This is a genomic window from Paenibacillus sp. J22P143 (assembly GCF_059692035.1).
In genome coordinates this window covers 1-115,343 of sequence record NZ_JCAUAQ010000018.1, presented here as the reverse complement: position 1 = coordinate 115,343, position 115,343 = coordinate 1, and the positions used below count along the sequence as shown (strand labels likewise).

The 115,343-nt window shown below is 45.4% G+C and carries 102 protein-coding genes, 1 tRNA gene and 3 pseudogenes (1 of these 106 running past the window's edge); 73 read left to right on the top strand and 33 right to left on the bottom strand.

The genetic code is table 11. From position 1 onward, the window contains the following. The 6 genes from gyrB to dnaA all read right to left on the bottom strand — a co-directional run. Positions 1-1,440: the 5' portion of a DNA topoisomerase (ATP-hydrolyzing) subunit B gene (gyrB, locus tag AC58PQ_RS21235; protein ID WP_497245026.1), read on the bottom strand. It extends 477 nt beyond the left edge of the window; only the first 1,440 of its 1,917 coding nucleotides appear in the window; it begins with the start codon at positions 1,438-1,440; its stop codon lies off the left edge, out of view. A 35-nt stretch (positions 1,441-1,475) separates the two neighbouring features. Further along, the gene (gene remB / locus AC58PQ_RS21230) at positions 1,476-1,724 is read right to left on the bottom strand and encodes an extracellular matrix regulator RemB (protein ID WP_477588066.1); all 249 of its coding nucleotides are present in this window, start codon (positions 1,722-1,724) and stop codon (positions 1,476-1,478) included. Positions 1,725-1,729: 5 nt separating this feature from the next. Continuing rightward, positions 1,730-2,848: a DNA replication/repair protein RecF gene (recF, locus tag AC58PQ_RS21225; protein WP_497245023.1), complete on the bottom strand. Its 1,119-nt coding sequence runs from the start codon at positions 2,846-2,848 to the stop codon at positions 1,730-1,732. Positions 2,849-2,876: 28 nt separating this feature from the next. Continuing rightward, complete coding sequence (yaaA, locus tag AC58PQ_RS21220) at positions 2,877-3,092, bottom strand: S4 domain-containing protein YaaA (RefSeq protein ID WP_477588070.1); 216 nt, start codon at positions 3,090-3,092, stop codon at positions 2,877-2,879. Between the two features lie 13 nt (positions 3,093-3,105). Further along, complete coding sequence (gene dnaN, locus AC58PQ_RS21215; protein ID WP_497245021.1) at positions 3,106-4,248, bottom strand: DNA polymerase III subunit beta; 1,143 nt, start codon at positions 4,246-4,248, stop codon at positions 3,106-3,108. Between the two features lie 180 nt (positions 4,249-4,428). Beyond that, positions 4,429-5,796: a chromosomal replication initiator protein DnaA gene (gene dnaA, locus AC58PQ_RS21210; RefSeq protein WP_497245019.1), complete on the bottom strand. Its 1,368-nt coding sequence runs from the start codon at positions 5,794-5,796 to the stop codon at positions 4,429-4,431. A gap of 637 nt (positions 5,797-6,433) precedes the next feature. On the opposite strand from dnaA, the gene rpmH reads away from it, so the two are divergent. The 12 genes from rpmH (at position 6,434) to AC58PQ_RS21150 (ending at position 17,457) form a co-directional block, all read left to right on the top strand. Then, the gene (gene rpmH, locus AC58PQ_RS21205) at positions 6,434-6,568 is read left to right on the top strand and encodes a 50S ribosomal protein L34 (RefSeq protein ID WP_028557239.1); all 135 of its coding nucleotides are present in this window, start codon (positions 6,434-6,436) and stop codon (positions 6,566-6,568) included. A gap of 135 nt (positions 6,569-6,703) precedes the next feature. Then, complete coding sequence (gene rnpA / locus AC58PQ_RS21200) at positions 6,704-7,063, top strand: ribonuclease P protein component (RefSeq protein ID WP_497245017.1); 360 nt, start codon at positions 6,704-6,706, stop codon at positions 7,061-7,063. 71 nt (positions 7,064-7,134) lie between these two features. Beyond that, positions 7,135-7,905: a membrane protein insertase YidC gene (gene yidC / locus AC58PQ_RS21195; RefSeq protein WP_497245015.1), complete on the top strand. Its 771-nt coding sequence runs from the start codon at positions 7,135-7,137 to the stop codon at positions 7,903-7,905. After that, complete coding sequence (gene jag, locus AC58PQ_RS21190) at positions 7,902-8,519, top strand: RNA-binding cell elongation regulator Jag/EloR (protein ID WP_477588077.1); 618 nt, start codon at positions 7,902-7,904, stop codon at positions 8,517-8,519. Before yidC ends, jag begins: the two co-directional genes overlap by 4 nt. Positions 8,520-8,593: 74 nt before the next feature. Continuing rightward, positions 8,594-9,970, top strand: coding sequence for a tRNA uridine-5-carboxymethylaminomethyl(34) synthesis GTPase MnmE (gene mnmE, locus AC58PQ_RS21185; protein ID WP_497245013.1), 1,377 nt, complete (start codon positions 8,594-8,596; stop codon positions 9,968-9,970). 46 nt (positions 9,971-10,016) lie between these two features. Beyond that, the gene (mnmG, locus tag AC58PQ_RS21180; RefSeq protein ID WP_497245011.1) at positions 10,017-11,912 is read left to right on the top strand and encodes a tRNA uridine-5-carboxymethylaminomethyl(34) synthesis enzyme MnmG; all 1,896 of its coding nucleotides are present in this window, start codon (positions 10,017-10,019) and stop codon (positions 11,910-11,912) included. 3 nt (positions 11,913-11,915) lie between these two features. Further along, positions 11,916-12,641, top strand: a complete 726-nt coding sequence (gene rsmG / locus AC58PQ_RS21175; RefSeq protein WP_497245009.1) for a 16S rRNA (guanine(527)-N(7))-methyltransferase RsmG — start codon at positions 11,916-11,918, stop codon at positions 12,639-12,641. A 340-nt stretch (positions 12,642-12,981) separates the two neighbouring features. Then, entirely contained in the window at positions 12,982-13,797 is an 816-nt protein-coding gene (noc, locus tag AC58PQ_RS21170) for a nucleoid occlusion protein (protein ID WP_497245007.1), read from the top strand. 164 nt (positions 13,798-13,961) lie between these two features. Next, positions 13,962-14,720: a ParA family protein gene (locus AC58PQ_RS21165; RefSeq protein ID WP_056622827.1), complete on the top strand. Its 759-nt coding sequence runs from the start codon at positions 13,962-13,964 to the stop codon at positions 14,718-14,720. Next, a complete protein-coding gene (locus AC58PQ_RS21160) occupies positions 14,717-15,589 on the top strand; it encodes a ParB/RepB/Spo0J family partition protein (RefSeq protein ID WP_477588083.1) in 873 nt (290 codons plus the stop codon). Before AC58PQ_RS21165 ends, AC58PQ_RS21160 begins: the two co-directional genes overlap by 4 nt. A 200-nt stretch (positions 15,590-15,789) precedes the next feature. Next, the gene (locus tag AC58PQ_RS21155; protein WP_497245005.1) at positions 15,790-16,950 is read left to right on the top strand and encodes an aminotransferase class V-fold PLP-dependent enzyme; all 1,161 of its coding nucleotides are present in this window, start codon (positions 15,790-15,792) and stop codon (positions 16,948-16,950) included. Between the two features lie 15 nt (positions 16,951-16,965). Further along, the gene (locus tag AC58PQ_RS21150) at positions 16,966-17,457 is read left to right on the top strand and encodes a DUF4446 family protein (RefSeq protein ID WP_497245003.1); all 492 of its coding nucleotides are present in this window, start codon (positions 16,966-16,968) and stop codon (positions 17,455-17,457) included. Here the strand turns inward: AC58PQ_RS21150 and yyaC are convergent. Then, a complete protein-coding gene (yyaC, locus tag AC58PQ_RS21145) occupies positions 17,432-18,055 on the bottom strand; it encodes a spore protease YyaC (protein WP_477588087.1) in 624 nt (207 codons plus the stop codon). The genes AC58PQ_RS21150 and yyaC overlap by 26 nt on opposite strands. Positions 18,056-18,151: 96 nt before the next feature. Between yyaC and AC58PQ_RS21140 the strand changes: the two genes are divergently transcribed. The 5 genes from AC58PQ_RS21140 to AC58PQ_RS21120 all read left to right on the top strand — a co-directional run bounded on the left by AC58PQ_RS21140 (position 18,152) and on the right by AC58PQ_RS21120 (position 20,258). Then, positions 18,152-18,394 carry a putative Se/S carrier protein gene (locus tag AC58PQ_RS21140; protein WP_497245001.1) on the top strand — a complete coding sequence of 81 codons (243 nt, stop codon included), beginning with the start codon at positions 18,152-18,154 and terminating at the stop codon, positions 18,392-18,394. Positions 18,395-18,406: 12 nt separating this feature from the next. Continuing rightward, positions 18,407-19,294 carry a mechanosensitive ion channel family protein gene (locus tag AC58PQ_RS21135; RefSeq protein WP_497244999.1) on the top strand — a complete coding sequence of 296 codons (888 nt, stop codon included), beginning with the start codon at positions 18,407-18,409 and terminating at the stop codon, positions 19,292-19,294. Between the two features lies 1 nt (position 19,295). Continuing rightward, positions 19,296-19,523: a DUF951 domain-containing protein gene (locus tag AC58PQ_RS21130; protein WP_497244997.1), complete on the top strand. Its 228-nt coding sequence runs from the start codon at positions 19,296-19,298 to the stop codon at positions 19,521-19,523. A 75-nt stretch (positions 19,524-19,598) separates the two neighbouring features. Continuing rightward, a tRNA-Ser gene (locus tag AC58PQ_RS21125) sits at positions 19,599-19,686 on the top strand. Positions 19,687-20,030: 344 nt separating this feature from the next. Then, positions 20,031-20,258 carry a hypothetical protein gene (locus AC58PQ_RS21120; protein WP_497244995.1) on the top strand — a complete coding sequence of 76 codons (228 nt, stop codon included), beginning with the start codon at positions 20,031-20,033 and terminating at the stop codon, positions 20,256-20,258. A 72-nt stretch (positions 20,259-20,330) separates the two neighbouring features. Here AC58PQ_RS21120 and AC58PQ_RS21115 read toward each other — a convergent pair whose 3' ends face one another. Next, on the bottom strand, positions 20,331-20,522 hold the full coding sequence (locus AC58PQ_RS21115) for a YjzC family protein (RefSeq protein WP_028557224.1): 192 nt from the start codon (positions 20,520-20,522) through the stop codon (positions 20,331-20,333). Between the two features lie 244 nt (positions 20,523-20,766). Here AC58PQ_RS21115 and rpsF point away from each other — a divergent pair, with 244 nt between their 5' ends. From rpsF to AC58PQ_RS21035, 16 genes are all read left to right on the top strand, one after another. Next, a complete protein-coding gene (rpsF, locus tag AC58PQ_RS21110) occupies positions 20,767-21,054 on the top strand; it encodes a 30S ribosomal protein S6 (RefSeq protein ID WP_497244993.1) in 288 nt (95 codons plus the stop codon). Positions 21,055-21,087: 33 nt separating this feature from the next. Beyond that, entirely contained in the window at positions 21,088-21,576 is a 489-nt protein-coding gene (ssb, locus tag AC58PQ_RS21105; protein WP_171636291.1) for a single-stranded DNA-binding protein, read from the top strand. A gap of 25 nt (positions 21,577-21,601) precedes the next feature. Further along, positions 21,602-21,889, top strand: coding sequence for a 30S ribosomal protein S18 (gene rpsR / locus AC58PQ_RS21100; RefSeq protein ID WP_028557221.1), 288 nt, complete (start codon positions 21,602-21,604; stop codon positions 21,887-21,889). A 151-nt stretch (positions 21,890-22,040) separates the two neighbouring features. Further along, entirely contained in the window at positions 22,041-22,352 is a 312-nt protein-coding gene (locus tag AC58PQ_RS21095) for a MazG-like family protein (RefSeq protein WP_497244991.1), read from the top strand. A 6-nt stretch (positions 22,353-22,358) separates the two neighbouring features. Then, positions 22,359-23,273, top strand: a complete 915-nt coding sequence (locus tag AC58PQ_RS21090) for a DUF2232 domain-containing protein (protein WP_497244989.1) — start codon at positions 22,359-22,361, stop codon at positions 23,271-23,273. 18 nt (positions 23,274-23,291) lie between these two features. Next, complete coding sequence (locus tag AC58PQ_RS21085; protein WP_497244987.1) at positions 23,292-25,253, top strand: DHH family phosphoesterase; 1,962 nt, start codon at positions 23,292-23,294, stop codon at positions 25,251-25,253. After that, positions 25,250-25,699, top strand: a complete 450-nt coding sequence (rplI, locus tag AC58PQ_RS21080) for a 50S ribosomal protein L9 (RefSeq protein ID WP_497244985.1) — start codon at positions 25,250-25,252, stop codon at positions 25,697-25,699. Before AC58PQ_RS21085 ends, rplI begins: the two co-directional genes overlap by 4 nt. A 136-nt stretch (positions 25,700-25,835) precedes the next feature. After that, positions 25,836-27,209, top strand: a complete 1,374-nt coding sequence (dnaB, locus tag AC58PQ_RS21075) for a replicative DNA helicase (RefSeq protein WP_497244983.1) — start codon at positions 25,836-25,838, stop codon at positions 27,207-27,209. A gap of 542 nt (positions 27,210-27,751) precedes the next feature. Further along, positions 27,752-29,038 (top strand): adenylosuccinate synthase, encoded by a 1,287-nt coding sequence (locus AC58PQ_RS21070; RefSeq protein ID WP_436239388.1) that lies wholly within the window; start codon positions 27,752-27,754, stop codon positions 29,036-29,038. A 150-nt stretch (positions 29,039-29,188) separates the two neighbouring features. Continuing rightward, positions 29,189-29,863, top strand: a complete 675-nt coding sequence (locus tag AC58PQ_RS21065; RefSeq protein WP_497244981.1) for a hypothetical protein — start codon at positions 29,189-29,191, stop codon at positions 29,861-29,863. Between the two features lie 315 nt (positions 29,864-30,178). After that, positions 30,179-31,738, top strand: coding sequence for a peptidoglycan DD-metalloendopeptidase family protein (locus AC58PQ_RS21060; RefSeq protein ID WP_497244979.1), 1,560 nt, complete (start codon positions 30,179-30,181; stop codon positions 31,736-31,738). A 181-nt stretch (positions 31,739-31,919) separates the two neighbouring features. After that, a complete protein-coding gene (gene yycF, locus AC58PQ_RS21055) occupies positions 31,920-32,639 on the top strand; it encodes a response regulator YycF (protein ID WP_497244977.1) in 720 nt (239 codons plus the stop codon). Between the two features lie 2 nt (positions 32,640-32,641). Beyond that, positions 32,642-34,477 carry a cell wall metabolism sensor histidine kinase WalK gene (walK, locus tag AC58PQ_RS21050; RefSeq protein ID WP_497244975.1) on the top strand — a complete coding sequence of 612 codons (1,836 nt, stop codon included), beginning with the start codon at positions 32,642-32,644 and terminating at the stop codon, positions 34,475-34,477. After that, positions 34,474-35,763, top strand: coding sequence for a YycH family regulatory protein (locus AC58PQ_RS21045; protein ID WP_497244973.1), 1,290 nt, complete (start codon positions 34,474-34,476; stop codon positions 35,761-35,763). The genes walK and AC58PQ_RS21045 overlap by 4 nt, the downstream gene beginning before the upstream one ends. Positions 35,764-35,793: 30 nt before the next feature. Beyond that, on the top strand, positions 35,794-36,606 hold the full coding sequence (yycI, locus tag AC58PQ_RS21040) for a two-component system regulatory protein YycI (protein WP_497244971.1): 813 nt from the start codon (positions 35,794-35,796) through the stop codon (positions 36,604-36,606). Between the two features lie 57 nt (positions 36,607-36,663). Further along, positions 36,664-37,464 (top strand): MBL fold metallo-hydrolase, encoded by an 801-nt coding sequence (locus tag AC58PQ_RS21035; RefSeq protein WP_497244969.1) that lies wholly within the window; start codon positions 36,664-36,666, stop codon positions 37,462-37,464. On the opposite strand, the gene AC58PQ_RS21030 is transcribed toward AC58PQ_RS21035, so the two are convergent. Then, positions 37,433-37,642 (bottom strand): hypothetical protein, encoded by a 210-nt coding sequence (locus AC58PQ_RS21030; RefSeq protein WP_056622608.1) that lies wholly within the window; start codon positions 37,640-37,642, stop codon positions 37,433-37,435. The two genes, AC58PQ_RS21035 and AC58PQ_RS21030, sit on opposite strands and share 32 nt — an antisense overlap. A gap of 214 nt (positions 37,643-37,856) precedes the next feature. Here AC58PQ_RS21030 and AC58PQ_RS21025 point away from each other — a divergent pair, with 214 nt between their 5' ends. From AC58PQ_RS21025 to rlmH, 3 genes are all read left to right on the top strand, one after another. After that, a complete protein-coding gene (locus tag AC58PQ_RS21025; RefSeq protein ID WP_497244967.1) occupies positions 37,857-39,086 on the top strand; it encodes a S1C family serine protease in 1,230 nt (409 codons plus the stop codon). A gap of 113 nt (positions 39,087-39,199) precedes the next feature. After that, positions 39,200-39,367, top strand: a complete 168-nt coding sequence (locus tag AC58PQ_RS21020) for a CxxH/CxxC protein (RefSeq protein ID WP_063795715.1) — start codon at positions 39,200-39,202, stop codon at positions 39,365-39,367. Between the two features lie 187 nt (positions 39,368-39,554). Then, the gene (rlmH, locus tag AC58PQ_RS21015) at positions 39,555-40,034 is read left to right on the top strand and encodes a 23S rRNA (pseudouridine(1915)-N(3))-methyltransferase RlmH (RefSeq protein WP_497244965.1); all 480 of its coding nucleotides are present in this window, start codon (positions 39,555-39,557) and stop codon (positions 40,032-40,034) included. A gap of 49 nt (positions 40,035-40,083) precedes the next feature. Here the strand turns inward: rlmH and AC58PQ_RS21010 are convergent, their stop codons facing one another. Continuing rightward, positions 40,084-40,779, bottom strand: coding sequence for a Dph6-related ATP pyrophosphatase (locus AC58PQ_RS21010; RefSeq protein ID WP_497244963.1), 696 nt, complete (start codon positions 40,777-40,779; stop codon positions 40,084-40,086). A 178-nt stretch (positions 40,780-40,957) separates the two neighbouring features. Here AC58PQ_RS21010 and AC58PQ_RS21005 point away from each other — a divergent pair, with 178 nt between their 5' ends. Together AC58PQ_RS21005 and AC58PQ_RS21000 are read left to right on the top strand one after the other, a co-directional pair. Beyond that, entirely contained in the window at positions 40,958-42,739 is a 1,782-nt protein-coding gene (locus AC58PQ_RS21005) for an HSP90 family protein (RefSeq protein WP_497244961.1), read from the top strand. Next, complete coding sequence (locus tag AC58PQ_RS21000) at positions 42,736-43,791, top strand: hypothetical protein (protein ID WP_497244959.1); 1,056 nt, start codon at positions 42,736-42,738, stop codon at positions 43,789-43,791. The genes AC58PQ_RS21005 and AC58PQ_RS21000 overlap by 4 nt, the downstream gene beginning before the upstream one ends. Positions 43,792-43,895: 104 nt before the next feature. On the opposite strand, the gene AC58PQ_RS20995 is transcribed toward AC58PQ_RS21000, so the two are convergent. The 5 genes and pseudogenes from AC58PQ_RS20995 to AC58PQ_RS20975 form a co-directional block, all read right to left on the bottom strand. Continuing rightward, positions 43,896-44,342: a hypothetical protein gene (locus AC58PQ_RS20995; RefSeq protein ID WP_497244957.1), complete on the bottom strand. Its 447-nt coding sequence runs from the start codon at positions 44,340-44,342 to the stop codon at positions 43,896-43,898. Positions 44,343-44,704: 362 nt separating this feature from the next. Continuing rightward, positions 44,705-44,864: pseudogene (locus tag AC58PQ_RS20990) on the bottom strand (GntR family transcriptional regulator); the annotation flags it as partial. A 268-nt stretch (positions 44,865-45,132) separates the two neighbouring features. Next, positions 45,133-53,325 carry a glycoside hydrolase family 94 protein gene (locus tag AC58PQ_RS20985; RefSeq protein ID WP_497244955.1) on the bottom strand — a complete coding sequence of 2,731 codons (8,193 nt, stop codon included), beginning with the start codon at positions 53,323-53,325 and terminating at the stop codon, positions 45,133-45,135. A 167-nt stretch (positions 53,326-53,492) separates the two neighbouring features. After that, positions 53,493-55,547 (bottom strand): PAS domain S-box protein, encoded by a 2,055-nt coding sequence (locus tag AC58PQ_RS20980; protein ID WP_497244953.1) that lies wholly within the window; start codon positions 55,545-55,547, stop codon positions 53,493-53,495. Between the two features lie 134 nt (positions 55,548-55,681). Continuing rightward, positions 55,682-56,254 (bottom strand): DoxX family membrane protein, encoded by a 573-nt coding sequence (locus AC58PQ_RS20975; RefSeq protein WP_497244951.1) that lies wholly within the window; start codon positions 56,252-56,254, stop codon positions 55,682-55,684. 288 nt (positions 56,255-56,542) lie between these two features. Here AC58PQ_RS20975 and AC58PQ_RS20970 point away from each other — a divergent pair, with 288 nt between their 5' ends. Continuing rightward, positions 56,543-59,644, top strand: coding sequence for an S-layer homology domain-containing protein (locus tag AC58PQ_RS20970; RefSeq protein WP_497244949.1), 3,102 nt, complete (start codon positions 56,543-56,545; stop codon positions 59,642-59,644). Between the two features lie 81 nt (positions 59,645-59,725). Here AC58PQ_RS20970 and AC58PQ_RS20965 read toward each other — a convergent pair whose 3' ends face one another. Beyond that, on the bottom strand, positions 59,726-61,177 hold the full coding sequence (locus tag AC58PQ_RS20965) for an HD-GYP domain-containing protein (protein WP_497244947.1): 1,452 nt from the start codon (positions 61,175-61,177) through the stop codon (positions 59,726-59,728). Between the two features lie 376 nt (positions 61,178-61,553). Here AC58PQ_RS20965 and AC58PQ_RS20960 point away from each other — a divergent pair, with 376 nt between their 5' ends. From AC58PQ_RS20960 to AC58PQ_RS20940, 5 genes are all read left to right on the top strand, one after another. Further along, the gene (locus AC58PQ_RS20960) at positions 61,554-64,082 is read left to right on the top strand and encodes a PAS domain S-box protein (protein ID WP_497244945.1); all 2,529 of its coding nucleotides are present in this window, start codon (positions 61,554-61,556) and stop codon (positions 64,080-64,082) included. A 217-nt stretch (positions 64,083-64,299) separates the two neighbouring features. Beyond that, positions 64,300-64,446, top strand: a complete 147-nt coding sequence (locus tag AC58PQ_RS20955) for a cytochrome c oxidase subunit 2A (protein ID WP_497244943.1) — start codon at positions 64,300-64,302, stop codon at positions 64,444-64,446. Positions 64,447-64,470: 24 nt separating this feature from the next. Then, the gene (locus tag AC58PQ_RS20950) at positions 64,471-64,944 is read left to right on the top strand and encodes a cytochrome c oxidase subunit II (protein ID WP_497244941.1); all 474 of its coding nucleotides are present in this window, start codon (positions 64,471-64,473) and stop codon (positions 64,942-64,944) included. A gap of 30 nt (positions 64,945-64,974) precedes the next feature. Further along, entirely contained in the window at positions 64,975-66,645 is a 1,671-nt protein-coding gene (locus AC58PQ_RS20945; RefSeq protein WP_497244939.1) for a b(o/a)3-type cytochrome-c oxidase subunit 1, read from the top strand. 64 nt (positions 66,646-66,709) lie between these two features. Then, positions 66,710-67,069 carry a c-type cytochrome gene (locus AC58PQ_RS20940; RefSeq protein WP_497244937.1) on the top strand — a complete coding sequence of 120 codons (360 nt, stop codon included), beginning with the start codon at positions 66,710-66,712 and terminating at the stop codon, positions 67,067-67,069. 153 nt (positions 67,070-67,222) lie between these two features. On the opposite strand, the gene AC58PQ_RS20935 is transcribed toward AC58PQ_RS20940, so the two are convergent. The 3 genes from AC58PQ_RS20935 to AC58PQ_RS20925 all read right to left on the bottom strand — a co-directional run bounded on the left by AC58PQ_RS20935 (position 67,223) and on the right by AC58PQ_RS20925 (position 68,300). After that, positions 67,223-67,603, bottom strand: a complete 381-nt coding sequence (locus tag AC58PQ_RS20935) for a DUF2752 domain-containing protein (RefSeq protein ID WP_497245032.1) — start codon at positions 67,601-67,603, stop codon at positions 67,223-67,225. Positions 67,604-67,610: 7 nt separating this feature from the next. Next, entirely contained in the window at positions 67,611-67,949 is a 339-nt protein-coding gene (locus tag AC58PQ_RS20930) for a DUF4234 domain-containing protein (protein WP_497244935.1), read from the bottom strand. Positions 67,950-68,084: 135 nt separating this feature from the next. After that, entirely contained in the window at positions 68,085-68,300 is a 216-nt protein-coding gene (locus AC58PQ_RS20925) for a hypothetical protein (protein WP_497244933.1), read from the bottom strand. A 298-nt stretch (positions 68,301-68,598) separates the two neighbouring features. On the opposite strand from AC58PQ_RS20925, the gene AC58PQ_RS20920 reads away from it, so the two are divergent. The 11 genes from AC58PQ_RS20920 (at position 68,599) to AC58PQ_RS20870 (ending at position 83,998) form a co-directional block, all read left to right on the top strand. Continuing rightward, positions 68,599-69,201, top strand: coding sequence for a class I SAM-dependent methyltransferase (locus tag AC58PQ_RS20920; protein ID WP_497244931.1), 603 nt, complete (start codon positions 68,599-68,601; stop codon positions 69,199-69,201). Between the two features lie 131 nt (positions 69,202-69,332). Continuing rightward, entirely contained in the window at positions 69,333-69,794 is a 462-nt protein-coding gene (locus AC58PQ_RS20915) for a DUF8821 family protein (protein ID WP_497244929.1), read from the top strand. Positions 69,795-70,033: 239 nt separating this feature from the next. After that, entirely contained in the window at positions 70,034-73,198 is a 3,165-nt protein-coding gene (locus tag AC58PQ_RS20910) for an ATP-binding cassette domain-containing protein (protein WP_497244927.1), read from the top strand. 141 nt (positions 73,199-73,339) lie between these two features. Then, complete coding sequence (locus tag AC58PQ_RS20905; RefSeq protein WP_497244925.1) at positions 73,340-75,496, top strand: discoidin domain-containing protein; 2,157 nt, start codon at positions 73,340-73,342, stop codon at positions 75,494-75,496. Between the two features lie 139 nt (positions 75,497-75,635). Then, positions 75,636-79,082 (top strand): glycoside hydrolase family 2 TIM barrel-domain containing protein, encoded by a 3,447-nt coding sequence (locus AC58PQ_RS20900; protein WP_497244923.1) that lies wholly within the window; start codon positions 75,636-75,638, stop codon positions 79,080-79,082. Between the two features lie 199 nt (positions 79,083-79,281). Next, a complete protein-coding gene (locus tag AC58PQ_RS20895) occupies positions 79,282-80,478 on the top strand; it encodes an Alp7A family actin-like protein (RefSeq protein WP_497244921.1) in 1,197 nt (398 codons plus the stop codon). Next, positions 80,475-80,837 (top strand): hypothetical protein, encoded by a 363-nt coding sequence (locus AC58PQ_RS20890; RefSeq protein WP_497244919.1) that lies wholly within the window; start codon positions 80,475-80,477, stop codon positions 80,835-80,837. Before AC58PQ_RS20895 ends, AC58PQ_RS20890 begins: the two co-directional genes overlap by 4 nt. A 52-nt stretch (positions 80,838-80,889) precedes the next feature. After that, positions 80,890-81,348 (top strand): hypothetical protein, encoded by a 459-nt coding sequence (locus AC58PQ_RS20885; RefSeq protein ID WP_497244917.1) that lies wholly within the window; start codon positions 80,890-80,892, stop codon positions 81,346-81,348. 96 nt (positions 81,349-81,444) lie between these two features. Next, positions 81,445-81,621, top strand: a complete 177-nt coding sequence (locus tag AC58PQ_RS20880; protein WP_477588136.1) for a hypothetical protein — start codon at positions 81,445-81,447, stop codon at positions 81,619-81,621. Between the two features lie 181 nt (positions 81,622-81,802). Beyond that, positions 81,803-83,629 (top strand): diguanylate cyclase domain-containing protein, encoded by a 1,827-nt coding sequence (locus tag AC58PQ_RS20875; RefSeq protein ID WP_497244915.1) that lies wholly within the window; start codon positions 81,803-81,805, stop codon positions 83,627-83,629. Positions 83,630-83,821: 192 nt separating this feature from the next. Continuing rightward, positions 83,822-83,998 carry a DUF2524 domain-containing protein gene (locus AC58PQ_RS20870; RefSeq protein WP_477588138.1) on the top strand — a complete coding sequence of 59 codons (177 nt, stop codon included), beginning with the start codon at positions 83,822-83,824 and terminating at the stop codon, positions 83,996-83,998. A 75-nt stretch (positions 83,999-84,073) separates the two neighbouring features. Here AC58PQ_RS20870 and AC58PQ_RS20865 read toward each other — a convergent pair whose 3' ends face one another. The 3 genes from AC58PQ_RS20865 to AC58PQ_RS20855 all read right to left on the bottom strand — a co-directional run bounded on the left by AC58PQ_RS20865 (position 84,074) and on the right by AC58PQ_RS20855 (position 86,428). Further along, positions 84,074-84,361 carry a hypothetical protein gene (locus tag AC58PQ_RS20865; RefSeq protein ID WP_497244913.1) on the bottom strand — a complete coding sequence of 96 codons (288 nt, stop codon included), beginning with the start codon at positions 84,359-84,361 and terminating at the stop codon, positions 84,074-84,076. A gap of 124 nt (positions 84,362-84,485) precedes the next feature. After that, positions 84,486-85,751 carry a sensor histidine kinase gene (locus AC58PQ_RS20860; protein WP_497244911.1) on the bottom strand — a complete coding sequence of 422 codons (1,266 nt, stop codon included), beginning with the start codon at positions 85,749-85,751 and terminating at the stop codon, positions 84,486-84,488. Beyond that, positions 85,751-86,428, bottom strand: coding sequence for a response regulator transcription factor (locus AC58PQ_RS20855; protein ID WP_497244909.1), 678 nt, complete (start codon positions 86,426-86,428; stop codon positions 85,751-85,753). The genes AC58PQ_RS20860 and AC58PQ_RS20855 overlap by 1 nt, the downstream gene beginning before the upstream one ends. A 219-nt stretch (positions 86,429-86,647) precedes the next feature. Here AC58PQ_RS20855 and AC58PQ_RS20850 point away from each other — a divergent pair, with 219 nt between their 5' ends. From AC58PQ_RS20850 to AC58PQ_RS20800, 11 genes are all read left to right on the top strand, one after another. Next, positions 86,648-87,385 carry a polyphosphate polymerase domain-containing protein gene (locus AC58PQ_RS20850; protein WP_497244907.1) on the top strand — a complete coding sequence of 246 codons (738 nt, stop codon included), beginning with the start codon at positions 86,648-86,650 and terminating at the stop codon, positions 87,383-87,385. Continuing rightward, positions 87,382-88,062 carry a DUF4956 domain-containing protein gene (locus AC58PQ_RS20845; RefSeq protein WP_497244905.1) on the top strand — a complete coding sequence of 227 codons (681 nt, stop codon included), beginning with the start codon at positions 87,382-87,384 and terminating at the stop codon, positions 88,060-88,062. The genes AC58PQ_RS20850 and AC58PQ_RS20845 overlap by 4 nt, the downstream gene beginning before the upstream one ends. 30 nt (positions 88,063-88,092) lie before the next feature. After that, entirely contained in the window at positions 88,093-89,841 is a 1,749-nt protein-coding gene (locus AC58PQ_RS20840) for a carbohydrate-binding domain-containing protein (protein WP_497244903.1), read from the top strand. Positions 89,842-90,144: 303 nt separating this feature from the next. Next, entirely contained in the window at positions 90,145-90,522 is a 378-nt protein-coding gene (locus tag AC58PQ_RS20835) for a GntR family transcriptional regulator (protein ID WP_497244901.1), read from the top strand. 3 nt (positions 90,523-90,525) lie between these two features. Then, the gene (locus tag AC58PQ_RS20830) at positions 90,526-91,239 is read left to right on the top strand and encodes an ABC transporter ATP-binding protein (protein WP_497244899.1); all 714 of its coding nucleotides are present in this window, start codon (positions 90,526-90,528) and stop codon (positions 91,237-91,239) included. Then, positions 91,240-91,983, top strand: coding sequence for a hypothetical protein (locus tag AC58PQ_RS20825; protein ID WP_497244897.1), 744 nt, complete (start codon positions 91,240-91,242; stop codon positions 91,981-91,983). 2 nt (positions 91,984-91,985) lie between these two features. Next, positions 91,986-93,071 carry a DUF4097 family beta strand repeat-containing protein gene (locus AC58PQ_RS20820; protein WP_497244895.1) on the top strand — a complete coding sequence of 362 codons (1,086 nt, stop codon included), beginning with the start codon at positions 91,986-91,988 and terminating at the stop codon, positions 93,069-93,071. 42 nt (positions 93,072-93,113) lie between these two features. Next, entirely contained in the window at positions 93,114-94,046 is a 933-nt protein-coding gene (locus AC58PQ_RS20815) for an ABC transporter ATP-binding protein (protein ID WP_497244893.1), read from the top strand. Next, positions 94,039-94,983 carry an ABC transporter permease gene (locus AC58PQ_RS20810; RefSeq protein ID WP_497244891.1) on the top strand — a complete coding sequence of 315 codons (945 nt, stop codon included), beginning with the start codon at positions 94,039-94,041 and terminating at the stop codon, positions 94,981-94,983. Before AC58PQ_RS20815 ends, AC58PQ_RS20810 begins: the two co-directional genes overlap by 8 nt. 248 nt (positions 94,984-95,231) lie before the next feature. Beyond that, positions 95,232-96,410 carry a beta-ketoacyl synthase N-terminal-like domain-containing protein gene (locus AC58PQ_RS20805; RefSeq protein ID WP_497244889.1) on the top strand — a complete coding sequence of 393 codons (1,179 nt, stop codon included), beginning with the start codon at positions 95,232-95,234 and terminating at the stop codon, positions 96,408-96,410. Between the two features lie 11 nt (positions 96,411-96,421). Then, positions 96,422-98,419, top strand: a complete 1,998-nt coding sequence (locus AC58PQ_RS20800) for a putative bifunctional diguanylate cyclase/phosphodiesterase (protein ID WP_497244887.1) — start codon at positions 96,422-96,424, stop codon at positions 98,417-98,419. Between the two features lie 170 nt (positions 98,420-98,589). Here AC58PQ_RS20800 and AC58PQ_RS20795 read toward each other — a convergent pair whose 3' ends face one another. The 6 genes and pseudogenes from AC58PQ_RS20795 to AC58PQ_RS20770 form a co-directional block, all read right to left on the bottom strand. Beyond that, positions 98,590-99,270, bottom strand: coding sequence for an ABC transporter permease (locus tag AC58PQ_RS20795; RefSeq protein WP_497244885.1), 681 nt, complete (start codon positions 99,268-99,270; stop codon positions 98,590-98,592). Beyond that, the gene (locus tag AC58PQ_RS20790) at positions 99,239-100,186 is read right to left on the bottom strand and encodes an ABC transporter ATP-binding protein (RefSeq protein WP_497244883.1); all 948 of its coding nucleotides are present in this window, start codon (positions 100,184-100,186) and stop codon (positions 99,239-99,241) included. Before AC58PQ_RS20790 ends, AC58PQ_RS20795 begins: the two co-directional genes overlap by 32 nt. A gap of 15 nt (positions 100,187-100,201) precedes the next feature. Next, positions 100,202-101,137 carry a sensor histidine kinase gene (locus tag AC58PQ_RS20785; protein ID WP_497244881.1) on the bottom strand — a complete coding sequence of 312 codons (936 nt, stop codon included), beginning with the start codon at positions 101,135-101,137 and terminating at the stop codon, positions 100,202-100,204. Between the two features lies 1 nt (position 101,138). Next, complete coding sequence (locus tag AC58PQ_RS20780) at positions 101,139-101,837, bottom strand: response regulator transcription factor (protein ID WP_497244879.1); 699 nt, start codon at positions 101,835-101,837, stop codon at positions 101,139-101,141. A gap of 72 nt (positions 101,838-101,909) precedes the next feature. Further along, positions 101,910-102,704, bottom strand: a complete 795-nt coding sequence (locus tag AC58PQ_RS20775) for an ABC transporter permease (RefSeq protein WP_497244877.1) — start codon at positions 102,702-102,704, stop codon at positions 101,910-101,912. Positions 102,705-102,756: 52 nt separating this feature from the next. Next, positions 102,757-103,428, bottom strand: a pseudogene (locus AC58PQ_RS20770) (ABC transporter ATP-binding protein); the annotation flags it as partial. A gap of 206 nt (positions 103,429-103,634) precedes the next feature. Between AC58PQ_RS20770 and AC58PQ_RS20765 the strand changes: the two are divergent. From AC58PQ_RS20765 to AC58PQ_RS20750, 4 genes are all read left to right on the top strand, one after another. Continuing rightward, the gene (locus AC58PQ_RS20765) at positions 103,635-104,147 is read left to right on the top strand and encodes an SRPBCC family protein (protein WP_497244875.1); all 513 of its coding nucleotides are present in this window, start codon (positions 103,635-103,637) and stop codon (positions 104,145-104,147) included. A 15-nt stretch (positions 104,148-104,162) separates the two neighbouring features. Further along, a complete protein-coding gene (locus AC58PQ_RS20760) occupies positions 104,163-105,179 on the top strand; it encodes an SDR family oxidoreductase (RefSeq protein ID WP_497244873.1) in 1,017 nt (338 codons plus the stop codon). Between the two features lie 142 nt (positions 105,180-105,321). Beyond that, positions 105,322-106,167: a MerR family transcriptional regulator gene (locus tag AC58PQ_RS20755; RefSeq protein ID WP_497244871.1), complete on the top strand. Its 846-nt coding sequence runs from the start codon at positions 105,322-105,324 to the stop codon at positions 106,165-106,167. A gap of 87 nt (positions 106,168-106,254) precedes the next feature. Further along, positions 106,255-107,205, top strand: a complete 951-nt coding sequence (locus AC58PQ_RS20750) for an SDR family oxidoreductase (protein ID WP_497244869.1) — start codon at positions 106,255-106,257, stop codon at positions 107,203-107,205. A gap of 201 nt (positions 107,206-107,406) precedes the next feature. Here the strand turns inward: AC58PQ_RS20750 and AC58PQ_RS20745 are convergent, their stop codons facing one another. From AC58PQ_RS20745 to AC58PQ_RS20730, 4 genes and pseudogenes are all read right to left on the bottom strand, one after another. Further along, positions 107,407-107,532, bottom strand: a complete 126-nt coding sequence (locus AC58PQ_RS20745; RefSeq protein ID WP_497244867.1) for a hypothetical protein — start codon at positions 107,530-107,532, stop codon at positions 107,407-107,409. A 56-nt stretch (positions 107,533-107,588) separates the two neighbouring features. Next, a pseudogene (locus AC58PQ_RS20740) lies at positions 107,589-109,139 on the bottom strand (catalase); the annotation flags it as partial. Between the two features lie 168 nt (positions 109,140-109,307). Further along, on the bottom strand, positions 109,308-110,150 hold the full coding sequence (locus tag AC58PQ_RS20735; RefSeq protein WP_497245030.1) for an aldo/keto reductase: 843 nt from the start codon (positions 110,148-110,150) through the stop codon (positions 109,308-109,310). A gap of 20 nt (positions 110,151-110,170) precedes the next feature. Continuing rightward, positions 110,171-111,397, bottom strand: coding sequence for an MFS transporter (locus AC58PQ_RS20730; protein WP_497244865.1), 1,227 nt, complete (start codon positions 111,395-111,397; stop codon positions 110,171-110,173). A 137-nt stretch (positions 111,398-111,534) separates the two neighbouring features. Between AC58PQ_RS20730 and AC58PQ_RS20725 the strand changes: the two genes are divergently transcribed. Then, the gene (locus tag AC58PQ_RS20725; protein ID WP_497244863.1) at positions 111,535-111,951 is read left to right on the top strand and encodes a winged helix-turn-helix transcriptional regulator; all 417 of its coding nucleotides are present in this window, start codon (positions 111,535-111,537) and stop codon (positions 111,949-111,951) included. After that, positions 111,948-112,316, top strand: a complete 369-nt coding sequence (locus tag AC58PQ_RS20720; RefSeq protein ID WP_497244861.1) for a DUF4180 domain-containing protein — start codon at positions 111,948-111,950, stop codon at positions 112,314-112,316. The genes AC58PQ_RS20725 and AC58PQ_RS20720 overlap by 4 nt, the downstream gene beginning before the upstream one ends. A 273-nt stretch (positions 112,317-112,589) precedes the next feature. Here AC58PQ_RS20720 and AC58PQ_RS20715 read toward each other — a convergent pair whose 3' ends face one another. Then, a complete protein-coding gene (locus AC58PQ_RS20715) occupies positions 112,590-113,255 on the bottom strand; it encodes an HAD family hydrolase (protein ID WP_497244859.1) in 666 nt (221 codons plus the stop codon). A gap of 158 nt (positions 113,256-113,413) precedes the next feature. On the opposite strand from AC58PQ_RS20715, the gene AC58PQ_RS20710 reads away from it, so the two are divergent. Further along, positions 113,414-115,198 (top strand): methyl-accepting chemotaxis protein, encoded by a 1,785-nt coding sequence (locus AC58PQ_RS20710; protein ID WP_497244857.1) that lies wholly within the window; start codon positions 113,414-113,416, stop codon positions 115,196-115,198. Positions 115,199-115,343 lie beyond the last annotated feature (145 nt).

The window sequence follows — 115,343 nt, the reverse complement described above, 5'->3', positions numbered from 1 at the left end:
TGTGCCGAAAGCTGTAATCATGGCACGAATTTCGGTATTGGATAGAATACGATCCAAACGCGCTTTTTCTACATTCAGAATTTTACCACGCAGAGGCAGAATTGCTTGGAAGTGACGGTCACGTCCTTGCTTCGCTGAACCACCTGCAGAGTCACCTTCTACGATGTAAATCTCACTGATTGAAGCGTCTTTTGAGGAGCAATCTGCTAGTTTACCAGGCAGCGCGCTCACTTCCAGAGCACTTTTACGGCGAGTCAATTCGCGTGCTTTACGTGCAGCTTCTCTCGCTCTAGCCGCTTGAATACCTTTTTCAAGGATTTTCTTAGCTACAGCTGGGTTTTCTTCGAGGAATTCTTGCAACTTCTCGGCAAAAAGAGATTCTACAATACCACGAACTTCACTATTTCCAAGCTTCGTTTTCGTTTGACCTTCGAACTGAGGCTCTGGAATTTTCACAGAAATAATCGCAGCAAGACCCTCACGCACGTCATCTCCAGAAAGATTTGAATCGCTTTCTTTGATGGAATTATTTTTACGGGCATAGTCATTCAGGATCCGCGTCAGTGCGCTTTTGAAACCTGATTCATGTGTTCCGCCTTCATGCGTATTGATATTATTAGCAAAAGAGTAAATATTTTCGGTATAGCTATCGTTGTACTGGAGGGCAATCTCGATCGAGATATTGTCTTTAGAACCTTCTACATAGATCGGCACTTCATTAACGACTTCACGGTTGCGATTCAAATGCTGCACAAAGGACACAATACCGCCTTCGTACATATGCGTTGCCACCGTATCCGTACGCTCATCAATTAAGTTAATCTCGATTCCTTTATTCAAGAAAGCGAGTTCTCTAATTCTGGACTGTAACGTATCGAAATCGTACTCCGTCGTTTCTTTGAAAATCTCAGGATCCGGTTGGAACGTCACTTGCGTACCCGTTTCTTCCGTCTCGCCAATGACTTTCACGTCATACTGAGGCGCACCGCGGCGGTATTCTTGTTGATGAATATTGCCATCACGCTTAACCTGGACGGTCAGCAACTCGGACAGCGCATTAACAACGGAAATACCTACACCGTGTAGACCACCGGATACTTTGTAACCTGAATCATCGCCACCGAATTTACCACCTGCGTGAAGCACAGTAAGTACAACTTCAAGTGTTGGTCTTTTCAGCTTCGCATTTTCACCGACAGGAATCCCACGTCCGTTATCAATAACGGTAACGCTGTTATTTTTATGAACAATAACATCAATCTTTGTACAAAATCCGGCCAAGGCTTCGTCAATACTATTATCTACAACTTCCCAAACGAGATGATGAAGTCCTCGGGCACTGGTTGAACCAATATACATACCCGGTCTTTTGCGAACGGCTTCTAAACCTTCCAGAACCTGAATCTGACTGTCATCGTACGCATTTTGATTCACAGACATGCTACTCTTCACCTGCTTTTTTATATTAAAAGAAGTTAATTCGTCAATAACTGATTAGCTCTTTTCTTGAGCGTTGTTGAGGAAATCGGGGAATAGTACACTTTACTTTTGGTCACGACTAGTGACTTGCAATCTTCCTCGCCGATTTGCTCGGTTTTTTTATCTTGTAATGCTTGTTGAATGAACTGCTTTGATATTTTGGACGACTTTTCAATCGAAATATCAAATATAGCAATTAACTCAGACGCTCTAATGATTTTCTCTCCACCCAAATGAATAAACATGCTCCTCAGCTCCTGCCGCTTACATTTCCTTTCAACACATGAAACACGGAAGCATGATCCAGTTGGTCCAAATGAACACTCTCTAGACCTGTTGTCGTAATAAATGTTTGGACTTTCTGCTGAAACGTGCGAATTAACTGTGTCTGTCTATATTCATCCAACTCCGATAGGACATCATCTAGCAATAGCAGTGGATATTCGCCCACTTCCTCATGAATGAGCTCAATCTCTGCGAGTTTGAGTGATAGCGCGGTTGTGCGCTGCTGACCTTGGGAGCCGTACGTTTGGACTTCTTTGTCATTTATGAAAAAGAGAAGATCGTCACGATGAGGGCCTACTAAAGTGACACCTCTTCGGAATTCCTGATCTTTCACCAAAGATAACTTTATCATAAATTGGTTTAATAAAACAGATTCATCTTCAAATGGCTCCATCTCAAACGAAGGGGAGTAGCGGATTACCAACGCTTCACTATCGTTCGTTATCCCTCTATGGATGTTCTCGGCCCATTTTTGAAGCTTCTTTATAAAGTTTTGACGCTTTTTCATAATTTTAACACCATACTGTGCTAATTGTTCATTCCAGATGTCCAGCATAGCGTCAGGAGAACTTTTTCCAGGGTAATTTTGCTTTAAATAATTATTGCGCTGCACCAAAATTTTCTGATACTGCGATAAGTCATGAATATAGGATGGCTGTACTTGACCTATTTCCATATCGAGAAAACGGCGTCTAATTCCCGGTGTCCCTTTGACAATCTCTAAATCTTCTGGGGCAAACATGACAACATTTAGTGCACCAATAAAATTACTAAGCTTTTTTTGCTCAAGTCCATTAATCTTCGCTTTTTTCCCCTTTGATGAGATGGAGAGATCCAGCTTGCAGTTCCCGTACATTTTCTGAATCTCTGCATGCAGCAGCGTTTGATCACCATTCCAACCGATTAATTCTTTATCTTGGTGTGTGCGGTGGGATTTGGTCATCGCCATGACATAGATGGATTCCAGTAAATTGGTTTTCCCCTGTGCATTGGGTCCGACGAAAATGTTTACGTTATTCGATGTTGTTAATTCAATCTGATCGTAATTTCTATATTGACTGAGTACGAGTTTATTAAGAAACATGAGCCGATCATCCTCCTGGTTAATCCGATCAGGAGCTTATGACCTCGAATTGCCCGAAACCTTCCACTTTCACTACATCCTGCGGCACAAGTTTCCGACCTCTGCGATTTTCAGCTTGCCCGTTTACTTCAATTTTGGTTTCCACAACAAAAAATTTAGCTTGTCCACCTGTGGATATACAGTCCGATAATTTCAGAAATTGCCCAAGCGTGATGTATGGGGTGTTGATAACTATTTGTTTCATGCGAGCGCACTCCTTAATTCGTTGTTCGATACGGTAAAATCAGTTGTAAAATGTTTGTGGAATCTTGTGGTTTCATGATGATTGGTTGCATAGCCCCCGTAAATCCAATTTGAATAAACTCGGAGTCGAGTACCTTAAGCGCATCCAACATGTATTTGGAGTTAAACGAAATCTTAAGTAAATCACCAACAATATGCTGCAGGGCGATTTGTTCTGTTACTTTACCTAGCTCGGAGGAGCTCGATGAAATTTCAATGGATTTGTCTTCAAGCATCATCATTTTAACGATATTTGTTTTGTCTTCTTTGGAGAGAAGGTAGGCGCGGTCGATCGCTTCCGCCAATTCTTTGGTTGGAACAACCATCTCAGTTTGAAAAGATTGCGGGATTAGCTTAGATGTATCTGGGTAAGTACCGTCCAATATACGCGTATAAAATAAAATCGATTGAATTTTGAATAAAACTTGGTTGTCCGCAATAACTATATCTATAAGGGTGTTTTGATCAGGCAAAATTTTGCTTAGCTCGTTCAAAGTCCGGCCTGAAATAACGATATTAGGCAGATTTTGTGCAAGATCATTATCAACAGTTACTTCTCTACTTGCCAAGCGATGACGATCACAAGCGATAAATTTCAGCTTATCTCCTGTAATGTTCCACAGTACACCTGTAAGAATGGGCGTTGATTCATTCGTGGATACAGCATATGACGTTTGTTTAATCATCGTTTTAAGTAAATCACTTGGAAGACGAAGCATTTTGCTTTCTTCGATTTCTGGAAGCAACGGATATTCATCGGGATCTAAGCCCATAATTTGAATTTCGGAAGAACCTGAACGAATAATCGTTTGGAAATTGGCTTTAACTTCAATTTCAATTAATTGAGCCGGCAGCTTACGAATGATTTCAACGAAAAATTTAGCAGGAAGTACAACACTCCCAGCTTGGATAAGATCAATAATTTTAATTGTGCTGTTTTCACTTGCTGTAAAACTTTGAATCGAGATGTCGGTATCACTGGCTGTTAACGTTACACCGCTTAAGGTTGCATCTATTTTGATCCCTGTAAGAATGGGTATCGTTGTTCGAGAGGATATGGCTTTGGAAACGTGACCAATGGATTCAATTAAATGGTCTTTTAAGATAGTTAATTTCATGACTTCACTCCTGCAGTTCTTTTTTGACGGTGCGTTAGCATAATCATTATATAATAACATTCTTTATTAGTAATAGCAGTAGGGGCTGTAGATATGTGGATATGTGGATGAACCTGAGATAGAGCAAGCCTATCCACATGTGAATAGATTGTGCATAGGCTTATTAAAAATGTGATGTTATTAAGAGGGGTTTTTGATGCGTTCCGTTAGGTTATGGACAATCTTATATAACTCTTGATCAACTTTTAGCTGCTGCACGATTTTCTCATGCGCATGTATGACGGTTGTATGATCACGACCCCCAAAATTATCTCCGATTTTCGGCAATGAGAAGTCTGTGAGCTCTCGTGATAAGTACATTGCTACTTGCCTTGGGAAAGCCACGGCCTTTGTTCGTTTACGCGCTTTGAAATCCTCGAGCTTTAAACCATAGAATTCTCCAACTCGCGCTTGAATATCCTGTATCGTAATGACCCTTGGACGGTTGGACGGGATGATATCTTTCAACGCTTCGGCTGTCAGATGAACGGTAATATCTTGATTAATAAGGGACGAGTACGCAACAACACGTATTAAGGCGCCTTCCAGCTCTCGAATGTTCGTATCAATTTGGTTGGCGATGTAGATCATAGCTTCATTCGGGATCTCGAGATTTTCAGCTTTTGCCTTTTTGCGTAAAATTGCGATACGCGTTTCTAAGTCAGGCGGTTGAATATCCGTGATAAGTCCCCACTCAAAACGTGAACGTAATCGGTCTTCCAGCGTTGGAATTTCTTTCGGTGGACGGTCACTGGAGATAATAATTTGCTTACCCTCTTCATGAAGCGCGTTAAATGTATGGAAAAACTCTTCCTGTGTTCCTTCTTTCCCAGCAAGGAATTGAATATCATCGATGAGCAGTACATCAATCGTACGATACTTATTACGAAAGCCTTCCCCGCGGTTATCACGGACTGCATTGATAAATTCATTGGTAAACTTTTCGGAGGATATATATAGAACCCGAGAACCTGGGTTATGTTCGAGTACATAGTGTCCGATCGCATGCATGAGGTGAGTCTTACCTAGTCCAACACCCCCATATAAAAAGAGGGGATTATACGCTTTTGCCGGCGCTTCAGCTACTGCAAGGGAAGCTGCGTGAGCAAATCGGTTGCCAGAACCGATAACGAAGGTATCAAAGGTGTACCTAGCGTTCATCATACTTGTAAAGTTTTCTTCACCCGCGACGATAGCTGGGCCTTTGGGTGGAAGGATAACAGGTTGAATCGCTGTCATCGAATTGGATTTCTGTTCTTCGGTTTCGATAATGAATTTAACGGAAACATGCTTACCCGTAAAATCGTAGATCGTGCCCTCGATTAATTTCGTGTACCTACTCTCTAGCCATTCCTGCGCAAAATTATTAGGCGCGCAAATGATAACGGTAGAATCGTTGAATACAGTGGCTTTGGTCGATTTGAGCCAAGTGTCAAAGCTCGGCTTACTCAGCTTCGTTTGAATAATCGTTAAAATTTGTTGCCAAAGGTCCGTAGAATGGCCTTCCACAGTACTTCACTCCTTTTGAATCAAACATGTGGCATAGGCCAGGGAAAACATTGCTTATCATATATGGATAAAACGTGAAACAAACAACTCACGTTGGAATCTTAATCGAATAGGTAGTTAGCATATAGCGTGCCCAAATATCGTCTAAAAGAATCTTATGTCTGGTGGGGTCAAAAAAGGATGACTTTTGTCGGTTTTATCCACATTACTAAGGATCCGCAGAAATGACTTATTCTTGTAGAGGGTAGTTTGTGCACATTATTATCCACAGGTTGTTGATAACTTGGAGGATTAGTGGTGTATATCCACAGCAGAAACATTACTATCTTAACAAAAGATACCTTGTTAATCAACGGATTGTTTCGTATTATCCACAATAACAACAAGTTGTGGGTAGAAATTGTTCACAACACAAGATATTGTTGATATTCTGTTGATTTTCGACAAAGTTTGTTCTTTCTCGTCAAAATTTTATACACAGCTTATTCTTTTGTTAGTCGATGAGAGCTGCTGAGGAAAATCGGTCATCCAAATACTGCACACTTGGGTAGGTTGACTTTCTTCTGTGAAAATGATTTAATAAGTAGTAGAAATTTTGTAGGATGGATATCCTCAGCCAGGTAGGGAGGTGCTATAGATGGGTCCAACATTTAACCCGAATACGAGAAAGCGTAAGAAGAACCATGGTTTCCGTAAAAGAATGAGCACGAAGAACGGTCGTAAAGTTCTACAAGCTCGTCGTCTTAAAGGAAGAAAAGTTCTTAGCGCGTAAGAAAAGGCTCCGAAAGGGGCTTTTTTTTTTGCATTTTAGTGTATGGTTTACATTGAACTGGTTTTGTTAAAACTAGATAAGATATGTAGTGTTCTTTCAACTAATGAATGTGATCTGTCTGGAGTGTACATTACTGTGGAGAAACAATATCGGTTAGCGAAAAGAGAAGATTTTAGTAAAGTGTATCGTTATGGGAAATCCATGGCCAATCATCAATTCGTGCTTTATTATTTGCCGCAGTCCAAAGTAGAAGAGTTTCGGTTCGGTGTTTCGGTTTCTAAAAAGATTGGTAATGCAGTCGTACGCAATCGGCTGAGACGGATGATGAAAGAAATTATTCGTTTAAAAAAAGAGAACATGACACCTCAATATGACTACATTTTGCTGGCTAGAAAACCAGTCGTTGAGATGGCTTATGCAGACATGGAGAAGAGTATCTGGCATGTCATTCGGAAAGCTTCTTTATATAAAAAAAATGACGCCACAAAAAAGTAATGCATTATTTCCTTGCGGGCTGAAGTTGTGTTATAGTTTATCTTGGAAAAGACATTTAGGAGGATCTCATTTTGACTCGTCGAATTTATATGCTAGCAGCAATGTCTGCGGTTATCTTGCTTCTATCAGGATGTACCCCGACTGCAGCTTCAGCGCCAATTGATCCAGAAACAGCTGGTTTTTTCACTAAGTACTTTACGTACCCGCTTTCGCAAACGCTTGATTGGTTCGCTGATCACCTATGGGGTCAATATGGATTGTCCATCTTGGTCGTAACGATTATTATTCGATTGATTATTTTGCCGCTTACACTTAAGCAATACAAAAGCTCCAAACGTATGCAGGATCTGCAGCCTGAAATGAAGAAGCTTAAAGAGAAATATAAAGATGATGCGAAAAAGCAACAAGAAGAAACAATGAAATTGTTTCAGCAAAATGGTGTCAATCCACTAGCAGGTTGTTTTCCTATCATTGTTCAAATGCCGATTCTTATCGCCTTGTATCAAGCGATTATGCGAAATCAAGAAATTCATGAACACACATTCCTTTGGTTGAATCTTGGTAAGCCGGATCACTTGTACATTCTTCCTTTGATCGCCGCGGCTACAACTTTTATTCAACAAATGTTTATGTCTTCTCAAATGAATCAACAAATGAAAAGTTTAATGTATATTTTCCCGGTTATGATTTTCGTTATGTCCATGAACTTTGCGTCAGCTCTTCCGTTATACTGGATATACGGTAACATTTTCACAATCATTCAGTCTTATTTCATCTATGGTGCTCCTGGTTCACAAAAGAAGCCTGGATCTCAAAATAATAAGGGTGGCCTGTCTAAATGAAGAAAATCGTGGTGACTGGAAAGACAATTGAGCTTGCAGTTAAATCTGGTCTAGCTCAATGGCAAGTTTCGGAGGATCGTGTACATATTCATATTTTGGAACAGCCCTCAAGAGGGTTGTTCGGGTTTATTGGATCCAGAGTTGCTAAAGTTGAGCTCGAATTGATACCCGATCCACTTGAGGAAGCTATAGCTTTCTTACAAGATATGTTCGAAGCGATGCAAATTTCCATCACCATAGATACTCATAAAGATCGTGAAGGCTATGTCTTAAACATGAGTGGTTCGGAATTAGGTATTCTTATCGGCAAAAGAGGACAAACACTTGATGCACTTCAATATTTAGTGAATATTGTTGGGAATCGATATGCGAATTCTCATTTCCGCATCATCTTAGATGCGGAGAATTTCCGTGATCGACGGAAGAAGACGTTGGAAGAGCTTGCTTTAAGACTGGCTAACCGCGTCATTAAGTCGAAAAAAGAAGTTATTTTGGAGCCGATGAACTCGCAAGAACGTAAAATTATTCATGCTGAATTACAAGGTCATCCAGTTATCAAAACGTATAGTAAAGGCGAAGAACCGAATCGTCGGGTTGTCATCGCTGTTAAATAACACAGATCGCAATGACTTGGTTCATATGTCATTGCTTTTTCTTTACAATGAGGTAAATTCGAGGTGCAAACACTATGTTAAATGATACGATTGCTGCTATTTCTACACCGCTTGGTGAGGGTGGGATAGCGGTTATTCGTGTGAGCGGTGAGGAATCTGTCACATACGTTGAACGTATTTTCCGCTCAAAAACGAAATTATCTGTTGCTGATACGCATACGGTACATTATGGATTCATTATAGAACCTGCTTCTGCCGAAAAGGTAGAGGAGGTTCTAGTTACGTTAATGAAAGCTCCGCGTTCCTTCACGATGGAGGATGTTGTTGAAATCAGCTGTCACGGCGGGATCGTTTCCGTTAAGAAAGTGCTTGATTTGCTACTTTCGCAAGGGGTTCGCTTAGCAGAACCAGGTGAATTTACGAAGCGTGCATTCTTGAATGGTCGTATTGACTTAACACAGGCAGAAGCGGTTATTGACTTGATTCGAGCTAAATCGGATCGAGCTTTCAAAGTCGCATTGAAGCAAGTTGAAGGTAATTTATCTAAGCAAATCAAGCATCTGCGGTATGTTCTCGTGGAGTTGATGGCCCATGTTGAGGTTAACATTGATTATCCGGAACATGATGTCGAAGAAATGACGAATGCTTTCATCAAAACGAAGTGCGATGCGGTCATGTTTGAAATTGATCGTTTATTGGTGACCGCGGAACAAGGTAAGATTTTACGCGAAGGCATTGAGACCGCGATTGTCGGCAAACCTAATGTTGGGAAGTCATCGCTGCTGAATGAATTAGCACAAGAGAATAGGGCTATTGTTACCGATATTCCAGGGACCACGCGGGATGTTATTGAAGAGTTTGTTAATATTGGTGGCATTCCGTTGAAACTGCTGGATACGGCAGGTATTCGTGAAACTTCAGATATTGTCGAGCAAATTGGTGTTGAGCGCTCGAAGACGGCGTTAGCTGAAGCGGATCTCATTTTGCTTGTATTGAATAGTAATGACGAGCTTCAATTTGATGAAATTGCACTGATGAAGCAGTTGGCAGACAAACAAACGATTGTTATTTTGAATAAAATTGATTTGGAACGCAAGCTTGACGTGGAACAAGTGCTCAGTTATTTCCCACAAGAGCGTATTGTGGAGCTATCGCTAATTGAGAATAAAGGTATTGAGGATTTGGAAAAAGCGATCGCTGCGATTTTCTTCGAAGGTAAGCTTGAATCGAGTGATCTGACGTATGTAAGTAATGTTCGTCACATTTCCTTGTTGAAACAGGCGAAGCGTTCTTTGCAGGATGCCTTAGATGCGAATGAGCAATATGTACCGATTGATATGATTCAAATTGATATCCGAGCTGCGTGGGAGCAGTTAGGAGAGATTATCGGTGATTCGGTAGGAGAGTCCTTAATCGATCAAATTTTTACACAATTCTGCTTAGGGAAATGAAAATCGACGGCATTCGCGTTTTCATAAAAGAGGGAGGGACGTTTCTATGGGATATCACGCAGGAGATTATGACGTTATTGTTATCGGTGCCGGTCATGCGGGTTGTGAAGCTGCGTTAGCTTCAGCACGCATGGGCTGCAACACGTTGCTATTAACGATAAATTTAGACATGGTTGCTTTCATGCCTTGTAACCCATCTATCGGTGGTCCGGCCAAAGGACACGTTGTTCGTGAGATTGACGCACTCGGCGGTGAAATGGGTCGCAATATTGACAAAACCTATATTCAACTTCGTATGTTGAATACAGGTAAGGGGCCAGCTGTTCACGCGCTGCGTGCTCAAGCGGATAAGTTTTCGTATCAGCATAAAATGAAAGAAACAATTGAAGCTACGCCTAACCTGACTTTGCGTCAAGGTATGGCTGAGGAACTTATTGTTGAGGATGGCGTTTGTAAAGGTTTAATTACTAAAACAGGTGCAGAATATTACGCAAAATCTGTCGTTTTGACGACGGGTACCTATTTGCGCGGTAAAGTCATAATGGGCGAACTGATGTACGAGAGTGGTCCTAATAATCAACAGCCATCTGTAAAATTATCTGAGTCCTTGCGCAAGCTGGGCTTCGATCTAGTTCGTTTCAAAACAGGTACACCGCCGCGCGTTCATGGAGATACGATTGATTTTAGTAAAACAGAAATTCAGCCTGGGGATGAGCAACCGAAGTTTTTCTCGTTCGAAACGAAGTATGGCTCTAATCATAATGAGCAATTGCCTTGCTGGTTAACGTATACGTCTGCAGAAACTCATCAAATTATTAATGATAATCTACATCGTGCTCCAATGTTCTCTGGTGCAATTGAAGGGACAGGTCCAAGATACTGTCCTTCAATCGAAGATAAAATTGTTCGTTTCGCTGATAAGGCGAAGCATCAAATTTTCCTCGAACCAGAAGGCCATAGTACTTCCGAGTATTACGTGCAAGGTCTTTCCACGAGTATGCCTGAGGATGTACAACTGGGAATCCTTCGTTCGATCCCTGGTTTAGAAAAAGTGGAAATGATGCGTACTGGTTATGCCATTGAGTATGATGCTGTTGTCCCAACACAATTGAAGCCTTCCTTAGAAACGAAGCTAGTTAGCGGTTTATTTACGGCTGGACAAATCAATGGAACATCTGGATATGAAGAAGCTGCGGGTCAAGGTGTCATGGCGGGTATTAATGCAGCTCGTAAAGTGCAGGAGAAGGAAGCCATCGTATTGGATCGCTCGGAAGGCTACATTGGCGTTCTGATCGATGATTTAGTTACAAAAGGTACGAGTGAGCCTTACCGTTTACTTACTTCACGTGCAGAATATCGCTTGTTGCTTCGTCATGACAATGCAGATCTACGATTGACACCTATCGGTCATGAAATCGGATTGATTTCTGAAGAGCGTTATGCGAAATTTTTGAACAAAAAATCACTAGTTGAACAGGAAATTGAACGGTTATCGGAAGTGAAGGTAAGACCTGAGCCTCACGTTCAGGAATTACTACTAAGCTTGGAAAGCGTACAGCTGACGAATTCGGTGCCAGCGATTTCATTATTGCGTCGACCTGAGATTGAATATAAGCATATTGAACAAATGACGCTGTCTCCTTTTGACTTAGATGAAGATATGAAGGAGCAAGTTGGTATTCAAGTGAAGTATGCCGGTTATATTGAAAAGCAGAGTAATCAAGTGGATCGTTTGCGCAAAATGGAAAAGAAAAAGATTCCGGATGATATTGAGTACAGCCTGATTCATGGTATTGCGACGGAAGCGAAACAAAAGCTCGCGAAAATTCGCCCTATCTCTATTGGTCAGGCATCGCGGATTAGCGGGGTTACTCCATCGGACATTTCGATATTGCTTGTTTATTTGGAACACTACAACAGAGTCATAGCGGCTAGAGGTTAAGATATGGATGCGATACAGCAACAATTCATTGAGTTATTACAAAAAGAAAATATTACGCTATCTACACAACAGCTAGAGCAGTTCGAACAGTATTACAAGACACTCGTAGAGTGGAATGAGAAAATGAATCTAACGGGTATCACAGAGAGAGGTCAAGTGTATCTTAAGCATTTCTATGATTCTCTTTCTGTAGCTTTTAACTACGATATGGGGAAGGCTAAGTCACTAGCTGATATCGGTTCAGGCGCTGGGTTTCCAAGCATCCCGCTCAAGATTGCTTTTCCTCATCTTCAAGTTACAATTGTTGATTCTTTGAATAAACGGATTCTTTTTCTGAAGGAAATCGTCGCTCAACTCGAACTAACTAATATGGACTGTGTGCATGGTAGGGCAGAAGATGTGGCGAGATTATCTCGTTACCGTGATCACTTTGATCTCGTTACGGCAAGAGCAGTGGCTAAGTTGCAAGTTCTGAACGAGTTTTGTCTTCCTTTTGTTAAAAGTGGTGGGACCTTCATAGCTATGAAGGGTTCTGAAGTTGATGAGGAGATTAAGGAATCTTCCTTTAGTTTAATAGAACTGCGTGGGAAGGTTACAAAGGTTAATCGGATGATTTTGCCTATCGAGGAATCTGTGAGGCACTTTGTGGAGATTCAAAAAACAGCTGCAACGCCTGCTAAATATCCTCGGAAAGCGGGTATCCCGCTAAAGGAACCACTCTTCAAATAAGGCAAATGTTTCACGTGAAACATTTGCTAGCTAGCTTAACGAATAGAAGGATTATTGCCTTCGATGGAGAATACTTATATAAGGTGAAAGCCTGTCTGTTACTGGCTTCGCCTTAGATTTTATTTGTGATGTTGTAGTTGGATATTCGCAATTGATAGATTAAATTTACTAGAATCATACAGCATGATTGGCATCGTCTCGGAATGGCGAATAGATCTTTTCACCATAACATGGGCTGTATTTTTAGATAAACGCGCTCGCTCAAAGAGTATATATTAGCCGTTTATTGTAACTGTACTGATCGCTTAAACTACGGGAAGAGTTGGTGGTAAGTTTTCCTATGAAAGAACAAATATCGAAGCTGTTTGGCCTATCAGATCGTTCGGCGACGGATGAGGTCAAAAACATACCCGTAAATAGTATTATTCCAAGTCCCTATCAGCCAAGAACGCTATTCGATGATGATCGAATTGATGAACTATGTCAAACCATTCGCACACATGGTATTATTCAACCCATCGTTGTTCGAGTCAAAAATAATACATTTGAATTGATTGCTGGCGAACGCCGCTTGCGTGCTGTTAAGAAGCTAGGTCTCGATACAATCCCCGCGATTGTTCGCGATTTCAATGATTCACAAGCGGCATCCATTGCTCTTATTGAAAATTTACAACGTGAGGGACTTACTGCGATTGAAGAGGCTGCAGCTTATTATCAATTGATAGAGATGCATGATCTCACGCAGGAGAGCCTTGCACAGCGTCTTGGCAAAAGCCAATCTACGATTGCGAATAAGATTCGTCTTTTACAGTTGTGTGAGCCGGTGAAAATGGCTTTGATGGAACGTAAAATTACGGAACGCCATGCACGAGCTTTATTAGCCTTAGATCAAGAAGAGCAACAGGTTAAGCTTCTTGAGGAAATCATCACAAAAGAATTAAATGTTAAACAAACGGAAATTAAGATTAGCTTCTTGAAGGAAGCAGCAAAGATTAAGAAGACGCGTCGCGTTTCTTTTTCGAAAGATGTTAGGCTTGCTCTAAATACGATTCGACAATCGGTTGAGATGGTTTCGAGTTCAGGTTTACCTATTAATACGTCTGAGCAAGATCATGAAGATCATTATGAAATTATAATTAAGATTCCTAAGCGATAATTTAGGCATTCATGCTACCTAAAACGGCGCAAGCCGTTTTTTTTGCATCTAATGGCACTAATCTATCAAATATTCATGAGGTAACTGATTGATAGTTATGGTAAGATAGTACTACTGCTTGTTAAATAGCATTATGGAACATAAGCGATAGAGGTGAAATGGTTTTGTCTAAAATTATTGCAATAACGAATCAGAAGGGTGGCGTCGGCAAGACGACGACTTCTGTGAATCTAGGCGCTTCATTAGCTTCGCTTGGAAAACGCGTTCTTTTGGTTGATATTGACCCGCAAGGGAACACGACAAGTGGTATTGGTGTAAACAAAGCTGATGTAACAAATTGCATCTACGATGTATTGATTAATGATGTACATCCGAAGGATGCAACTGTGGAAACGAATGTGCCTAATCTTAAAATTGTTCCGGCAACGATTCAACTAGCTGGAGCAGAGATTGAATTGGTTCCGACCATTTCAAGAGAAGTTCGATTGAAGAAGTCACTTCAACTTGTCAAACACTTATATGATTATATTTTGATAGATTGCCCTCCTTCACTTGGTCTTCTAACGATTAACTCCTTAACTGCTGCTGATTCTGTGATTATACCCATTCAATGTGAATATTACGCATTAGAAGGTTTGAGTCAACTTCTGAATACCGTGCGATTGGTTCAAAAGCATTTAAATACAGGGCTTCAAATTGAAGGCGTACTATTGACGATGTTTGATGCGAGGACTAATTTAGGTATTCAGGTTATTGAAGAAGTTAAAAAGTATTTTCAAACAAAAGTATATCAAACAATTATTCCTCGTAATGTACGTTTAAGCGAAGCGCCGAGTCATGGGCAATCTATTATTACGTACGATCCTAGATCAAAGGGCGCAGAAGTTTATTTAGAACTTGCTAAGGAAGTGATCTCAGTATGACCAAAGGCCTCTCTAAAGGTTTAGGTAAAGGATTAGACGCATTAATAACGTCCTTGCATATTGATGAGAGCGATAAAGTCATTCAAATTCCACTGGCTCAATTAAGAGCCAATCCGTATCAGCCTAGAAAACACTTCAATGAAGATAGCATCAAGGAGCTTTCGGAATCGATCAAGGAACATGGCGTTATTCAGCCAATCATTGTTCGTAAGGTTCTTAAGGGCTATGAAATCATTGCAGGTGAACGTCGATTCCGTGCTTCTCAAGTTGCAGGGACGCCAACCATTCCAGCTGTTGAAAGGATTTTATCCGATCAGCAAGTGATGGAGATCGCTCTGATTGAAAATGTTCAGCGTGAAGATCTTAATGCGCTTGAGATTGCTTTTGCTTATCAAGGGATTATTGATCAGTTTTCTCTGACGCAAGAAGAGCTTTCAGCGAAGGTAGGTAAGAGCAGATCTCACATTGCCAATTTCTTAAGATTACTTTCTCTGCCGGAAGCCATTAAACAATATGTTTCACGTGGAACATTATCTATGGGTCACGCAAGAGCAATTGTCGGTGTAAAGGACGATAAGATTAAGAAAGAACTAGCGGAATCAACGATCTCTAAGCAATGGAGTGTTAGAGAACTTGAAGAAGCGATTAAAATGTTAGAAGAACCTCCCGGCCCTGAAAAAGAAAAGGCGAAGCAAAAAGAAAAAAATAGAGATCCGTATATCAATCAAGCTGAAGAGCAATTGCGAGATATTTATCGAACATCGGTGAAGATTAAAAGTCAGCAGGACAAAGGGAAGATCGAGCTACTCTATTACTCGAAAGACGATCTCAACCGACTGCTAGAGTTATTGCAAGGTAAAATCTCATAAAAATTGCTAGCATACCTATGTTTTTCTTTCGAGGAGAAAGAAGAAACTAAGGTATGCTATATTTTTGACCACATAAAAGATCATCAGATTCGTTTACCATAATTATAAATTTTTCTGTTGGCGATTAAATCTACTTCTAAACGAGGTCGCTCACTATTGCGTGACCAACGATAGAGATCTTGTTATAAGGGGCTGACAACATGAAGGGCGTTATGTATTTCGACCAAGCGGCATCCTCGTGGCCTAAGCCGCCCTCGGTGATGGATGCGATGATGCAATGCATGCAGGAGTATGCAGCCAATCCCGGTAGAGGCAGCCACCAGATGGCGGTAAAGGCTAGCCGTGCACTATTCGAGACAAGAAAGAATTTGTCCAAGTTATTCGGGGTTAGAAACCCCAACGATATTTCATTTGCGCTAAATACGACTCATGCACTGAATCAGGCAATCAAAGGATTTGTGAAGCCTGGGGATCATGTGATTTGTACCAATGTAGAACACAATTCGGTGAGAAGACCGCTGGAGCATTTGAAAGCTTCCAACGGGGTTGAGCTTACATACTTACAACATGATGAGCAAGGAAATATGCAATTAAGTGATCTGAAAGATGCGCTTCGCTCGAATACAACACTCGTCGTTGTGAATCACAGTTCCAATTTACTTGGCACGATCATGCCAATTGGTGAGATCGGTGAGCTCTGCAAACAGCACGGTGCGAAGCTGCTTGTAGACGCGGCTCAGAGCGCCGGCGTCCTGCCTATTCATGTCGTAGATATGAATATCGATATGCTCGCATTCCCTGGCCACAAGGGCCTCCTGGGGCCTCAGGGGACCGGTGGGCTATATATCCATCCGGACATTGATTTGGAGCCGTTGCTGCACGGAGGAACGGGGAGTCAATCCGAGGCGATCCACCAACCAACGGTGCGTCCTGACCGCTACGAAGCAGGGACGCAGAATACGGTCGGCATCGCGGGGTTGAATGAAGGCGTGAAGTTCGTTCTTGCCGAGACAGTGGACAAAATTCACGAGAAAGAATGGGCGCATACCCAACAATTAATGGAAGGACTACTGGGAATTGAAGGAGTAACGATTCTGGGACCGAAGCTTGGACAAAATAAGACAGGCATCGTTTCCTTTAATATTCAGGATGTGGATTCGTCGGAAGTTGCCTTTATTCTTGATCAGTCCTTCCAAATCGCCGTGCGAGCTGGCTATCATTGTACGCCGCTTGCTCATGAAATTGCAGGCACCTTGGCCAAGGGAGCCGTTCGGGCGAGCGTCGGCTATTTTACAACAGATGAAGAAGTGACAGCTTTAATTGAAGCTGTAAGAGAGATTCAAGCGCAATATGCAAAGTAGAAAGAGGGATTGGGCATGGGGGAACTGTTTGGCGTGAATGCAGAATATGTGATGTTAGTTTGCTTCGCATTCATTCTGGTGTTGTTTATTACGATCATTATTATTTCAATTCGTCTGTCATCCTTACGGAAACGATATATGCAGATGATCAATGGTTCTAGTGCTGAAAACATGGAGCAGCTGCTAATCGGCATGCAGAACGCCTTGAACGAGCAAAAGGCTGAATCCGTTAAGGCTTCAGCCAATATCTCTAGTATTCGTCAAGCTATGACAAAGATGACATCCAACATAGGAATTCGTCGCTACAATGCTTTTAATGAAGGCGGTAGTGATTTAAGCTTTTCAATGGCCTTGCTGAATGAAGAGCAGGATGGTGTGATCCTCACAGGGATACATAGTAGAGAGCAAATGTATGTATATGCAAAGCCGATTGCAAAAGGTCAATCCAGCTATACGTTAAGTCCGGAAGAGAAAGAAACAATTACTCAAACTTTAAAGCAGTCGTAGCACTCGGTGTAAAAGATTGAGTCCGCCTGATAGCAGCATAGAGGGCATCGCCAATGACGGTAGCCATATTCATAACGAGGCTTAGCCGCGTGTTTTGCAAGACGAAATATTCCATGAAGCCGCCAACATTCACGATCCCAGTGACATGAATATCACCAACCGGAGGCAGGTCTTTATTTACGCCAGCACCTGGCTTGAGCGGTCCATGCGCAACCTGAATGCAGCCGACACTAGCAACTTGCCCTAAACAAGCATCTACAGCAACGATAAAGGGGTTCTGGAATTGCTTATGAATCGTATCCACGGTTTCGGCTAAATTCATGGCGTGGACAGGTTCATCCAAGGTGCCAAACAAATGAAGATTGCGGAGAGTAGTCGTGCGATTTAAATGGGAGCCAACTAGAGGTCCGAGGGAATCACCTGTGGATCGATCGGTTCCTACACAGATCACGACGATAGGTTGATAGGTTGGTAGTTTACTGAAAATCGACTGTAAGTGCTTTGCGAGAAGATAGGGCGTATTGGAATCCGTATGTTGAATTTTCAAAGGTTCTTGCACTGGGGTTTTATCGCCGTCGAATCCAAAATGGAATTTCATGATATCCCTCCAAAGTAGTAAATCTTTTTTACTAGTATATGGAGAGAGAGGTACATTTATACGTAGAGAGGAGAGCTTTCTCTGGAATTTTCTATTATGTTGATAGCTTTCGATTCTACCCAACAGGCACTGAGAGCCGAAATGCTGCTAGAGTACGCGGATATTGAAATAGATATTCGGCCTACACCTAAGGAGATTACAGCCGGATGCGCTCTTTCTATTGAATTTCCTGGAGCAGATCTTACTCACGTTCAAGAGATTATAGAGAGCGAGAACGTAGAGATTAGAGGAATATATTTTAAAAAAGAAGACGGATATGGTACCATAGTAGAAAATTAAGGAGGTTTGCTAGTGTCTTTGGAAGCACATTTCTTCGAAAATCTGATGCAATGGATTCGTGAACATATCAGTAAACCTGAGATCATTGCTTCGGTATTCTGGATCGTTATCAAAATAGCCCTTATTTATATTATTGCTAGAATTATCATTAAAATTGCCGATAAAACGATTGCTCACATGGTCATTGCGAGAGAGAAATCGCCACTCAACATTGATAGACGGAGATCGAATACCATTTCTATTCTCATACATAATCTTATTGCTTATACAGTTAATCTAGTCGCTATCATGTTGATTCTAGGTCAAGTAGGTTTGAATTTAGGGCCTTTACTCGCTGGTGCAGGTGTTCTTGGGTTAGCTATAGGTTTCGGAGCACAGAGTTTGGTGAAGGATGTCATTACGGGGTTCTTTATCATTTTCGAGGATCAATTCGGGGTTGGCGATGTGATTCAAATTGATCAATTCAAAGGGACCGTTGAAGAAATCGGGATTCGTGTGACGCGGATCAAAAGCTGGACGGGTGAGGTTCACATTATCCCAAACGGAAACATCAAACAAGTAACGAACTTTTCAACCTACAATTCAATTGCGGTAGTAGATGTATCTATCGCCTATGATGCTGATATTGATCGTTCCATGGACTTATTGCGTGAAGTTGTCGGTGAAGTGAATGAACGTACAGAGAATATTGTAAAAGTGCCCGAGGTGCTCGGTGTTCAAATGATTGGGAATTCCGAACTGAAAATACGGGTCATTGCGGAGTGTAAGCCTAACACACAAGGAGAAGTCGGACGGATTCTGAATGCGGAAATTAAAAAATATTTAGATGCCAACGGTATCGAAATCCCGTATCCGAAGGTCGTGACCTACGTTAAACAGGAAAAGGTGGAGGGGAACTAAGATGGAGAAGAAGGAATACCAACTTGGCGATGTCGTACAGATGAAAAAGCCCCATCCATGCGGTACGAATGAAATGGAAATTATTCGAATGGGGATGGATATTCGGATCAAGTGTGTAGGTTGTAAGCACAGTGTCCTCGTGCCGAGAACGAAGTTCGAAAGCAAGCTCAAGAAAATATTGCGCAGCAATGCCGTGACAGATGTCGTGACAGACGAAGAGACGAACTAAGTTTCAATAAATATAGTAAAACACTTGCGAGAGACAGACTTTTTTGATACAATAAGTTCTGTTCTCATTTTTCTTGGAAAGGTACCCAAGTGGTCCAAGGGGGCTGACTCGAAATCAGTTAGGCGTCGCGAGGCGTGCGTGGGTTCGACTCCCACTCTTTCCGTACTAGAACACACATAAGATGAAAGCCGTTTATATCCGTAATGGGTATAGGCGGCTTTTTTGTATGTTCAGAAACGCTGGAAAAAGGGATAAATATGCCAAATGAAGGAAAACTAACCGTCAGGATGGGGAGCTGAAGATCAAGGAGGTAAATGGATATGAAGATTTGGATGGTAGCCCTTGTGGCGTTTGCTATGGTGGCCTCAGGCTGCTCCAAGAAGGACGAAAACAGTACAGCTAGTCCACTGCAAGTGTGACTGTTCAGCCCTTATCTGGGGCTTCTGCGACGCCTAGCGGCACGAATACGGGCGGGACAATGACAGCAACGTCGAAGACAACAGGGGGGTGGCAGAGACAACCTCCACGATTACGAGGGAACAAGTTGAGAAAATTCCAATGACGAGTACCTATGATGATTTGGTTAAGGAGACAGGATCTAAAGGGAAGTTAGTGAAAGAAGAGAATGGGAAACAATCGTATGAATTTGCCATCTCGAATCAACCAGGATACTATGCCTTATTCGTTTACTTTCCGGATGGAAAGATTTCAGAGAAAAATGTGTATATGAGGTAAAAGTATCTGAGTGTAAATGAAAAATGCACACCCCTCACCGAAGCTTAAGGGGTGTGCATTTTTTAATAGGTGTTACATCCGTTTGCCACCTTTTTTATGCCATTTGCGATTATGATTGCTTGTAGCTGGAAATGTGTCGCCTTTGCGTAGTGTAACTGTCTTGGGATTGTTAATCCCCATATGGAAAGCATTCTCGCCAATTTCCATATATTCGCCGTCGTTAGGAACATGATCGCCTTCATTAAAATGTGTCCATTCACCCACGATTGAATCACCTCTTCATAAGAATAACAATCATAGTTATGATTGCCCCAAGAGGGCAGAAGCATGTACCCAATAACTTACCAGCTTCCACCTATGCGAAGACTGTGATAAAAACTTGTAATTTGCCGCATGATTTGCTATAGTATTCAGGTGCGAGTTTTGAATAAGAATCCTCGCTCCTTGCTCCATCGCTTGCCTAGCAAGTTTGAATAGGAGCCGCTTAGTCCAAAAGGAGGTGAAATACATGCGCAAATATGAATTGATGTACATTATTCGTACTGACGTTGAGCAAGAACTTGTTCAATCTACGGTAGAAAAATTTCAAGGCATCATCACGAACGGTGGGGGAGAAATCTCCAAACATGACCTGATGGGTAAACGCCGTCTTGCGTATGAGATCAAGAAGTTCCGTGATGGGCACTACGTGCTTGTACACTTCAACGCAGAACCTGCTGTTGTAACTGAACTTGATCGCGTACTTAAGATTTCGGACGAAGTTATTCGTCACTTAATCGTAAACGACGTAGCTTAATCAAAGCCAGATTTTCGTCAGGAGGGTTGTTCCATGTTGAACCGTGTCATTCTTATCGGTCGATTGACCAGAGATCCAGAACTTCGTTATACACCAGCTGGGGTAGCAGTTACCCAATTCACGCTTGCTGTGGATCGTCCTTTCACGAGCGGTGGCTCGAAAGAACGTGAAGCGGACTTTATCAATATCGTCACGTGGAGGCAGCTTGCCGAAACATGCGCGAACTACTTGCGTAAAGGTCGTTTAACAGCAGTTGAAGGACGCATTCAAGTGCGTAACTACGACAACAATGAAGGAAAACGTGTTTACGTGACCGAAATTATTGCCGATAATGTACGTTTCCTTGAATCTAGCGGCGGCGGGAATCGCGAAGAGGGCGGATCATCTAATGCAAACGCAAATGCAGGCTACGGCGGCGGAAGCGGAAGCAGCAATCGTGGCGGTGGATCGCGCGAGCAGCAGGATCCTTTCATAGATGACGGAAAACCGATCGATATTTCCGATGATGATTTGCCATTTTAAACGTAGAAAGGACTGAAGAGACACAATGGCTTTCCAAAAAAGAGACAATAATGGTGATGATCGTGCTGATCGCAAATTTGCTCCTCGTGGCAAAGGCGGTAAAGGCAAGCGCCGTAAGGTTTGTTACTTCACAGTAAACAAAATCAAGCATATTGATTATAAAGATATCGAGACTCTTAAAAAGTTCATCAGTGAGCGCGGGAAGATTCTTCCTAGACGTGTAACTGGTACTTCCGCTAAGTACCAACGTGCTTTGACGATTGCGATCAAACGCAGCCGTACAATCGCGTTGTTGCCTTACACAACGGAATAGATTTTATCAAAAAGACAGCTGGTCAAACGGCTGTCTTTTTTGTATGCCTGGAGGCATGATCGAATACCTATGTAGAGGCTTTCTTTTCTAGTACCTATTTGTGGTATAATTGTACAATATCGTTTCTTTGTGAGATGAGGAGAGATGACGGTTGCTGAATAGGGAAAAAGATGTTGACCTAGCCAGACGGGCCAAAGTCATTGAGTGGCTCAAAACAGAAGTTGTAGATCATGTAGCTCATCTGCTCAAGGGCATGTGGGAAGGTAGTCATGCCAAGATGATCGATGGATTGGCAAGTTTGATATCGAGCGGCTATATTTTAGGCCGAAGACTGGGGATTTCTTATCGCAGTTTGGACGAAGCTATTGTTGAGAAAATGAAGAAGCACCGCCAAGAGGGCCATCAACTTGAGGACTGGTACGGCGACATTTCATCGCTCGAAGAACATTTACGTAAGAGGTGAGCCCGGTTGGGGAATCGAAGTTGGCAAAGTGTCATCTGGAGCGTAGTCATGATTATTTCGTTGCTATCGCTGATGACGCCATTTATTATTTTTACATGTAGTTTTCTGTTGGTTCCAGTGCTTATGTTATACGTCAAAACAAGTACAAAGCGTTTCGTCGTAAGCTATGTGCTCAGTCTCTTCGTTGTTTTCATACTTACACAGTGGTTAGGACTATATTTAGTAACAATTGCGTTGTTTATCTTACCACCTGTGTTAGTGATGGGGAATCTGTATAAACGCAAAGCGGCAGCAAGATCCGTACTAACCGCGGGTATTGTTACCATACTAGCTGAGTCGTTGTTAGGTTTAGTTTTAGGCTTTGCATTAGGACTTGATCCGGTTTCCAAGTTTAAGCAATTCATGATAGATAGTATTGCAACCATGCCGCAGAGCATTCAGGAAATTTTACCGAAGGATCTAGACTGGTATGTTAGTTTCATTGTGCAGGTTATTCCGTTGTATCTGATATTCATGGCGTTGTTCGTGACCTTCGTGACGCATGGCGTAACGCGCTGGTTTTTGAACAAATCTGGCGAGGGCATCCCAGGTCTGCGCCCGATGAGGGAATGGATGCTGCCCAAATCCCTGGTCTGGATTTATCTAATCGCGTTCGTATTAGAATTGTTCACAAAGCCTGATTCGAGCTCGCTCATTTCGACACTATTGATGAATGCGATGCCGCTATTGATGGTCGCTTTCGCTATTCAAGCAATAGGCTTTCTATTTTATGTGGCTCATGCGAATAAATGGAAGCCAATATTACCCGTCATAGCGATTATCCTCTTAATCATTATTTCACCGTTACTATTTGTTTACAGCTTATTAGGGGTATTTGATGTTGCGTTTCCAATCCGTGAACGGTTCAAGAAAAATTTATAGGATTAGGAGCTAGTTCGAATGCCGAAGTTCCTTTTGAAGCGGTGGCACGGTCAACATATCGTGTGGATGTTCATTCTGCTCATCGCCTTGACAGCCATTATCTATATGTTCAAATGGTGGCTGGGCCTAACGGCTTTCTTACTCTGCGGAGTCATGGCGTACTTTACGCTGCAAGCGGAGACAGCTTTTCGTCGTGAACTGAATACGTACGTTGGAACGATATCCCATCGGGTAAAAAAAGCGGGCAATGAAGTCATGAGCGGCCTGCCCATCGGCATTATTTTATATAATGAAGAGAAACGCATTGAGTGGCATAATCCATTTGTGGCGAAAATGCTAGGGCATGACTCGGTCATTGGTGAATCGCTCTTTGATTATTTCCCTGACCTCAAAAATAAGAAAGACAAAAGCGATAAAATGGAGTTAAAGGTTGGCCAATTTATTTATCAAGTCTGGTTCAAACCCGAGGAGAGACTCCTCTATCTTCGTGAAATTACGGAGCAAGCGTTGCTGGCGAAGAAATACGAAGATAGCAAACCGGCGATTGGGATCGTCATGATGGATAATTTGGATGAGGCCACGCAGGGACTGGATGATCAAGCGCGCAGTATTATGCTGGCCAAGGTCACGGGTGAGATTACAGAGTGGGCTCAGAAAAATCAACTGTATCTACGCCGGACATCATCAGATCGCTTCCTGATCCTGATGGATCAGAAGGCGTTGCGTCAATTAGAACAAACACGCTTTGAGCTGTTGGATGATGTTCGTGATCTAACGATCGAGAATAAGTTGCCACTAACGCTTAGTGTTGGGATTGCATCAGGAGCTGAACAACTGAATGAGCTTGGTCAAATGGCACAAATGGGGCTGGACATGTCACTCGGCCGCGGCGGGGATCAGGTAACGGTGAAGGTTGGGCAGCGACTATCCTTCTACGGCGGAAGAACGAATGCGGTTGAGAAGCGTACACGGGTTAGAGCTCGGGTCATCTCACATGCGCTACGTGATCTAATGAAGGACAGCGATAAGGTCATCATCATGGGTCATCGTTTTCCGGATATGGACTCCATCGGCGCGGCGATTGGTGTGCTCAAAGCCGTACAGGTTGTCGGCAAAGAAGGCTACATCGTGCTAGAGGGCATTAATCCTTCCATTCAGAAGGTGATGGAGACGATTGCGACGGATGAGCGACTGCACCGTTGGTTTATTACACCGGAGCAGGGTATGCAGATTACGACACAGCGATCCCTCGCGGTTGTCGTTGATACACACAAAGCTTCGATGGTCGCTGAGCCTAGGCTGCTGCAGCTGACTCACAGGGTCGTAGTGGTTGATCATCACCGTAGGAGTGAGGAGTTCATCCATGATGCTACACTCGTCTACATGGAGCCGTACGCGTCCTCTACGTGTGAGCTTGTAACCGAGTTGCTACAGTATATCAACGAGAAGTTATCGATGGAGGTACTTGAGGCCACGATGCTGCTGGCTGGTATCGTTGTAGATACGAAGAGCTTCAGCCTTCGGACGGGGGCGAGAACCTTCGAAGCGGCGTCGTACTTGCGACGTAATGGGGCAGACTCTGCCCTTATTCAGAAGCTGCTGAAGGAAGATCTTGATTCTTATATTGAGCGTGCCGAAGTTATAAAACATACAGAAACGATCTATGATCATATCGCATTGGCAGTTGCTGAGCCATCACGCAAATATTCTCAGTTGATGATTGCTCAAGTTGCTGATACATTGTTAAATATGACGAATATTATGGCTTCCTTCGTAATTGCCGAACGACCGGACGGATTAATTGGGATTAGCGCGAGATCGCTGGGTCAAATGAATGTTCAAGTGGTCATGGAGCGTCTTGGCGGCGGCGGGCATCTAACCAATGCAGCCACACAGACGGACGGTACATTAGAGGAAGCAACGAATCGATTAAAACAAGTACTAGCCGATATGCAGGAAGAGGAGGGACTTTTCGAATGAAAGTAATTTTACTCAAAGATGTAAAAGGCCAAGGTAAGAAGGGCGAAGTAAAAGAAGTATCCGAGGGTTATGCGCAAAATTTCCTGATCGCACAAGGGCTTGCTGCTCCAGCTACTCAGGGCACTGTCAAAGTGCTGGATAATCAGAAAAAAGCCGAGCAACGCCGCAAGGATCAAGAGAAGGCAGATGCGCAGGCACTAGGCGCAAAGCTCGGTGAAATGACGGTTCAAATTAAAGCGAAGTCTGGCGAGGGCGGACGTTTATTCGGAGCCATTCCTAGTAAACAAATCGCAGAAGTGCTTGAGAAGCAGTATAAGATCGTGATCGATAAGCGTAAAATCGTACTGGAAGAGCCAATTCGTACACTAGGTGTAACGAAGGTTCCTGTAAAGCTGCATGCGGAAGTAACAGCAAGCTTGAATGTACAAGTAACGGAAGAGAAGTAAGCCTTTGTGACGGTTTTTATGAGGATTCGAATAGCAGGTAGTAGAGAACGAGAGTCCCAGTCTGGGGCTCTTCTCTCTTGTAGCAGCAAAACTAGTAAACCATTAAACCATGAAGATGAAAGGCGGGCACAGTAGCATGAGCAACGGAAATAATATGTTTGTGGATCGTGTTCCGCCTCAAAATATAGAAGCTGAGCAAGCCGTCCTTGGTGCGATCCTGATTAACGGCGATGCGTTGATTACCGCGATGGAGCGGATCACGAGTGATGATTTCTATCGCGGCTCTCATCAGCGTATCTTCGAGTCGATCGTAGAGCTCGCAGAGGATCAAGAGCCGGTCGATCTTATCACGCTAACCGCGCTTCTCCAAAACAAGCAGCAGCTTGAGGAGATCGGCGGTGTGACGTATTTGTCGGAACTGGCAAACGCAGTGCCAACTGCCGCCAATATCGACTACTACGCGGCGATTGTCGAGGAAAAGTCGATGCTTCGCCGTTTGATCCGGACAGCGACCCAGATTGTCACCAATGGCTACGCCAATGAGGATGATGTCGGGGCGATGCTCAGTGAGGCGGAAGCGAAGATCCTCGAGATCTCGCAGCGTAGGAGTTCCAGCGGCTTCGTCGTTATTCGCGATGTGCTGATGGAAGTGTTCGAGAAGGTTGAAAACCTCTACTCGAACAAGGGCGGGTCAACAGGAATCCCGTCAGGATTCATTGACCTGGACAAGATGACGTCTGGCTTCCAGCGTTCGGACTTAGTCATTCTGGCCGCCCGACCTTCTGTTGGTAAAACCGCGTTCGCTCTGAACGTGGCGCAGAATGTCGGCGTTCGGGCCAAAGAGACCGTCGCGATCTTCTCGCTCGAGATGGGTGCCGCGCAGCTCGTACAACGTATGATCTGCGCGGAGGCCAACGTCGATGCGAACCGCATGCGGACGGGTTATCTCGAAGGCGACGACTGGGAGAAGCTGACGATGGCGATCGGTGCCTTGTCAGAGGCAAATATTTATATCGACGATACCCCGACGATTACGGTCGCGGATATCCGGGCGAAGTGCCGTCGTCTACAGCAGGAAAAAGGGCTAGGCATGATCCTCATCGACTACTTGCAGCTGATTGCTGGCCGTGGTGGTAAAGGCGGCGACAACCGTCAGCAGGAGGTCTCTGAGATCTCACGTACGCTGAAGCAAATTGCCCGTGAGCTGAATGTACCGGTTATCGCGCTCTCGCAGCTGAGCCGGGGTGTTGAGCAGCGGCAAGACAAGCGTCCGATGATGTCTGACCTTCGGGAATCGGGTTCCATTGAGCAAGATGCCGACATCGTAGCGTTCCTATACCGTGACGATTACTACGATAAGGAATCCGAGAAGAAGAACATTATCGAGATTATTATTGCCAAACAGCGGAATGGTCCCGTAGGAACCGTCGAGCTGGCATTCCTGAAACAATTCAATAAATTCGTGAATATGGATCGCAGTCATCAAGAAGCAGCAGCCGGGCAGTATTGACGGCTGTTTTTTCTTTGTCGAGGACATAAAAAAAGCCCTACAGAGGAATCTTATGGGGAAGAGAATCATTGAGGAATAGGCAAAGCCAGAGCTTTTTCTTCTTTTAGCGGCAGTAATGAAAAAGTTAACGTAATTTCCGAACAATTATACAGACACCCCTATAATCGTTCGTTTTTCATTGACTTTGGCATGGGGGACTGCTAAACTAAAGACGGTGAAAAAACCTTGATCGACAAGCCGGCTTGGGGCAGGTAACTCGAAATAAGGTCGTTTTTTCATGCCGAAAGGCGGGTTTCCTTCCTGCAGATCACTGCCGAAAGAGACCAGATATTCCTTTGCGGTGAGTAAGTGAGAGTTAGCTCTCTTATCTGTTGCCGCGTGTAGCAGTGCATAGAGGTAGTTGCATCACCAGAATCGCCAGAGGGAAAGTGCAATGGACGCTGATCGCTTTAGCGCTTTAATGAAGTCCAACTTTCCTCTGTGGTCTTACAGCCATAACGGCTCATTATGGGTGACTTGTCACCGTACGGAGGTAAGTGCATATGTCAACGGTTGTTGTTGTCGGTACGCAATGGGGAGATGAAGGAAAAGGTAAAATCACGGATTTCTTAGCGGAATCTGCTGAGGTTGTTGCGCGTTATCAAGGTGGTAACAATGCAGGCCATACGATCATTATTAGCGGGAAAAAGTACAAGCTGACGATGATTCCTTCCGGTATTTTTTACAGAGATAAAGCTTGTGTGATCGGGAATGGGATGGTTATTAATCCGGCTGCACTCATTGAAGAAATTAATTATATTCATGATAATGGTTTTACAACAACGAACCTGAATATCAGTGATCGCGCGCATGTCATTATGCCGTATCATTTGGTGCTTGACGGTCTTGAAGAAGATCGTAAAGGTGATAGCAAAATCGGTACGACCCGCAAAGGGATCGGTCCTTGTTATATGGATAAAGCAGCACGTAACGGTATTCGTATCGCGGATTTGATGGATGCAGAAGAGTTCGAATTAAAGCTTCGTCGTATCGTTGCTGAGAAAAATGTTTTGATCGAGCAAGTCTACGGTTCGACAGGCCTTGATGTGGAGCCAATCCTTAAAGAGTACCTCGCGTACGCTGAAGTGATTCGTCCCTACGTGAAAGACACTTCCGTAATCTTGAATGAATACATCGACCAAGGCCGCAGAGTGTTGTTCGAAGGTGCGCAAGGCGTCATGTTGGATATCGATCAAGGCACATACCCGTATGTAACTTCTTCGAACCCAACGGCTGGCGGTGTTTGTATCGGTTCAGGCGTAGGCCCGACGAAGATTCACAACATCATCGGTGTAGCTAAAGCGTATACGACACGTGTCGGCGACGGTCCTTTCCCAACGGAATTGGACAATGAAATCGGCGCTTGGATTCGTGAAAAAGGCTTCGAGTACGGCACGGTAACAGGTCGTCCTCGTCGTGTTGGCTGGTTCGACAGTGTTGTTGTGCGTCACGCAAGACGCGTTAGCGGCATCACGGGCTTGTCCTTGAACTCGATCGACGTTCTGACAGGTCTAGAAACGGTCAAAATTTGCACAGGCTACATGTACCGCGGTGAGTTGATTGAGCACTACCCAGCAAGCTTGAAAGCTATCTCTGAGTGCGAAGCGGTATATGAAGAGCTTCCAGGTTGGACAGAAGACGTTTCCGAAGCTCGTACGTTAAGTGATTTGCCGGAGAATGCGAGACACTATGTTGAGCGTGTATCCCAGCTGACAGGTATCCCAATCGCGATCTTCTCCGTTGGCCGTAACCGTGAGCAAACGAATTTGGTTCGTCCTATCTACGCTTAAATCATAGATAAACCAAACAATCCCTTAGGCTGTTTCGCAGCTTAAGGGATTTTTCTTTTTGCTTATAGGGATATAATGGCAAGGTTTTCGTCCATACTGAGAGGAGGAGCATATCTATGCGCAAGTAATGTTAGGAGTGATACAAAGCGAATGAAACTGTTAGCTTGGTTAAGTAAAATCGTCATAAGCACCGTCCTTATTACATCAATTACGATGTTTACAACGTGGTATGTGGTCAACATGTATGTGGAGGATATATTTCGACAATATCAGCTACCAGCTATGGGTAAAAAGATTCAATTTGGTGAATTTACGTCAAGATTGGCGGAAGAGCTGAATATAGTTAAGGGGAAAGACGGGGGGAAGAAGACGGCATTAGGGGAAAACCCAGCAACGACGCCGTCGGCAACTCCTAGTCCCAACCCGTCAGGGGCCTTTCCAAGCCCGAGTTCAAGTCCAAATCCGAATGATCAACAACCTGTAGGCGGTATTAGTTCGTCTGGCGGTGTAGACACATCGACTGTGAATCAAGACGATGCGATAGCCGTAATGGGAAGCGCTCGAACGGAGGAGAGCGAGAAGAAGGAGCTTGTCATGTCCACAGAGGATTTTGCGAAAAAGAAAGAAGCCCTCTCGAGTGATGATAAAATGAAAATATTTTCACTTGTGGTAGCTAAGCTGCCGCAGAATGAGGTGCAGACACTCTCCGCGATCCTAGAAGATGGGATTACAACGCAAGAACTTGAAGAAGTAAACACGACACTCAAGAAATATTTGAGTGATAAAGAGTTAACTCAGTTAACGGATATTTTAAATAAGTACTAAGTTTAGGGAAGTTGCTGACCCATAGATCTTCATCCGTAGCTTCCCAAATATTTTTCATGCCTTTTCGTCATTTCTTGTAAATTGAAGTGCGGGCAAGTTGGGATTTCGAACAAAAAAATAGTCTTTTAGCGGCTTCTTTTGGTGGTGGACACGAATCTATCACATGGTGATCGAGTATTTTGTTGAAATGGGCACAGAAAGTGTGTTAAATTTAACAAAAGAAAGACAACATAATGGATATTATGTCTAATCAAGGTTTATTTATGTATCTACGGAGCAATCCACGGATGCAAAACCGTTCAAAGGGAGAAGATCATGACAGGTTTCAGGGGAATGCGTTTCGTCATGGATCTCATTAAGAGATTCACGCCTAAGCGAGAAAGCTTGACCGGAAATGAATCATTATCAGACAAGCAGCTAGAAGTAGTTCAGCTAGACGAAGTTACGACATCCACGACATTAACGGTTATTAAACGACATAAATGGGCTATTGCACTAGGTGTAGGTGCCATTGCACTTACGGGAGCGATTACGTTCACCGGACATCAGTACGTAGAAGCGGGCATGGACAATGTCTATCATGTGATGCTTAACAACGAAGAAATAGGTATCGTAAGCGACTATAAGATAATTGATGAATATAAGAAGAACAAACCGTTAGATGTACAGAAGAATTTTCCAGATGTTCATGTTGTGCTTAATACAGACGGTATCACCTATACGTCTGAAAGGGCTTACAATAAAGAAACGGATGATTCTGCTGTCATTTCCTCGTTGGATCAATTGCTCGTACCACAACCTGTCGGTGTTGCACTGAAGGTGGATGGCAAGACAATTGCGATTGTGAAGGATCAGGCAACAGCCGATCAAATCCTTAACCAAGTCAGTGAACCATTTACACCCAAAGGGAAAAACAGTGAAAAAGTAGCCGCCTTGTCTACCGGTCTAGGTGAGGATATTTCAACAGCGCCATCCGAGCTTGAAAAGGTGGAATTCGTACAGACGGTCGATAAAGAGGAAGTTCCCATCGATCCTACAGAATTAGCTAAGCCTGAGGATGTTGTGAAGACCTTGCAAACTGGCGATGTTGCACCGGCCAAGTACACGGTGGTTGAAGGCGATTGTGTATCCTGTATTGCGAAGAAATTAGGCATCACGAAGCAATTTATTTATGATAATAATCCAGGCATTCAAGATGATAAGCTTAAGATCGGCAATCAGTTGGACGTTACGGTGCTGAAGCCAACGCTTTCTGTGAAAACGACGGAGAAGATCGTAAAGAATCAGGAGATTCAGTACGATACCGAGTATGTGACAGACGATTCAATGCGTTTAGGCGTGGTCCAGCCGATTTCACCAGGGAAGAATGGTTTGAAGAAAGTAACGATTCAAGTGACCAAGGTTGACGGCTTATTGACGGAAGAACAAGTCGTTAATGAAGAAATCATTGATCAACCGGTCACCGCTAAGGTGAAAAAGGGAACAAAGGTCATTAAAGGTGAAGGTACCGGGAAGTTCGCATGGCCCGTGATTTCGCCTAGTATCTCAAGTACATTCGGTTATCGTTGGGGCAAGCTGCATAAAGGCATCGACATCACAGGTAACAGAAATATTATGGCGGCGGATAATGGCAAAATCGTCGAAACGGGCTACAAATCAGATTACGGCAATTATATTATTATCAATCATTTAAATGGTTATGAGACCTTATATGGACATCTTAGTCAAATCATCGCGAAGTCAGGCACCATTGTCGAGAAGGGCGATAAAATTGGAATTATGGGGAGCACCGGTGATTCTACTGGCGTGCATTTGCATTTTGAAGTGCACAGAAGCGGAAGCCTGGAAAATCCTTTGAAATATTTGAATCGGTAAAAAAAGAATGAGGCAAGGTCGAACCGGACAACTCGGGGGCCTTGTCTCTTTTTAGTTAAATGTATGTTAAAATGAGAAAGAGTATGAAGGAAATAACTGGCTAATACATGGATCTAACTCTGGCAGCTGCGCTCGATTGGGGGATGGCAGTGTCAGTTACTTTATAGTAGGCGGTGGTCGCATGTTTGGAAAAATTCTTGTGGTGGATGACGAACAACCAATTGCAGATATTTTGAAGTTTAACCTGGAGAAAGAAGGCTATCAGGTCATCTGTGCGTACGATGGTGGAAGCGCTGTAGAGCTTGCGTTCTCGGAGCAGCCGGATCTGATCCTGCTTGATCTCATGCTGCCAGTCAAGGATGGCATGGATGTGTGTCGGGAGGTGCGCTCTAAGCTCAATACGCCGATTATTATGCTGACAGCGAAGGATACGGAGCTGGACAAGGTCTTGGGCTTAGAGATGGGCGCAGACGACTATGTGACGAAGCCATTCGGCACCAGAGAGCTTCTAGCCCGTGTTAAGGCACATCTACGCAGACAGACGAAGGTGCAATCGGCAACGAATGAGCCGGAAGCGCAGCGGAACGGGATGCGCATTCATGCGCTGTTTATCGATAATGACATGTACATGGTCTACAAGGACGGAACGCCCCTTGATCTGACACATCGGGAGTTCGAGTTGATTCAATATTTGGCCAAAAACTCAGGCAAAGTGATGACCCGCGAGCACCTGCTGCAAGCGGTGTGGGGATTTGAATATTTCGGCGACGTACGGACCGTCGATGTGACGATTCGTCGTCTACGCGAGAAGCTGGAGACGGATCCAAGCCGTCCGGAGTATATCATGACGCGCAGGGGTCTTGGTTATTTGATGCGCAGTCCTAAAGCCGGAGGCTTCTAAAGATGAAGGGCATCCGCTTCTTTCAATCGATTCAAGCGAAGCTAATTATTATTTATGTCCTGCTGATCCTTATCGCGATGCAGCTGATTGGCGTTTATTTCTATAAGACGGTAGAGACATATTTTAAAAATGATTTCCTAGCATCCCGTAACAGTCAGGTTACGTTGCTTGCTGGCTTCGTTGAATCGTATTTGACGGGGGACCAGGATAGCAAGAATGCGACCGAGGGTAAGAAAACATATGCGGATTTAAATGAATTCGTTAGCAATCTTTTCTCCATTAACAATGCGGAAATTCAAATCATTGATGCAAATGGGAACGTAATCAGCACGTCGGTTCCGAGCCATTTGAAGCAAAAAAATACACAGCCGGAAGTGATTCGGGCGTTGCAAGGGATTAAGGATAATCAGCGGATTCTCACGGATGAGGACGGGTATCGGAAGGTCATTATTGCTAAACCGGTCGGAAGCGGAGCCCGTGTCTTAGGGGCTGTTTATATTATCGCCTCCATGGAGGACGTCTATAAGACCATTCGCTCGATTAACCGTATTCTCATTTCGGGTACGTTGATTGCCTTGGGGTTAACGGCGATTCTCGGGGTCCTCTTAACGAGCACAATTACTAATCCAATTAAAGAGATTACAAGACAGGCGACAGCTGTAGCAGAGGGGAACTTCGATCAGCAGGTCGTCATTCAAGGGACCGATGAGATCGGGCAGCTGGGGCAGACTTTTAATTTCATGATGAATCGGCTGAAAGAGGCGCTCTCACTCAATGAAGAAGAGAAAGAGAAGCTGGCCTCGATTCTAACAAATATGAATGATGGCGTCATAGCAACGGATGATCGTGGCCAGGTCATCGTTCTGAATCGACGGGCGAAGCAGATTCTGCAGGTCGAGGAAGAGACTACGCTCGGCTTGGAAATATCTGAGGTCATTGGGATACCGCTGACGACGATTCGTGAGCTCGTAACGGGGGAAGTGAATACGACCCTGCTGGATATACAGCTTCGTGACGATGAGGACGAGCAGTTGTCGGTACGGATCACATTCACGCCGATTCACCGGAGGGGTGAAGGTCAGCACGGCATCATTGCCGTGTTGCAGGATGTAACGGATCAGGAGAAGCTGGAGCAAGCCAGACGAGAGTTCGTGGCGAACGTCTCGCATGAGCTGCGCACGCCGCTGACGACGATCAAGAGCTATCTCGAGGCGCTAGATGACGGAGCGATCGAAGAGCCGCAGCTCGCGTCGCGCTTCATCAGCGTAACGAGGAGCGAAACCGAGCGGATGATCCGCTTAGTGACGGATCTCTTGCATCTATCGCGTCTCGATTCGAAGCAGTCGATGATGAGCAAGTCCTCGACGCTCGTCAGCGAGATGCTGGAGGAGGTTGCGGACCGATTTTCTTTTCAGCTGCAGCAACGGAAAATTCGAATTGTGTTACACGTGGAACATGGCGTAACGAGCTTACTATTGGATCGTGATAAAATCGACCAGGTGCTCGATAATTTGGTATCCAATGCGATTAAATATACAGGCGATGAAGGTGCAATTCGATTGGAAGCGCGCAAGATTGACAAAGAGATGCTGGAAATCTCCGTTCAAGATAACGGAATGGGGATTCCGAAGAAGGATCTTTCTCGAATTTTCGATCGCTTCTATCGGGTGGATAAAGCGCGTTCTCGCAATATGGGTGGCACAGGCCTCGGTCTGTCCATTGCCCGGGAAATAGTGAAAGCGCATGGAGGAACGATTGCGCTAGAGTCCGAACTGGGACAAGGAACACGTGTCCTATTTACGTTGCCGATTCAGCAAGAAGAGGAGGATGGGGTATGATTGAGAGTTTGAAATCGGTCTTTCTTGTCCTGTTGATTGGGACGAGCTTGTATCAGAGCTATATTCTCGCTTCCTACAGTCCTCCGAAGATTGAGCCGATTAGGCAAAGTAACTATGTCCAGACAGAGACGTTGGGTAAACAATCGGAGCTGGCGGATATGCTTTTTCCGGATCAGCTCATCATTCACCTGGGTAATCAACAGCACTCGGTGCTGTATCCGAACAATTATTACTACACCCGATTGCTAGATAATATTAAACAACGCAGCTTCAAAGGCTTCCGAAAGACGTCGATGTACCTCGTCAATGTGAACTGGGAAGAGGTACGAACGAAGCAGCTAGGTGTGGAAATTCGTTTTCGCGATGCGATACCGTTTACTATTTTGCAGCAGTTGCTCCGAATCGAGGGGGAAATCCCTGTTGATAATGATAAAATTGCGAAAATTTGGATTTACTCCAAGGGGACGAATGATGAGGTTCGTGCGTTCTTTTTTACGGATTCGCCAGGTGTTGGTTATGAGGTCATCGGTGCGGATTTCACAAGTAAGGACGTAGAAAATTTCGTTGCTTATGGGGAACCGACCAATTTATACAAAACAACGAATAGCGGAGATTATTATTTACCATTAAAGCCGTTGCATCTGCCTAACTATACGTTTACGTACACACAGCTCACGGCGGATCAGTTGAAACAAAGTTTATTCGTGGATCCAGGTATCACTCGCTACCTGAAAGAGCGCGATGGTTCTGAGATTTATACGGATAGCAAGCGCGGCTTCCAACTCAATCGAGATCAACGATGGGTTACGTATTTCGATCCTGTGGCACCGGCAGACAGCAAAACCGAGGTGTTGGACGATTTACTGACAGGCATTAAATTTATCAATCAGCATATCGGTTGGGATGGGAAATACATGGTAGCCCGCACGCCGGAAAGACAGCTTATGGACAACCAGACCTTCACATTCCGCCAGTACTATGAATCACTTCCAATTGTAACCGCACAGCCAGAGGGCTTTGGTATCATGAATATGCAAGTGCAGAAAGGTGTTATCTCCGGATTCGAGCGATCCATGGTGATTCCCGATCTGAAGTCGGGGCAACGACGCGAGAACGAGTTGATATCGGGTGAAGCGGTGGAACAACGATTACAGTACTATCAACGTCGATCCAGTATCGTTTCTATATTCCCGGCGTATCGTCCCGTTATCTCAGATAAGACGTTAACCTTAAACAGTGCTTGGGCATTAGAGTTGCGCGATGGTACGTATGATTTTATTGAATAGACAGGATGTCAGGGAAGGGTTGGTGAGATTATGAATTGGAGTAGGGCTAAGACGATTCTGATTGCTTCTTTTTTACTGTTGAATATGATTCTCGGCTTCCAATTGTGGTCCACCAATCGTTCCAATCTAACGGGAACTTCCTTGGATCCATCCAGTACCGTGGAGGATTTGAATCGTGCCCTCAGCAATAAAAATATTCGCCTTACGGGCGAGCTTCCAACGGATCCTCCTAAGTTGAAAGTCATCACGGTGAAATATGATGATAGTATTAAGCCAGGCGAGGAGAAAACGCTCAAAACGCCAATTTACATGAGTGCACTGCTCGGTAAAGGCGCTAGTAAAGAGGTTCAGTCGCTGTCGGAGATTCCAAACTTCGCGATGTATCAGCTAGACTCAGCGATTAGTCGAGACGGAATCTATGTATTTTCGCAATTGTATGGCAAGATTCCACTTTTTGATGTGACGGTCGAGCTGAATGAGAAAAATGGAGAAATTACCAGTTACCGTCAAGCTTTCGTTGAAGTAGAATCAGAGGTAGAACAGACGGAGCAGAAGATGATTTCGGCCCAATTAGCGGTCCGCAGCTTAGTGGACAATTATTTAAGCGATGGCTCCATTATTACCGAGGTTCGGTTGGGGTATCACGGACAACCTTATAATTCGCAAACACAGCCCATGTATCCGCACTGGCGCATAACGATTGATAATGGAGATATTTATTATTTGCAAGCCTTCAATGGCGCGGTGGAGAAGGGGGCTGCGCTTACCCCATTTGGCCTGAAGGGTGATGGAGAGGCATCCACTGGTTCTCCAGCTTCAGGTGCAAAGAACACACCGAAGTAGTAACAGTAGCAAGGAATAACCAACTGGCACACAGGTAGGCATAGAGGAGTAGGGAAGATGGGAATTCGATTTACGGTGTTATCAAGTGGTTCAACGGGGAATGCAACGGTCGTAGATAACGGTGAGGTTAAGCTGCTGATCGACGTAGGCTTCAGTGCGAAGAAGATGGAGCTGTTAATGAAGGAGCGGGAGCTTGCCGCGAGCAGTATTGATGGCATTCTCGTCACGCACGAGCATTCGGATCATATCAAAGGGCTGGGTGCGTTCGCTCGGAAATATGATGTGCCGATTTTTGCGAATGAAAAGACGTGGGTGGAGCTAGATCGCCAGATTGGCGTGATCGCCGAAGGCAACAAGCGGGTGATGGACACTGGCGGTGTACAGGAGTTCGGCACGATGAAGGTGGAATCCTTCGGGATTTCGCATGATGCGGCGGAGCCGGTGGGTTACGTTTTTTATGAAGGGGAACAGAAATTAAGTGTTGTAACGGATCTCGGGTATATGAGTGAAAAGGTGAAGGAAAAGATCATCGATTCGGATGCCTTGGTTCTGGAGACGAACCATGATGTGGACATGCTGCGCGTGGGGCATTACCCGTGGAGCATTAAGCGCAGAATTCTCGGAGATAAAGGACATTTATCCAATGAAGCCGCAGGGGAAGCGCTCTGTGACATCATGACGAATAAGACGAAATCTGTCTATATGGCACACCTTAGCCGTGATCATAACTTAATGGATTTGGCCAGGCTAACCGTGAATAATATAGTACAAGAGCGAGCGCCCGAGGCGAAACAGCTGCGGCTGATGGATACGTATTTTGACCGTTCTACGAAATGGGATGTATTGGATTCGGAGTAAGTGCAGCGTCGAGTTCCTGTGACTTGAGCTGGATTTCCTGTGCGGTGATGAGACCTTTATCAATCAAGACCTGAATGAGAGATGAGAGGACGAGGGACTGGTGATAGTGGCTTTCCTTGAGGTCAGCGAGCTTACCAATCATATTAATTTCTTCAAAATGGGAAGGAATACGGTTCATAGTGGCATTCTCCTTTAAATATGGTCTAGTAAAGTTTCCATACACTCTAGTAATTCGGTAAGAGATTTGGTTTACTATTATTGTAGGCAAGAAGCGAGCGAAACATTCCTATTATTTGCAAAAAACCAATCGCAGGATGACTTGAACGTATCCATGGGTTGAAATAAAGCAAGGCGAGTGTGCTTCAAACCCCGTCAGCGAGGAGGAACCCGAAATGAGTTTGTTTGATGATGATTTTTATTCGACCAAAAGGTCAAGAAGGCGCGAGCCGGTCTGGCGTCCCAAAGGGACAGGGAATTTCACAAGTTTCACGAGCTTTGCTGGTCGAAGACGTTATGTCGCCCTCATCGCAGGGTTCGTCGGGGCATTAGGCATGCTCATCGTGGTAGGGATTGTTCATGCGATTGGAGGCAGTGCTTCGTCAGGCAAGGATCTTGCGATTCCTGTGGTGGCCAAGGCTGATGTACATCCAATGAATAGCAATGACTCGGTTGTTGCAGCGACGGACAGAATAAAACCAGCTGTGGTCAGTGTCATCTCCTCGAAGAAGGACGAAGCCGGCCAAGAAACCGGCATTGGAATCGGATCAGGCGTCATGTTCGCGCGGAGCGGGGATAAGGTTCGCATTGTGACGAATAGTCATGTCGTGGAGAACGGGAATCAGTTTGAAATCGTGAACTTTGAAGGCGAGCATCGTAAAGCTACGCTGGTCGGTCGGGATCGGATTACCGATTTGGCTGTGCTGGAGGCGGATGGCAAAGATGTTAAAGTACTTGCCGAGTTCGGAGACTCCGACAAGCTGCGAGCGGGTGAAATGGCGATTGCCGTGGGCAACCCGCTGGGTCTTGGCTTCGCACCAACGGTGACGCAAGGCATCGTTTCTTCACCGAAGCGGACGATACCTGTCGCGCTTTCACGTGAAGGCACCGATTATGACTGGGAAATGGACGTCATCCAAACGGATGCCGCGATTAACCAAGGCAACAGCGGGGGACCGTTGGTTAATATTGAGGGCAAAGTGATCGGTATCAATTCGATGAAGATCTCGGACACAGGCGTTGAAGGCTTGGGCTTTGCGATTCCCATTAATAGTGTGACTCCGATTATTGATAGCCTGATCAAAGACCATAAGGTGAAACGGCCGTTGATTGGTGTGTCGACGCAGGAGTTGCAAGCTTTTAAAGGGACGGATGTATTAAAGCTGCCTGCAGATGTCAAAACTGGAGTTATCGTCTTCGACGTCTCAGGACCTGCGAAGGAAGCGGGACTGAAGGCGCAGGATGTGATCGTGCAGCTGGATGATCGCAAGATTGATAGCACGATTGGGCTGAGAAAATACCTTTACAATGAAAAGAAAATCGGCGATAAGATCAACGTGGTGTACTATCGCGGCGGGAAGAAGCTGACGACGGTGCTGACGCTGGTGGAGGCGACGGATAAGTAGTTGTGGGGTAGGGTAAGAGGAAAAAAAGGTCAAGAGACTACAAGATTGAGAAACTACAAGATCAAGTGCAAGAAAAGAAATCTACAGAACCGTTGCGGATGAGAGGTACTTACATGCATGTCGTTTGTAAAGATCATGTGGAAATAGCCATAGATGAATTTGTTGATGAATATGAGGAAGCGCCAGACGTGGTGGATTTGCAGAAAACCCACTTCGCCCACTGGGCACCGCCTGAGCATTGCGAGCATTGCCAGTCATTATCACGTTTTCTAATTGTTTGAGGGGGGCCTGAGGGCCTCTTTTTTTTGTGTTTTGAAGGGGAAATAGAAAGTGCTACATGGATAGAGATTTACTAATGAAAACAAACATGGATAGAGAAAAAGAAAGTGACTAAGGAGTCAATTTGGTGCCTTTAAGCAACGAATGGTATGATGGAGAGAATGATTTAGAGAAGAAAGGGGGCACGTCATGCACATACAGATACTGACCGTTGGGAAATTAAAGGAGCGCTATCTCGTGGACGGGATTACGGAGTACGTGAAGCGTCTTGGCCCGTATGCCAAGATGCAGATGATTGAGGTGCCGGATGAGAAGGCACCCGAGAACATGAGCCCTGCTGAGGAGCAGCAGGTGCGGGATCGTGAGGGCGCGCGGCTGTTGGCGGCGCTGCGTCCGGATGTGTACGTCGTGGCGCTGGCCATCGACGGCGAGATGTGGACGAGCGAGCAGCTAGCGAGCTCGCTCGATAAATTGGCCACCTACGGGCGGAGCCAGGTGGCCTTCGTTATTGGGGGCTCGCTGGGGCTGTCCAGCGAGCTGCTGCGCCGTGCGGATATGCGGCTGTCCTTTGGCCGCATGACGCTGCCGCACCAGCTGATGCGGCTGGTGCTGGTGGAGCAGATTTATCGCGCGATGCGGATCAATCGGGGGGAACCGTATCACAAATGACGCAAATTATTGCATTCATCGATTTGGATCAAAAAGGTTGCCCAATCCTTTACACCATCTGATCCAACTCCAAAGGCAAAAAGGCATATTCTCCATTCTTAATAATCTCACATTTACGCACGGGAATACGATGTTTGAAAATGGGACCATCTATTACTGTGGTATGGAACTCGCCACCTTCCCCACAAGGGTCAATACCTCGAGATTCAAGTTCCTTCACATACTCATGGGTTATCGTTCGTCCTAGATCTTCTTCTCGCATTCCTAATGATAAATTTACAGTCACAAGTATCGTTATAAATCCTAGGTTTATGAACTCTTCGATAACTTTACGATGATCCATTTCCCATAGAGGCATCCCAAGCTGTAATCCAGCATTTTTCGTAACCTTGTCATGCCAGCAACCGTGAGCAGGCATATCCAAGTCTCCTGTTACTAACACCTCTGCTCCTTGATTTTTTGCATTTTCCAAAAGGCGCATAAATACTTCTTCATAATCAGTCCAACTTGCAGCTGCGGTATAGACAGGCAAACCTATAGAATCAGCTTGAGCACGTATGAGCTCTGGAGGCATTCTATGGGATCTAGAGAATTGCCCTTCTTCTTCCAGCATGACGATCAGTCCAACTGCTTCTCCAATCTTCATTGCTTTGTATAGAGCTAGGACGCTGTCCTTTCCTCCGCTGAAAGAAGCTATAAATTTATGCCCGCGAGCGTTATTTTTCCAATCTGTAACTAACGTCATACTATCGTTCTCCTTTGTTATAAAATAAGTGAGATTCTTTTAATTCTATCACGAGTTCCCCTGGAATGATGAGAGGATGGTGTGATAGAAACCATAAAATTAGCCATTCGAGAGATAATGTGAGCCGTGATATAATTAATCTTGCAAGGTTTTTTATTATATAACATTGAGGGACATAATGAAGAATATGAATTTTCAAGTTAATTTACAGGGCGTCATTGAGTTATTATCCAATCACCTCTACTCGGACCCCGGCGTGTTTATTCGTGAATTGCTTCAGAATGGCGTTGATGCTGTCACAGCTAGGAAACGGCTTGGTCATACGTTTGAGGAAGCTGTCAAGGTAGAAGTATTCTCGTCTAAAACGTTATCTTTTTCTGACAGCGGCTGTGGACTGACGGAATCTGAAATCGAACTGTTTCTCGCTAGAATAGGCAGTTCAACGAAAAGGGGAAATCAGGATTCCGCAGATGATTTTATTGGTCAATTTGGCGTAGGACTACTGGCTTGTTTCGTCGTGAGCGAAGAAATCGTGCTTATTACCCGTTCTGCGCTTGACGGTGAGCCGTTGGAGTGGCGGGGCAAGCCGGATGGGACGTACTCAATAAAGAAAGTCAAACGGCAAGTTCCGATAGGAACGACGGTTTACCTGAAAGCGAAGCCAGACTACGAGGAGTACTTCGAGTATTATCGGGTCAGTGAATTGTTGGAGAAATATGGGGAATATTTGCCAACGCCGATCCTACTGATCGAGGATAAATACGAACGGAAGATAAACGTACCATGCCCACCATGGAGTTTGAATAAGCAAGAGGCGCTATCCTACGTCGAGAGTGTTACTTACTCCAAACCTATGGATATTATACCGCTGAAATCCTTAATCGGAGGCGTTTCAGGTATCGCACAAATTCTTCCTTATGCGGTTAGTTTGCAAGATGAGAAGAAGCACCGCGTCTATCTAAAAAACATGCTGCTGTCCGACAAAATGAATAATATCCTGCCGGCTTGGGCATTTTTCGTAAATGGCATCATGAACACAGATAGCTTGCGGCCAACGGCGTCTCGGGAAGCCTTTCAAGAGAACGATTTGTTTTATGCAGTTCGAGATGAGCTAGGGGAGTGCATCAAGCGGTATTTGATTGAGCTGTCCGAAACCAATAAGGCACTATTCCAGCGAATCGTACTGGTTCACAACGATGCCATAAAGACAATGGCAGTCGAAGACGATGAATTATATGCTCTCTTCATCCGTCACTTAAACTTCGAAACGTCATACGGCGAAATGACAATGGCGGACATCCTGAATGATCACTCGTCCATTCTGGTTACAGCATCACTTGACGAGTTCAGGCAAGTGGCTCGGGTCGCAAAGGCGCAGAACCTGATGGTCGTTAATGGCGGTTACGTTCATGATCTCGAGCTTGTGCGTAATATAACGGAGGTCGCAGGCAATGTTACCGTCGGTGTTCTTAATATCTTGGAATTTGCTAATCGCTTCGAAGAGTTAGATCTTAATGAGAAGCGGGAAGTACAACCTTTCTTGGCGTATACGGATCAATTGCTTGGAAGCTTCCAATGCCGTTCGTTGGTCAGATGGTTCGAGCCGACGGACATTCCGGTGTTGTACAACACAAATCAAGAGGTGAACTTCTTCAAGTTGGCGGATGAGAGCGAGAAGGAAGCGAATCCGCTCTTCGCGGAAGTCGTGAGCGTCATCAAGAATGAGATGTACGAAAAGCCTTATGCAAGGCTTTGTTATAATTACAATAATCCCCTGGTTCGAAAGGCGATGGAATCACGTGATTTGCAGCTACGGAAGGCTGCCATCGACTTGTTTTACACGCAGGCTTTGCTCCTCGGCAATCATGTAATGGGAACAGCGGAATTAAAGATGATGAACGAATCGTTGCTTTATTTCATGAATAGGGGTTTCGACGGGATGACAGAGGTAGGCCGATGAAAAACCGTTTTGATGAATTAAGGCGCGGAAGCTGGTACATGCCGGACGGAAAGCAGAAACTGGCCGTCCTAGAGGAAATGATCGTGATCGCCGATCGGTACATGACGGAAAAGGATGCTTATGATGCCCGGATGAGCTATATGTCCGCAGCGCTAGAGGCGGGTTGCGAAGAGAGAATGATAGTTGCTTTCACATGGTGCTTATCGAAATTCGAGAAAATGCCTGGCGAGTATTCCCGTCAGGGGCTGATGTGGCATTATAAATGGGTGTTGAATCAAATGTGGCGGATGCCGGAGTTCAGCTTGGAGCAAGTCGAAAGCATTTACGACGATTTCAAACAAAAGTGCTTGAATTACGGCTATAATTTACGGCCCTATTACCAGCAGAAAGTGAACTTCATGCTCTCACAGGGTATGATGACGGAAGCCGCGGAATTTTATAAGCTGTGGCGATCTACGCCTCGGGATGAGCTGGCCGATTGTAAGGCATGTGAGCAAAACTTGTTCGGCAAATACATGTTCAAGATTAATCATCTAAAGAAGGGCCTGCAGGCGGTTAAGCCCATACTCGACGGCAGAATGAGTTGCAGATCTATACCACAAAACACGTATAGCCAAATTATTGTTCCCCTTTTAAAGCTTAAAGAGTACGAGCGAGCGCTCGTGACCGCGAAGAAAGCGCTCCGGCTGCTTAAAGGACCTAAATTCATCGAAGAAAACGGTATATTTCTGGAGTTTTTTACGGTTACGGATTTGTCCAAAGCAGTTAAAATTTACAATGAAACGATTCGTTACGCCTTGGAGAGCAAGGTTGGTTGGGAGAGATTCAATTATTTTCTATCCGTTCGAATTTTCCTCAGGGAGTGGAGCAAGAAGAAACGCAGAAAGAAGCTTGCTGAGTCAGATCTCGTAACAATGGACTGGTTGAATCGCGAAATTACTTCTCTGGCCGATTCGTTCAATCGTAGGAACGGCAATACGTACATGAATGAGTTCATCACGGACAAAGACATGAATACCCACAGGCTAATCGAGGCATATCACTTACAGTAGGAGCAGCGCGGCTGCTCCTTTCGCCATTATGACCGTTAAGGTGAACCCTATCATAAGTGACGGCAAGTTTGGGACGTGCAAATGTTATTATTCCGACCAACTCTTTATCGCTTAGTCAGTCCGCCTAAGAGCGCACCATAGATCACATGGCCAAAGAAGCTGAACATACCCGCGAACATGCCGAGACCGAGGCCGAAAAATCCAGGTTTTGTTATTTCTCCAGTATCAACCAATGGGTTTATAAGCCCGATCAGCGGGAGAACCACCAGCCCAGCGACGATAACCATGGCGAAGCCGACCCCGTATAAGATACCGGACCATACATTTATTTTGGGGACAAACGTGTAATAAATCAAAGATAAAAATGTCCCTCCGAATAACACGATCAGATAACCTACGATATACGTTGACGCCGCATCTGCAGGCAACCCTAACGTAGTACCATTCAAAAAAGCGAAATCGATGTCGTGGTTGAATAAAACATCACGCCGTTTTTTTCCACGGCCCGATGCAGCAGGCTTATCCTGACCTGCTGAACTGGTGCTGGCCAATAGAAAGCGTGAAACTGGGTTGTCTTTTGAACCACCTTATCAAAAATAATGGCAAGTTTTTAGGGAGAAGTGTATTGAGTGACATGGTTTTTATTTAGGCCGGTTCGTTGAGATACAGATTTGTTGCGCATATTAACAGGAGTTGTGATGCAACAGACACATAGAAAAAACTTTTTTGATGATAAAAAAGGGCTTCAGCTTGTAGCAGTGAAGCTGGTTCAAGTTACTGAAACGTAAAATACTTTGGTACAACGCGTTCGACCATTCATGAAAGCATCCGAAGTTCACAAGATGGCTGCCGTAATAACGTAGTGCGGGAGAAGCAGTTTTTTCTGCATAGAACGGCAGGTTCAAACAAACGTTAAGATCCACTGGGGGATCCATTTTCGCGATGATCCCGATCTGCGTATGTCCTTTGGCCATCAGCTCCCGAGTTGCTAGATAGCAGGACTGCACGTCATCCAGATAGAAGAAAGGAACCTCCAACTCTTTATAATAGGCATTGATCATCGTGAACGGAATTGATAAAAATGCAAAAGTAGGTTCAGATATCGTTCATAACGGTAAAGCACTCAAAAACTCATACCACGAACTTAGCTTCAATGAAACCGTGGTACACATTGTAACCGATACCCCTTCTTATGACCCTTGCAGAAGGGTCTTTGCTGCTTAAGTGAATTGGTGTGTTTCTACACAAACTTCCATATCATGAGAAACAAATAAACACGGCTGACACCTATAGACTTAGGCGTCAGCCGTGTTTTAATTTGGAACAACTTAATAAAATCCGCTATAGGCTAATTAAAATGGGATGATCTTTGCCATCGTCTATGAGCTCGATATAGCTATCAGGCCCCGCTTTAATGCTTCCTTCTATATTGCCTGGATTCCTGTTGAAGGTTAGATGATATGCCGTGCTGCCATAGCGGTATGTGACCTTGAAGCTGGACCATTCTGATGGAATGCAGGGATTCACAAAGAGTCGGTTATTGCGTTTCCGGAGCCCAAGAATCCATTCAATACCGCTCTGATACATCCACCCCGAGGCACCGGTATACCACGTCCAGCCTGCATGCCCATAATGAGGACCAGAGGTGTAGATATCGGCTGCCATTACATAGGGCTCACCTACATATTGCCGCACCTCTTGGTCTGTACGAGTATGAGTGATCGGATTAAGCATATGAAACAGCTCGAACGCTTTATCTCCTTGTTCTAGCTTACACCATGCGATGATGCTCCAAATGACCCCATGCGTATATTGCGCCCCATTCTCGCGAATGCCAGGTGGATATCCTTGAATATAACCAGGACTCGGCTCGGTACGGTCAAACGGCGGAGTTAAAAGCTTTACAACGGCTAACTCTCGGTCTACCAGCTCTCGATCGAACGACTGCATGGCTTGATAACTGCGGTCCTGTGGCGCTGCTCCGGATATGACGGACCACGATTGCGCAATGGAATCAATACGGCATTCCTCGTTGTGAATCGTACCGAGCCAAGTGCCGGCATCCGTGAATGCCCTCCGATACCATTGCCCATCCCAAGCATGTTCATCGATGGCTTGCGCGATTTGCTCGCGGCTGTTCTTGTATGTCATCTGTAGCTCGGTATCGCCATGATCCGCGCAAATAGGCTCAAACCGCTGTAATACTTCGCATAAGAACCATCCGAGCCAAACGCTCTCGCCACGCCCTTCATCCCCGACGAGATTCATGCCGTCATTCCAATCGCCAACGCCAATGAGCGGCAGCCCATGTTCCCCAATGCGCTGAAGAGCTTTTTCAATCGCCTTGATGCAATGCTCGTAAAGTGTACCGCTTTTGCTTGACGTCACCGTTGGTTCATATCGCTCGTGCTCGCCCTCTTTTAATAGCTCGCTGGTGATATAAGGGGCAATTTCGGCCAATACCTTGTTATCTCCCGTATGCTCAACATAACGTGCCGCGCAGTAAGGCAACCAAAGTAAATCATCGGAAAAAAGTGTTCGGATGCCCCGTTCCGTCTCATCATGCCACCAATGCTGTACATCGCCTTCCTCGTACTGATGGGATGCATGAAGAAGTATCTGCTTCCTTGCGAGTTCTGGCATGGTATGGAGCATAGCGAGAGAATCCTGCAGCTGATCCCGGAAACCAAAGGCCCCGCCCGCTTGATAAAAGGCAGTACGGGCCCACATACGGCAAGCAAGAGATTGATAAAGCAGCCAGCCGCCCAGAAGGATATTGGTTTCAGAAGAAGGCGTTTCTACGACAATCTGATTCAGCGTATGATCCCAGAAGTCGGTTAACTCTTTCCATGCTGCGTCACAGCGGGAAGCCTCGCTATATGCTTGTGCCAAACTGACTGCATTCGGTCTGGACGATTCACAGCCTAGCAAAATGATGACTTCTGCCGCCTCACCTGCTTCCAGCGTAAGCTTACGCTGGATCGCTCCACAGCTTGCATAAGATGCCCCTGTCCAGCCAGACAGACGGGTACGATTCAGTGCCGCAGGCTGCTCTAAGCTGCCGTTCCTCCCGATGAATTCCAGCTGATCTGTCGTCCAGGAGCATTCGCTGGAGTCTGTGGTTTTCTGAGGAAAGATTCCCAGAAAGGCTGTTGCATCCCGGAAATTTTCTTGATACTTGTTCTGTGCAGTCAGAACTAAAGCTGATTCATCCCACTCACTAACTATGAAAGGGGCGTTTGATTGGCGCTGAACGCCGAGTACCCATTCTGCATAATAAGATACCGAGAGCCGTCTTACCTCGGATGAGGTGTTTTTTATTTGCAGCCGCATAATTTTGACGGCATCCTCTTTAGGAACAAACACGGTCATGGTATGCCGAATGCTATTACGCTCGTGCTCGAAAGTCGTATAGCCATGACCATGTGAAATGAGATAAGGATTTGCGTGCTTGCCGGCAGCAGGGGTGACGGTCCACACTTCACCAGTATCCTCATCCCGCATAAATCCGAGCTCCGTCGGAGGATCAAGCACAGGATCGTTAGACCATGGTGTCAGCTTGCATTCGCGGCTGTTCCTCCAGAACGTATATCCAGTACCGAGCTCAGAGACCAGGGTGCCAAAGTTTGGATTGGCAAGGACGTTAATCCAAGGTGCCGGTAGATGCTTGCCGCCCTTGATCATAACCTTGTATTCTTTCCCATTTGGAGTAAACCCGCCCCAGTCGTTGTAGAACAGGACATCAGACGCATCAAGTGAAGGTGCTGAAGAGGGCAGATCCGTTTGAATAGGATCCACTGTCTCAGTCCGCTGAAGCGGGTCTGGCCACTCGTTGCCATTAGCAAGACCAGGCAGTTGAAGTTGGCCAGCGATGCTTGGACCGCTAGCTTGCAGGTTTACCCTCGCTACTGCCATTAGGAGAGTTCGATCCACCTCGCTTAGTCGATTGTCAGGAATGACATGAATACCGACTGCACCGGTTCCGAACCGGTCTACGCTGTGCTCTACAGCCACCTGAAGTGAATCCTGGAGATTTTGCTGATAACCCTCAGCGGATTTGTTCAGGATGACAAGGTCAAACCGGAGTCCCAGCCTTCTCAAGTATTCGTGCCCCGTTAACAGCTTCAGGATAAAAGGCATATGGTTTTGGTTTCCAATCTGAGCAACAATGATAGGCCGATCACCAGAAATGCCGAAGGACCAAAGCCCTGATTGTCCTTTAGAATTTAAGGCGATATGTGTACTGCGCTCGTTTCGTAACGGCGGTGTGTAAAGCACCTGGGATGCAAGCCGCTGGAAGTTTAAGGCTTCCGCCTGATCAAGGTGCAGGTTGTGAAGCTCAATTCTGCTTCGATTCCAGGCTAGCTTGAAGGTTCGGCAAACGGCATGCGTATTCGTTAGCTTGGACACGATGTCCACGGCTTCTTCCTTGGTTTCGGCAACGGAAGTCACTGCATACAAGTGCGCCTGTTCGCCAGGTTTAACCTGAATGCGATGCCGCATCACGAACGCAGGATCGGCCACAGATCCCGTCTTCCCCTTAAGACGGGATCGAATAGATTGCGGCTCAGCTAGCCCATGACCTCGCCCGATGAAGGCAGCCCTGTCTGTTTCGAACTCTACAGGTCCTAACGTATGGCCTTCGGCTGTTAAAGCATGTGCTGACCATAGGGCTTTATCCTTCGCTTCACGTTTGCGTCGTCCGGCAACAAGACAGTTGCTTTCTTCCTCATACGCAGTACGGATAAACAGTTTGCTGAAAGCCGTGTGGGCAACATCTGCAATCGGGTTGGAGAGCGCAAGCTCAACGAAGGATGTGATTTCCAACACCTTCATTTGATCTCCTAGGTTAGTAATGGTTATTCGGCGTACTTCAGCATCAGCTTCAGGTGAGACGCAAAGTTCCATGCGTGTTTCAATATCATCATCCTTACGAATGAAAGTGGCTTTGTCCAGCTCGAAAAGAATTCTCTGCTCTGGCGATTCTACTTTGCAAGGCTGGTACGTTGGTGACCAGATCTGGTCCGACAGGATATCCCGAATATACACATAGCTCCCCCACGAATCCCTGACAGGCTCCTCGCGCCATCTGGATATGGTGAGGCCTTCCCAGCTGCTGAATCCACTTCCGCTGTTCGTGATCATCGTCGTAAACCGTCCGTTCGACAGCAGCCAAGTTTCAGGAGTTAATGTGTGTGGCGAAGCAATCTCTCTCACCATTCCGCCATCTTTAATCGTGTCATCCCTGTTCACGAAGGAGCGATTCATGGCAGGGTGGTTAATCAACTTCGGACGATGTTTGGTGCGCTCTTGCAGAAGCAATTCTGCTGCGCGCACCTCCATGTTGCGGTGGAATCGTTCAACCATGGTGTGCGGGAGGAGCAGATTCGATAATGTCAGCAGACTCATCCCCTGGTGATGCGCCATAAAGCTGCGAATCACCATATGCTTGCGGCCTGCAGGCAATCTTTTTGACGTAAAATCCAATGCTTCATAGAAGCCGTATTTACCCCGCCCATCTAACTGTTCTAGCTGTTTCAATGCCTTAACCCCTTCCTTTGGGGCATATGGCAAAGCCATAATCGTAGCATACGGAGCAAGGACAAGATCTTGTTCCAGTCCTCGTTTAAACCCGAGGCCGGGAACTCCGAATGCCCGATATTGGTAATTCATTTGATGATCAAAGACATAGTAACCAGACTCTGAAATGCCGAAAGGAACGTCTCTCTGCCGAGCGTAGTCGATCTGGCGCTGGGCGACGGCTTTATAGGAGCTATCCCATATGGTATCGCGATACGTCTTCATCAAAAGCCATGGCATCATGTACTCGAACATGGTTCCCGTCCAGGAAAGAAGGACGGGACGCTTGCCTACCTTTGTCATCGTTCTTCCAAGAGCATTCCAATGGGAAACCGATACTTGCCCTAAGGCAATAGCGACAAAGCTGGCTTGACGAGCCTCAGATGCCATCAAGTCATAGAGAACAGTATCCTTTTCACCCTGACTCACGTGAAATCCGAGAGAGAAAAGGTTCGTTTCCAAGTTGAAGAGCGGGCGGAAGTTGGTAGCTTGAGCCATTGCAGCGATCCGAGCCGCCAGGCGGTTCCCGCGAGCCAACATATCCAATGCTGGAGGAGAGCCGAATTCCACCGCAAAAGCGACTTCATGTTTTCCATTCGTCCATCGCTCAGGGATACTCATGGGATTGTTCTTGACTTTCGGGTCCGAATCGGTTTGCAGCCATTCAAGCAGGCCTTCCTTAACCGTTAGCAAGCAGGCGACAAAGTTCCCGGAATCGACTGTGGACACGTATACCGGCAATAGCGGGACAAGTGTTTCGGTATCATACCAATTGTAAAGATGGCCCTCCCATTTTTCCATTCGTTCGATCGTATCTACAGTTCGCTCAAGTCGATCGATAAGTCCCGATGTATCAATAAACCCGAAATCTCTGGCCGCCAGCGCACAAGTTAAATACATCCCAATGTTGGTAGGCGAAGTTCGATGTGCAATGCCCTTATCCGGCTCAATTTGCACGTTATCTGGCGGCAGCCAGTTGTCTTGTTTCGTCACGAAGTCCTCATAGAAGGACCAAATATCACGTGAAAGCTTATGCAGTTCTTCGGCCTCTTGCGGCGAGAATGCTTTCGCTATGCGAAGCGGGGATTGATCGAGCCATCGAACCGCGAGCGGCGCCATGCTCCAAAGCAAAGCAGTGCACAGGTATACTGCCTGAGCTGCTGCATTCGCAGTTAACAAGGTGGAGGCAGCCAGGAGTGCGATCAAGATGTATCCTAAGAATTGTCCGGACAGTGCAGGTGCACCCTTCTTGCTGCTTAACCTTTCGACCTCCGCTTGATTTACCCATTCAAGAAGCCGTCGCTTCGAAATGGCCAAACGGTACAATGTTCTGATTATGGCATCCAGCAGCATGAAGCTCTGAAAAGGGAGAGTCATGAACGCAATGAGCACGTGGCCCATTGTAACAAGCAAGTTCTTTGGCTGGTTCAGTAATGTATGTAAGTTAAACAACTGACGAAGTAAAGGGAGGAACAAGGTCAGCAGCACGACACCGAACCAACGTAAGGGCGAGCCTGGGAGGACCGGTATAGCGAGCAGCAGGATCGTCATCAACGCCGGCGGCAGCAAGCTTCGACGAAGATTATCAACCATTTGCCAGCGGGTGACGATGGATAAATCGGTCCGCACAAGCGCGCCTGCGCCATTACGATTTCTAGATTTTAGCCAAGGAAGCAACTGCCAATCTCCGCGGGTCCATCGATGAAGCCGCCGTTGATGCGACAGGAAGGTAGGGGGGTGGTCATCGATGAGCTCGATATCGGTTAGACATCCTGCTCTCAAAAAACCACCCTCCAGCAGGTCATGACTGAGGACCCGATTTTCTGGGAATCTGTTCCCAAGGACAATATAGAATGCATCCAGATCGAAAATCCCTTTGCCCGTAAAAATGCCCTGTCCTATAGCATCCTGATAAGGATCTGAAACCGCGAAGGCATAAGGGTCATGTCCGGCCTCAATTGCCCATAAAGAAGTCAGCCTAGATTTCTGGGCACTTTCATAGGTCATCCCTATACGCGGTTGAAGCACTCCGTAGCCCTCAATTACTTTAGTTCCTTCGTTGTTTAGCCTAGGTCGATTGTAAGGGAGGTGAATGGCCCCAATCATACGACGAGCGCTTTCGAGAGGCAATTGTGTATCGGCATCTAGTGTAATGACATATCGGATTTTGCTCAGAACCGATGCATCACCGACCATTGCACAATAGCTTGTTCGTTTACCCTCTTTGAGCAGTTTGACGAACTCTTCGAGTTTTCCCCGTTTCCTTTCCCACCCCATCCAAGTTTGATCGGAGGGGTTCCATACTCGACGGCGATGAAATAGGTGGAAGGTACTTTCCGGGTAGGTTTGATTTAGACGTTCAATCTCGGCTTTCGCCTTATGTAACACGTCATCATCCTCAGGCTGCTGTTCCGTGTCTGAATCTCTGAAATCACTTAAAATAGCGTAATGAATATTGGGGTCTCTGTTTGCTAAATAATGTAACTCCAAGCGTTCCGCTGTACCTTTAACATCCTTGGAATTGGACCAGATCACCGGTATGACAACAATCGTTGAAGCATCTTCAGGTACACCTTTAGAAAAATCATACCTTAGCAATCTAGTCGGCCGCTTCACTCGTTCTATAAGCCAATGAACAGCCGCAATCCCAAGTTCACTGGCAGGCAAGATGAGCAGAAGCAAAACGAACACCCACCAGAGGGGAGAAATAATGGCTCCCGAGCCGACCCATAAGGATAGGCAGCCAAGCGTAGCGATAAAGCTAATCGCTAGCAATTGCATAAATACACTGGTTGCGCGACGCTTAATCATAACTTCTGGAAGGGAACCTGTCTTTCCGCACAGCTTTAACGCTTGCTGGAGCTCACTTTGCCCCCTCGCATCAAGCAAATAGTAAGCCGCATTCACATTTCTGGGTGGTATTAAATCATGGCTTTCTTTTTTGACAGCTTCATTTTGCTTGTCAGCTAATTCAACAGCTTTAGAAGCGACTAAATTTTCGGGTACTTTCATACGCCGTGCCAGCTTCTCCACCCGGTACCGAAGCAAATGACGACTAGCGCTATCCAATCTAGGATAATCGCCTGCCATTTCTTTCAAAATCGTTTGCTCTACAACGCTGATTTGCTCAAAGAGCTCTCCCCATGTCAACCGAGTGAGCTTGCGTAGGCTGATGATAACGTTACCTGTACTCACTTGGTATTCAGATTGAAGTCGGTATTCATAAGAAAGTATGGAATCCAGGTTCTCGGGTCTGTTCTCCAGCTTACAAATTAGCCATTCACCGATGTGCGCCGAATTCTCTGCATGCTCTCTTAGATGCTTGACAAGATGAACAATCAATGCTCCGGATAACGGCAATTCCATATTCATTTCCTCTAAAGCATTTTTTAGTCGCTCCGGTGTTAACCCAGCGACAGAAATTCCTGATAGCATACGCTCCACGAGCTTGCAGATTTCATGTCGTTCCCTTACAGGCTTCATGATGGACGCAAGTCGGCGGATTAACTCTATTTTCATAAATAGTGAAATGGACCATGTCTCTGCGATCGAGAGCACGGATACTTCTTGATAGGAGGTGAAAAAGGCCAAGACTACTTCCTCATCTAGAAGACCGTCCGTGTTCTCCAGATACGATTCGCAGATTGAAGAGACTCTTAGCTGGGTATCCTCCCCAACAGTGAATAAAGAGTCCATATGCACACGAGTGAGCTCCTCCCGAATCCCTAATATCTCTGCCTCCAGAAATTCCGAATGATCCAGAAGCCATTCTTCAGCAGGCTGCACACAGACACCGCTATGTTCATGAAGCTCCTTAATGAAGCTTTGCAGCTCTTCGATGTCTGTTTTTATCCGATTCCAAAAAGCTTTCGGAGAGTTACGACTTCCTTGCGGATTGTGTTCAAGCGCAAGATTATGCGCGGATTCCTTTAACTTATACCCAGCACTACCCATTTAAAATCCTCCAAACGACGAAAATGGTATAAAATCACTTCATTACCATTCCACAGTTGAGGGAGTTTTATAATATATAGCGCAGGAAATTTCGCCTTAGCCCAGCGATATTCGAAATCATAGACCTGTGGTTCGTTTACGGCTGCCTTAGAGCCATGTTTAACCTATTATTCTGGTTTTGGTACATATATCGAGTAACAGTTCTTTCCATTTTCTTTTGCTTGATAAAGGGCATCATCAACATGGCTAAGGAGTAATGTATATTCTTCACCGTCATCGGGGCACATAGCGATACCAATACTTGTTGATGCTTTTATTGATAAATCATCAACATAAAGTGGTGTATGTAGCGATTCTATAATTTTATTTGCGATTGTCGTCAAATCCGCTACATCGGATATATTCGGAACAATTATTGCAAATTCGTCACCACCCAAACGCGCTGCTAGATCCTCTTCCTTTAATGCGGTTTTGATTTTTTCGGCCACAAAAATTAGAAGCTTGTCCCCAATTAAATGACCATAAGTATCATTTACTTCTTTGAATTTATCTAAATCAAGGAACATGATTCCAAATGGAATTTTTGACACATTGGCAATCTGTATTTCCTGCCTAACTCTTTCGTCAAAATGCCTCCTGTTGGCAAGCTTGGTTAAATGGTCGTAATAAGCCAATGTATGAACTTCAAATTCCGCTTTCTTTTTGTCCGTTATGTCAAAGCGAATGGACAGGTATTGTGAGAGTTTTCCACTGTCATCGTAAATCGGGACGATGGTCGAATGAACCCAGTAGAACAAACCGCTTTTGGCTTTATTGCAAATATCTCTGCGCCAAACTTTACCGTTGGAAATGGTTTCCCACATATCTGCATAGAAGGCATCGGGATGATAGCCAGACTTTAAGAGACGGTGATTTTGACCAATTAACTCTTCCGCAGTGTAGCCGGAAATATTACAGAACATTTCGTTGGCATAAACAATATTGCCTTTTAAGTCGGAAATAGAAACAATGCTTGAGTGGTCGATGGCATATTTTAAATTTGATAGTTGGTTAACCGATAAGCTTAATTTTTCTTCGGTTTTTTTTCTCTCAGTTATTTCGTATCGAATGGACATGTATTCGGTTATCTGACCATTCTCATTATAATTAGGAACAATCGTAGTATAAACCCAATAGATAGAACCATCTTTTGCTTTGTTGCAAACATCGCCTCGCCATATTTTGCCGCTGGTAATGGTTTGCCACATATCCACGAAAAGTGCATCGGAGTGGTAACCTGATTTTAGGATACGGTGGTTTTGTCCCAGCAATTCCTCCTTTGAATATTTGGAAATCATACAGAATTTTTCGTTTATATATGTGATCTTTCCGTTTAAATCAGCAAAAGAAACAATTGCTGACTGGTCGAGTGCATATTTGATGTTACTCAATTGATTTATCGAAGATTTTAATTTTTCTTCTGCCATCTTTTTATCCGTAATATTGAAGCGAATAGATAGATAAGAGGTAATTTCTTTTTTCTCGTTTAAAATTGGCACTATCGTTGAATAAACCCAATATAATGAGCCGTCTTTAGCAGTATTGCAAAAGTCACCACGCCAAACTTTACCACCAACAATGGTTTCCCACATTTCTTTATAGTATGAATCAGGGTGAACACCTGATTTTAATATACGATGGTTCTTTCCAAGTAGTTCTTCTTTGGTGTATTTTGAAACCTTACAAAACATTTCATTAGCATAAGTGATATTTCCCTCAAGGTCTGAAAAAGAGAGAATCGTAGATTGGTCAAGGGCATATTTGTAGTTTGACAGTTCATATCGATTGGAATTAGATTGATTTTCGATTGCTTTTTTAGCTGTGAGATCTCGGACAACACCCATAAATACAGAATGTGTTTTATAAAAAGTTTGTGTACCCGAAATGGAAATATTAATTATTTTATTTATCTTTGTGCAAGCACGAATTTCAAATTTTACTTTTTTAGCGCTTTTATCATGTAATATGTTAGTAAAATCAATTAAATCATCTTGGTGGATGATATTTGAAATGGGCATGTTTGTGAGTTCTAGTTGTGAGTATCCCAAAATACTCGAAAAAGCTGAATTAGCATACTGCAAACAAAAATCTTCAATCAATACCACACCATCATCAGAGTCATCCAATAAATGTGAGATAAGTAAGTCTTTTAGATCAGAATCAAATTCATGTATTCTAACCATTTTTTATAAAAAACCTCCCGAATTCTTTCCTCTGTACGCCATCAACTTTTTTCTGTCCAGTTTATCCTAACTCCATTCGGCATATTCGCCGTTAGCCCCACTTACGGTGAAGGCTAGCCCGGTGACTCCTAAGGCTAATCTCGGCGCCGGAACTCCCAAGGAGTTCCGAGCATCGGAAGCGCCCATCGGTCAAGCCCATACCAACCAGCCACTTTCCAAGCCATAACTAGCCAAGTCGCGAGAATAAAAAGAATCGGGTTTGTGCTGAGCGTTCCGGCGAGCAAGTAGCTGATATTCATGAGTCCCCCGAAAAACGCGGCAATTCCGGTTAAAAGGCCGAGAATCAGTCCGAGCCCGACAAGCAGCTCGCCAATAGCGACCACGTAAGAGAAAACTTTTGCATTCGGAAGCACGGTGTGCTCCAGATAATTCGCGTACCAGCCCGAAACGTCGGCTTTACCGGTTGTCACTGCAGACTTGGCGATAGCACCTTTAATAAAACCTTGAAGGGCAGTTCCGGCTTTATCGCCGGTCCAAACCTCTGAATTGAATTTTCCCCAACCTGCACTGAGCCACTGATATCCGACATACAGACGAATGATAAGCCAAATCCATGCAGAGTTGGTGCTGGAAAAAAGAAAATGGGAAACAGGGTTGTCTTTGAAGACAATTTCCTTTCCATATTTTTGATCGACGTTTTTAACCATCCATCTCACTCCTAAGTTTAAATATTGTCCTCCAATCCAAAATTTATCATTCCACTTATCAAAAAGGCTATCCCAAAAGGATAGCCTAAAGTTTGTCGTTACAGACAGCGGGGTGAACCGTATCACAAGTGAGGCAAATTATTTAGCGAAAGATTACTACTCTGATTCAGCGTCAACTTCAACGATCAACGATCAACGATTTATGCCGGCAGCCGTAAGAATAATACGGGGACGCTTAGCTAATTCTAGGGATAAATAGATCATTAAGTTGTCGAAGGGGTTAATCTGATGAATCGAAAACATGTGGGCGTATTTCTAATTGCCTTTGTTTTGCTCATTCATGTAACGGGCTGCAACAAACATGAGAATCCCGAATCCCTAGCTAATAATCATTCCCAATCGAACAATAATAAGTCAATCCGCATATACAACGACAACACTGCAAGTCCATCTCCCAATCAATACGTTGCCAGCCTAACCTTCTTTTCAGATGTTCCGTCCGACTATTGGGCACGATCAGCAATTAACAATTGGAAAGACCGTGGTGTTGTTGGGGGGTATTCTAACGGTACATTTAAGCCCAACCAATATATGACTCGTGCAGAAATTGCACAAGTTTTCACTAATTTAATGGGCTATACCTATCTATCCAGCTCAGCCTACTCGGACGTTAAGCACGCTGAATGGTATTATAAAGCTGTAGCTTTAGCGACTGAAGCAGATTTGATGAGCGGAACAGGTAACGCTCAATTCGACCCTAATGGTCCTGTGACTCGTGAACAATTAGCTCTAATTTTTGCCAATGCGTTTAATATTGAAGGCAGTCATGCCAATGCCGATTTTAAGGATCTATCCAGCATAAGTCCTTGGGCTTTGCCCTATATAAATGCTCTTTATACAAGAGGGTATGTTTCTGGCATGGGAAACGGATACTATAACCCCAAAGCTCCGGCAACAAGAGCGCATGTGTTGCGAATTCTTGACAACATGGTTGCCGCATACTACACGGCCCCATCTGAAACAGCCCATGCAAGCGGCATGATTAACGGTAATGTGATTGTAAAATCTACGGACATTGCACTTAGCAACGCAAATATTACCGGTGATTTAATTGTTGCCGAAGGTGTAGGCGAAGGTGATTTTACATTAGACAATACGAATGTTGGGGGCCAACTGATTGTGCGTGGCGGTGGCCCTAATTCAATCCATATTAATGGACACTCTAATGTTCAAAAAGTAAATACGGAGAAATCGGGTACGAGCCCTGTCTCTGTTAAAGTATCAGTTACAGCAAGCGTAGATACAATTGAAACCCACAAAGGGAATACGAATGTTTCGGGGCCTGTTCATACCGTTGTAGTGGGCGGCGGCTCCACGAAATTAGTTGGCGCCACTGTCAATACGGTTAGTGTTCCGATTGAAAATGTAACGCTTATCATTGACCAAAACTCTAAAGCTTCTGCATTAACAGTAGCTGCTAATGCAAGTGTAAATGTGGATGGGCAAGTTACAGACTTGACGGTTACAGAGCGTGCTGAAAATGCAAAAGTAACGGCGGGTACAAATGCTGTTGTTTCCAGTCTTACAGTCAATACAAATGCAAGTGTTGCTGTTTATGGTAAAATTGCAGCTTTTAACGTAAGCAAAGATGCGCCATCTGCAACTGTTGCTGTTGCGACTACCGCAGTTGTAGACTCCATGGTAATTAACGCGCCTATCACAGTCGACAACAAAGGTATGATATCCAATGTTGCTGCCAATAAAAGCGGGATCGTTGTTTTGGGTAAACCGCCAGTAACAACGGAGGTTGCAAGCGGAGCAACTGCACCAACCAATGGCAGCGGCGATCCGATTGTTAGTACTCCACAACCACCTAAAACCAATGCAGCAGCTCCTGCAATCACCAACGACATTTCAACAGAAGTCGTTCAATATATAAGGGGTGATTCGACTATTGCAGCAGCTTTAGACGCAACCGCAACCTCATCGGATGGCGGAACTGTAACCTACCAATGGTATAAGAATGCAATAGGCGATATTAACACGGAAAGCGATATACAACTAGGAACAAACGCAACATTAACACCGGATTTAACGACTAAAGGCATAACATATTATTATTGCGTAGTCACAAATACGAACAACGCAGCCAATGGCAACCGAACAGCTACTGTAATTTCTAAAGTCGCCAAAATCTTTGTTGCAGATCCATGGGATGGTGAATCAGCAACATACGACTGGTACAGTACAGAAACCACTGACACCTATAAAATAAAAACAGCGACTGATTTTGCTGGATTTGCAAGGATTATAAATGGAACAGCACCTAACATCGCTCAAAGTAGTTTTGATCATAAAACGGTTATTATGGAGAACGTAATTGATTTAAACAATAAACCGTGGACGCCTATTGGAAATACGAAAAGCGATGGGGCCACAACAACGAAGAATATTTTCAAAGGGACTTTTGACGGTTACAATCGAACCATCTCTGGCTTGAAGATTAACGGAGACACCTCAGATTATTATGGCATGTTTTATATTGTAGATGATGCAGTTTTAAAAAGTATAGTCATCACGGACGCCGAAGTGAATACAACGGGTTGGGCAGGAATACTAGCAGGAAGAATAAATCATTCAATTATTGATCATGTCACGGTTGCTGGAAATATCCGTGCGAGCGGCATTAATGTTAAGATCGCCGGAATTGTTGAATATGCACACGATAGTCAAATTACTAATACTACAAACTATGCGACTGTTAGTATCGCAGGTGGAGATGGCGCAGAAGGAGAGGACATGGTTTATGCGGCGGGTATCGTTGCAGAATTAAATGCAGGAACCATTCGTGATTCTGAAAACAGAGGAAATATAACAGCAACGCATACGACTTCTCTTGCCAATCTATTGGATAGTTACACTTACATTGGTGGAATTGTCAGCATCGCTAAAAATGGATCGTCCATTAGCCATGCTAATAATTACGGTAACATTGATGCGACTGGAGGAAGCTATTCCACAGCTGCAGGTATTGTAGCGGATCTATGGTGGGAAGCTAAAGGTGCTCAAAGTGTCGATAACTGTGCCAACTTAGGAAATGTTACCGTTCAAAGTGATGATACGTATGCAGCGGGAATCGTTGGTGAGTCTTACGCGGACCAAGACTTCCCTCAAAATGTAACAAACAATACAAACAGCGGAAGAATCTATATTCACTCAAGTGAGACTAACGGTGATTATGTACCGGCTTTAGCAGGTATTATCGGATGGTCCAGTGATTCAACCCATGTAACCGTTAGTAATAATACAAATAACGGAACCCTGACACACGAAGGTAGACCAATTGATCCTAATGCTAATGAATTATATGGAAACTTCAATAAACCATAATTCAGAAGACGAGAAGAAGATGACCACTTGTGAGTACTTGAGTACAGGGGTCATCTTTTGATTTTTTTGAGGATAATCTGCTTAATCTTTAAAAGTTTCTTTAATTCTAATGATGCGGTCTAAACTACTCAGAAAAGCATCTACAACTGAAGCGTCAAATTGTTTGTCCTTTTCGCGCACAATGAGATCAACGGCCTCTTCTATAGACCAAGCTTTCTTATAGGGACGAACGCTAGTCAATGCATCGAACACATCGGCCACGGACACGATCTTGGAAGCGATATGAATTTGACTTCCCGTCAATCCTCTCGGATAGCCTTGCCCATCTACGCGTTCATGGTGTTCTAACGCAATCATTTTGGCCAATACAAGAACTTCTGAGACTTGGTTTCCGATGATATCATATCCAATTTGCGGATGAGTCTTCATGATATCGAATTCACGCGGCTCAAATTTGGCAGGTTTTTGAATAATTTCATCTGGAATACCGATTTTTCCGAGGTCATGCAAGGAAGCTGCCATGCGAATCAGCCCCGCGGTTTGAATATCCAAACGAAGCGCCAAAGCGATTTCGTAACAATATTCGCGAACTCTGTTGACATGCAGACCCGTTTCGTTATCTTTATATTCCCCGGCGCGGGCTAGGACATTAATTGTTTCTGTTTGCGTATCGCTTAATGATTTTTTGGTTCGGTTAAGCTCTTCGATCGTCTCATCTCTTGATTGAAGAAGATTTTCCAAATAAGCCTTATTCGTAGACGACAAATTAAAAAACCTCCTGATAATGTAAATCAATGCAATAAAAAAAATGACCGTAAACACAGAAGTCGAGACTGTTACTAATTTAAGTTGGCTCTCATAAGTATTCGTTTCTTGCAACGTTCGATGATCAATATCGACTAAAAGCTTATTAATTGGCTTTAAAATATTTAGTTTGGCTTGATTATATCTCTCGTCTAGCAAGATCCTCATTGCAAAATCGTAAAAATCCTCATTGTCCCGCATCAGCTTTTTTACGTCTTCATTTACTTTTCCGCCTTTCGCGTAAATTGCTATTTTCTCGATATAAGTCAACTCATCGGACTTTTCTAAAGCCTCATTCAGCTGTAATAATTCCGCCGATTTCAGTCCTGAACGTATAAATAAATTTTTGAGCGAGATTTGTTCACCATAATGAACCGGAGCATCGGGATCGATCAAGCGGAAATCCAAAGTCGTTTTGTCATAATCTACGGGCCTTGGCAGCTCGCCATCTCTTATTTTGATCGTGTCAAAATAAAACGCTTTGTATTTCTCTTCACCCGTAACCACATAAAAGCGAGCAAACGATGACAGGTTTTTGGAACTTTCTTTCAGTTCGTTGGCCAATTGATAGAGCGTAAACCGCTCCTCATTGATTTGAATCAACGTATTCTGATTAGCAATCAACAATCGGGCTAAAATCGCAAAAATACAAGCCGAAGCGATAATAAAAATGACCATCACTCGGATATTTTTTTTGAGCAAGTTATCTTTTTCTAAAGGTGTGTTCATGGTGTCAGTACCCCTATTGGCAATGTTTGTAGAGCATCCTGTTAATTAATGTGTATGTGATATTTTCCACCATCCAACTCACTCCTTAGTTTGTAAGATTTCTCAATCTAGGGTTCTCATCTTTTGCTTTTTTAAACAGACTGCGCGGTGAACCACCGCCAGTGCCGGGAATAGGAAGAATGTTCTGTTCCTCCAGAGTTAATAATAATTGAAATAACAGAAACGTACCCATTCTATACAGATGAAACGATAGTTAGTTAGTCGAATACAGAAACTAGGAGAAGAAATGAAATTCAATGGCATTGCACAAGAATTACAATTTGAATGAATTCAAGGATATTTTTTTCCACAGAACATTTAAGGTGTTGGTATAATAATGAAAATTGAACTAAATAATTTAGAAACATATTTCGAGCTTTTTTTCGCAAATGCTCCGAATCCTGTCATGGTCACACGATTACGTGATGGTATGATTATGATGATAAATCAGGCCTTCACGACGATATACGGGTATACACGGGAAGATGCTGTTGGAAAGACGACTTTAGATATAAAAAATTTAGACAATGTTGAACATCGCGAAGCTATTTTGCAGGAGATTCTGGAAAAAGGGTTTTGCGAGAACAGAGAGATAAGAAGTAACACTAAAAGTGGCGAACACATTTTTATGATGATTTCTGGCAAGAGCTTCACAATGGAAGACGAACCATATGCGATTCTTTTTGGGAATGACATCACAGATCGAGAAATGCTCGAGCGGATTTTAAGGAAAAGTGAGGAACAATATCGGATCCTGTTTGACAATGCAAGCGATATGATTTTCGTTTTGCAGAACGAGAAAATATCCATTTGCAACGACATGACGGAGCAGATAACGGGATATACGAAGTCGGAGTTGATGATGCTCAATCCGTATGATCTTACTCACCCAGACGATCGAGAAAGGATTAATAAGAATCACCTTGGACGATTAAGTGGAGAACAAGTTGAGCCTGCACAGTTTTATCGCTTGATTAGGAAAGATCAGTCTGTTCGATGGGTCGAAGTACGCTCTATTAAGATTAATTGGGAGAACAATGATGCAAGTTTAAATCTAGTGAGCGACATAACGGAGCGGAAAAAAACAGAGGAATTGCTTCAAAAGAGCGAGGAAAAGTACCGGGTATTGTTCGAGAATGCGCGAGAAATGATTTTCGTTGTGCAGGATGGCAAAATTCAAATATGCAACGAGATCGCGGAGCAAATATTGGGCTATACCAAGTCTGAGCTGCTCGCAATTTCGCCTTTCGACCTTGTTCATCCGGACGAGCGGACGCTAATTATGGAAAACCATGTAAGGCGTATAAGCGGCGAAGTGTTCGAGTCGACCTACATTTTTAGACTTATCCGGAAAGACGGTTCCGTTCGATGGGTCGAAATGCGCTCGATCAAAATCGAGTGGGAGAACAAGGATGCAACTTTAAATCTAATAAGCGACATAACAGATCGGAAGTCCGAAGAAGAGATTCTAGAACAGAGCGAAGAACACTTCAGACTCTTGGTGACGCAGATGCAATTGGGGGTGGGCCTCCATGAAGTCATCACCGACGAGAACGGAAACCCCGTTGATTGGCGCTACATAAGCGTGAATAAAAGCTTTGAGAAGGTAACGGGACTCCGTGAAGAAGACATCATCGGCAAGAGGTTGACCGAAGTTCTGCCCGACCCCGATGTGTTCTGGATTAAAGCGCTTGGCGGCGTCGCGCTTAGCGGCAGACCGGTTCATTTCGAGCGATATTCGGAAAAGCTCGGCAAATTTTTCAACGTCTATGCGTATTCGCCAAGAAAAAATCAGTGTGCGGTCATTATGAGCGACATCACGGAAAAAAAGAAAGCGGAGGAAGAGATCGCGTTTTTGAGTTATCACGACCAGCTTACGGGGCTATACAATCGCAGATATTATGAACTGGAAATGAAGAAGCTGGACGAGCATGCCGGTCCCGTAACATTGGTATATGCCGACTTGAACGGGTTAAAGCTGGCTAATGACGCATTCGGACACGCGGCTGGAGATGCGTTGCTGAAGAGCGCTGCGAATGTTTTCAGAAGCGTATGCCGCAAAGACGATATCATCGCAAGAATCGGCGGCGACGAGTTCGTTGTTTTGTTGCCGAATACCGATGAAATTCGTGCGAAAGAAATCCTAAGGCGAATTCATGAGGCCATTGCGCAAGAGAAAACTTACGATGTCGTCTTCTCGATGTCCATGGGGTTCGCGGTCAAGAAAGACGCTTCGGTCGATATGAATGAAATTTACAATCAAGCGGAAGATCATATGTATCAAAACAAATTTGCTGAAAGCGAAGAGATGAAGAGAAAGACGATTCAGTTCACCTTGGACCGGATGTATACGGATTTTGCAGGCGAAATGGAGCATTCGCGGCGCGTAAGCGCCCTTTGCAAAGCGATCGCGTTTGAGCTCGAATGGGAGCAGGAAGAGATCGAGAAAATCGGAATCGCCGGCCTTGTGCTTGACATAGGCAAAGTCGCAGTCTATAGCGGTTTGCAAGATGTCGATCAAGATGACACAAAGGAAAAGCGCCATTCCGAAGTGGGTTATCGCATTTTAAATTCGGTAGATGAATATGCCGATATTGCAAAATATGTGCTTGAACATCATGAGCAATGGGATGGAAAGGGATACCCGAAGGGATTAAAAGGGGAAGAAATTTCCTTGCAGGCTAGAATCATAGCGGTTGCCGATGCTTACGAAAAAATGGTATCGAGAAGGACTAGTCACCAGGCTTTAAGTATGGAAGGGGCTTTGAACGAAATACGGAACCAAGCCGGCAAACAGTTTGATCCTGATATTGTGGAATTATTTGCGGAGAAAGTGTTCTGGAAGATCCAAGATCACATTTTTTAACGCTGTAAAAAATCCATCGCATGAGCGGAACGTGGTTATTATTGAAACGGAGCACTGTCATTGGTCAATACCACAACACCGCCAAATTAAGAGGTCCCGAATGGGGCCTCTTTCCGTTATGCGAAATATTAGTAATTTTCATTTAGCACCGCATATTTCCATTTTTATTAGTAAATTATAACTTTATTGAGGTTGTACATTAGAGGAGGAGTCTAGTTTGGCGAATCGTTCTCGGGAAGAAGCTCGCAAAGATGTAGGCGAGGATGAGCAACTGAAAGGAACCTTTGCTTCAGTTCTTATGATCGGGGGATTTATCCTTGTTTTATGGGTGGTCATTTTCGTGCTGTATTGGGTTAGACAATAAACGTATTCGAGGAGGAAAAGCCAGATGATTGATCATTTGCCTCGTTATGAACGGCTATGGTTGTTAATCGGGACAGGTTCCATTTTTGTATTTCTTATCATTCTCGGAGTTTTGGGGGTATCGCTGGGCCTGAATCCGCCGGGGCATATGCATACGATTGACGCCGAAAAAGTAAAAACCACGGTTCCTTTTGATAAGCCCGCTCTCATGCAGACCGGACCTAATGAATACAGAGCCACGATGGTTGCCGAAACGTTCGCATTTACGCCGGGGGAGATCGTTATTCCAAAGGGAGCTACAGTACATTTTAAAATCACAAGCCCTGACGTCGTTCATGGCCTATTGATTCCAAACACCAATGTGAATATTATGGTCGTTCCAGGTCATATCGCCGAATTCGACTATACGTTCAAGAATAGCGGAGATTACGCCATGTTGTGCCATGAATACTGCGGAATTGGTCATCACATGATGATGGGGAAACTGGTTGTCCAATAAATTGGCCATTTATTATCGGAGGCGTACAATATGCACAATCTACATAGTGAAGAAAGTTTTATGTTTAACCCCAAAGACCGCAGGCTTATCCTGTCCCATCTGGGCGTCTCATTTGTAGCAATCTTCGTCGGGGCCATAGCCGGCTTATTGCAGGGACTGCAACGGACTGGGTACATAGATTTGCCGGCGCCGATCGAGTATTATCAGCTGCTTACTGTACACGGGGTGATGATGGCGCTGATCTTCACCACATTCTTCATCATCGGGTTCCTCTACTCTGGAGTAGCGAAAACGCTTGGAGGCAGCCTGCAGAGCGGACCGCGTATGACGGCTTGGCTAGGCTTCTATTTGATGGTGATCGGTACGATCTTGGCTACAATAAAAATACTTAGCAACGACGCAAGCGTACTGTATACGTTTTATGCGCCGCTTAAGGCTGATCCGCTCTTTTATATCGGAATGGCTTTGGTGGTTGTCGGCAGTTGGTTGAGTGGCTTTGCTATTTTTGCGGCATATGGCAGGTGGAGGCGCGCAAATCGAGGGCAACCGTCCCCATTATTCGCATACATGGCTGTTGCAACGATGGTACTATGGCAAATCTGTACAATCGGCGTGGCTGTGGAAGTCGTATTTCAATTGATCCCATGGTCGCTGGGCTGGACAGACCGTATCAACGTGGAGCTTAGCCGGACGCTATTCTGGTACTTCGGCCATCCGCTCGTATATTTCTGGCTTTTGCCGGCTTATATATACTGGTACGTGAACGTACCGCAGATCATCGGCGGTAAAATATTCAGCGACTCGCTGCCGCGGTTGACGTTCATTTTGTTTATCCTTTATTCGGTTCCGGTCGGCTTTCACCATCAATTAATGGAGCCTGGAATCTCATCGTTCTGGAAGTATTTGCAGGTCGTATTAACGATGCTCGTTGTCATTCCATCCTTAATGACGGCTTTCTCGATGATGGCGACTTTTGAGATTGCCGGCAGGGAAAAAGGAGCAAAAGGCTTGTTTGGTTTCTTTCGCAAGCTTCCTTTCCACGATGCCCGATTTTTCGCTGCTTTTGTTGGCATGGTTATTTTCATACCGGCTGGCGCAGGCGGCGTAATCAACGCTAGCTACCAATTGGATCAAGTGGTGCACAATACGTTATGGATCACGGGTCATTTTCACTTAACGGTAGCATCGACAGTGGCACTAACATTTTTCGCCATCAGTTACACGCTGTTCCCATCTCTTACTGGTCGCAAAGTAACGAAATTTGCCAATCGTTTAGGCATCTGGCACACAATTATATGGGCTCTCGGCATGTTATTTATGTCTATCCCTATGCACATCGTTGGGTTATTAGGAGAACCGCGAAGAACTGCCTATACCACATATATGGATCACCCTGTGGTCTCAACTTGGGCTCCGTATCGTACATTGATGGGCATAGGGAGCATGTTTCTGTTTATAGGCGTGATGTTGTATCTGTTTATTGCGATTTATTTGTGGTTGTTTGCGCCTAAGACAGAGCAGCACGTCGACTTCCCAATCGGGAAAGTACTGGATACCGGCCACAAGCCGCCCGCTATTTATGAACGGTGGAGCGTCTGGGTCGGGCTTACAATTGTACTAGTATTGATTGCCTACGCAATTCCTGTATGGACGATGATTGCTCATTCGTCACCGGGATCGCCTGGGTTCCGAACGTGGTAAAATCGATGCATGAAGGTTCGGATTGTTGTAAAAGCTAATGACGAAGAGCAAGGAGGTTCTCAAAATGAAAAAAATAGCAATACTGCTTATAAGTGTTGTTTGGGTGTTATCGGGTTGTGGGGGCAATAAAAACACGGCATCTCCTAGCCCAATTAGCGCAGGGACGCAAGCTCCCGCAGGAACCGTAGCGGCAAACGCCGATGCAGACGCAATCTATAAAGCAAATTGCATCTCGTGCCATGGCGTTGACCTAGAAGGTAAAATGGGTGGCAAGACGAACTTGCAACACGTAGGCGCTGCGCTTTCCAAGGATCAAATCTCCAACCAGATCACCAACGGCGGCAATGGAATGATGGCGTTTAAAGGAAAACTAAGTGATGATCAAATTAAAGTATTAGCTGATTGGCTTTTTGCTAAGAAATAAGTAATCACTAGCTAGCAAATACACATCATTACCAAGAAGGCACCCGATCATTCGGGTGCCTTCTTCGGAGAAAGTAGAGATTGTAAATTTGATTTTCCAATATTGAGTATACAAAAAAAATCGCCGTTTACCCGTAGCATAAAATGGCTCTTATCAATCGTTTGTTGGAGCTAACCAATGAAATGCCGGAATATTCCTCAATATTCCAAATGTAACGCTCAATATTAACATTACGGTCATCATTAGATTGCTTGTACGCCGCATCTGTTTTTTATTTGCTAATGCGTAAGTAATATATAAAGGGAGAATGAACAACAACAAGGGATTATACCTATAAGCCTGAAAGAAATCTAATTGCAACAAGGAAATAGCAGCCCTCGTTATTCCGCATCCGGGACAATAGAGCCCTGTTAACTCGTGAAATACACAAGGAACTCCAATTTTTATTACCGGTAACCATACTTCTAGATACAAAAACCCACCAACGAAAAGCGAGGAACCCCAAACAAGTTTGGAGTTCCTCTTTGGATTCATCTTAAACTTATGCAAGTTTATTGATATCCGATTGTACCAATGCATGGGTTACGATCCCCAATCCGATGATTGTAAGTATGAGATAAATAGTGGAATTATCGGATACGAGTGCACCTCGTTGACGTTGTGCTTCTGCGACTTGTTTACCGATCTGATAAGACCAGACGAAACTCCAAATACCACAAGTAACCAACGAAAGGAGGAAATGTTTTCCTCCTGTAAATGAGGAGTCTCCACTCAATTTACTAACATCATTCGTCATAACAATGAACCAATAAATGCTGTAGATACCGCATGTGATAAGTGATAGAACGATTGCTAAGCCAACACTTCTTTGTTGAATCATGACACACCCCTAATGTTTTATTATTCCCAAGCTTTAAATATCAACATAAAATAGCAAAATCCGACAATAGTATTATATGAAAATATGTATACAAAAACCATAAGTATTTTCGCTTTAGCAATCATGTGGTAAACTTCACCAATACCGCTCCATAGCCTCAAGCCGCGGGAGCGAAACGCCAAGCGTGCGGGCTTCAGCTAGAATATCGTTCGGGAACTGGGCGAACGATTCGCGTGAAATGTAGGCTGTGCGCTCCATCCTTTCCATTATGGCAGCGGGCACAGAGTTGCCTTTTAATATTTTACTGAACCCACCACCGCCGCCAGGGAAGCTCCATATGATCTGGTCCATAGGCAGTCCCTCTGCGAAGTTATACAGATCGATATACTGGGCGCATTCATTGAAAGCGGCAGAGAGGAAGGGGCAATCGACGCCTCAATTTCTACAGAGACGGTGTTGGAGTTTCTGCACGCCATAGCTGGCATGCAGAATCAATGGGGAACTGCTGCTAGATATAAGGCGAAGGTCAGTGAATTGTACAAGCTTATGCTATACGGTCTGATCGGGCGATGATGGAAATTTTTATAAAAGATGGGGCTATCCCAAAGGTCGGATGTCCATATCTATCGAAAATAGAGGGGAGATAATCATGGGAAATACGGATAAGTTTGAAATGATAGCTACTAGTTATGACACTCCAGAAAGAATCCAAATTGCTAAGGTATCATCGGATGCCATTCGTGAATATGTAGTTGATGCAAATAGTAAGCATGCTATTGATTTTGGGTGTGGGACGGGTCTTGTTGGAATGAGCTTGTTAAACGATTTTAATTCTATGCTTTTTCTGGATACTTCACCCAACATGATCAATCAAATCAAGCAAAAAATTTCTGATGTTAATATTCAGAATGTAGATACATTATGCTTTGATTTTGAAACGGACGATCTAGCGGATTTACATGCTGACTATATTTTTATGGCTCAGGTTCTCCTCCATATTCATGATGTTGAATTCGTTTTATCAAGATTATATGAAGTTCTCAATGAAGGAGGTCATCTACTAATCGTAGATTTTGATAAAAACGAAAAAATAGTTTCAGATCTCGTTCATAACGGATTCTCTCAATTAGAGCTAGCTGACATGATGACTAAAATAGGGTACAGGCATATTCAATCCAAAACTTTTTATTCTGGAAGTAACATATTCATGGGACAAGATGCATCTATGTTTATTCTTGATTCTCAAAAGTAGGCCACCCGTAAAGGATGACCTTTAAACTTGCCGATACAGACAGCTTCCAGTCAAAATTCTTTATTTGAATCATTTTTGGTATAATATTTAGATTAGAGGATGTAAATAAAGAGAGAAAACGAGGGATGGAAATGTCATATATCGTTGATTTTAAAAATGTGTCTACAGTTGGTTTAGAGTCCTCACCTGTAGTAGAAGCGCTTGCTGGTTTACGTGCGAATGAAGCCCGTTATTTTATGAACAAATACGAGCATGAATTTACGGTTGTACCAGCTAGCGAAAGTCAGGAGAGTCTTGATTATGTGAACCTCATTTTGAAAGAACGTAATATTGAGTTTGCGGCCAAGCCTTTAGAAACGTCGCGTTTTCAAGTGGAAAACATCCAATTTACCTACGTCTTTTATGAGGATGGTCTAAGCGTCAATGTCATGTATACGGTTGATGACCCAAAGAAGCGGGCCGTTGGTTTTAAGCTTTCTGAGGGGATGGAGATCCCAAGTGAGTTAGCAGAGAAGTTTAAGTTTGCTAGGCAGAAGTCTAAATTAGCTGGAACCATTCGGGGCTCATTTTTTGTAATAAAAGGGCAATATTAAAGTAAAGCAAATAAAGAAGGGCCATCCGCCGAAGGATGGCCCTTTTCAAAACCTGCCATTACATCAGCTGAATGAATGGCTCACTTAAACAACTTGTCGGTTTATAGTTCTTTAGAACTATTATGGCATGATAGGGAGATCCATAAGTATGGAATCTATAAATAATAGATTTTGTTTAAGCATTTAACATTGTGCTAACATGGAAATAATAGATTTATAAAGATAGAAAGGATGTACCTATGAAAATAAATCAATTAATTTCGAACAATATTAATCGATTAGATGCAGCTCTGCCTGTGGATAAATCGTTAGGTATTGCTGGTTTGTCAGGGTCTGGTAAAACTACTTTCTGTCAAACGATTGGTGAAGAATCCAAGAAGCGTCTCGTTTCTTTATTGCCAAAGGCAGAATATCAGTATTTATTTCCTGAGATTATGGAAACCAATTTCAGTGCCATCAAGATGGAAGAAATGCCTTTAGTCCTTTTTCTCGGAAAATCATCGATTTCATCCAATCCTCGTTCAACCATCGGCACACATACGGGCGTGTTTAAAGAGATTCGCGTGTGTATGGCTGAGAAATTTAATCTATCTCCCGAAGTGTTTTCTTTTAATAATGCCTTAGGCTGGTGTCCCGATTGTAAAGGGCGAAGCACGACCTCAAATGTCCAATGTTCAAAGTGCGAGGGTAAGCGCTACAATCCAGAAGTTGAGCAATACAAGATGGACTTATTGAATCAACCACATAGCATTTCCGATATCAATAACTTAAGCATCGAAACAATCCTTTCTCTTTCAGAGGAATTACAAATTAGTGAAGCGAAGCAGCATATTCTCCAAAATATCATCAATATGAATATTGGTTACTTAACCTTAAATCGTATTATGGGTACATTGTCAGGCGGTGAAATAACACGCATGTACTTGGCCGAATTCATGGCAACAAGTGAGAATACGGTTATTATCATTGATGAAATCTCCGTGGGACTTGATCACCAAACGCTACTGAAAATTTTAGAACAGATTAAACAACTAGGGGATAAGAATCAAATTTGGCTCATCGATCATTCGGACACCGTGCTGGATACGACAGATGAGCAATTGTTCTTTGGACCTGGCAGCGGGAAATATGGTGGGAAAATTGTTGAAGAATCACCACGCCCCAAGCCAATTATTCGGGAACGAAATCAGGCGGAGCCAACACAATTCTACCAATTTCAAGATCTGTACTGTCGTAATATTCAAATGGCTGAGATTCAGATTCCCAAAAATAGACTTGTCACCTTCACGGGTGAGTCGGGATGTGGGAAATCAACCCTTGTTAATGAGTGTATTGTTAAAGATTTTCAGAAGCGTTACCCCAAAGATAAACTGGTCGTGGTTGGGCAAGATCGCAATCAATCGATTTCCAGTCGGTCAACCATTGCGACCTTCCTTGATATTAAGAAGAAACTCACGAAGTATAGTGAGGAAATTGATGATATTTTTCAGCGCTCGATCGAAGATATTATTGATGAACTGCCAGGTGAGGATATCGCTCATAAACGCTTGAGCTTATTGATTAAACTTGGACTAGGTTATTTGACGTTGGAAAGAAAAACACAGTCCTTATCGACGGGTGAATTTCAATGTGTTCATTTAGTTTCTGAGCTGTTTGCCAACTCCAAAAACCCGCATATGCTTTTTATATTTGACGAGCCTTCCAAAGGTTTATCACAGAATATTTTGAACCAATTCATTGATAGTGTAAGGGACATCCTAGTAGATGAATCTGTCTCCATGCTGATGATTGAACATAATGCCTATATGATGGAAAGCTCTGATTATATCGTTGATTTTGGTAAAAGGCAGCCCGAACCCGTTGCGCATCTAGATGTTGTTAGTCATGACGACTATTATCGTCAGAAAAACGGGGAAGACAGCCATACTCCATTGCCTATTTCTTCTAGACTTAAGCCGCAAAAAGGGATTCATTACTTACATGAGAACCAATTGGACTATTTTAAAAACGCAGAGAACGTCTATAAGGGTGGCATTCTAAAAAGCTTATCGCCAATCGCCCGCGTGATTTATGGGGAGTATGAATCGGATACGATTGCACCTGTCATCGCTATTGATCTTGAACGACACCTGTATAGTCAGTATAGTTTTCTCTATGAAATAGGTGGACTGATCAATCATATTGTGGCTGCTCATCCGACCAATAAAGATACAAGCAGCTTCGATTTCTATTACCAAGACAATCATTGTCCAAGTTGTTCGGGTCGTCGAGTTATTGATCGCTTTGATATGGATGTGCTCATTCAAGACAAAACAGTACCCTTCTGGGAGGGCATGTTACTTCAAGAAGTGATGGATGTTTTGAAATATTATCAACATGCCAAGCTGAAATTCATCTTTGAAGAGATCAAGAACGAGCTCGGTCATGATATGAGTAAAAGCTATAATGAGATGTCCGAAGCAGAGAAGAATACGTTCTTATATGGGTATTGGGAAAAGTCATTTTATGATAAAGCAGGGAAAGCTTCGAGAACATGGGAAGGCTTTAACCTCATCCTTGGGCGTTATATGGTCATTTCGAAGAATCTGGATATTAAAGAGGCTATGAAGGCCTCAAGAGAGATGATAAGCTGCCCAGTTTGTCACGGAACGGTGTTAAAGCACCATAAAAAGCTCAAATTTGGCAGCACGGATATTCGCGAGATTATTCAGCAACCGATTGATCGGGTTATAGAAATTGTAGGCAAGCTGCCCGAACTAGAAAAACTAAAAGCCATTGTTGGCGGCGATCTTGCACTTTCAGAAGATGTCTCCTTACTTCCTAGGGAAACAAAAGTTGCTTTGAAAATGCTCGAGCTTGAACTTGCAAGCTTTGTGGGCTATGAAGTCGTTCTACAAAATGCCGTACCCTTTATGGACCAGATTAAAAGTAACCTCGAGGCGATCAGCAGTAGAAACTTGATTACCATCTGTGATTTTGACCATATTACAGAAACAAGAGAGACCATAATTGATAAGTATTTCACCAATGGGAAATATAAAAAGCTCACTTATGTCTATGAAGCGTTTGGTTATAGTAAAATTGTTACGCAAATTAATAAGATTAAAGCCAGTCATCCATGTCCATTCTGTCTCGGGAAGAGAGTTATTTCAGAAGATGGTCTGCATGATGGCGTACAAAAATTATCGGTGCCCTGTGTGAGTTGTTATGTAAGTGGGATCAATGATGAAGGACGCAAGGAAATCGTCGATGGCGTAGACGTACAAACATGGCTAACTGGCAAAGTAAGTGATGTTATTGCTGAAAATCTACGAACAGAAGCAGTTGCCGATATTCCTATCTTCAATCGGATTCGTGAGTTGAATAAACGAGATATGATGGCGGTTTATCATAGTTTGAAGTGAAAAGCATATTGAATGGAAAGAGCAAGCTACTGGCAGATTGTGTCGGTAGCTTTTTGCTTGTTTCATAGGAAGAAAGACCTATTCCCCTACCTGTCTTCATGTTATAATTTGGGTAATTGGACAGGAAGTAGGGTGAATAGGTTGAGGAAATATCTAGGTCAAGGCATTCTAGTTGCGTGCTTATTAATTGGTTTACTGCTTATAGTACCACTGCGTTCCAACGCGGTTACACCACCGAAGATTAGTTCAGTGAATTCATCAACACTTGATGGCGCTTATAAAGCCGGCACTACGATTACAATTTCAGTGAAATTCGAAAGGTCAGTGACGGTACAAGGTACCCCATCCATTACGCTGAATAGCGGAGGAACAGCCTACTATACCTCAGGCAGCGACACGGATACACTCCACTTTACTTATACTCCCCAATCAGGCGAAAATTCGACAGATTTGGACTGGTCCAACGGAAGTGCACTTTCTCTAAATGGCGGAACCATCATGGATGCTTCGAATGTGTCTGCCAGTCTATCAACGCAACTACCCGCATTAGGGGCAGTTAAAAACCTTGTGATTGATACAATTGCACCTGCGGGGCCGGTTATTACGTTATCGCCAACAGGACCAACGAATAAAGTTACTGTAAGCATTAGTTACCCGTCGGATACGGTGGATATGAGGTATCAAATGTGGGGAGATCATCCTTCGGGGTACGAAGGCCCTTTCGATTTATATGCTAATCGAACGATCTCCGCATATGCAACGGATGCGGCAGGTAATTTAGCGGAAACCGTAGCAGTAATCGCTAATATAGACACAACGCCACCGACAGTAAAGGCTAGAATTAAGGGCGGTGTACAAGCTACCCATTCGAATGTAGTTAAGCTGGAATTGACCGATCCATCTGCAGACGTTACACAGATGCAGTTCTCAGATAACAATGAGACGTGGTCCGAATGGGAATCCTACAATTCGTTCAAAGAAGTTACATTGCCATCAGGCGAGGGGCTGAAAACCATCCGAGTTAGGGTCAAGGATGCTGCCGGCAACCTCAGCGAAGTATACCCTGTTTCTATTACCTTACTACCAGCGGATGAGGAAATTAATCTGGCGTTATATTCGAGTATGACGGGTTATCCCCAGGTGACTACCTCGTATACATGCTGTGGGCATGGTGAAGATGATGGACAGAAAACAGTGAATGGTTTATTCGATTACTCGGATGGTGCGCACGATAGATGGACGAACTATGGTGGCCATACATCTGATTGGCTGATTTATGATTTGGGTGAGTCAAAAACATTTAACCAGATCAAGTTATACCTATTTAACGATAGCGGGGGCGTAATGCCCCCATCCAGTTATGTTGTGCAATACTGGATGAATAACCAGTGGACCGATATGCCGACTCAAACGAAAACGCCTACCAGTCCCTCTGCTGTTAGTAATAAAGCTGGGGCAACAAAGGAAAACACCTTGAACACGGTCGACTTTGATCTCATCTCAACCAACCAAATCAAAATAACAATGAATAATGGAAGTGCCTTTATAGGATTTGTTGAGCTGGAAGTTTTCCTCCATGTCACAGCAGGGAATACACAAGCCGCGGGCAGTGTGCAGGCGGCAGATGCCACCGCCGCTAGACCAGTCATATCGGCTATCGATGTTTTACCAAACCGAGAAAATGTAAGATTATCAGATAGCGAGGCTATTCAAGCCGCACGCGAAGCTTACGACGGTCTTACAGAGAGTCAGAAAGCCTTAGTGACTCGTTTAGATCACTTGGTCTTAGCAGAAACGGCTCTAATCGAACTGGAAGCGACTCTGATAGACGTTTCTGTGCAATCTGTCTTTAGCAATGCAGCGGGAAATGAAGTCACGATAACACTGGCGTCCCCGTTGGATATTTACTATGGATTGGACGCGAATCTCTTTCATATTCGTGTGAATGGTGAAGAGATCGCAGTATCAGAGGCTTACATGGATTACGGTGATTGGAGTTATCGAACAATTAAACTTTTGCTCTCCTCACCTATAGAGCCAGCTGCAACGCAAGTTACCATAGACATAGAGCGTGGAGCCTTACGGAATAATCTATATAAGTTAAACAGTGCGATCACAAACTTGCCGTTGATAACGATTAATTTACTAGATGTGACAGCAGACAATCAGATTGGTATTGACGATATCGCTCAAATCGCTAGTCAATCGGAATGGCAGATTGATGTAAATCAGGATGGCGTCTTTGATAGTGAAGATGTGAAGAGTCTACTAAGTCAAATTTCACCGATTGGCCAATAAAATGTACCGCAAAAAAGACCCCGCAATGGGTCTTTTTTGTTTAATTCAACGGTGTTTATCTATAGTTTTTACAGTTATGTTCGGGTATGCCATTGTTATAATTAGTATCAAAAACGCAAAGAAAGCGAGCACACCAACAATGAATAAGAAAACACTGTTTAATGACGGGTGGGAATTCGCCAAGAGCAGCCTAGACGTTACTGAAAGCACTGCCCTGACATTTGAACCGGTTGATCTACCTCATGATTGGCTAATTTATCAAACATTAGATCTTTATGAAAATAGCATTGGTTGGTATCGCAAGCGATTCATCAGTACGAAAGAAGCCATGCAGATCCTCCTATGTTTCGATGGTGTTTATATGGATTCTTCCGTCTATGTGAATGGCCAGTTTATTGGAGAATGGAAGAATGGGTATTCTTCTTTTGAGCATGAGATGACAGAGGCGCTTGTTGACGGGGAGAATGTGATTCTGGTCAAAGTGGTGCACCAAAGCCCCAATAGCAGATGGTACTCGGGAGCAGGCATCTATCGGAATGTGTGGCTTAAGACCAGGGATCGCACTCATATTGAAACGGATGGCATTTACATATCAACGCAACGGGATGAAGATGGTTGGCAGGTAGATATCGAGGCAGAAATGAACATCTTTGACGATGTACATATCTCTCATACTCTTTTATACAAGGATCAAATTATCGCATCGGCTTCAGAAAAAGTTGTTGCAGGGGGCGTCCCTAGCTCCTGTCATTGCCAGAGGCTAGTGGTGCAAGAGCCGCTTGTATGGAGCACGGAGGAACCTCATTTGTACCAGGTTGTAACGCAATTACAGCTAGTTGAGGCAGATTCGAGCATCCTTGAAACGATAACGCAACATATCGGGTTTCGAGAAATCACATTTGACCCCCAGCAGGGTCTGAAGTTAAATGGCACATCCATGAAGCTAAACGGTGTCTGTGAGCATCATGATTTGGGAGCTTTAGGAGCCGCGTTCAATAAGGAAGCTCTGAGAAGAAGGTTTGTGATTTTGAAGGAAATGGGCGTTAACGCTATTCGAACCGCTCACAATATGCCTGCGGTCGAATTGATGGATTTGGCAGACGAGATGGGGCTGCTAGTGGTATCGGAAGCTTTTGACATGTGGGAAAGATCCAAAACACCTTATGATTACGCACGATTTTTTAAGGAATGGGCTGCTATCGATGTGAAAAGTTGGGTCATGCGGGATCGCAATCGTCCGAGTTTGCTGATGTGGAGCATTGGCAACGAGATTTATGATACACATGCGGATGTGAGAGGGCAAGAAGTAACGCAAATGCTGATGGATGAAGTGCTTAAGTACGATCCGAAGCAAAACGCTAGAGTGACCATTGGCTCGAACTATATGCCGTGGGAGAACGCTCAGAAGTGCGCGGATATCGTGAAGGTTGCAGGCTATAATTATGCAGAGAAATACTATCAGAAGCACCATGAGGAGCATCCAGATTGGATCATCTATGGCAGCGAGACGGCCTCGGTCGTACAAAGTAGAGGTATCTATCATTTCCCATTTGAAAGATCCATTCTTGCTGACGATGACGAGCAATGTTCGGCACTAGGGAACAGCTCAACGAGCTGGGGGGCTAAGTCGGCAGAAGCTTGTATTCTAGCGGAAAGACGTACACCGTTCTCCCTAGGCCAATTCATATGGACGGGCTTTGATTATATTGGTGAACCAACCCCTTATCATACGAAGAATTCTTATTTTGGACAGATTGATACGGCTACGTTTAAAAAAGACTCCTATTATATCTATCAAGCGGCATGGACCGATTATAAAAAGAAACCGATGATTCATATATTCCCCTATTGGGATTTCAATGAAGGTCAACAGATTGATGTCCGGGTGTGCTCGAATGCACCGAGAATTGAGCTGCAATGCAACGGTGTTACCGTTGGCACGCATGAAATTGACCATGTGAAGGGAACTCAACTCGTTGGCTGGTGGAAAATTCCTTATACCAAAGGAGAATTAACTGCGATCGCCTACGATGAAACAGGTGAAGTGATTGCGACGGATGTCATCAAGTCCTTTGGAGATGCAAAGAAGATTGGTTTGCATGCGGATAAGGAGAGACTGATCTCCAACGGTATGGATTTAATTTTTGTAGAAATAATGATGGAAGATGAAGCGGGCCATCCTGTAGCGAATGCGAATAATCGCGTGCGTGTGGATGTTACGGGAGCGGGTCGTTTGATAGGCCTAGATAACGGCGATAGTACCGACTATGATCCGTATAAAGGGAGAAGCAGAAGATTGTTCAGCGGCAAACTCATGGCCATTATAGGGGCAACACTGGAGCCTGGAAAAATTCGGATTGACGTGTCTTCCCTAGGTTGTGAAAGCCAGAACGCTGAGTTTGAATCACTTCCAGTAACAGATGGGGCTGGGACCATAGCGGGGACTTCCGCTTTTACGAGTAACCGAGATCTGCCATGTGTCGTGGGAAATGATGAGGAAATACCGCTTCGCAAGATTGAGATCCTAAGCGATTCGGGGCAACTGTTCGATCCCTCCCGACAAGTGATGGTCGTACGGGCCAACTTATTTCCCGAGAATACGTCCTATCGAGAAGTAGAGTGGCGTGTTGTCAATGATGCTGGAATCGTCTCCAACATTGCTAGCGTAGAAGCATTTGGTCATGAAGCGAAGATCACCGCTTTAGGTGATGGGGAATTTCGAATTCGTTGCATGAGCAAGAATGGCACGGACAAGACCAAGCTGATATCACAGCTAGAATTTAAAGCAGTTGGCCTCGGCACAGCCTATAAGGATCCCTATGCATTTATATCCGCAGGGCTCTTTGATTATAAGAAAGGCGAAGTGAGTAACGGCAATGAGAGAGGCGTTGCTACTAGTCGAGATGGTGAAACGCAAGTCGGCTTTCGTGAAATCGACTTCGGTGCGTATGGCTCGGATACGATTACGACGTCCATTTTCGCTTTAACTAGCGAGAAGTACGCCATGCAGATTTGGGAAGGAATGCCAGATGAAGAGGGCAGCGCGCTGCTAGCAGATGTTACTTATCAAAAGGAATCCAAATGGAACGTGTATCAAGAGGAAACGTATCGCTTATCCAAAAGGCTTCGCGGTATTACTTCGCTTTGCTTCGTCCTACATCAGAAGGTACATATCAAGGGCTTCTCATTTGACCATAAGAGTAGAGCCTTTGAGCAAAATCTTGCTACGGAGTGCGATCGCATCTATGGGGATACGTTCACAATAATGGAGAATCGCATTGAAGGTATCGGAAATAATGTTTCACTAGAATTTGAACAAATGGATTTTACAAGTGAAGGCGCTGCGAAGCTTGTCATTTGTGGCAGATCACCAATTGATAAGAATACAATGCATATCCGATTCGCTACGGATGAAGGTGAAAGTGTTCAACTCGTTGATTTTACACAGTCGGATGGCTATGAAGAGCAAGTATTTGCATTAGAGCAAAAAACAGGCATGCAGAAAGTGACCTTTATCTTCCTGCCAGGAAGCCATTTTGATTTTGGATGGTTCCGATTTGAAAGCCTGCCAATCCCGATTGGCTAGCCTGTATAGGAACCTTTAATCAATCTTAAACTTCAAACTTTAAACGCCAGCATTTAAACGCTAAAGTTTAAACTTTAAACCTTAAACTTGATTTCCTCTGCTAAATCAAAATTGTTAAAAATTCCTAATAACCCTCCTAAATCAGCCCAACATTGCGAATCTAGTATAGTATCTCAATAGGTTGGGAGAGGAAATAGACATGGCCAAACAGGATATTCTTACCACAACCATTCACTTGTCCATCGATAATGGCAGCAGTCATATTAAAGGCATATATGACGATTTGAACAACAGCTTTATTTTCCCTAATGTGGTCGCACAACCGTTTGGGGAGCGCTTCTTGTTGATGGAACAAGGAGATCCCTTGGATTTCTTAGATGTGCAGATTACATCGCCCTCGATTGATACGGAGCAATACCGTCATGTCTACGTTGGAAATTTGGCAATTGGCGACGAAGGTATCGTTCATGAGATTGTAGGAGATAAAGCTGTACAAAAGAAGGCGCAGCGGCCTGAAACGATGGTTACCCTCTTAACGGCTGCGGCATATGCCATTGCTATGAAGAATGGGGATGCCATTAAGCGCGGAAAGAAGCGCATTAAGGCTACGGTACAATTAGGAACGGGACTTCCCATCAGAGAGATCACGAAATTTAGCGAAGAATTTGCACATAAAATAACAGGAGGCGTCCATTCCATCACGTTTGTTACGACCCCCGTATTTAAAGGGGTAACGGTAGAGATGGAGTTTACACTGCCATCGGATATTAGCATTGATGATGTGTCAGGTGTTTATGACATGGAGGCCACTTCCAAGTCACAGTTGTCACATAAAGGCTTTGGGATAGCCGATGTTGGCGGTGTCGATATGGATATCGCGTTTTTCAGACCAGGGCTTGATCTGGATCAACGGCATTCAACAGGTGCCAAAATCTACTTGAATGATGCCTTGGAAAGCATACGTAATGAGATCAATGCCCAAGGTGAGGAGTTAATCTCCAGCACGGCGGAACTGACACTCATGCTCGTTAACAAGGAGTATGAAATATACGCCGAAGGTAAAGTTGCTTTTGACATGACAAGCCTTGTCAACCGACACATGCGGATCCTAGCCGAGAAAGTGTTAAAATACGCGCGTAACTCATGGAAGCATGTTCGCTATGCTAATGAGTTTTGGTTTATTGGAGGCGGTGCGATCGTACTTCAACCGTGGATCGAGAAATTAAATGCCGAATTAGGCTTGCCACTTCGTTTCGATCATTCCGAGTTCAGCCAATTTCGCAATGCTCGCGGTACCTTCTTCCTATTGGAGCATGCCCTGAAACAAACGGATAATGAAGCAGCGGCAACCATGGAATCCGAGAGAGGATCTGAGGGTGGGAGCGGATCGGCTTGAAGAAACGGAGATCGACTGTTTTAGTTTCTCCAGGTAAGGATGTGACGCTATATATCCCGACTGAAACACCGCCAGAGGTCATTGCGTATATGAATCGGTTGAAAGCTGAAGGGATGTTTAGTCATGGCATTATGGATATTTTGACAAGGCACATCCTTCAGGAACAATTGATTGTGAAGCTGGATCATGAAGACACTTCACATCATGTCATCGGATCATTCGTAGATGAGGCTATTTACTTCGCAGCACCTATGGAAGACCAGGAATCTATGGATACCCCAGTTTCTAACAGCCAGAAGAACTTCAGTTTGGAAGACATATTTCGGCAAGCCGGCCGTAATGCCGGTAAGCTGATGTAGGAAATAATTGAGTGGGGTGAACTCCGATCATAATGAAAAGGGGGACATCGAAATGTCTAACGGGCAGGCAAACGAGGGAACACGTAATTTTACACTTTCGGTTGATATTTTTCGTCAACCAGGCTTAGATTTATGTTCTCAAATGGTCTATATGATTTTGAAAAGCTTTGGCTCCGAGTCAAATTTCCCTGAGCTATCTGAGATTTCCATACTTGGCCGAATGACGGACAAGCAGACGATGAAGGCGTTGCAAGACCTGGTAGAACTGAAAGTTCTTCCGCATAAATTGTTTCGCCGGATGGTTGGTGATTTCCAAGATGACCGCCTCTCCTGGGCGGCGAAGGGTTTGCTTATCTTTTGCAAAGAGAACCCGCATATTCATTTACATGACTTACTGGAATTAACGAGCCAATCCGGCGAGGACGAGCATAGTATTCGAAATTCGTTAAAAGAGTTGAGCCAATACGGCTACCTGGATGAATACCCTGAATGGCGGCTAATCGCAAACTGAGCCGAGCGAGGATGGTTTGGAGCCAATTGAGACACACTAATTGGTATGCCAAGGCAATGCGTCTGGCAACAACCATTAAAACTAAGAGGTGATCATGTGAGCGGAAGAAACAATAAGCCGGACAATGACGGCCCAGCAGGGAAGCCGGGCAGACTTGACCAGTATGGCGACAAGCTGGGTTCGAGTAATGAGGCAGAGTTCGAGGCAGCGGCTAATCAGGCTTGCGAGGTATCCTCGACGGAGGACTTGAGCGATCAGGGACAAACGCACTAATAAAGGGCTTCGCTAGTGAAACAAGGAAGACCATCCTTACTCTACAGGGTGGTCTTTTCTTATGCCTTTTTGCGGTACACACACTTGGATAAGAAAATTAGTAGGGATGATGTCTTTTACGAAAGGAGATCGCAATATTTTGTCGAATCATGTAAAAAAACGATTCTATTTGGAGGCCTAAATGACCCTAACTCAAGCTTCTAAAATCGCAGTACATAACCTATTAAACATGCCTGCGAATCGTTCACAGCGGAGATTTGCCTTCATCATTGGCGCTATCGTTTGTTTTATTTCATTGCTATCCATACCGTTTGCTCGAGAAAAGCTATCGGAATTACAAGCCTATCAACCGGCGATCTTTTCGACGGTCATTTGCTTTGAGCTGATTACCGCTTATGTGTTGTATAGTCAATTTCGGATCAGTCGCTCGCCTTCCGTGATCGTGCTTGCTGCGGGGTATCTCTTCTCGGGCGGGATGAGTTTGATGTATTTGTTGACCTTCCCAGGCATATTTGCTCCGTCCGGCTTGTTTCATGCGGGCACTCAGACAGCGCCTTGGCTCTATTTATTCTGGCACGCAGGGTTCCCGTTAGCGATTTTCGGATATATACTGCTTGAATATAAATGTAAAGATGTGCAGCTAAGTTCACAGATGGCCCGAAATGTAGCGGTGCTGGCCGTGTTAGCCGTAATCCTTCTAATTGGCGGGTTTACCGCGATTTCAACGTATTTTCATGATCAGATGCCGATTATATTTCAAAATGGAAATCTTAAACCGTTGTTCACCTATGGACTTGGATTGCCGATTGTGTTGTTCAGCGTTATTGTCCTGGTGCTATTTTACAGGATGACGAGAGGCAGTACAGTGACCGCGGCTTGGCTTTGTGTCGCTCTACTTGCGTCATTACTTGACGTAGCCATTGTCCTTTGTGGCGGGGGCAGGTTCAGTATCGGCTGGTATGTGGCCAAATGGAACACGTTCGTATGTGCGAATGCGGTCTTGCTGGGCATGATTTATGAATTTACTAAAATGTATGTAAGCATGACGGAACTGTACCGTAAAGTGGCCGAAAGCGAAAGCAAATATAAAATATTATTTGGTGAAAGCCAACTGGCGGAACGGAAAATTGCCAAACAAAACGAGATCATCGAACGCATGCTCGAATCAAGCCATGAGGCGATCGTGATGTGCGACGTTCAGGGGAATGTCGTTTTTGCGAATCGCCGCTTCGAGCAGTTATTTGAAAGACCCCTATTGAACGGCCAGAAGCTAGCGGATTACTGTGTAAACATGAAGGCTGCGCATGGAACATTGGCTAGCGTTATTGAGAATTATTTCAAAGGGCTGCAACCTTTTCGTGAGCGAATTTCAACCGTTACGAGTGGAGAAAAGACCAGATATTATGAGTGTTATGTCAGTCCGCTGGCAGATGAAGCCGATGGGATGCTCCATGGCCATTTATTCGGATTTCATAACCGGACGGATGAAGTGCGTATGGTTTATTACGACGAGTTGACAGGACTCCCTAACCGGAGATATCTGGGTGAGCGGCTAATGGAAGCATTGGAGCGGGCGAAAGACAGTATTGCAACATTTTCTGTATTCTTTATGGATTTGGATGGATTTAAGAAGGTCAATGACACGTTAGGGCATGAAATGGGGGATCGGCTGCTGCAGGAAGTCGCCAATATCCTACAATTGTGTGTAGGGAATCGCGGCGTGTGTGCAAGATGGGCCGGTGATGAGTTCATCGTACTACTTGAGATCATTGATAGTAAGGAACAGCTAGAAGAAATCGCTCAGAGCATTATTCAAACGATCCAAGATTTGCGCGAAGTAGACGGCATGGAGATTCATGTTACAGCGAGTATCGGTGTTGCTATCTATCCCAATGACGGATCGGAAGGGAAAACCTTACTGCAGCGTGCTGACCAAGCGATGTACGAAGCTAAAATGAGAGGTAAGAACAATTGTTGCTTTTTTACGACCAGTTCAGGAATGCAATAAGAGGTATCAAATTCGGCCAACTGCTTATAATAAACTCGCACTATCTAAAACCTACATTTCAAGGAGTGTGAGTAACATGTCAGGTCACAAACAGCAAGGGCAATCCAGAAAAAATACAACCACGCGAACACAGGACCAGAGCAGCAATAAGGGTGGAAAATAGCTTGGATCGATACATGAGGAGGCTGGAATATGCTCGAAAATGTAGAAAGTAATTATGATTGCGCGAATGCCGGAGATGATTTGCACAATTTAATACAGGAACTTGAACAGTTCCAAGGCCCGGAAGAGCAGCGCAATCGGCTTGAAAACCAGATCCAATTTATTCAGAATAAATGTTCCATCACGCATGAGCATATCCCTAAGTAAAAATAAGTCCACGCCTCATCTTCAGAGGCGTGGACTTTTTACTAGCTGTTCATGGCCGCGTAGACATGCCAGAGTTTATCCCTTCGTCATCCGATTAAGATCGGAAGTGAGCTTGTCCAACTGAAGGAAGCTTTCCAGAATGTCGCTAATTCGGCTGTCCTGTGTCGTCATGCTAGCGGACATTTCTTGGATGGACGCCATGTTCTCTTCGGTAATACCAGCAATCGTGATGATCTGGTCCGTAATCCGGGTGTACTGCTGGTGCAGCTTCTCAAGGCCTTCATTCATCGGAGCAATTTCGGCTGCCCCAGCGGATAGCGCCTGCTCGAACAGGGCATCCGGATTGTTGACGGTCACAATCATTCGAAATGAACCTTGTTTTACATATTCGGAGTTGAAGTCAGGATCATTTTGCAGCTAGAAATTGGCTGTTATTGTGTTTCGTGTTAGCTCCCGAGATGTGAAAAAACAACATTTTTTCAACTCATCAAGGAAGCTGCACATAAAACGACGTCGTCTCATTCAGCACGCTTTTCGCAGTTATTTTCCCCTTATGCTGTTCAACGATTGACCTCGCTATAGCTAATCCCAGCCCATAATCGCCATGCTTGCGTGAACGAGATGGATCCGCGCGGTAGAAGCGGTCGAAGATCCGCTCTACATGCTCAGGCGGAATGCCTTCTCCTGTATTCGTCACCGTGAGAAGCGTATCGTTATGATGCTTCTTGAAGGTAAGCGAAATTGCGCCCTTCGGTTGCGTGTATTTGATTGCATTGTCCAAGAGAATCATGACGACTTGCTTAATTTGCTCACTGTTGCCGTGAAGAGTAAGGTTAGGCTCAATGTCATAGTCCAGTGAAATATCCTTCTCGAACACAACGGCTTCCATCGTGAGAAGGACGCTTTCAACAGATTCACTCACATTGAAGTCGCTGTACAGAATGCCTGCCCTGGAATCGTCCATTTCCGTGAGATAGAGAAGATCGTTGGTGAGCGTCTTCATGCGTTCTGTCTCGGATTTGATACGGTGCAGCCATTTCGATTGGCTTTCAATCGTATCTTCGCTGTTGGCCAAAAGAACATCCGCATTAGTATTGATGACCGCTAACGGTGTCTTCAATTCATGAGAGGCATCCGCGATGAATTGCTTCTGTTTCTGAAATGCTTCTCGGACCGGCGCGATCGAGCGGTTGGCGAAATAGCGGCTCGTAAAGAAGATGACAATTAGCATCACCAATCCGACGAGCGTGAACGTATACACGAGATTTGTAAGGATGCTATGCTGAGCCGTCACGTCGAGATAGACGACGCCATACCCTGCACCATTCTTTTGCACCATATATGCCCAACGGTTGCCATCGAGTGTGAATTGACCGATATCCGATTTGCTCGCGGCAGCTTTCTTAATAGCGAGCTCGTAGAACGCTGTGTCCATGTCAAATCGGGAGTTCGTCGCCGTGATCTCCCACTGCTCGTCAGTTTGCAGCTGGAAAGAGACCGATCGCTCGGGCGGCGAGTCCATATACCCTTTGGCATCTTGCGGAGGATGTCCTCCATCAGGTCCGAGCTTCGGATTTCCCTTTTTGCCATCCGGCTTCAGGTAAAAGTCCGAGACGCGGTGCAGCTCCATATCGATGTCTGCCCGTACATTTTGATAAGTAATGAAATAGATCGTAGCGAAGGATAAGAGCATGATGCAAGAAATGATCACCAGATTGACGATCAGAAATCGGTTGCGAAGCTTGCTGAACATTAAGCGGTCACCTCCAACACGTATCCGACGCCTCTAAGCGTATTAATTCGGACAGATGATTGTAAGAAGGCGATTTTTTTACGTAAAAAAGAGATATAAACCTCCACGTTGTTATGCTCCACTTCAGAATCGAAGCCCCATAGCTTCTCGATGATCTGTTCCTTCGATGTTACCGCATTCTTCCTCGTCATTAATAGCTCCAGGAGCTCGCTTTCTTTTAAAATCAGCTTCAGTTCCTTCCCCTTGCACGTCAGCTTGAGATTTCCCGTATGCAACTCGATGTCTCCGAACTTTAATGCATCCTCCGGCACGACCTCGCCCTTGCGTCTTAACGCCGCGCGTATCCGAGCTAGCAGTTCTTCCGTTGAGAACGGTTTGGCCACATAATCATCGGCGCCGTAATCCAATCCTGTTATTTTATCCGAAATTTCACCCTTGGCCGTAAGCAAAATCACCGGTGTTGAGATCCCTTTGGCGCGCAGCGTCTTCAATAACGTGATCCCGTCCATCTCAGGCAGCATAATGTCGAGCAATAGAAGGTCATATATACCGCTTAACGCGTTATCCAGCCCAGATTGGCCATCATGAACGGCGTCAACGGAGTAATTGTGTTTTTTTAAAATTTGGGATAAAGCTTCTGCTAAATGTACCTCATCTTCTACGATTAGAATCCTCATTCTCGTTTCCCCCTTAGCGCCCTCATGGTGCTTTCGAATGGCATGACTTCATTATAGACCTGCGAACCTTTAATCAACCTTAATAGTAGCACTACGTATGGATTTACGAAAAAAACATAAATCATTTCGCATTTAAGTTTCACTAAAGGTTCGAGGGCTAAGATACAGTCATGGAACAGCGAGCAACACGCAACATGAACGAGAAGGAGGCACACCTGAATGGCGATTGAAGTATTTAATCGATATGAAAATAAGTATTTGATGGATTCGAAAGCTTTCTACACGATCTATAATCGACTACTCGCATATATGGAAATGGACGCCTACAACAAGAACGATCAATTTTATTCGATCAGTAACATTTACTTCGATACCGAGCATGATTCATTGATTCGAAATAGTTTGGCCAAGCCGAAATACCGGGAAAAGCTGCGAATTAGAGCTTACGGCGTTCCAGAAGAAGACGCGAAAGTGTATCTGGAGCTGAAGAAGAAGGTGTTCGGGCTTGTGAATAAAAGAAGAACAGCGCTGAAGCTGAATGAATCCTATGCGTTTGTACGAACAGGCGTCGAGCCGGAATTGCAGCCATACATGAACAAGCAGGTGATTCAAGAGATCAAATATTTCTTGGGACGCTATGACTTGGAGCCGAAGGTGTATCTAGCGTATGACCGGATTGCGATGTTTTGCAAAAATAACCGAGATTTGCGGATCACGTTCGACACGAATATCCGTTCAAGACGCTACGATCTCAAGCTGGAGAGCGGCGATTATGGGGAACAACTGATGGGCCGCGGGCAATGGCTGATGGAAGTGAAGGCGGAGAAAACGATTCCGCTCTGGCTGTCGAAGATGCTGTCCGAGCTTCAGATGTTTCGGACTAGCTTTTCGAAATACGGCAATGAATACAAGAAAATGCGAAATGAACAACTAGCGGGGGAGCGGATCCATTTATGATAGATTCATTATTTGCACAAGTCACAGCAGGCACAGAACTAACACTAACGAATGCACTTTTAACGATAATTATTGCCATTGCACTAGGAGGTATTATCAGCTTCACCTATATGAAGACACAGACGGGTTACACACAGAGCTTCACACTAACGATGGTCGTGTTGCCGGTCATTGTGGCCATCATTATTCTGCTTATCGGCAGCAACATTGCTAGAGCTTTTAGTTTAGCTGGTGCTTTCTCGATCATTCGGTTCCGAAGTGCGCCTGGTGATCCGAAAGATATCTCGTTCGTCCTGTTCACGATGGCGGCCGGTCTTGCCTGCGGCGTTGGATCGTTTGGTTATGCGGTATTATTCACACTTGTACTTTGCGTATTGATGTTTGTCCTGAAAGTGACCAACTTTGGCGCCAAGAAAGCAACACAGAAGTTATTAAAAGTGACGATTCCAGAGAACCTGGGGTATGAGGAAGCATTTGACGAGGTTTTCAAGATGTTCGACATTGCCTATGAATTGAAAAAGGTACGAACAACCGAGCTAGGTAGCCTATATGAACTCGTTTACTTAGTAACGATTGATCATCTCACGAGTCAGAAAGAATTCCTAGACGCGATTAGATGCAGAAACGGGAATTTAGATATCACATTAACGATGAGCCCTACAGCGACTGAATTTTAGAAATACGAAAATGAGAGAGGAAGATATCCTATGAAAAAACCGTTAAATATGAAAGGCGCAAGTGTCCTGTTATTATGTGCTGTTGTATTAGCAGCATGCAATGAAACGACTGAACTAGCATCCACTATTACGGAGGCTAAATCTGTTGCAACGACAACTGGGGCTGCTTCAAGTGGAAAAGTAACGACCACGGATGTCATCCAGAAGGTCGAGTATAAGGCGGAAGATGCCTACACGGATTGGGCTTCTGCGAGTTCGACGAAGATTGCGTTGACGGGTACTAGCGCAACAATCGAGGGTGAGGGAGCGACGGCGAAGGATGGTAAGATTACGATTACGACAGCTGGAACGTATGTCGTGAGTGGTAAATTGACAGATGGTCAAATAATGGTCAATGTGAAGGATAAGGGCGTTGTTCGCTTAGTTTTGAACGGAGCGGAGATCTCGAATAGCACGAGTTCGGCGATCTATGTTGAAGAGGCAGGCAAGACGATCATCAGCTTACAAGAGGGGACAGAGAACTTAGTCTCGGATGGAACCAAGTATGTGTATCCCGATGCTGCGACGGACGAGCCTAACTCGGCGATCTTCAGTAAGGATAATCTAACCATTAACGGAACAGGGAAGCTCGTTGTGAAAGGGAACTACAACAACGGGATCACCAGCAAGGATAAGCTGAGAATCACGGGAGGAAAGTTGGAGGTTAAAGCTGTTGATGATGGTATTATGGGCCGCGATTTGGTAGCTGTTCAAGCGGGTACCTTGACCATCGATGCAGGTGGACACGGTATCAAAACGTCGAACGATACAGAGGGATCCGAAGGCTACATCAGCCTTGCGGGCGGATCGTTTACCATCAAATCCGGCGAGGATGCGGTGCATAGCAGCGGCGGACTTGATGTAAGTGGCGGGGATCTTCGTATTAACGCTGGCGACGATGGCATTCACGCTGAGGTTTCCCTTGCGATCGCAGGAGGCACGATTGATATTGCCCAAAGCAATGAAGGGATCGAGGCGCCTGCGATTGTGATCTCTGGCGGTAAAACCAGCGTCGTCTCTACGGATGACGGTGTGAATGTCTCTAACAGCGCTGAGTCCGCTGAAGGTGGAGGCGGCGCGCCAGGTGCATCCGGCACAAATTCGAGCAACATGCTGACGATTACTGGCGGCACCTTAACCGTCGACTCGAAGGGTGACGGATTGGACTCGAACGGCTCCGTTACAATGAGCGGCGGTACGGTCATCGTCAACGGACCGACCGAGAACAACAACGGTTCCCTCGACTACGACGGCACGTTCGTGATGACAGGCGGCTTCCTCGTAGCCGCGGGAAGCTCCGGCATGGTGCAAGCCACGTCTGACAAGTCGACGCAAGCTGGCGTCCTCATGACGTACACCAAGACCCAGCAAGCTGGTGCACTGGTTCATCTCGAAGATAACTCAGGTAACACGATTATCACTTTTGCGCCTGCGAAGAACTATCAGTCCGTGTTCGTCAGCTCACCGAAGCTGAAGCAGGACGCCTCGTACACGCTGAGCTCGGGAGGCTCCTCGACAGGCACCGCCACGAAAGGTCTTTATGACGGCGGTACGTATCAAGGCGGAACAAAGATCGTCGACTTCAAAACGTCGACACTCATCACATGGTTGTCCGAAACTGGCGTAACCGAGGCTAGAAGCGGGATGATGGGCGGCCCTGGCGGCGGTGGCCGCGGGCAGGGTGGAGGCGGAATGCCGCCTCAAGGTGGCGGACAACGTCCGCAAAGAGCAGCGCAGTAATTGCATAGGGGTTTTAAGAGCTGTCCTACAAGTAGCATGGTCTACTTGGTGGGGCAGCTTTTCTTTTGGAAACCTAGATTAGCAAATTGGCATAATCGGCTGCAATAAGGCCCGTAAAAATGGGCGTTAAAGCTATGTTTGGTGCATTTCGCTGGCCTTATCGCCGCCCATCCAGGAGGGCTTTCCTCCCCCTTTTGTTCCATGTCCAATAAATAGTCATTGACAATCCACACCAATATAAATATTCTTATAGTGCACTAGTTCAATAGTGCACTGGTTTGCGGTGTAGAGGAGGGTAGGACCGTGCAACTTAATTTTAATAGCCCGAAACCGATTTATTTGCAGATGGTGGATGAGGTTAAGAAGGCTTTGGCCAGAGGCGAGCTCTCGCCAGGCGATAAAATCCCGTCCCACAAGGAGCGGGCACAAATTTCACAAGTGAATCCCAATACGGTGATGCGTGCTTACCAAGAGATGGAGCGGGTGGGTTTGACGGAGACGTTACGAGGTCAGGGTACTTTTATCAAGAATGATCCGGCGATGCTCCTATTGATTCGCTCTGAAATGGCGCAGGCTGCGGTTCATCAATTTATCGAAGAAATGCGCGGGTTGGGCATTGAGCCAGACGAAATGGCGCAAAGGCTCCGCGATACATTACATAAAGAACGTAAGGAGGGATAGACCGTGTCCAACGAAGAGAATCCGTACATGATCGAGCTCACAGCAATTCAAAAGAAATATTTATTAAAGCAAGCGATACGCGGCATCGATCTTCAAATCAAGAAAGGCACGATTGTTGGCTTACTCGGGCCTAATGGCAGTGGGAAGTCAACATTGCTCAAGATGATGGCCGGTATGATTTATCCCACATCAGGCAGCATCCTTGTGAACGGCAGGAAGCCTGATGTACACAACAAGCAGCAGGTGGCCTACTTACCTGAGATTGACCATCTCTACGGATGGATGACGGTGAAAGAAACGTTGCGCTTTATCTCCGGGTTCTACAAGGATTGGCAGGAAGAGAAGTCGGCGGAAATGTTGCTTAAAATGGAGCTCGATGAGAACCAGAAGGTTCGGAATCTGTCCAAAGGGATGCGTGCTCGACTGAAGTTGATCGTGGCGTTGTCGCGCAAGGTTCCGCTTATTCTGCTGGACGAGCCATTCTCGGGCATCGACCCATCCTCGAGGGCCAAAATTATTCGCTCGATTATTAGCGAGTTCCAATCCGAAGAGCAGACGATTGTGCTTTCTACCCATTCCGTGAATGAATCTGAGCCTATGTTCGACGATGTTATTTTTCTGCAGAATGGCCAAATTACGATATTCGACTCCACCGAAAATTTGCGCGAGACGTACGCTTGTTCGTTAGAGAACATATGGGAGAAGGTGTACGGGTAGATGGCACTCTGGAACCTATTCAAGAAAGAAGTAAAAAGTATTTTCCCCCTATTCGGTTTTTTCGCAGTGGCCGTCGTCGCCCTGCACGTGATTCTATTATACAAAAATGCTGCTTTGGATATCGATTCGGCTGCAGCGCTATCCATCTTTTTTCCGTATTTACTACTAGCTGTCTTAGCGATTGGTACAGGTCACTATCAGCTCCATGTGGAGTGGAGAACGAACTCGATTTATCTCCTGCTGTCCTTACCTATTCGAGGGTGGAAGGTGCTAACGGCCAAGCTGGCGGCGGTGCTAGCTTTGCTCATTGCAACGGCGATATGGATTGGAGCCAGCTTTGCGATTTTATTACTACGTGTGATGTGGGATGAAGTTGTCACAAGCGAGGATTGGTCTGAGATCGGTCCCAGCCTAGTTAGTCTGGCGGGGAACACCATCTGGATGAGCCTTTTCGTCATCACATTCCTGTTAATTGTCGTACAGTTCACATTCCTATGTGGGCAGCTCGTTGCCAAGTTCAAATGGTTGGTGATGCTTAGCGCATTTTTTGGCATCAGCTGGTTGGTCCTTCGAGTCAGCCCGCTGTTATCCGACCTGCTGGCATGGACACCAGATATCGTCATTGGACATCAGGATTTAGATGTGGCTTTCCTACATTCAGGCCCCTTTATTGTGCTTGGCTTACTCTGCATAGGATTAATAGCGCTGAATGGTTTTATTTTCGAGAAAGAAGTGGAGGTATGAAGATGTCTTTTCGGCAAAAAAGAAGGTTTCTTCTCACCTCTGTTGCGATTCTGTTCTTACTCTCGATTCTGGATGTGTCCTTCGGCAAGGAAGATGTTTTTCGAACGTATAGTGAGCAATTCGTGAATGAAGAGAAGACGGATGCCTTTATGGGGGCGAAGCGAGCTGTAACGGCAACAGCGCAGCTTCAGTCAGAAATCAATAAGCCAGAGGTCAAGGAAGTGCTTCTAGCAAGTCTTGGGGGCAAAATAACAGTCTTACGATCGGAGTCTCGGGCAATTCGGTTACAGTACACCGTGACAGCATCAGCTGCGAGTATAGAGGCAGCTAATCGTAGACGAGATGCCGTCACCGTGGAAGAGCAAGTCCAGAATGGACAAGTAACCTTCGTCACGATGGCAAATGGCAAGATCATTGACCCCGACGATATATCCATCGATTATGTGCTGTATATCCCCGATGCCACGAAGGTGAACATTACGAATGAGAATGGCGCCGTGCGCATCAGTGGGATTAATGGGGATGTCGAAGCCTCCTCCTCCAGCGGAATCATGGAAATTGCACATGTCCAAGGAGATATTTCGGTGAAATCCAGTTATGGAAGTCTCTATGTGACGGACATTTCCGGAGAAATTAATCTAACGAACAACGCCAGTAAAACGAATATGGACCACACCAAAGGTAATTTGGTTCTCACTACGAAATCAGGTCAAACGCATGTATCCGACGTCCTAGGGAAAGTCACAGGCAATACGAAGTACGGTGCTATGTACCTCCGTCAAATTGTTGGCTCCGTAGACGTCAATAACTACGCTTCAGATCTTCAATTTGACCAGATTCAAGGCGACACCCGCGTTATATCGGAAGCAGGAGAGATCAGCTTCATTTTGGCAGAATCCGAAGGTTATGCGCTGGATGCAGCAGTGAGTGGGGGAAGCATCCAAACACTTCTTCCGCTGCCTATCATTAAGCAGGAAGCAGACAACAATAACGACTATGAAAAACGACTGAAAGGTCAAGTGGGTTCTGGGAAATGGAAAGTGGAGGCTAAGGTGCGATCAGCCGACATCCTCATTCAAGTCAAGTAAACGAGTTCTCAAATTTAGAAGAATCGACAAGGAGGCTATCTCATGAGCAGTGAACCAATCGTAAGCCTACGAGGTGTTACGAAGCGAATTGGACGTACAACACTCATTGATAATTTGACGTTTGACGTACCGCAAGGTGAAATATTTGGATTTCTGGGGCCAAATGGGGCAGGAAAGACGACAACGATCCGTATGATGGTTGGCTTAATGTCGATCACGCAGGGAGAAATTATCATTAAAGGTAAGAACATCAAAAATGAATTCGAGCAAGCGATCCGCCATGTGGGCGCGATTGTCGAGAATCCGGAGATGTACAAATATTTGAGCGGCTATCATAACTTAATTCATTATGCGCGCATGGTACCTGGGGTATCGAAGGAACGGATCGACGAAGTGGTCAAACTCGTGAAGCTGGAGACACGGATTCATGACAAAGTGAAAAAGTACTCACTAGGCATGCGCCAGCGTTTGGGTGTCGCTCAGGCGTTGCTGCATAGGCCGTCACTTCTCATTTTGGACGAGCCGACGAACGGGCTTGATCCAGCAGGGATACGCGAGCTGCGCGATTATTTGCGATATTTAACGCGTTCCGAAGGGATCACGGTTATCGTTTCCAGCCATTTGTTAACCGAAATGGAGCTGATGTGTGATCGTGTTGCGATCCTGCAGCAAGGCAAGCTTGTCGATGTGAAGACGATTCAAGATTTCATGGCAGATTCGAAGGATGGGACGCAAACCTATTTAATTGAAGCCTCACCTGCGGAACTGGTTCACGCGGCTATCGTTGGTATGGCTGGCGTTAAAGATGTGAAGATCGTTCCCGAGGGCGTGGAAATCATTACAGAGCGAGACTGTATACCTGACATCCTTGCTGATCTCATGCGCAGAGATGTTCGCATCTATGGTGTCCAAGTGCTGCGACAATCCTTAGAAGACCGGTTCTTAGAAATGACAGGGGGTGAGCAAGTTGGTTAATTTAATACTGAATGAAAATATGAAGCTCTATCGCCGTGTGCGTACATGGATCATGGTCGGCATCATGATTGGTGCCGTCTTCCTGGGCAGCTTCATGGATTGGTACTATGATGATAAATCAGGAGAGAATGATGCGTGGCGGGATCATGTGATTGAGCAGAAGCAGGAACTCACAGATGCGCTGAAGGAGCCGAAACGGAGTGCGGAGAGCAGGGCAAACATCGAAAAGCAGATCTCAAGATATGACTACCACCTCGACCATGATATACACCCGGAAGGGGGGACCATGTGGAGCGGAATTAACGGTTCGGCGCAGTTGATTATTTTGATCACCTTGTTCACCGTTATTGTTGCGGGGGATAGCTTAGCCGGCGAATTCACGACTGGGACCATCAAGCTGCTATTGATTCGACCGGCGAATCGAACGAAAATTTTAATTTCCAAATATTTGTCAATGATTATGTTTGGGTTGTTCTTGTTGGTCATTCTGTTCATCGTGTCGATTCTAGTGAACGGGATTCTGTATAAGTTTGGGCTGATAGACCTCCCTCTAGTGACCATTGATGCAGCAGGCCAAATTATAGAGAAAAATATGGTCGCTAACCTGTGGAAAACGTATCTGCTTAATGGCGTATCCACCATTATTTTCGTCACCATGGCCTTCATGATTTCTTCTGCCTTCCGCAGCAGTATCATGGCGATTGGCTTCTCCATCTTTTTGCTGTTTGCGGGAGCGATCTTCATGGAGATCTTGCACCCGTATGAATGGAGCAAGTACTTGCTGTTTTCTAATATTGATCTATCACAGTATCTAAGTGGAAGTCCATATCAGAAAGGGATGACCATGGAATTCTCCATTATGATGCTTAGCATCTATTTCATCGTATTCAATGTAACAGCGTGGCTCGTGTTCACGAAGCGAGATGTGGCTGCGTAATTTCTCTTTTTAGATAGCATAGAGCACCCCCTAGTGGTGCTCTATTTCTTGATGTGAGCCAAAAGGTTCACTTTTCATAGGGCTCAAGTCCCAAATGTCGAAAATGCTCGTAGGACCGCCCATTATTGAGAGCGCTGTCACTGGTAAATGCGAATAATTTTAATGATTTAAGTAGGATTTTGTAAGAAACTAGCGAATTTTATATATACATCATTTGATGATAATATATGCTTTTCGGAGGATTCCAAGTGGATAATGTAGTGATAACGGGTTATGGTATCAAGGCCCCTCATATTGATAATAAAATGCAATTCAAGACTGTTTTGGAACATGGCATATGCACGCATAAAGTGGTTAAGAGCGAGTTGAAGGATTTAGACTTTGTGTGTGGTGTTATCGAAAATGATTTTAAAGTGATCCGCGGGAAAAATCTGAAACGGTATCCAAGATTGGTTCGCTTTGCCATGGCGGCGGCTGATGATGCGATGGAGATGGCCGGCTTTGCAGACAGGGGTTCCCTTCGTATTGCAGTGATTGTGGGATCTTCCGCAGGCGGCATATCGGAAATTGAAGAACATTCCGCAGGCGGCGCCGTCTTTGAGAAAATACCCATTCAAAGCGTGGCAATCGTTAATATGCATAGCTTATCGTCAGCGGTGGCTCATCATTTGGATATTAAGGGCCAGGTCTACACAATTTCTACGGGGTGCACATCGAGTTCGGATGCGATCACGATGGGGAAATTGCTCCTAGAAAGCGGGATGGCGGATGTTTGTGTGGTCGGTGGTTCGGATGCGGCCATTACGAGTTGGAGTATGATGGGATTTTTAAAAATCCAAGGGATCGCGCCGGATGTCGATGTTCATGAAACGGGTGTACCCTTTTCTAATACGCATCAAGGATTTGTCATGGCCGAAGGGGCCGGAATTCTTATATTAGAACGTGAAAAGGAAGCGAAAGCCAGAAAGGCATCTATGTATGGTGTGATCAAAGGAGCTGCTTCTTGTAATGATGGCACATCTCTTTTGCAAAGCGATGAAACGGGACAGAATATGTTACAAGCACTTAAAGAGGCACTGGGCGGACAGACGCCATCCTATGTGAATAGCCAAGCTCTCGGACTAAAGGTGAATGACAGGATTGAAAGTATTGTGCATAACACTTTATTTGGTCAATCGGTACCGATTACATCCATTAAAGGGATGACAGGACATACGTTTGGATCGATGGGCGTCATTCAAGTTATTTCTGCGCTATTGAGTCTGGAATACGGCTTTATACCTCCGACGATTAAAACCAATGCGGAAGGATTCGAGGATCTGCCCATTGTGCTTGATACCGAGTATCGGAACATTGAAAGTGTAGCTATTACAACCCACGGATATGGAGGCAATAATACTTGCTTATTCGTCACCAAGAATGACTGAGAGGTGAATTTATGTTTTTGTTATTACTTTTTATCATTACTTTAATGCCGCTTATCGTTGGTTTAACCATTTTATTTATGTTCGAGAAAACAAAGATGGCGAGAGCAATCTTTTTGTTTTTATTTTTCGCTTCTATGTGGGAGTTAGATACCGTCTTTTTGTACGCCCATCATATCTTGTCTGAAACCGTCGTGGAGTTTTTATTTCGACTCTTCCGTTTTGGTTCGATCATGCTTACACCGGCCTTGATTTATGTGGCATATAGCATGGCTAGTGAGGTGAGTGATAGCCAGAAATCCCGATGGATTCGTGTAGCTGTTAGTAAGAAAATGGTCTATATCGCATTTGTTTGGGCATTCCTTGTGTATCTCATCGGTTGGACGAAGCTAGGGATCCAAGATTTTTACCTTGTGAAAACGGACAACTTTAGTGATTTTATGTTTCCGACTAACGGCCCCTGGGCAGGGTTTTATCAAGTGAATTTGGTGTTTTTTATGATTAGTTTAATATCTTGTATTGCCATAAGTCTGAAAATAACTGATGTGAATAAACGTACGTTTCTATTCGTTTTTTCTTCTGTTATAGCCGTTGGTTATGGCATAGGAATCTTAAATTTATTTGAGAGAAGCAGATTATTCCCTAGTGCTATTGCTGTTATCATTTTTGCGATTTCGACATTCATTGCTTTTACGCGCATGAATACGAAAATCATCAAATATATGGCTTATCATGATTCATTAACGGGTCTGCCGAACCAAAGATTGTTCAAAAGCCGACTACACCTTGCCTTAGAGGCAGCAAAGCGGAACAATAGTAATATTGCTGTTCTTTATATGGATCTAGATCGATTCAAACTTATCAACGACACGCTTGGACATAGTATTGGTGATATGCTGCTGCAGCATGTAGCTGAGCGAATTAAAGGATGCCTTAGTAAACAGGCTACGGTTTCGCGGCAGGGTGGCGATGAATTCACGATTATTCTAGCGGGTCTTACGCGTGAAGAACTAGACCAAGCGATCCAGGCTATTTTCAATGTATTTTCCCAACCTTTCAGATTAGAAGATTATCAATTATATGTCACCCCGAGCATTGGTATAAGCTTATTTCCGATGAGTGGCGATCAAGTGGATATCTTGATTAAACATGCAGATACGGCCATGTACCGTGCCAAAGAAAAGGGGAAAAACACCTATCAATTCTTTAACGAAACGATGGGAGTTCAGATTCATCAGAAGCTAAAAATGGAAAATGATCTTCGCAAAGCGTTAGAAAATAATCAATTTGTTGTCCATTATCAACCTAAGATCGATGTGATCTCAGGAGAAATTACAGGAGCTGAAGCGTTAATCCGTTGGCAGCATCCTGAATTAGGCTTCGTTTCCCCCGCAGATTTCATTCCCTTAGCGGAAGAAACGGGGTTAATTATTCCGATCGGTCAATGGGTATTACGTACAGCTTGTGAGCAATGTAAAGAGTGGCAAATGAAAGAGATGCCTGAATTGACGATTGCCGTTAATCTGTCCATGGTACAGTTGAGGCAGGAAAATTTTGTTGAAATGGTCGAGTTGGTGTTGGATGATACAGGACTCGATGCACGATATCTGGACTTCGAAATTACAGAGAGTAAAGCAATGAATAACGTCGATCTAATCATAGAGAAGCTAATAACTTTAAAAGAGTTAGGGGTTGGAATTGCGATTGATGATTTTGGGACAGGATACTCTTCGTTCGGTTATTTAAAGCAATTGCCCATTGATACATTGAAGATCGATAGATCATTTATCAATGACATAACGAACTCAGAGGATAATGCGGCAATTGTGCAAGCAATTATTGCGATGGCCCATATTTTGAAACTAAAGGTAGTGGCTGAGGGTGTTGAAACGGAGAAACAATACACCATGTTAGAACAATACAAATGCAATACTGTGCAGGGCTATTATCTGAGCAAGCCATTGGCGGCGGGGGATTTTGTGAGAATACTTCGTGCTGGCGTGGTGCGCTAACCTTCTTGTAGGTGCTTAGTCGCCTAAACATGGTTGTTATGCTGAAGCGTTTGCTGCAATACGCAGAGCTTATCAATTTGTAAGTGAATACAGAAAAAGGCCATCTGCGAAGATTCTGCGAAGATGGTCTTTTTCTCATGCATAGAGACGTAAATGGAAAACCTCCATCCCTACAACTGGCTCCTCCGCACGCCCGCATAAGCCATAAGTGCCCCGATCGCGAAGCACAACAAGGCTGCCATGACATAGGTACCGTAACTGACATCAACGGATATGTTATTGACAATCACCATCGTAGCGTTAGATATAATGAAGGCACTTACGATCAGCGCAGGCATTGTCTTCCGAAGCATGCCGAAATACAACGGAATTATCGATACACTCGCGCATAAAAAGGAGAAGATCAGTATACGAATGGCCTCTGCCAAAAGCCGATCACGAGTAAGCGTTTCGGTGATGTAATGGTAATGCGAATTGGCGAGTAAGAGCACGGATAGAATGAAGACGTCTGCGATTAACACCGTGGCAAAGGTCCAAGCTCCAATAATGACCAGCTTCGCTAGGAAAATCAGATTTCGAGGTACAGGGTAGGCGAAGAGGAGCGTAATCGTTTTGTTCCGATACTCGTCGATGACCATACGGGACATGAGCACCGAAGCGAAGATGATAAACGTTATCCCTGCATAATTCATAATGCTCAGAAAGGCACGGTCATAGCTACTGACTTCATTACTCGGCACGTCACTTCCCACGACCCACAGGGTGAGCACAAGAATGGTGATCACGAAGCTAAGCAACAACCCGCGCCACTTCGTTTTCTTAATTTCCAGCTTGATGAGCTTCCAAAGCATCGCGGTTTCCTCCTTCGATTAATCCGAGGAAATAGTCTTCGAGCGAGCGCGTCTTTTTGTTCAGCGCCTCGACGCTGATTTCATGCTGCACCAACAACCGATTCAGCTGGGCAGGTGCAAGATTCGGATCATAGATCCGGATGGCGTTGCGGTCCATGATTTTATAATTGGTGATAGCCAGCCTATCCTCCAACACAAGAACAGCTCGAGGTACATCGGATACGACAATCTCGATATACTCATTATGCCGTCCACGGACTTGCTCCATCGATACCTCTTCGAGCAGCTTTCCATGGTTTATGACACCAATGGTATCGGCTAATTGCTCAATTTCCTGTAAAATATGGCTCGAAATGAGCAACGTCATGCCAAATTCCTTGCTCAGCATGCGAAACAGATCGCGGATCTCGCGGATCCCCGACGGATCCATACCATTGATAGGCTCATCCAGAATGAGCAGCTCCGGCTTCGTACAGATCGCCCTCGCGATACCAAGCCTTTGCTTCATACCGAGTGAAAAATCCTTCACTGGTTTGTTGCCGATACCAGCCAGTCCGACCAGATCAAGCGTTTCGCTAATCGCTTTTTTATCATAATAGCCCATATATTCGCAATGCAGCTCCAAGTTAGCGCGGGCGGACAGATGTTCATAGAAGATGGGATACTCAATAATATTGCCAATCCGTTTCATTGTTTCGTAAGAATGGGGGGTAAGGGGTGCGCCGAACAATTCAATTTCCCCGCTTGTCGGGGTTATCAGATTGGTGATCATGCGCATGACCGTCGTTTTGCCCGCACCATTCGGACCGAGAAAGCCGTAGATCTCGCCGCGACGAACCTGTATGTTTACACCGGAGACAACATCGATCTGTTTATATCTTTTAGACAACTGTTTCGTTTGAAGAATGATGCTCATAGGATAAGGTTCCTTTCAAAAGCGGAGTAGGGGAAAACGGACCGTGAATACGGTCTTTTCATGAGGAATACTGTGCAGGGAAATGTTCCCTTCCATGAGTTCAACCAATCGCTTTGTAATGGTTAGACCGAGGCCGCTCCCTTGATAGGTCTGATTTCTGGAATCCTCTAGTGTGTAGAGACGCTCAAATACTTGCACACGATCCCGTTCACCGATGCCCTTGCCTTGATCCCAGATGTCGATGTAGATATAATCCTCATCTTGCCGCAGCGTGATGCCAACAATACCGCCGTCGTGACCGTATCGGATGGCGTTGGAGAGTAGATTCTGCAGCACACGTCCGAGTGCTTCCGTATTGCCGTAGGCATAGATCGGCTCCTCTGGAATGGCGACGTCCACTTCCAGTCCTTGTGCCTCGATCAGCTCATAATAGAAAAGAATGCCGTTCCGACAGGCTTCACTTAGATTAATTTTGGACAAAGGGACGGGACGATCTCCTGATTCCAGCCGCGCCAGATCGAAAAATTGATTCGTCAGATTAAGAATGTCGAGCGTTCTTTCGTGAACCTTGAGGGCGAGCCGTTTCCGTTCCTCATCATTGGCAGAGAGATCATGTACGAGCGTTTCTGTCAGACCCAGAACAACCGTAAGCGGCGTTTTCAGATCATGGGACATGTTGGCGACCATTTTTTTGATGGCGTTCTCCATGCGGGTGTAATCCGCTTTGACTTTGCGATTCGCATCCAAGAGCCGGTTAATGGCGATTAACAAGCTTTGGAGCTGTGAAGAATTGGTGTGAAGGAGGACTTTTTCGTGCGATTCGTTAGCGAGAATGTCGGTTAGCTTCGCTTGTAAAGAGCGAAGTTCACGAGACTGTTTTATTCTGTGACTTAATTGAACGATGGTAAGTAACCCGAGTAAGATACAAAGGGTGGGCCAAATCAACGTCATATCAGAAGTCCCCCATTTTATAACCAATCCCCCATACGGTCTTGATGTACCGAGGGTTCGCAGGATCGTCCTCAATCTTCTCCCTTAAACGTGAAATATGCACCTGAATCGCATTCACATCATCGTAATAAGCGTCATTCCATACGGAGCGATAGATGTGCTCTTTGGAGAAGGCTCGTTTGGGATGGGACATCAGCAATTTTAAAATAAGGAGTTCCTTCGCCGTGAGGTTGAGGGGGGCACCATTTTTGGTGACGAGATGCTCTTCCGGATGCAGCGTCAGCTCATGGATGCGTAAGAGGGCTTGCTCAGCACTCACAGGAGGGCTGGCATATTGGGATGCCCGCCGCAGTATTGCTTTTACACGTGCCGATAGCTCAATAAGGGAAAATGGCTTGGCCAAATAATCGTCAGCCCCGAAGCCAAGACCCAGCGCTTTCTCTACATCACTGTCCTTGGCAGACAGAATGAGAACGGGCACCGTGCTTCCGCTTCGCACCCTTCTCAGGACCTCCATGCCATCCACGCCAGGCAGCATCAGATCGAGCAGAATCATATCAAAAGCTTCCTCGGCAAAAAGCCGCAGCGCCGCCTCCCCATCAGGGGCATGTCGAACGGTGAGACTCTCTTTGGTTAAATGGTTTTGGACCATTTCAGCGATCGCCAGGTCGTCTTCTACAAGCAAAATGTGATTAGGCATGTCGTTTCCACCTTTTAACTTCATGTGCTTTCAGTATACTTCTTTACTCGCGCATATTGAAACCACGCTGCTCTAAATTGAAACATCACGCTTCGCGAATACGTACCACGCAAGGCCAAGGAAGAGAAGCTGATAGAACGCCAACATCATTAATGAAAAAGATAGTGACATACTAGCCATGAGCGGCCTGCCGTCTACATAACTAAGCAAATTGGTATTGGCGAAAATCAGGAATTTGGACCATTCAAACTTCTTGAGGATGTAGGCAAGCTGCCCGCCTGTCAGTAAGAAAAATAGGGAAATGCCGATGGCCATGGAGCTCGCACGGAACACAGATGAGAACATGAACGCGAGCGTAACCATGACGACCATTTCGATGCCGCTGTAGCCTATAGCTTTCCAACAGTAAGAAACATTCGAGAAAGCAGCACCAGCATGAAGCTCAGAAGCGCCACCGAATCCGAAAAAGATGCCACCCGTAAGGTACGCGGACACTAAAAGCAATATCGTAAGACCTAAGCCGAACAAGAGGACAGTTCCGAACTTGGAAAGCAGGATTGTGGAACGGCTAAACGGACGGATCAGCAGTAATTTGATCGTACCGCCCGAGAATTCGGAGGCCACAATACCCGCGGCAACGATGATCGTAAATAAGGTGACGATATCCATGAGATTCGGAATGGCGGAGAGGATCAAGTCTAGGAACTCCCATACATTGTTCACTTTAAGCTCGTCTTGGTCCGCGTATCGGCAGAGTAGGCCTACCGCGATAACAAGCATCGGAACGAGGGCAATCATTACCCAGCTGCCGATTTTGGTGAGTATCTTAATGCATTCATTTTGCACTAGTTTTGTGAAATTAAGCATAGCTAGCAACCTCCGTTAGCCCGATATATTTCTCTTCGAGTGTCTGTGTGTCAGATTGGGTCTGTAAGTCCGCAAGCGAGAAGGTTGATCGCAGACGGCCTTCGATCACGACACCGAAGCGATCGCACATTTGCTCCATTTCGGCGAGTAGATGAGAGGACACCATTACGGCAATGCCTTCTTCGGCGGCGAGTTGGCGGACGAGCTGGCGCATTTCACGAATGCCGGCGGGGTCGAGACCGTTGGTCGGCTCGTCGAGAATGAGCACCGCAGGTTTATGCAGCAGGGCTTGAGCAATACCAAGCCGCTGGCGCATGCCGAGCGAGTAGGTCTTCACTTTATCGTGAATGCGGGCGGAAAGCCCAACTAACTGCACGATCTGGTCGATGCGGCTTTGCGGGATATTCTCCGCCATGCGAGCGAATTGCTTGAGATTTTGCATCCCAGTGAGATGCTTGTACAGCTCGGGATTCTCGATGATCGCGCCAACGTGCCGAATCGCTTCTTGGAAGCCGCGGCGGATGCTGTGCCCGTTAATGGCGACATCGCCGTCGCTCATTCCGATTAAGCCGACCATCATGCGGATGGTCGTCGTTTTGCCAGCCCCATTTGGCCCGAGAAAGCCGAATACCTCACCAGGGAATAGATCAAAACTGATCTGATCCACAATGTTTTTATTTCGAATCCGTTTCGTCAGATTGCGTACTTCGACTACGGGTTGAATGTTCAAGGTGTTCATATGCGTACCTCCAATAAGTTTCATACGCTTATCTTACTGGATACTCCATGCAGGACTCTTTCCTAATTCTTACGAAAGTCTTTCGAATGCAACCCCAGTCGTATTTCTTGATAGAACTAGCATCTATAGGTAAGATAAAAGAAGGGAAAAGTTGTCATCGTTTCATAGGCACAGATCTAAGGAGGAGTCACATGATAGCTGACTTTCAACCCGCCCAAGGCGGATATTTGGCTCGGTATGAGCGTCATTGGCCTCATGCTGTAAAAGACGTATGGTCATGGTTGACGGAGAATGATAAGCTAGTGCAATGGTTCCCAGAGCTAGAGGTGGAGGAGCTTCGAGAAGGCGGTATCATCAAGTTTAATATGCCGGACGGCACGTTCATACCCATCAAAATTCTTGAGCTTACAACCCCTAGTGTGTTGGCCTACTCCTGGGACGAGGATCGCGTTCGATTTGAACTCCAAGATGAGCCAGACGGCGGATGCCGCTTAGTCTTTAGTGAGCATTTACATAAAATAACGGCCCATACGCCAAGGGATTTGGCTGGGTGGCACGTGTGCCTAGATGTGATCGAGGCGTTGATGGATGGGAAAACCATTGCATCACGTAAAGAAGTATGGAACGTATGGTATGAGCAGTACAAGCAACTAACAGAGGCCTATGTGACGGAACAGGCGCAATGTTGCTCTATACATAAATAAGACGGAGGCGATCATATGAAGGCGCTATTTATTGGCGGAACAGGAACCATTAGCTCCGCGATTACTAGACAGCTGTTAGCCACCGGCTGCGAGCTGTATCTGTTGAATCGCGGCACGCGCAATACAGACTTGCCAGAGGGTGCGCGAATCCTCCAGGCGGATATCAACGATGAAGCCTATGTTGCCAAGTTAATCGAAGACTTATCGTTCGATGTGGTCGCGGATTTCATCGCGTTCGAGCCTTCACAGCTGGAGCGGGATTATCGTCTTTTTCAGGGTAAAACAAAGCAGTTCATGTTTATTAGCTCGGCATCGGCGTATCAGACGCCGCTATCCGATTACCGCATCACCGAAGGGACGCCATTATCTAATCCATTATGGGCATATTCCAGGAACAAAATCGCTTGCGAAGAGTATTTGATCAAGCAGTACAGGGAGCAAGGCTTCCCGATCACGATTATTCGACCAAGCCATACCTATGATGAGCGCTCCATCCCCCTTGGTGTGCACGGCACTAAAGGCAGTTGGCAGGTGGCGAAGCGCATGCTGGAGAACAAACCGGTGATCATACACGGTGACGGTACTTCTTTGTGGACGATGACGCACAACAGCGATTTTGCCAAAGGGTTCATCGGGCTCATGGGCAATCTCCATGCGATCGGAGAGTCCGTTCACATCACGTCAGACGAGACGCTGACTTGGAATCAAATCTACGAAGCGATTGCCGATGCGCTTGGCGTGAAGCTTCATGCGGTGCATGTGGCGTCTGAGTTTCTGGATGCTTGCAGTACGCAAGACTACCAGGGCGGATTGCTCGGGGATAAGGCGAATTCCGTTGTTTTTGACAACGCGAAGTTAAAGCGGCTTGTGCCAGATTTCGTGGCTACAACCCGATTTGACCAAGGGATCAAGCGCACCATCGCCAATATTCTGGCTAATCCTGAGCTGCAACGGGAAGATCTGGAATTTGATGTGTGGTGTGATAAAGTGGTTGGAGCGTTGGAAGCAGCGCGTAATGCAATCATAGCGTAATTGTAAGAAGACACACTCGAGCTGAGGGTGTCTTTTCTTCATTTCTTAAGTGGGCGAAGCAAGCTTCAATTTGCTCCCCCTTTTTTATAGTGAAATCCGTATAATGGGAATATTAGGATGCGCATGGGGGAGGCAGGGCATTATGTCGAATTTCATTAGAATCGGACTATTTTCCAAAATCGCACAGGTCACTATACGGACTCTACGCCATTACGATGAGCGCGGATTATTGAAGCCTGCTTATATCGATGCAACGACAAGCTATCGCTACTACACCTATGAACAACTCATCCGTATTCATCAGATTGTTGTGCTGAAGGAAACGGGATTCTCGCTAGATGAGATCGCCACGATGATCGATCAGGCACTCACGATGGAGGATATGAAGCGCATGATGCACAAGAAGAAAATAGAGCTAGCTACCCAAATCGAAGAGGCCAGTCAGCAAATGACGCGCATTGAAGCTAGATTACATCAACTGGAACAATTGGGCGAGACGCCAGCCTATGAGGTTGGGATCAAGCAGGTGCCGGCGCTTTATGTGGCTGGACTTCGCCAAATCGTACCGCGACCCCAAGATATGCCCGTCTACCGCTGCCGTATGTTCGAGGAACTTGAAGAGGGGCTAGGCGGGAGCGCGATGACGGCTAACATGCAGCAAGAGTACGTTCTGTATCACATGACGGAGTTCATTGAAGAGAATTTCGATATCGAGGTGGCGTTTAGCTTCCAGTCTTTAGCGAACCTCAGCCCTAACGCCCCCATCACCGTGTATGAAATACCCGCAGAACCCATGGTGGCAAGCCTTGTTTACAAAGGCCCTTTTATGGGCGTTGGAGATGGCATTCTGGCGCTTTTTACATGGCTCGGCGTTAATGGCTATTCGCAAATCGGTCCAGTGCGAGAGCTGCATTTGTTTGGCAGAGAAAACCACCTTCATGACTACAACAATGTCGTTGTGGAGCTGCAAGTCCCCATTTCTAAATAGGACGCCGTAATTTGCAAAATGCCTCTTGACTCTCCCGTTACGGAAGACAATATCGTTAGGATATCGAAGACGAGGGGGGCATGAAGGATGAGTGAACAGGTTAATGTGATTTTTGGAACGGGGCCACTAGGCATGGCAGTTATGCGGGAATTGAAGCAGCGTGGGGTGCAGCGGATTCGAATGGTGAATCGCAGCGGCAAGTTGTCCACCGTGGATGATGCGTCTATTGAAGTTGTAAAAGGGGATGCTGCCCAGCAGGCTGACGCCATAGCGCTGTGTAAGGATGCTTCCGTGGTGTACCACTGCGCACATCCGGGCTACACGAACTGGCCGACGCAATTCCCTGGCCTTACCCGAGGGATTATGGAGGGTGCAGCCGCCGCAGGGGCGAAGCTGATCTATGGCGATAACCTGTACATGTACGGTCAAGTGAATCAGCCCCTAACCGAGAACCTACCTCACCGTGCAATGGGAAAAAAGGGACGAACACGCGCCCAGATGGCGGAGGAATTGCTGCTTGCGCATCAATCAGGCAAGGTCCGCGTGGCGATTGGCCGCGCGTCGGACTTCTATGGCCCCGGGGTGAGGCAGTCCTCCCTGGGCGAGCGTGTTTTTGACTTTGCCTTAAGCGGCAAGCCCGTAAGTCTGCTAGGTAATCTAGATATACCGCATACCTACACATATATTGATGACTTTGCCAAAGGACTCGTGACCCTCGGTCAAGAGGAGCGTGCTTTGGGTGAAGTTTGGCACATCCCGAGTGCGAAGACGATCACAACGCGGGAGATGTTGGAGATAATTTTCGACGAGCTAGGCTCCACAAGGAAAATTAGCACATTATCCCGCGGCATGGTTACGTTTATCGGTCTTTTTCATCCGATGTTGAGGGAAATTAAAGAGGTCTTCTACGAATTTGAGCAACCTTTCATTCTCGATCACAGCAAATTTGTCGCTGCCTTTGGCCCGCAAACGACGACTCCGCATGAGGAAGCCATTATGCAAACGGTGCGCTGGTATAAGGAAATGAGGCTGGCTTAGGGAGTTCGATAGCCAGGGAATCTTAGTTCGCTATTCGTTTGTTTAGGGAGGTTTTTGGGTGCTTATCGGATCGATAGCTGAACCACGTTCTGTATCGCTTCTTTCAGCCTAAAGAGGGGATCTCATCCTCTGTAGTGATGAAAATCAGCGTTACAGCATCAGCAGTAGTGTTTTCTGCCGCTGTAGTGATGTTTTTCACGCTTATAGCGTGCAAATGTAGCCTAAAGAGGGGATCTCATCCTCTGTAGTGATGAAAATCAGCGTTACAGCATCGGCCGTAGCGTTTTCTGCCGCTGTAGTGATGTTTTGCACGCTTACAGCGTGCAAAGTCCCCTCCCCAACCCCAAAAGGCACCCATCAAGGGTGCCTTCCTCTTTCACTACCTAATAGCCGTCCGTCCGCTGTCCGGCGCCCTCCGCCAGTTCAGCTCCCGCCTTCGCTGCATCAGACCCGAGGTGCTCCTGCTCAACCTTCGCCTGAGCGAGCCCCTCCGACACCCGCCGGCCGTAATCAGCATCAGCCTGCGTAAAATAGCCAATCATGTTCGCCTGTATCACAGGCTTACAGGTCTTCAAAGCATCCACCAAATTCGCGATCAACTCATCGCGCTCTGAATCCTCAAACTTGCGGTACGTATCGCCCGCCTGCCCAAAATCATTCGTTCGGCTGATTTTCTCACGAACGAGCCGATCATTGTACATCGGCTGATGCTCGCGGCCCGAAGGCGTCGCTTCCTGCAACCCGCCGAGCGAGGAGGGCTCGTAATTCACATGTGGATTTTGGCCGTGGGCCTTGTCCACCATCAACGTCATCTGCCCATCCCGCTGATTCGTCGCAACCGACGATTTCGGCGCATTGATCGGCAGCTGCAAATAATTCGTCCCCACGCGATACCGCTGCGTATCCGAGTAGGAGAAGGTCCGTCCCTGCAGCAGCTTATCGTCCGAGAAGTCGAGGCCGTCGACGAGAACACCAGTCCCGAAAGCGGCCTGCTCCACCTCCGCAAAATAGTTCTCCGGATTGCGATCCAGCACCATTTTGCCCACCTTTCGAAAAGGAATCTTCTCATGATCCCACAGCTTCGTCGGGTCGAGCGGGTCGAAATCGAGTTCTGGGTGCTCGTCGTCGCTCAAAATCTGCACACATAACTCCCACTCCGGAAAATTACCGCGCGCGATCGCTTCATATAAATCCTGCGTGGCATGGCTGATATTTTTGCCCTGAATCGCCTCAGCTTCGGACTGCGTAAGGTTCTTCATCCCTTGCTTCAGCGGCTCCCAGTGGTATTTGACCAGCACCGCATCCCCATTCTGATTGACCCACTTGTACGTGTTGACGCCCGACCCCTGCATCTGCCGATAGTTGGCCGGAATGCCCCAAGGGGAGAAGAGGAAGGTGATCATATGCGTCGCCTCCGGCGTATTCGAGACGAAATCGAACATTTTCTCCGGATTTTGCAGGTTCGTGACCGGGTCTGGCTTGAACGCGTGCACCATATCGGGGAATTTCAACGGATCGCGGATGAAAAAGATTTTCAAATTATTGCCGACTAAGTCCCAGTTGCCATCCTCGGTATAAAATTTCGTGGCGAAGCCGCGCGGATCGCGCAGCGTTTCTGGCGAGTACGTGCCGTGTACCACGGTCGAAAAACGCACAAAAACAGGGGTGCGCTTCCCCTTTTCCTGAAAAAGCTTAGCCCGCGTATACGTAGAGACCGGCTCATCGCCGACCGTGCCATACGCCTCAAAATACCCGTGAGCCCCAGCGCCCCGCGCATGCACGACCCGTTCTGGAATTCGCTCCCGATCAAAATGGGAAATCTTCTCGATATAATGGTAATTTTCGAGCGTCGAAGGGCCGCGATTGCCAATAGTGCGGATGTTTTGATTATCCGAAATCGGATGGCCTTGACGGTTCGTTAAGGTCATTTTGCTTGTGTCTGTAGTCGTATTCGGATCGATTTTATCTGTACTCATTTGCGTGGAACATCCTCCTAAACGTAGTTAGAAGTAACTTTTACCAGTACAAGGGAAATTATTCCTTGCCAAAAAGTCCTCACCCTCTTTCCGAAGAAAGGAGGCAAGGACTTAGAACTTACCGACTTAAAAATCAAAATTGTCCGGATCTGGCCCGACACGCAGATTCTGATTCATCCCATTGATCGCAGCCATGTCTTCATTCGTCAATTCAAAATCGAAGATCGAACCATTTTCCACAATACGATGCTCCTTGGTTGACTTCGGAATCGTTACGATACCGCGTTGGAAATCCCACTGCAAGATGATTTGCGCAATGGATTTGCCATGACGTTCAGCTAATGCCTTGAGCTTAGGGTTATCCAAAAGCTGACCCTGCATCAGGGGTGACCAAGCTTCCAACTGGATGCCATGCTTTTTACAAAAATCGTGCAAGTCCGTTTGAGCAAGGAGGGGGTGAAGCTCCACTTGGTTGACCATTGGTTTAATCGTGGCGGTGCCCATGACGTCCTCCAAATGATGAATTTGGAAATTGCTTACGCCGATCGCTTTGACGCGCCCCTCTTGGTAGAGCGTCTCTAGCGCTCGCCACGCCTCCACATATTTACCTTGGACAGGCCAATGAATGAGGTACAGATCGAGATAATCCAAGCCGAGCTTCGCTAAGCTCGCTTCATAGGCAGCTAGGGTAACTTCATAGCCAAGATCGGCATTCCATACTTTCGACGTCACGAAAAGCTCCTCACGCGAGATGCCGTACGCCGCCATACCTTCGCGAATCCCTTGTCCCACGCTGCTTTCATTGCCGTAAATCGCCGCAGTATCGATACTGCGATAGCCAAGCTTCATAGCTGCTTTCACAGCTTTCACGACCTCCGGGCCGTCCTCTACCTTAAATACACCAAGACCCAGCCATGGCATAGCAACGCCATTATGAAGTGTAGTTACAGCTTGTAGGTTGTTGTTCATCGTGTTTTGTAGATCGTTTGTCATTGCGGTATTCCTCCTAAAATGGTGGGTATTGATTGGGTTGTTTTTTGATCTGATTTTTCAAGACTGCGGCTCCAAACAGTGAGAATGACGGCCCCGAATACCATCAATCCACCCATCCATGTGGTATGAATCAGTCCGATGGAGTCCGTAATGATACCGCCTAAGAACGCTCCGCCAGCAATACCTGCGTTGAAAGCAGCAATGTTGAAGGCTGATGCTACATCCTTGGCCTCGGGAGCGAATCGTTCAGCGAGCTGTACGACATAAATTTGCAGCCCAGGTACGTTCATGAAAGCGAGTAGTCCCATTGCAAATATCGTAAGTAAGCCTACGGCTTTGAACGGCGCTGTAAACATAAAGAGAAACAGCACGAGGGACTGTAAAAGAAACATGATGAGCAACGCTTTGCTCACATTGCGGTTGGCTAAGCGGCCTCCGATGATATTGCCGATGGCAATGGCAACCCCATACAGTAGCAGAATCAACGCAACCGTATGCTCTTGAAACCCTGTGATCTCATGTAGCAACGGAGATAAATACGTAAACACCACGAACGTGCCGCCGTATCCTAAGGCTGTAATCGAAAAGGCGAGCAGCAGTCGCCCATTTGTGACCAGCTTCAGCTGAGTATCAAGCCGCGTGCGGGTGCCCTTGCGCAAATTCGCGGATACCAACACCAAGTTCGCGATGAGCGCCACCACGCCAATCGCAACAATGGCGAAGAACGCGGCCCGCCAGCCTAGCTGCTGGCCGAGGTAAGTGCCGATCGGCACACCGGTTACGGTGGCGACGGTAAGACCCGAGAACATCAGCGCAATCGCGCTGGCTCTGCGGTTCTCGGGCACAAGATCAGCGGCGATGGTCGAGCCAATCGACATGAAGACGCCGTGCGCCAGCGAGGATATGACGCGAGCGATTAGCAGCATCACGATGCTGCCTGCGGTGGCAGCTAATAGATTACCTGCGATGAACACAAGCATGATCCAGAGCAGCAGCGTTTTGCGTGAGATGGTTGAGGTGATCGATGTTAAAATTGGTGCACCAAAAGTAACCCCAAGTGCATACAACGTGACGGTTAAACCCGCACCCGTGATGGATATATGTAGGTCTTCAGCAATGAGCGGAAGCAGTCCGACACTGATAAACTCGGTTGTGCCAATGGCAAAGGCGCTAACCGCGAGGGCAAGCAGCGCCAGCGTATTTCGATGGGTTTCTTGTTTCATAGCATTCACTCCAAACTTGTATGTCCCGGCCGGTAAGTGCTATTATCATGCATAATAGTTCGATTGACTAGTACGTACTTATAAGTACGGTAGGTACTTTTTAGTACCTATAGGTAGAATGGGAGGAGAATAGCCGCATGGGGAAAAAAATGTACAATATTTCCGTGGAGGCCACCCTAGAAGTCATTGGGGGGAAGTGGAAATGTGTCATTCTCTGCCATTTGACCAACGGTAAGAAGCGCACAAGTGATCTCAAGCGGCTCATGCCGAGAATCACACAAAAAATGCTGACGCAACAGCTCAGAGAGCTCGAAGATGACGGGATTGTGAAGCGGATCGTGTATAATCAAGTGCCGCCGAAGGTGGAGTATGAGCTCAGCGAATACGGGGCAAGTTTGAAGCCGATTTTGGACTCGCTCTGTATGTGGGGGGAGACGCATATCATCAAGGAATATGGAGATAAATTCGCCGTCCTTGAGGAAAATGTACTGAATAAAAGGGACGAAGAGGAGCTTACTCCCGAGTATATGGAGAAAGAGGTAGAAATGACATGAACACAACGATCAATCAGAGGGGCGATTCCCAAGTTGCCATCGTAGAGAGCACGGACATTCTGATCAGCAACGGTCAGGATGCGCTAGATTTAATGGCAAACGTCCGATACTTAACGGGATGCGACAAGTTTATCATTCATCAGTGGAATTTGACCGAGGAATTCTTTGAGCTCAAAACAAAACTTGCTGGCGATGTTCTCCAGAAATACACGAACTATCAGATGAAAATGGCCGTTGTCGGCGATTTCGACCAGTACGACAGCAAAAGCCTCCGTGATTTCATCTACGAGTGCAACCACGGCAAGCAGTTCTTCTTCGTCAAGGACGAGCAGGCTGCGTTGGATGCCTTGCATGGTGTGAAGTAGTGGCTTAGCCCGACGCCGCGGCTCCCCAAACCAACAAAAATGAAGCAGTGCAGGATCACCCCTGCGCCGCTTCTTTTTGCCCGCACTGACCGGGTCGCACCTTTTTCACATCAACCATGCTGACCGTCGAGGAGATGACGTATGCAGGGCGTATGAGAATCATTATCAATTAAATAATCAGAACCGTCAATACAAGCTTTTCTAGCTGCGTTGCGAGGTTTGGCCTGTAAGTTAGCGTACATTGATCTCAGCAAATGGGACTCACTCTAATGCTTATTTACCTACAAGGTCGAGCAACGCGGTCAGAGACAGCTCCTCTAACGATTGCACTGTACGCGGTTCCCCGTCAAAAGCGAGAAACTTCGTAACCGGGTTGGTCACTGTAATGTAGTGCATACCTGCCGCGGCTGCTGCGCGAGCGCCGTTAGGTGAATCCTCGATCGCAATAGCCTCATGCGGTTGTACGCCAAGATCCTTCAGCGCGAGCTCATAAAGCTCGGGATGAGGCTTCACCAAAGCAACATCCTCTGCGGTGCGAATCGTTTCAAAATATCGGCCAATCCCCAGCTGTGCCAGATACTTATCGACCCAAGCTCGCTTGGAGCTGGAGGCTAAGCCAATGCGCAGGCCTAATTCTTGGGCCCCCACTAAATAATCAAGAATACCTGGACGGATGACTTCTTGCGCCATCATCTGAGTATGTCTGTTATATACGTCTTGGCGAAGCTCCTCACGATCCAGAGGCGCCTTCAAGTCCGTAATCAGATAGTCATAAGGATCGAATACATGGAGGGAGGTCCCGATACATTGCCCGTACATCTCCAAAGTCAGTTCCGCTTTATGCTCCAGGTAAATCTCTCGAAACGCCTCATACCAAGCCGTCTCCGTATCCAGAATCGTGCCGTCAAAATCAAAAATAAGCGCTCGAATCGCTGGCATCTCCCTACAACTCCTTTTCGCAATCATTCTCGAAATAAATTCTAAATAAAATAGGGGAAGGGTTTCTAAAAAATTTGTCGAAATCTAGAAGACTAGCCTGTAATACCAATATTTACATAACTACCGTGCTGTACAATTCTGGAGGTGTTTTTGTAATCATGTCACAAGCTAAACCACAAGGCAAGCAAGCATCGGTAAGCTTTTTTCGTTCGCTGTCTTTTAAAATTTCCGCCTGGACGGCCACCTGTTATATTCTCCTTTGCGTGCTGCTAACCTTTGTTTCATATCAACAGCATGGGCGCCAAATGTCAGATAACTTGGGCGCGCTTGAAGGTATTTTCCATGCGCCGCTTATGCAGAAGATAGATTACATTGAGAAAGCAAAGATCGAATTGAAGAAAAGTCAGGACGCGTACAAATACGAGCCTGCTGTGATGAATGTGCAGGAGGATATGGACCGTGTTTCACAAAGTGAATTGGTAGAGAATGCCTACCTATTTTACCCGGAATGGACAACATCAGAGGGAGAACCAGCCCTCTTGAACTTATTATCCAATGCAGAGCTCTATGTTGACGAGAAGCCAGCTGAGCCTTATGTACCGGTACCTGAGCTGCGAGAAGCGCTAGAGGAAGCGGAGAAAACAGGCGTTGGCATTACAGGTAAGTACTCAGATTCACTGGGAACATGGGTGAGTGCAGTCAGTGCGATTCGAGATAAGGATGGCAAACTCGTCGCTTTCGCTGGACTTGATTTTGATTACAGCGTTATTCAGGCTCAAATGTCGAAATACACCATCCAGTCGTTATGGATCGGATTCATTGCAATTGTGCTTGGGACGCTCTTCATCACAATCATTGTAAGACTGTATCTGCGCCAGATTACCCCGTTGGTTAAGCTTGCGCAGGCGGCAGCAGCAGGGGATTTATCAGAATCAGCGCTTATCAAAAGCAAAAGTCGCGATGAGTTGGGTGAACTCGGTAATCATCTCAAAGAGATGGTAGGCAATCTTCGTGGGCTCATTGTCCAGATCGCACAGGCTGCTCAGCAAGTCTCAGCCGCATCGGAATCACTACAAACAGGCGCTCAGCAGACAAATGAGTCCACAGCCTCTGTCTCGGATATGATGGGGCAGCTCGCTTCGCATTCGGAGCAGCAGCGTCAGGGCACGGAGGAAAGCAGCCATGCCATGAATGAAATGGCCGTTGGGATTCAACGCGTAGCCGAATCAGCAGGACATGCCACGGATATTTCTGGCCATGCACGCGCGCATACGAGCGAAGGCAATGCGCGGATGGGGCAAAGCATGCTGCAAATTACGGAAGCGCTGCGTTCCGTACAGGAGGCCGTACAAGCCATTCAGAGCTTGAAATCGATGTCCGAGGAAATCGGAGAGATCACGGTCCTCATCACGAATGTGACAAGACAAACCAATTTACTTGCGCTGAATGCCTCGATTGAGGCAGCGAGAGCGGGCGAGCACGGTAAAGGCTTCGTTGTCGTATCCACGGAAATCCGCAAGCTTGCGGATCAATCCCGACTGGCGACAGAGCGAATTGCTGAACTCGTTGAGCGCGTACAACATGAGACGGGAGCCGCTGTTATCGCGATGGATCGCGGTCTTGGGGAAGTGGAGGCCATGCAGGCTGTCGTGGAGAAAACTGACGGCACCTTCAAGGATCTCTCTAGCACGGTTCAGGAGGTTGTCGATCAGATGACCGATGTATCCGCCGTATCGGAGCAAATGTCAGCAAGCTCGGAAGAGGTTCTAGCTGGCATTGAGGAGATGGCGGAGCTAACTCGGATGACAACGGAGCTTACACAAGCCGTTGCAGTCGCTACGGAGCGCCAGTTGACGACGATATCGGAGGTTTCCAGAACAGCTAACGAATTAAGCGGCATGTCGAATGAGCTTCAATTGGCTGTGGCTCGGTTTAAGGTATAAGTGCAATACGATGGATAAAGTAGGGATGCCCTCGGGCCAATGTCATTAAGTTACGCTCAAAAACTAGGATGAGAATAGAATTGTAATCTGAAACGGCATGGGATAAGCCCTGTGCCGTTTGTTTTTTTTGCAAGCAAGTAAAAAT

Bases quoted from the DNA above. Each gene is read 5' to 3' on its own strand.
- ssb (WP_171636291.1), top strand. From the start codon at position 21,088: ATGTTGAACCGTGTCATTCTTATCGGTCGATTGACCAGAGATCCAGAA.
- AC58PQ_RS20815 (WP_497244893.1), top strand. From the start codon at position 93,114: ATGAGCAGTGAACCAATCGTAAGCCTACGAGGTGTTACGAAGCGAATT.
- AC58PQ_RS20825 (WP_497244897.1), top strand. From the start codon at position 91,240: ATGGCACTCTGGAACCTATTCAAGAAAGAAGTAAAAAGTATTTTCCCC.
- AC58PQ_RS21160 (WP_477588083.1), top strand. From the start codon at position 14,717: ATGACCAAAGGCCTCTCTAAAGGTTTAGGTAAAGGATTAGACGCATTA.
- AC58PQ_RS21140 (WP_497245001.1), top strand. From the start codon at position 18,152: ATGTTGATAGCTTTCGATTCTACCCAACAGGCACTGAGAGCCGAAATG.
- AC58PQ_RS21085 (WP_497244987.1), top strand. From the start codon at position 23,292: ATGCCGAAGTTCCTTTTGAAGCGGTGGCACGGTCAACATATCGTGTGG.
- AC58PQ_RS20915 (WP_497244929.1), top strand. From the start codon at position 69,333: ATGTCATATATCGTTGATTTTAAAAATGTGTCTACAGTTGGTTTAGAG.
- yyaC (WP_477588087.1), bottom strand. From the start codon at position 18,055: ATGAAATTCCATTTTGGATTCGACGGCGATAAAACCCCAGTGCAAGAA.
- AC58PQ_RS20760 (WP_497244873.1), top strand. From the start codon at position 104,163: ATGAAGGCGCTATTTATTGGCGGAACAGGAACCATTAGCTCCGCGATT.
- AC58PQ_RS20735 (WP_497245030.1), bottom strand. From the start codon at position 110,150: ATGAACAACAACCTACAAGCTGTAACTACACTTCATAATGGCGTTGCT.
- AC58PQ_RS20755 (WP_497244871.1), top strand. From the start codon at position 105,322: ATGTCGAATTTCATTAGAATCGGACTATTTTCCAAAATCGCACAGGTC.
- AC58PQ_RS20985 (WP_497244955.1), bottom strand. From the start codon at position 53,325: ATGGGTAGTGCTGGGTATAAGTTAAAGGAATCCGCGCATAATCTTGCG.
- AC58PQ_RS20845 (WP_497244905.1), top strand. From the start codon at position 87,382: ATGATAGATTCATTATTTGCACAAGTCACAGCAGGCACAGAACTAACA.
- AC58PQ_RS20785 (WP_497244881.1), bottom strand. From the start codon at position 101,137: ATGACGTTGATTTGGCCCACCCTTTGTATCTTACTCGGGTTACTTACC.
- AC58PQ_RS20950 (WP_497244941.1), top strand. From the start codon at position 64,471: ATGATTGATCATTTGCCTCGTTATGAACGGCTATGGTTGTTAATCGGG.
- yycF (WP_497244977.1), top strand. From the start codon at position 31,920: ATGTTTGGAAAAATTCTTGTGGTGGATGACGAACAACCAATTGCAGAT.
- AC58PQ_RS20970 (WP_497244949.1), top strand. From the start codon at position 56,543: ATGAATCGAAAACATGTGGGCGTATTTCTAATTGCCTTTGTTTTGCTC.
- AC58PQ_RS20910 (WP_497244927.1), top strand. From the start codon at position 70,034: ATGAAAATAAATCAATTAATTTCGAACAATATTAATCGATTAGATGCA.
- mnmE (WP_497245013.1), top strand. From the start codon at position 8,594: ATGTTAAATGATACGATTGCTGCTATTTCTACACCGCTTGGTGAGGGT.
- AC58PQ_RS20855 (WP_497244909.1), bottom strand. From the start codon at position 86,428: ATGAGGATTCTAATCGTAGAAGATGAGGTACATTTAGCAGAAGCTTTA.
- dnaN (WP_497245021.1), bottom strand. From the start codon at position 4,248: ATGAAATTAACTATCTTAAAAGACCATTTAATTGAATCCATTGGTCAC.
- AC58PQ_RS20765 (WP_497244875.1), top strand. From the start codon at position 103,635: ATGATAGCTGACTTTCAACCCGCCCAAGGCGGATATTTGGCTCGGTAT.
- AC58PQ_RS20865 (WP_497244913.1), bottom strand. From the start codon at position 84,361: ATGATTGTGACCGTCAACAATCCGGATGCCCTGTTCGAGCAGGCGCTA.
- rpsF (WP_497244993.1), top strand. From the start codon at position 20,767: ATGCGCAAATATGAATTGATGTACATTATTCGTACTGACGTTGAGCAA.
- AC58PQ_RS20935 (WP_497245032.1), bottom strand. From the start codon at position 67,603: ATGAATCCAAAGAGGAACTCCAAACTTGTTTGGGGTTCCTCGCTTTTC.
- AC58PQ_RS20840 (WP_497244903.1), top strand. From the start codon at position 88,093: ATGAAAAAACCGTTAAATATGAAAGGCGCAAGTGTCCTGTTATTATGT.
- jag (WP_477588077.1), top strand. From the start codon at position 7,902: ATGAAGAAAATCGTGGTGACTGGAAAGACAATTGAGCTTGCAGTTAAA.
- rlmH (WP_497244965.1), top strand. From the start codon at position 39,555: ATGCACATACAGATACTGACCGTTGGGAAATTAAAGGAGCGCTATCTC.
- AC58PQ_RS20975 (WP_497244951.1), bottom strand. From the start codon at position 56,254: ATGGTTAAAAACGTCGATCAAAAATATGGAAAGGAAATTGTCTTCAAA.
- AC58PQ_RS21045 (WP_497244973.1), top strand. From the start codon at position 34,474: ATGATTGAGAGTTTGAAATCGGTCTTTCTTGTCCTGTTGATTGGGACG.
- AC58PQ_RS21065 (WP_497244981.1), top strand. From the start codon at position 29,189: ATGAAACTGTTAGCTTGGTTAAGTAAAATCGTCATAAGCACCGTCCTT.
- AC58PQ_RS20795 (WP_497244885.1), bottom strand. From the start codon at position 99,270: ATGCTTTGGAAGCTCATCAAGCTGGAAATTAAGAAAACGAAGTGGCGC.
- AC58PQ_RS20750 (WP_497244869.1), top strand. From the start codon at position 106,255: ATGAGTGAACAGGTTAATGTGATTTTTGGAACGGGGCCACTAGGCATG.
- AC58PQ_RS20775 (WP_497244877.1), bottom strand. From the start codon at position 102,704: ATGCTTAATTTCACAAAACTAGTGCAAAATGAATGCATTAAGATACTC.
- AC58PQ_RS21155 (WP_497245005.1), top strand. From the start codon at position 15,790: ATGAAGGGCGTTATGTATTTCGACCAAGCGGCATCCTCGTGGCCTAAG.
- AC58PQ_RS20930 (WP_497244935.1), bottom strand. From the start codon at position 67,949: ATGATTCAACAAAGAAGTGTTGGCTTAGCAATCGTTCTATCACTTATC.
- AC58PQ_RS20720 (WP_497244861.1), top strand. From the start codon at position 111,948: ATGAACACAACGATCAATCAGAGGGGCGATTCCCAAGTTGCCATCGTA.
- AC58PQ_RS20730 (WP_497244865.1), bottom strand. From the start codon at position 111,397: ATGAAACAAGAAACCCATCGAAATACGCTGGCGCTGCTTGCCCTCGCG.
- AC58PQ_RS20800 (WP_497244887.1), top strand. From the start codon at position 96,422: ATGTTTTTGTTATTACTTTTTATCATTACTTTAATGCCGCTTATCGTT.
- AC58PQ_RS20945 (WP_497244939.1), top strand. From the start codon at position 64,975: ATGCACAATCTACATAGTGAAGAAAGTTTTATGTTTAACCCCAAAGAC.
- AC58PQ_RS21070 (WP_436239388.1), top strand. From the start codon at position 27,752: ATGTCAACGGTTGTTGTTGTCGGTACGCAATGGGGAGATGAAGGAAAA.
- AC58PQ_RS20790 (WP_497244883.1), bottom strand. From the start codon at position 100,186: ATGAGCATCATTCTTCAAACGAAACAGTTGTCTAAAAGATATAAACAG.
- AC58PQ_RS21035 (WP_497244969.1), top strand. From the start codon at position 36,664: ATGGGAATTCGATTTACGGTGTTATCAAGTGGTTCAACGGGGAATGCA.
- yaaA (WP_477588070.1), bottom strand. From the start codon at position 3,092: ATGAAACAAATAGTTATCAACACCCCATACATCACGCTTGGGCAATTT.
- AC58PQ_RS20710 (WP_497244857.1), top strand. From the start codon at position 113,414: ATGTCACAAGCTAAACCACAAGGCAAGCAAGCATCGGTAAGCTTTTTT.
- AC58PQ_RS20715 (WP_497244859.1), bottom strand. From the start codon at position 113,255: ATGCCAGCGATTCGAGCGCTTATTTTTGATTTTGACGGCACGATTCTG.
- AC58PQ_RS21010 (WP_497244963.1), bottom strand. From the start codon at position 40,779: ATGACGTTAGTTACAGATTGGAAAAATAACGCTCGCGGGCATAAATTT.
- AC58PQ_RS20780 (WP_497244879.1), bottom strand. From the start codon at position 101,837: ATGCCTAATCACATTTTGCTTGTAGAAGACGACCTGGCGATCGCTGAA.
- dnaB (WP_497244983.1), top strand. From the start codon at position 25,836: ATGAGCAACGGAAATAATATGTTTGTGGATCGTGTTCCGCCTCAAAAT.
- AC58PQ_RS20920 (WP_497244931.1), top strand. From the start codon at position 68,599: ATGGGAAATACGGATAAGTTTGAAATGATAGCTACTAGTTATGACACT.
- AC58PQ_RS20925 (WP_497244933.1), bottom strand. From the start codon at position 68,300: ATGGACCAGATCATATGGAGCTTCCCTGGCGGCGGTGGTGGGTTCAGT.
- AC58PQ_RS21130 (WP_497244997.1), top strand. From the start codon at position 19,296: ATGGAGAAGAAGGAATACCAACTTGGCGATGTCGTACAGATGAAAAAG.
- rsmG (WP_497245009.1), top strand. From the start codon at position 11,916: ATGGATGCGATACAGCAACAATTCATTGAGTTATTACAAAAAGAAAAT.
- AC58PQ_RS20965 (WP_497244947.1), bottom strand. From the start codon at position 61,177: ATGAACACACCTTTAGAAAAAGATAACTTGCTCAAAAAAAATATCCGA.
- remB (WP_477588066.1), bottom strand. From the start codon at position 1,724: ATGTTTATTCATTTGGGTGGAGAGAAAATCATTAGAGCGTCTGAGTTA.
- AC58PQ_RS20820 (WP_497244895.1), top strand. From the start codon at position 91,986: ATGTCTTTTCGGCAAAAAAGAAGGTTTCTTCTCACCTCTGTTGCGATT.
- AC58PQ_RS21025 (WP_497244967.1), top strand. From the start codon at position 37,857: ATGAGTTTGTTTGATGATGATTTTTATTCGACCAAAAGGTCAAGAAGG.
- AC58PQ_RS21150 (WP_497245003.1), top strand. From the start codon at position 16,966: ATGGGGGAACTGTTTGGCGTGAATGCAGAATATGTGATGTTAGTTTGC.
- rplI (WP_497244985.1), top strand. From the start codon at position 25,250: ATGAAAGTAATTTTACTCAAAGATGTAAAAGGCCAAGGTAAGAAGGGC.
- rpsR (WP_028557221.1), top strand. From the start codon at position 21,602: ATGGCTTTCCAAAAAAGAGACAATAATGGTGATGATCGTGCTGATCGC.
- AC58PQ_RS21020 (WP_063795715.1), top strand. From the start codon at position 39,200: ATGCATGTCGTTTGTAAAGATCATGTGGAAATAGCCATAGATGAATTT.
- noc (WP_497245007.1), top strand. From the start codon at position 12,982: ATGAAAGAACAAATATCGAAGCTGTTTGGCCTATCAGATCGTTCGGCG.
- walK (WP_497244975.1), top strand. From the start codon at position 32,642: ATGAAGGGCATCCGCTTCTTTCAATCGATTCAAGCGAAGCTAATTATT.
- AC58PQ_RS20850 (WP_497244907.1), top strand. From the start codon at position 86,648: ATGGCGATTGAAGTATTTAATCGATATGAAAATAAGTATTTGATGGAT.
- AC58PQ_RS20860 (WP_497244911.1), bottom strand. From the start codon at position 85,751: ATGTTCAGCAAGCTTCGCAACCGATTTCTGATCGTCAATCTGGTGATC.
- AC58PQ_RS21000 (WP_497244959.1), top strand. From the start codon at position 42,736: ATGAAAAACCGTTTTGATGAATTAAGGCGCGGAAGCTGGTACATGCCG.
- AC58PQ_RS20895 (WP_497244921.1), top strand. From the start codon at position 79,282: ATGGCCAAACAGGATATTCTTACCACAACCATTCACTTGTCCATCGAT.
- AC58PQ_RS21030 (WP_056622608.1), bottom strand. From the start codon at position 37,642: ATGAACCGTATTCCTTCCCATTTTGAAGAAATTAATATGATTGGTAAG.
- AC58PQ_RS20900 (WP_497244923.1), top strand. From the start codon at position 75,636: ATGAATAAGAAAACACTGTTTAATGACGGGTGGGAATTCGCCAAGAGC.
- AC58PQ_RS21005 (WP_497244961.1), top strand. From the start codon at position 40,958: ATGAAGAATATGAATTTTCAAGTTAATTTACAGGGCGTCATTGAGTTA.
- AC58PQ_RS20885 (WP_497244917.1), top strand. From the start codon at position 80,890: ATGTCTAACGGGCAGGCAAACGAGGGAACACGTAATTTTACACTTTCG.
- yycI (WP_497244971.1), top strand. From the start codon at position 35,794: ATGAATTGGAGTAGGGCTAAGACGATTCTGATTGCTTCTTTTTTACTG.
- recF (WP_497245023.1), bottom strand. From the start codon at position 2,848: ATGTTTCTTAATAAACTCGTACTCAGTCAATATAGAAATTACGATCAG.
- AC58PQ_RS20980 (WP_497244953.1), bottom strand. From the start codon at position 55,547: ATGGTTAGAATACATGAATTTGATTCTGATCTAAAAGACTTACTTATC.
- AC58PQ_RS20725 (WP_497244863.1), top strand. From the start codon at position 111,535: ATGGGGAAAAAAATGTACAATATTTCCGTGGAGGCCACCCTAGAAGTC.
- AC58PQ_RS20870 (WP_477588138.1), top strand. From the start codon at position 83,822: ATGCTCGAAAATGTAGAAAGTAATTATGATTGCGCGAATGCCGGAGAT.
- AC58PQ_RS20940 (WP_497244937.1), top strand. From the start codon at position 66,710: ATGAAAAAAATAGCAATACTGCTTATAAGTGTTGTTTGGGTGTTATCG.
- AC58PQ_RS20875 (WP_497244915.1), top strand. From the start codon at position 81,803: ATGACCCTAACTCAAGCTTCTAAAATCGCAGTACATAACCTATTAAAC.
- AC58PQ_RS20960 (WP_497244945.1), top strand. From the start codon at position 61,554: ATGAAAATTGAACTAAATAATTTAGAAACATATTTCGAGCTTTTTTTC.
- mnmG (WP_497245011.1), top strand. From the start codon at position 10,017: ATGGGATATCACGCAGGAGATTATGACGTTATTGTTATCGGTGCCGGT.
- rpmH (WP_028557239.1), top strand. From the start codon at position 6,434: ATGGGTCCAACATTTAACCCGAATACGAGAAAGCGTAAGAAGAACCAT.
- AC58PQ_RS21060 (WP_497244979.1), top strand. From the start codon at position 30,179: ATGACAGGTTTCAGGGGAATGCGTTTCGTCATGGATCTCATTAAGAGA.